We start from the raw sequence: 111621 nt of genomic DNA, 5'->3' as shown, positions 1-111621 counted from the left end.
GCGGCAATCTCCTCCTGCACCATGGCGGACAGATCGGCGAACGAGTGGTAGCCCAAGAGGCTCCAGACACTGCCGATAGCAAGAAGCAGCGTGCCCACGCTTGCCGTTACCCACCAGCGGGCGTTCCTGAACAGGAAGGGCGCGATGGCGCCAAGCGCGTAGAATACAAGGATGTCCCCGCTCCAGAGCAGATAGGCGTGCGCGAGGCCCATGATCAACAGCCCGAAGATGCGCTTCGCAAACGTGAGGGCGACCGGCAGGCCCTTGTTCGCCAGACTGTCGCAGATGATGGCGGTGCTGGCACCAAACAGCATGGAGAAGATGGCCATGAACTTCTGGTCCGCCAGAAAATACTGGATGGACCACCAGAGCTTGTTTGCGCCTTCATGCGCGCTATAGACCATGGGGTTGAGGTAAGCGGCGCTCGGTTCCGAGAACAGGCGGATGTTCATGAGAAGGATGCCAAGCACGGCAAAGCCGCGAACGATATCGAGAAGCGCAATGCGCTCTTTAGCTGGTGTGCTCACATCTTCCCCCATGCTTGCAGTATAATGGAACGCCTAACCTATATGTTGGGGCTATCGCATGCATTTTAAATGCGGACCATGGTTTAGGCTGAGGCGGTTTAGGTTTTTTGGCGGCTGTTGGTAGATATTTTAACTTTTTTGCGCCATGGTAGGCGGTATAAGGAATGCAGATCACAGGCAGCGGGTGACCATGAGCATTTATGAGAAAATTGGCGGTGAACCAGCGGTAAGCGCGGCGGTGGATCTTCTATACAAGAAGATGCTGGCTGACCCCTTCCTCATGCCATTTTTTGATGGTGTTGCCATGAGCGACCTGCACCGCAAGCAGGCGTGGTTTCTCACCACCCTCCTCAAAGGCGAGAGTGTGGGGGCGGATAGTTATATGCGCATGTCGCACCGGCGGCTGGTGGACCGGAAGGGTCTGTCGGACGAACATTTCGATGCCGTAGCGGTTCATCTTGAAGACAGTTTGCGCGAGCTGGACGTGCCGGAAAGTTTCATCGCCGATATCATGAGTGCGGCCGCCTCACTCAAAGACGCGGTGCTCGACCGCTAAACCATTATAACCAGTGATGAAATGCCTTGTTTTGGGGTGGTTTTTGCACGCCACACCTGCGCCTCACTTCTGCCTACACTTCGCGCACACTTTTGCCCCCAGCGTGGCGCAAAGTGTGGCGAAAAATGCAGGCTTTTAGCGCCATAACATCAGGGGCAGCAGGTCAAAATACCAGAGGATCAGCGAGGCTTGCACCACGGCGATGGCGGCAAAGCCGTGCCCGGTCTCGATCTTGCTGCGGCCTTTGATCTGCACCACTTTTGTGTGCGCAATCAGCATGGAAAGCGGCAATATTATGCTTACGGCACAAAGGCTTATGCTGGCGGCTGTCATATCACCAAGCGCCATGAAGGATTGGTTGAGGTAGAAGGGCACCGGCACCAGAAGGCTCAGGATACCCATAAGCGCGATGCCTTCAGGCCGCGCAAAACCGGCTTTGCCGAAGCGGATAAGGGCCACCACGCCCCAAATCAGAAACCATACAAGCCCCGCCCCACCCAGCGCCAGACTGGCCCGCAACCCGTAAACCATTGCAGGACTTGACTTTTTATAGGTTCGGAAGCCGTCACTGATCATCGGATGGTCTTCATCATCGCGCAGCAGAACGTGGGACGTCAGCGTGCGGTCATCGGCGGAAAGCAGATAGTCTCCCACAGGCCGAAGGGCCCTTGTTTTGCCGCTTGCGGTGGTCATGACAAGTGCGCCGTTTTGCCATTTCGCCTCCACAAATTCTGTCAGGATATCTGTGTAGCGGAAGGCTTCAAACCGGCCGGGCGCAAGGGTATAGAGGCCTTCCCAGTCGCTTACATCGGCGGCGGGCAGGTCACTTTCCGGCGCTGTGGCGGCCTTCAGGTTCAACTCCTCGGCCACCCTCGCAAACAGGCGATTATAGTCCGCAGTTTCGCTGTCGGTATTCACGCTCACAAAAAAAGCTTTGTTTTCATCAGGATAGATGCAGAAAAGCGCGCGGTACCCCAGCACATTGCCCGAATGGCATTTGCCAACAGCGCCAAAGCGGTCATGGGTGTTCATGCCAAGGCCATAGCCCGCCGCCAGCCCGGCCCAGCGTGCGTTTGTAGCGTGCGGGATGCCACGCGCCCGCATATATTCTGGCGCAATGAAGGCTTCATCCCCAAGCCTGCCGTCAGACATCAGAAATTCCGCGAAGGTCGCCATGTCGGCGGCGGTGGTGGTGAACTGGCCTGCGGGGCGGAACATGATCGGCTGCGCGGCCGCCGGTTTACCCTCGTCATAGTGTCCCCACGCCAGCGCAATGTCTCCCAGCCCGCCATATTGTGCGGTATAACCGAAGGTGCTGTCCTTCATGCCCAGCGGGCGCAGGAAGTGGGTATCGAGATAGGTCTCGTACCGCTCGCCCGTAATTGTCTCCACCAAGAGCCCCAAAAGCGCATATCCGGCATTGGAATAGGAGAGCTGCGTGCCGGGGCGGAAGCGTACCTTAAGCACCTCGGGGCTGCGCTCAAAAGCGCTGAAAAGCGGTGTGTCAGGCGTGACTTCAAGGCTGAACATCTGCCAGAGCCGCGCGTCCTCGATGCCGGATGTATGGTCGAGAAGGTGCCGCACAGTCACCTTGGTCTCGTGGCTCCAGGGGTTGTCAAACCGGATATTGGGCATGTAGCGCGCGACCGGTGCATCAAGGTCTAGCTTGCCCTCTGTTGCGAGGCGCAGCACGCCAGTTGCCAACAGGGTTTTTGTGACTGAGCCGATATGAACCCGCGAACCTGGGGCGAGCGGGGTGCCGTCCGCCATATTGGCGTAGCCCGCGCTCGCGGTGGTGACACTGCCCGGCTCCACCAGTGCCCAAACCGCGCCGGTGAGGCCTTCCTCATGCAGGATGGTGTCAATGTCGCGCTCAAGCGATGCAGCGTGTGCTACGTCCCCAAAGCCTATGCTGGCCGCGAGCAGCGCTAGCGTAAGCGCCGCACCGCGGGCCGCTTTTTTGATAGAAAATCCGGTCATGTCCTCGCCTATATCATTTTTATGAGCGCTTTGGCTCTTTTATATCAACTCGATATAGGGGCGCGGACGACCGGACGCAAGGGAAAGCGAAAAAGAAAGGCGAGCCATTTGGCCCGCCAAGTCTGGGGTGCCGTCGTGATTGGAGCCAGGTTTAACCCAGCAGGAATTTTACGCTTTCGTGGGCCGCGGAAGGGGTGACCTCCATGATCTCAGCCTTGACGACGTTATCAACCACAAACGGGTCTTCTTTGATGCGGCGAGCGAGCGCATCAGACTCGATGCCGTGGGCAATAATGGCGCCGCCCCGGTTTGGTTGCAGGCTGCCAACAATGAGGAAGATGCCGTCCTCAATGCCTTTCTTGATCCAGTTTTTATGGCCGTCCATATGCCCTGCGGCGCTGGCTTTATTGTCTGAGAAAGTGAGCAGGATGATATACATCGGGATCTCCTGAAGCCGTCGGGATATCCGGCGACTGATGGGGGTTGAGGCTTACGCGGCGGAGAGGCCCATCTTCGCGGCCGCAACTGGGTACCAGCGCGCGAATGACCGGGCGAAATAAGCCGTCAGGTTTGCGTGTTCTGCTACCATGTCGCGTGCCCAGGTCTGTTCTGGCGCGGCATAGAAGTTGGCGATAAAGCCAAAGGCCGTGGCGTCGATAAAGCTTGGTTCCTCACCAAAAAAATAGGGTGTGTTGCCAAGGAGTGCCGCAAGCGCACGGAGGTCAGCGGCAAGGGATGCCTTGATCTCCTCGGGCGTTTGGCGCGCAGCGCTGCTTCCTAGATACTCAGCGCTCATCACCGCCCGAAACCCGTCAGCAACTTCATCAGGCAGGCCTTCAAAGAAGATGGGCCGTGTGCGGCTCCAGCCGTCATCTTCAACCCAGCGGCTGTACACAAGCGCGCGGTAGCTGCGTTCTTCGAGCATGCTGCATAGGGCGCGACCGGTTGCTTGCTCTGCCTCACTCAGCTTGGCGGTGAAGTTTGCGCCCTTGGTGCTTTCGAGATAATTGCGGATGCCCTCCGAATCTTCAACCTGTGTCTCGCCATCTGTCAGCACAGGCAGTTTGCCTTTGGGGAACACTTTATGATCCTGCGGGAAATCGAGGCGATATGTCTGCCCGGCCATTTGCAGCAGGATTTCCGCTTTGCAGCAGAAGGGGCTGAGGTTGAAGAAACCGTCATCGGTCGGGAAAACATGAAGAGTGAGTGTGCTCTGGTTCATGGTCTGTCTCCAACAGGTTGGTCTGTTAAGCCGCGTTTTGCTTCAGCATCTCAAAGGCCTTGGGGTACCAGCGGCCAAGGCCACGTTCCACATAGGCTTTGAGGGTGGGGAAGGAAGCGACAAGCTCCGTCGTCCACGTGCGAACAGGGGAGGCATAGAAGTTGGCGAGCAAGCCAAAAACCGTAGCGTCAATATATGTGGGCTCACTTCCAAAGAAGAAATCATCGTCGCCCAGTATGTCAGCTAGTGCCGTCAGGTCTGCTTTTAGGAAGGCCTTGATCTCTGCGTCAGAATGTCGGCCAAAGCCGTCTAGGTGCAGGGTCTCGCGAACCTGCCCGCGCACCATGTCCGCCACGCCCTCTGGCGCGTCAGCGAAGAAAATCGCGCTGGTTTGCGCCCAGCCTTCGTCCTGATGCCAGCGGGTGTAAAGAAGGCCGTAGCGTGTGCGCTCTTCCACCATGCGGCAGATGGCGTGGCCTACTGCTTTCTGTTCTGCCGTGAGGTTGCCGGAGAAGTTGGCGCCGTGGTTGGCTTCAAGGTGCAGGCGAATGATTTCAGAATCTTCGATGACCGCATTACCGTCCTTCAGGACAGGGAGTTTGGCTTTGGAGAAGACCTTGAAATCTTCCGGCACGATGGGCTCGTAAGACATGCCCGCAATTTTGAAAAGCACATCCGCCTTGCAGCAGAAAGGGCTCATGTTGAACATGCCCTCTTGGGTTGGGAAGGCGTAAAGGGAAAGGCTTGATGCTGTCATTGTTTTGCTCCTCGTTGTCGTGACTAAGGAGCTTATAAATCAGCCATGCTGACAAAAAATGTCAGTAGTGTTGTCAGCAATGTCGATTAGGGGCGTTTACCCTTGTGCGACCGGTGTTTACCAGTCGTACCCGCCAACCTCGGTCCGGCGCAATACACGACGATATGGCGCAGGTGCGGCGCGTGTGGCCATATCCATGGCGCGATCAAAAAAGCCGATACGGCTTCTGGCCCAGCGTACTCTGCGCGCGACCGAAGGTGTGGTCGGGATCAGGAAGATCAAACCGATCACAAAGAAGATCAAACCAAAGGGAATTGGTGTCAGCATACCAATGATGCCGATGAAACAAAGCGCACTACCGACAATCCGGCATAAAAGGCGCATCATAAGTCTTCTCCAGTCGCTGTTCATGGGCGCCTGAGCGCCGCCATATATTTCTTCTATTTATAACATCAATATAATGTGGCTTAACAATGGCTTCAAGATGACCGATACAAATGCAACCGCGCCGAAGCCATGCTGTCACCAGGCATGTCTAATTGTTGCAAATGAAACCATTTAGCGTTATTCGGTGCAAAACGGATAGTTTCTGCGCGTTTGCGTCAGAAGTTTTCGCTGTTTTCCCTAATTTCATAGCGGGAGCAATGCATGAAAAAAGTGTTTGATAGTGCGGAAAAGGCGCTCGACGGTTTGCTGTTTGACGGCATGACGGTGATGGCGGGCGGTTTTGGTCTTTGTGGTATCCCGGAAAACCTGATTGCGGCGCTTCATAAAGCTGGCACGCGCGATATGACGGTTATCTCCAACAACTGTGGCGTGGATGGTTTTGGCCTTGGTATTCTTCTGGACGCAAAACAGATCAAGAAGATGGTTTCATCTTATGTGGGGGAAAACAAAGAGTTTGAGCGCCAGTATTTGACTGGCGAGCTTGAGCTGGAGTTTAACCCACAAGGCACACTGGCTGAGCGCATTCGTGCAGGTGGCGCAGGTATCCCCGGATTTTATACCAAAACCGGTGTGGGCACGCTGATCGCTGAAGGCAAGGAACACAAGGATTTTGCGGGCGAGACCTATATCATGGAAACGGGGCTCACGGCTGACCTTTCCATAGTGAAAGCCTGGAAGGGCGACACGGAAGGGAATCTGGTTTTCCGTAAAACCGCGCGTAACTTTAACCCGATGATGGCAACGGCTGGCAAAGTGACGGTTGCCGAGGTGGAAGAACTGGTGAAGCCGGGTGAGTTGGACCCGGATCATATCCACACACCGGGTATTTTTGTGCAGCGTATTGTTGAAGGCACCTTCGAGAAGCGTATCGAGCAGCGCACCGTACGCACGGCAGGGGAGACAGCATAATGAGCAACACAGTCAAAGGATGGGACCGCAACCAGATGGCCGCGCGCGCCGCGCGTGAACTGGAGGACGGTTTTTACGTGAACCTTGGCATTGGTATCCCGACCCTTGTTGCCAACTATATTCCTGACGGCATGAGCGTGACGCTGCAGAGCGAGAACGGCATGCTGGGCATGGGGCCGTTCCCTTACGATAACGAAGTGGATGCTGATCTCATCAACGCGGGTAAACAAACGATCACCCAGCTTCCCACCTCAAGCTATTTCTCATCAGCCGACAGCTTCGGCATGATCCGGGGCGGGCACATTGACCTCTCGATCCTTGGTGCGATGGAAGTGGCTGAAAACGGCGATCTGGCCAACTGGATGATCCCGGGCAAGATGGTCAAGGGCATGGGTGGTGCCATGGACCTTGTGGCGGGTGTAAAGCGTGTTGTGGTGATCATGGATCATACCAACAAGGCAGGTGAACCCAAGCTATTGAAAGCCTGTTCACTGCCGCTTACTGGCACAGCTGTTGTTGACCGAATCATCACCAACATGGGTGTGTTTGACGTTGTTGAGGGCGGCCTGAAGGTCGTTGAGCTGGCTGATGGTGTGTCGCTTGACGATGTAAAAGGCGCAACCGAAGCGGCGCTTGTTGCATAAACGCGCGTTCTTCGCCTAACGATATGGTGCGGTTATGGTGTGAAGCCATGACCGCAACGCTTTAACTTCAGGCTCGTCTGACCTTTCAGGCCGGGTAACAAAATGATGGCCGTGCCCTTTTATCACCGTGCCGAAGGGCGCTTTCAGCAGACCATCCTCAATTTCATTCGCGAGCATATGAATGCTTAAGATGGCGATGCCTTGTCCGGCAATCACCGCTTTTGCTGTATGGGTGTCATCCGCAAATGTCACTGACCTGCCGCCCACAGGCATGGCTACGCCCGCCGCTTTGCACCATCTTTGCCAGGTAGGTGTTTTGCTGTCCGGGTGGCGCCACTCCGTATGAATGAGTGTTTGCGCCGCTAAATCCTCCGCGAGATCAACCTTAAGTGCCGGGCTGCACAGGGGTGCAAATTCATCGGTGAAAAGAAGTTTCGCGTCCAGACCATCATAGGCGCCAGGACCGTACCTCACCGCCACATCGACCGTACCGGTATGCAGGGAAACCGGGTCATCGGATGCGTGAAGCCGTATATCAAGTGACGGATGCTGAACCCGAAAGTCAGCCAGTCGCGGGATGAGCCAGTTGGACGCAAACGCTGTGGTGGCAGATAGGGTCAGGCTTTTGGGGAGGTTACTATTGCGCACACGGTCAACGCCAGCGGCGATGCGGTCAAGGCCTTCGCGGGTTGGCGTGAAGAGCTCTTGCCCGGCTTCGGTCAACACCACCTGCCGGGTGCGGCGGATAAAAAGCGGTGTTTTCAGGATATCCTCCAGCAGCTTGACCTGATGGCTGATCGCAGTGGGGGTTACGCCAAGCTCTGATGCTGCGGCCTTGAAGCTCAGGTGCCGAGCGGCGGCTTCAAAAGCGCGTAGCGCGGGCAGGGGTGGCAATTGGCGCATAGGTGAATTTCTCTCATCTAAAGCATGACGAATTCGATTTTGTAATCGGCATGAACATCAACAATATCAGGTGTGTAAACAAAAACACCAATGATTATGCCTAAGATTACTTCAGGCATAGTAGGAAAGGATATATGTGATGGCAACTGTCCTGCATATCGATTCAAGTGCCCGGCCCGGGCGGTCTGGCACTGATGCTCACGGCTCTCATACCCGCCGCCTAACTGCGCATTTTATCAAAACGTGGAAAACCCTTTGGCCTGATGACCGGGTGATCTACCGGGATGTAGGGGCGGAGCCCCCTAAGCCAGTTTCCGGCGCATGGGTTCATGCTGCCTTCACCAAGGAAAACCAGCGGGAACCATGGATGCATGAGGTGTTGGCAGAAAGCAACGCATTGGTTGATGAACTATTGGCGGCGGATGTGATTGTGGCTGGTGTGCCCATGTATAACTTCGGTGTGCCCGCCCAGTTTAAAGCCTATATCGACAATATCGTGCGTGTTGGGCGCACGTTTGGGTTTGAGCGCAAGGGCGAGGAGGTAGATTACTGGCCCATGGTGCCGAATGCGAAGAAACTGATGCTGCTTTCAAGCAGGGGAGACGTGGGATACGACCGGGACGACATGCTGGCGGCCAGCAATCACGTTGAGCCCTCAGTTCGTACGCCTTTTGCGTATATAGGCATTACGGATGTTTGGAGCACAGCGGCAGAATATGACGAGTATGGCGGCGTGCGCCTGCAGCAGTCCCTTGAGGCGGCGGAAGACGCTATCACCAGCAAGCTGAACGCTTTGTATGCGGAAAGCAGGAAAGCCGCTTAGCGCAGCCTCTAGTGCAGTGGTGTCTCATTAGAGAGGGGGCGGTGTGCGAAGCCGAGGTCTGCCATGGCCTGCTCGAGGGCGCTCAGAGTGTTCTGGGGCAGGCTGCGGCTGCAGGCAATATAGATTGGCAGCGCAGGGATAGTGCCGAGGTCGTGGATAGGCACCAAGGTCGAGACCTCTGGGTTCTCTTCCATAGCGAAGTGCCACTGATCTTCAGGCACGATGGCATAGTGGGCCCGGCCTGCCAGAATCATATTCAGGAGCTGGAAGTCGGTTTTGCCGGTGCGCAGTATCCAGCGTGGGTGCTCGTCGTTGAGGATTTTATCAAACTCCTCACCGTAAACACCGCTTTCCAGCAGCGTGCCGATCAGGGATTTGTCATGCGCTAGCTTATCAAGCGAGCCAAGCTCACGGATTCGGTCCGCATACTGTGGTGCTGCAACAACAAGGTCGCCGGGGACCACATCAAATATATAAGGAAGGAATGTCCAGTTTTTCGCGCGCTCTGGGGTGCGCAAGCGCCCCGTGGTGCAAAACAGGCGACGGCCATCGTCAAGCATGCGCGCTTCTTCGTCGATGCTTGAAAATTGCCACGCCACCCGGTAGCCCGCTTTCTCAGCGATCTTGGTCAGTTGCTCCACATAGTGGCCTGCGGGTTTGCCGTCCTCAATTTTGAGATGGGGTGGGTAGTGGTAATAGGTAACCGCAAGCGACGGGCGATCATCGGCAATAGCCGAAGCACCTATCTGCAGCACCAACCCCAACAACAATACAAGTGACTTCATTCACTCATCCCTACCGCCCCACGCGGAAAACAGCGCACACCCTTGACGATTTTGCTCTTTGGTTCAAGAGGCAATTCTAAAGCCATGCCGCTTGCGCGCGTTTACCGACATGGTTTACCGTTGATAGTCATACAGGGGTTTCGGTAAATATTTTCTAAGCAGAGATCAATTTTATGGCCGTGCAGGAATTTATCCCCGAGTTGCCAACGTTTGCCGACCATCCAGCTTTACGCAACTTTCTGGAGGTCTGGAACGGTTGGCGCGGCGCGGCCATCGCGCCCCGGCGCGCTGATATCAACCCCCGCGATATCCCTGAACTTATGCGCGGCGTGACGCTGATGGACGCAATAGCGCCTGATAATTTGCATATACGATATGTGGGCAGTTTGCTGTGCGAGATCGTGGGGCAGGATATTACCGGCGAGAACTATATTGAGTTTACCGCGCCCGAGGTAAGGAATCTCAGGGCACGGCGATTATGGGGGGTAGTCTCGCAACCGGCTGCTGCGGTGTGGATGTCTCCATGGGAACATGACGCTCAGTTTGTGGGGTTGAGCGTCCCGGTTCTGCCTAGTGAAGATGCACTGCCGATGAAGCTTATGCAGGTACTCATCCCGCTCAGGGACACGCACCACATGGCGAGTGAGCGCAAGCGAAACCCCATCAGCAGCGTAACGCTCTCAAACCTGTTCCGCTATGTGGATATCGGCGCGGGTAAACCGGACACCAGCGTGGAGGCGTAAGCCCTAGGCTGTGCCGCCCACAGTGAGGCCATCCACACGCAGTGTTGGCTGGCCAACACCTGCAGGCACGCTTTGGCCACCCTTGCCACAGGTACCCACGCCATTATCGAGCTTGAGGTCATTCCCGATCATGGACACGCGTTTCAGCACATCAGGGCCATTGCCAATAAGGGTTGCACCTTTAACTGGCTCAGCCACCTTGCCGCCACGAACGCGGTATGCCTCTGTGCAGGAGAATACAAATTTACCCGAGGTGATATCCACCTGTCCGCCGCCAAAACCAACAGCGTAAAGGCCATCATCCACGCTTGCCAGAATCTCAGCTGGGTCTCTGTCGCCCGCCAGCATGAAGGTATTGGTCATGCGCGGCATCGGCTGGTGCGCAAATCCCTGACGCCGACCATTGCCTGTTGGGGCCATGCCCATCAGGCGGGCGTTCAGACGGTCTTGCATATAGCCCTTGAGGATGCCGTCCTCGATCAGAACAGTGCGTTCGGTTGGCGTGCCTTCGTCATCGACCGTCAAGCTGCCACGGCGCCCTTCAAGGGTGCCGTCATCCACGACAGTGATGCCTTTGGCGGCTACCTGTTCGCCCATAAGCCCTGCAAAGGCGGAGGTTTTTTTGCGGTTGAAGTCACCTTCCAACCCGTGCCCGACAGCTTCATGCAGCAGCACGCCGGGCCAGCCTGGGCCGAGCACGACGGTCATTTCACCCGCGGGAGCGTCAATGCTTTGCAAGTTCACAGAGGCTTGCCTGATCACCTCTTGCACCTGGGCCTGCCAGTGGTCTTCATCAAACAGAAAATCATAACCGCACCGTCCGCCAGCGCCTTCATGGGCGGTTTCCTGCCTGCTTCCGTCCGCCATCACGACAGCGACATTCAGCCTCACAAGCGGACGAATATCCCGCACGCGGTGCCCGTCTGCGCGGATAATTTCTACAGCCTGCCAGCTGCCCAGAAGGCTCGCGCTGACCTGCCGGATGCGGTCGTCTTGAGCGCGGGTGTATGCGTCGATATCTTCAAGGAGCTTCACCTTGCGGCTGAACTCGATACCGCCAAGCGGGTTTTCGTCTGTGTAGAGCTGTTTATTGGTGCGGGCGGGAGCTAGGCTCATGGCACCGCCTTGACCCGTTTTTACAGCGCGGATCGTGTCGCCCGCGCGGCGGATAGCGGCCTCTGATAACTCATTGGAGTGCGCGTAGCCTGTTGATTCGCCGAGTACCGCGCGCAAGCCAAAGCCCTGGCTCGAATCAAAGCTCGCGCCTTTAAGGCGACCGTCGTCGAACGAAAAAGACTCGGACTGGGTCGCTTCAAGGTATAATTCGCCATCATCCATGCCGGAAAGCGTTTCGCCAACCAGAGCCTCGGTGCGGGTTTCATCCAGCTCCGATTCTTGGAAAAAGAAATTCAGCGACGCGGGGGCATCGGACATAGGTGGCTCCTCAACTGGGTTTTGGCGGGAAAATTGCGGCGAAATGACGCATTTTCTCCCCTAAGATCACGATTAACATGATATCCTTGCGGCTTAAACGCAAGCGGGTGAGCGGAAAATTTAACGAATTATAGCAGAAAAATGGCCAAGAAGTGTCTCTCGGGCTTGAGCCTGAGAAAACGTCTGGTATAACGTGCCCGCATTCAAGTCGGCTGTCTGTGTCTTTTGGGAGGACCCAGATAAAGCCGAACCACCGAAACGGCTGTCACCATGGCCTTCGGTTGCCCGGGTAGGGTAGGAACAAAAGGAAAGCAGAACTATGAACGTCAAAAGGCTTACCGCCGGAGTTATGGCCGCTCTTGTGGCACTTTTCGGTTCTACGGTTGGCGCGATGGCTCAGGACCGCGTGAGCGGGCCTAAAGACAAGGGCCTGTGGCTGCAGGAAGCTGCATCTGAACAAGCCGCTAAGATCGCCGATTTTAACGAGCTTCTTCTCTGGATCATTCTTGTGATCACGGCTTTTGTATTCATCCTCATGTTTTATGTGATGATTCGCTACCGTGAAAAAGCAAACCCAGAACCTTCCAAGACCAGCCACAATACGCTGATCGAATTTATCTGGACGGTCGTGCCGATTGGCATTCTGGTGGTGATTGGTTTTGTATCGATCCCGCTTCTTTATTATCAAGATGTCGTTCCTGAAACCGAGTTTGCCATCAATGTGACCGGCAACCAGTGGAACTGGACATACGCTTATCCTGACCATGACGGTATCGAGTTCACCGCGACGGTTGTGCCGGACAGTGCCTTCAAGAACGCTGAGGAGCGCGCGGGCTATGAGGCGGACCTTTCTTCGCACCTCGGTCGCCCGGCCAAGCTGAACGCACGCCTTCTGGATACGGACCTGCGCCTCGTTGTGCCTGTCGACACCAAAATCAAGGTTCAGCTGACAGCAAGCGATGTGATCCACGCATGGACGGTACCTGCGTTTGGCGTGAAGCTTGACGCCGTACCTGGCCGCCTGAACCAGACATGGTTTGAAGCGAACGAGCTTGGCACATACTACGGCCAGTGCTCCGAGCTTTGCGGTAAGGACCACGCCTTTATGCCGATCGCTGTTGAGGTGGTCTCCAAAGAAGAATTCGCCAAGTGGGTGGAAAGCGCCAAAGCTAAATATGCTTATGCGCCAACTACCGCTCTTGGTCGTTAAGTTTAGGTAGGGAAAGGAAGAGCAATGGCTCACGAAAACCCGACTGGTTGGAAACGCTGGGTTTATTCCACCAACCACAAAGACATCGGCGTAATGTACCTATGGTTCGCGTTTATCGCTGGTCTGATTGGTTTCACCATGTCCGGTATGATCCGGATGGAATTGATGCACCCAGGTGTTAACTTCCTGCCAGACCTTCTTGGCATGACCGAAGACCAGGCTCGTCACATGTTCAACGTGCTGACAACCGGTCACGGCCTTATCATGGTATTCTTCATGGTAATGCCCGCGCTGATCGGTGGTTTTGGTAACTATTTTGTGCCGCTGATGATCGGTGCGCCAGACATGGCGTTCCCGCGCATGAACAACATCTCTTTCTGGCTGATGCCGCCTGCTTTCATCCTGCTTCTCCTCTCCACTTTTGTGGAAGGCACGAGCGGCATGAACGGCTTTGGTGGCGGCTGGACAGCCTATGCGCCGCTTTCGACATATGGTCACACAGGTCCATCCATGGACCTCGCGATCCTGTCGCTGCACGTAGCTGGTGCTTCCTCGATCATGGGCGCGATCAACTACATCACGACCATCTTCAACATGCGCGCTCCTGGCATGACAATCCACAAGATGCCACTGTTTGCCTGGTCTATCCTGATCACCGCATTCCTTCTTGTGCTTAGCCTTCCGGTTCTTGCTGGTGCGATCACCATGCTCCTGACCGACCGTAACTTCGGCACCACCTTCTTTGATCCGGCAGGCGGCGGGGACCCGATCCTCTTCCAGCACCTGTTCTGGTTCTTTGGTCACCCTGAAGTTTACATCATGATCCTGCCTGCATTTGGCATCATCAGCCACATCGTATCCACTTTCTCGAAGAAGCCGATTTTCGGTTACCTCGGCATGGCGTACGCGATGGCTGCGATTGGTTTCATCGGTTTTGTTGTGTGGGCGCACCACATGTACACCGTTGGCCTGGATGTGGACACCAAAGCATACTTCGTGGCGGCGACCATGGTGATTGCGGTACCAACCGGCGTGAAGATCTTCTCATGGATCGCGACAATGTGGGGTGGCTCGATCCGCTACACAGTGCCGATGCTTTACGCGATTGCGTTCATCCTTCTCTTCACCATGGGTGGGGTAACCGGCGTTGTGCTTTCAAACGCAGGCGCTGACGTACCACTTCATGACACATACTATGTGGTTGCTCACTTCCACTATGTACTGTCCCTTGGTGCGGTGTTTGGTATCTTCGCGGGCCTTTACTACTGGATTGGCAAGATGACGGGCAAAACCTACCCGAACATGCTCGCGCACGTTCAGTTCTGGATCACCTTTGTCGGTGTGAACATGATCTTCTTCCCGCAGCACTTCCTTGGGCTTCAGGGCATGCCACGCCGCTATGTGGACTACCCAGACGCCTTTGCATACTTCAACAAGATCTCTAGCTACGGCTATCTCGTGACGCTTGTTGGTGTGCTGCTCTTCATCGTGGTGATGGCTATGACCATCTTCAAGAAGAAGAAAGATTGCCCAGACAACCAGTGGGGTGAAGGTGCGACGACGCTTGAGTGGACGCTCAGCTCACCGCCTCCGTTCCACCAGTTCAACGAACTGCCACGCATTAAGTAAGCTGGTAGCTTCAAAGGGAACAATGTTTTGGCAGACAGCCTGACATCTTATAGTGAAAGCGCTCAGCCTTCCCGTTCAGGGGAGGCTGAGGCACGTGATTTCTTCGCGCTTTTGAAGCCGCGGGTGATGTCGCTTGTTATCTTTACAGCCCTTGTTGGGCTTGTGGCCGCGCCGGGCGAGATGAACCCCGTGCTGGCTTTTGCTGCGATCGTGCTTATCGCGGTTGGCGCAGGCGCTAGTGGCGCGCTCAACATGTGGTATGACGCAGACATCGACGCGGTGATGGACCGCACGGCCAAACGCCCGATCCCGGCTGGCAAGGTAACGCCGGGGGATGCGCTTGGTTTTGGCCTTACGCTTTCTATCGCGTCTGTGGTGCTTCTCGGGTTGATGGTGAACCTCACCTCGGCCGCGCTTCTGGCGCTTACGATCTTTTTCTACGCGATCATCTACACCATGTGGCTTAAGCGCCGCACGCCTCATAACATCGTGATTGGTGGTGCAGCAGGCGCCTTTCCTCCGATGATCGGCTGGGCGGCTGTCACGGATAGCGTCACGATTGAGAGCATGGTGCTTTTCGGCATTATCTTTTTGTGGACGCCGCCGCACTTCTGGGCGCTTTCGCTTTTCATTTCAAAAGACTATGAAAAAGTGAACGTACCAATGTTGCCGGTTGTTGCGGGTGTTGCTGAGACCCGCCGCCAGATTCTTCTCTACAGCTTCCTTGTGGTGCCATGCGGCATTGCGCCCTATTTCCTCGATTTCGCAGGCCCGGTATATGGTGTGGTGTCGAGCCTTCTGGGCGCATGGTTCCTAACACTTGCGGTCATGGTTTGGCGCGGCAAGGAGAAGGCTGACAGGAAGTTGTTCGCTTTCTCCATCTTGTATCTTTTTGCCCTGTTCGCAACCTTGGCTGCTGAACGGCTCATCACGGGATGGATCGCATGACCGAAATTTCTGAAATGCATACACGCATGAAAAAGCGCAACCGCGTGCTGGGGCTGACCCTCGCGGCTTTTGTGATCATCGTGGCGGTAGTTAGCTTCTTCAAAATCGGGTCGCTGGCACCATGAGCATGACAGAGAATAAAAACGGCCGTATGGCGCTCACCATAGCTGGTGTTGCGGTGGGCATGGTTGGCATGGCGTACGCCGCTGTGCCGCTCTATAACCTGTTTTGCAAGGTTACCGGTTACGGCGGCACGACCCAGCAGGTGGATGTTGGCAGCGATGTGGTGATCGACCGGGAAATGAAGGTTCGCTTCAACGCAGCCGTTCACCGTGACATGCCATGGAACTTCAAGCCGGTACAGATCAGCCAGAAAATGCACATTGGCGAACAGAAGCTGGCTTATTTTGAGGCATATAATCCGACAGATAAAACCATCGTCGGTACAGCGACCTACAATGTTACGCCGCACAAGGCTGGTGAATATTTTGCAAAGATTGATTGTTTCTGCTTTACAGAGCAGGAACTGAAACCGGGCGAACGGATCAGTATGCCGGTCGTTTATTTTATTGATCCTCTCATTGATGAGGATCGCAATTTGGATGAAGTTAGCGAGGTCACCCTTTCCTACACCTTCTTCGTGAAAGACGTTGAAGATGCGGAAACGACGGTGGGGCGCTAAAGCTTGGGTAGCAATAAGGGGCGCCGATTAAGGGTATCGGCACTTTGTTAGGAGAGAATATATGGCGGGCGACGTGAAACACGATTACCACCTGGTGAATCCAAGTCCTTGGCCAGCAGTGGCATCACTAGCTGTTCTGCTTTTGACCGTTGGCGCGGTATTTACCATGAAGCCCGATGCCGAGCTGTTTGGCATGACCGGCTTTGGTAACTATCTTTTTGTGATCGGTTTTGCCGGGCTGCTCTACACCATGTTCGCGTGGTGGAAAGACGTGGTTAAGGAAGCCAACACGGGCGACCATAAGCCTGTTGTACGTATCGGTCTGCGCTACGGCATGATCCTGTTCATCGCTTCCGAGGTGATGTTCTTCGTTGCCTGGTTCTGGGCTTTCTTCAGTGCGTCTCTTTATCCGCACATGCCGATCCCCGATTTTGGTGAGTTCTGGAACATTGTGGGCAATGAAGCGCCATGGCCACCAGCAGGCATTGAGACGTTTGATCCTTGGCACCTGCCACTGATGAACACGCTGATCCTGCTTCTGAGCGGTACAACGGTTACGTGGGCGCACCACGCTGTGATGCACGGTGACCGCAAAGGCCTCAAGCAAGGTCTCTGGATCACGGTTCTGCTCGGTGCTCTTTTCTCATGCGTGCAGGCTTATGAATATCAGCATGCAGCGTTTGAGTTCTCCGGCAGCATCTACGGCGCGACATTCTTCATGGCGACAGGTTTCCACGGTTTCCACGTGCTTGTGGGTACCATCTTCCTGGCTGTGTGTTTGGGCCGTGCCTACAAGGGCCACTTCACACCTGATCATCACTTCGGTTTTGAAGCGGCAGCATGGTACTGGCACTTCGTAGACGTTGTGTGGATATTCCTCTTCTTCTGCGTCTACATCTGGGGCGGCGCATAAGACGATGGCCGATAAGGCAGATCAAAGACATTCAGGAACCGACCGGGAGCAGCCCTCCCGGTCGGTTTCGCCTTATAAGGCAGGGCTGAAAGGCAAATGCCCGAACTGCGGGGAAGGGGCGCTTTTTAAAGACGGCCTCGGTATACGCGATGCCTGCGACGTATGCGGGTTTGACCTCTCAAGCGCAGACCCAGGCGACGGCGCACAAGTGTTTGTGATCCTGATCATGGGGGCCTTGTCCGCGCTTCTCGGTTTTATCGTGGTTGGGGCGCTTGGCTGGCCCATGTGGGCCGTGGCGGCCACGCTCTTCACCTTCATCATCGTGGGTAGCATCTGGATGTTGCGCGTTTTCAAAGCGACATTGATCGCGCTTCAGTTTCATCATGATGCTCATGAAGGCACCATGGGGGAGGGCGACCATGACCACTAGATCGTTCAACCCCGGTTGGCCGCTGACGGTAGCCGTGTCGCTGGCGTTCATTGTTCTGGTATCGCTTGGTACATGGCAGGCGCGCAAGGTAGGGCCCAAAACAGCGCTACTCGCGCAGATCGAAGCGGGCTTGAAGGCTGAGCCTATACCGCTTCCGGTACACCTTGATGACCCGAGCACGCTTGCATACCACAGGGTGAGATTCACCGGCACCGTGCTTGACCGTGACCCCATCAAAGTGTTTGCAACGTCACTTGGCGGCAAGTCCGGATACCATATCTACCTGCCGGTTCAGAAACAGCACGGCATGGCAGTGCTGGTGAACTTTGGCTGGGTGCCTGCCCACATTGAGGGTATGCCAAGCTTTCCGGTTGGTGAGCAAATAGAAGTGACAGGTGTGTTGCTGACAAGTGCTATGCCTGGCTCCATGACACCGCCTAATGATGCGCGTGCGAACCAGTGGTTCACGGCGGATGTGTTTGAGATGGCTGAGGCGTTTGGCCTGCGCACCAAGGAATTTTATCACTTCAGGGTGGCGGCAGATGCCGGTGTGCTGGCGGGCGATTTGCCCGTTGGTGGGCAGGTGAGGGTTGATATTCCCAATGACCATTTCCAGTATGCGCTGACATGGTATGGCCTCGCGCTTGGCCTTATCGGTGTATATGTTGCGTTTGGGTTGAAGCGAGGGCGTGAAAACGCGCAAAACAAGCATTCTAGGCGGCAATAGCCTTGCATCAACTGGCATCTGCTCCTAAGAGTAAGTCTCGCAATTTTCATAAAGTCGAGTGTTGGTATCGTGAAATATATTTCTACACGTGGTCAGGCTGAGAGCCTGGATTTTGAGGGTGTAACGCTAACAGGTCTTGCGCGTGATGGCGGCCTTTATGTGCCGGAAGAAATTCCAACTTTCAGTGCAGACGATATTCGGGCGATGCGCGGCAAAACCTATGCGGAAGTTGCGTTTGAGGTGATCGCCCCTTTTGTGGGTGACTGCCTAAGCGAAGCTGAGCTCAAGCGCATGCTGGATGCGACTTATGACGAAAACTATGGTGGCCAGTTCCGGCATCCGGCAGTTGCTCCCTTGGTGCAGACGGGTGCGAATGACTGGCTGCTTGAGCTTTTTCACGGGCCGACGCTTGCGTTCAAGGATTTTGCGCTCCAACTGCTTGGGCGTTTTTTTGATCATTTCACCGCAAAACGCGGCGAGAAGCTGACCATCCTTGGTGCTACGTCTGGTGATACCGGTTCTGCCGCTATTAAGGGGTGTCGTGGACGCGACAATGTCTCCATCTTCATGCTGCACCCAAAGGGGCGCGTGTCTGAAGTGCAGCGCAGGCAGATGACCAGCGTGCTTGAAGACAATGTGGTCAACATAGCCGTTGAAGGAAACTTTGACGACTGCCAGGCACTTGTGAAAGCCAGCTTTAATGACCTTGCGTTTCGGGACAAAGTAGGCCTCACTGCTGTGAACTCCATCAACTGGGCCCGGGTTATGGCGCAGATCGTGTATTATTTCACCTCTGCCGTGGCGCTTGGTGCCCCGGACAGAGCGGTCTCCTATAGTGTGCCGACAGGCAACTTCGGGGATATCTTTGCGGGTTATATCGCTTCCAAGATGGGTCTGCCGATTGAGAAGCTGGTGATTGCCACCAATTCGAACGACATCCTTGCTCGCACCCTTGCCACTGGGCGGTATGAACGCGGCGATGTGTATTCCACATTGTCGCCGAGCATGGATATCCAGATCTCCAGCAACTTTGAACGCATGCTGTTTGATATTGCAGGGAGAGATGCAGGTGTGATCCGGCGATATATGGATGATCTCGCGAGTACAGGTGGCTTCACCCTTGACAAGGAACACCATGATGCGCTCAAAACCCTGTTCGCGGCGGAGCGTGTGGATGATGAAACCACCAAAGCGGTGATGCAGGAACTACATGCATCTGGCGGCTATATCGCTGACCCGCATACGGCGGTCGGGATCGAGGCGGCAAATACCTGCCTGCCAGACGATGGTGCCCCGCGTGTAACGCTTTCCACGGCACACCCTGCCAAGTTTGGGGAGGCAGTTAAGGAAGCGACGGGGGTAGAGTCCGCGCTGCCGCACCATATGGCGGACCTGATGGACCGCAAGGAAAGAATGATGACGCTCCCGAACGATTTGGCTGCATTGCAAGCCCGGGTGCTGGAAGGAAACTGGTCTTGAGTGTAAGAATAACCCAACTGCCAAGTGGCTTGCGGATCGTTAGTGAAAGCCGGAAGTCTATTCAAACGGTGGCAGTGGGCGTCTGGGTTGACGTTGGTGCCCGGCATGAGCCAAAAGAGCTGAACGGCATTACGCATTGCCTTGAGCATATGCTTTTCAAAGGCACCAAACGGCGCAGCTCCCGCGATATTGCATTTGAGATTGAGGCCGTAGGCGGGCATATGAACGCCTATACCTCGCGCGATAACACCACCTATTACGCACGGGTCATGAAAGACGACCTGCCTCTCGCGGTCGACCTCCTTTCCGATATCGTGCTCAACAGCGTGTGTTCTGAGCATGAACTGAAGCGTGAGAAAGAAGTGATCCTGCAGGAAATCGGGCAGGCGCTTGATACGCCGGATGATGTGGTTTTTGACCATCTGCAGGTTGCTGCTTTTCGTGACCAGCCTATTGGGCGCACAATTTTGGGTGAGCCGGATACTGTTCGCGCTCTTACGTCTGAAAATCTGCTCAGCTATCTGTCGCACAACTATACAGCCAGTAATGTGGTTATATCGGCGGTCGGTAACCTTGACCATGATGTGTTGGTTGCGCTGGTGTCTGAGAAGTTTGCTGATATCGGAACCGAGAAGGTAAAAGCGGCTGAGCCTGCAAAATATATCGGTGGCCGGGTTGTGGAACGACGTGATCTGGAGCAGGTTCATGTCACTGCGGCGTGGCCCGGGTGTTCCTTCAATGACCCTGACTATTATGCACTTCAGGTCTATTCGACCATTCTGGGTGGGGGCATGTCCTCACGCCTGTTCCAGGAAGTGCGCGAAGAACGTGGTTTGGCATATTCCGTATATAGCTTCACCAGCAGCCATAAAGACACGGGTATCTTTGGGTTATACGCGGGCACGGGACCAGAGCTTGCACCGGGCATGATGCCGGTGATCAAGGCGGAGATGGAAGCCCTGACCAAAGGCCCAAGCGATGAAGAGTTTCGTATTGCTCTCGCGCAGCTCAAATCCGGCCTCATGATGGCGCTTGAAGCGACCACATCGCGGATGGAGCAACTTGGTCGTCAGATGCTGATTTTCGAACGCATTCTGCCGATCGAAGAGATGATCGAAAATGTGGAGCGCGTCGATGCCAAAGATGTCGCGCGTATTGCCCAGCAAATAATGGATTCGAATTCAGTCTCCATGGCGATAGTTGGTGATGGCGAATTGGATTCGATTACTTTCTGATCACCTTCAATTGAATCAAAAACAGGTAAAATTACCCCACGAATAGATGCTCGTCTAAGTATTGATGATTTCTGCGTAAGATGGTAACGTCTCGCGGCAATTTCATAGGGGGTATGGTTGTTAAGCTCAGAGGTATGCCATCTACTGAGTTATTGGCGGTCTCTTGGGGGTGGTAAAGCCATACCTGAGCGGACAGCGCTTGATCTCCGAAAACTTACCAACCTGTTGCCATGGATGTTTATTCTGGAGATGGGCGAGGACGGCAGTTTGCGGTACCGGCTTGCTGGGTCATCCCTTGAAGCGGCTGTCGGGCGCGGCATGGCCGGGCGTACGTATGGCGAGATATTCTCCAACCGTGAGCAAGCTGGTTTGATGGCAGAACTATATGCCGTTGCGCTTGTTCAATCGTGCGGCGTATTGCGCACGGGCGCCCTGGCTTTCGACAAGAATGAAACCTTTGAGATGGAAGTTCTGGCGCTTCCGTTTACGGAACCTCGCGCGATGGGGGGGACAATCCTTGTGGGTGTTGTACGCCCGTTTGAATTTGACAACCAGGGCTTTACCGACAGATGGGGCGAGTTTCAGCATGACCTCTCTGAAATACTCGTGGTGCCATCACCTCGGGTGATGCTCAACTGTCAGCTATCACCGCGCGTACAAGCGGCGCTGGAGCGCCTCGATATCACGATCAGAGCCGTTGACGTGGACAAGGTTCTGGAAATTGAGCGCAAAGGTGGTGTGCCTGGTTTGATGGGGGTGCCGTCTATTGAGCTGGATGGTCTGGGCAGCGACCAAACTCAGTGTCTCAACTGATGGTCAATCTAGCTTTTAAGCGTGTCCGGCGTCTGATGAAAGCATCGAAACATTGACCCCCAACATGGCCATGGCCCGAGGCCACTTCTGTTCAAGCTCCGTATGAAAGACGATCTCTTCATCCGCTTCTGATGTGAGCCAAGCGTTGGCTTGTATTTCCTGCTCCAACTGCCCGGCGCTCCAGCCAGCGTAGCCGAGCGCGAGTAGATGGTTGCGCGGGCCGCCGCCAGCGGCCATCGCCTGAAGGATATCAACGGTGGCAGAAAGCGCGAGAGTTTCGCTGACAATCAGCGTTGATTCCTGCACAAAATCTGCACTGTGAAGCACGAAGCCACGTCCCGGCTCCATCGGGCCGCCCGAGTGAACGGGAATGTCGGGTGCGTTACCGTCAGTCTCAATATCCAGTTGCTCGAGCAGGCCCTCAAATGAGAGGTTGCTGAAGGCCTGGTTGATGACAAGCCCCATCGCTCCTGAACTGTCGTGAGAGCACATATAGATAACGCTTCGTTCAAACCGCGGGTCTGTCATGCTGGGCATGGCAAGCAGGAGTTTGCTGTCTAGGAAGGTGGAAGATGTCATCTGCATATCTCTATCATGGGTCCAGCTTACCTTGGATGGTCGCGCCGCGCAATCTGCACGGGCTGGGGCCACTCTTTTCATACATGTGAGGTCTCGGCCCTCAAGGTCAACAGCTTAACAGCAATGTGAAGAAATGCGTCTGGCGCGTGGGGCGCAGTGTTGCTACATAATGCGAAGTTTATCGCCGGAGTTTAAAATGCGTTTTATCACCCTGTTGTTATGGTTCTTTGCTATCACGTCCAGCCATGTATTTGCGGGCGAAAGCCCGTGGCAGGATCATCAAGGCATGATCAAGACAAGGCTCGTAACCGGCTCCGCAGACATGATGCGGCAGGGTGAAGCCTTGCTGGCGTGGGAAGCCGAGCTTGCGCCAGGGTGGAAGACCTATTGGCGTTCCCCCGGTGAGGCGGGGTTGCCAGTGCGCCTCCACGCAGGTGACGATGAGATAGAGATACTTTATCCAACACCTGAACGTTTTGAACTATTTGGGCTTCAAACCTATGGATACAGCCATAAGGTATTGCTGCCTTTCTATATGGCTGCACCGGCGGACGACGACGACCTGAAGGTGCGTGCCGACTTCATGGTCTGCAAAGAGATTTGTGTACCCTTTGAGGCAGACTATGAACTTCCGTCCGAAAGCCTTGCAGGTGAAACGTCCCCGCATGACATCCGGCTTGAACTATGGATGAAGCGCGTACCTGCGCGCGAAGGAGATGCAGGCGCGGGGCTAGAGGTGGTTGGTGCCAAGGTGATGGGCGTTCCGGGGCATCAGCGGGTGATCGTTGATGTGGTGGCAGAAGGCAGCCTGTCCGGCGCTGATTTGCTCGCGGAAGCGGGTCCAAAGTTTCACTTTGGCGCACCGGAGATGAGCCTCATGGGCGACGGTACATCCGCGCGTTTTGTCCTCATGGCGATGACAGGAAAGAACCCGGAAGACCTGCGGGGGCAAAAGGTGCGGCTCACGTTTTTAGACGGGGATGGGCATGCCATTGATCGTACCATAGCGCTTGAGCCATAAAGGCCCCTTGTCTCTGTGAACAATCCAAGTAAAGTGGCACCAGATTTCAGCTATTTTCAGCTATCGTGAGGAGCGAGCAATGACCATTAAAGTTGGCGACAAAGTACCAAGTGCAACCCTCAATGCCATGACGGCAGACGGCCCAGGGCCGGTTGCTACCGATGAATTTTTTGCTGGCCGCAAGGTTGCACTTTTTTCCGTGCCTGGCGCTTTCACACCGACATGCTCAGCAAAACATCTGCCTGGCTTTGTTGAAAATGCCGACTCGATTTTAGGGAAAGGTGTTGATGAAATTGCCTGCATGTCCGTGAACGATGTTTTTGTGATGGATGCATGGGGCAAAAGCGCCGGTGTTGACGGCAAGGTAACCATGCTGGCTGACGGCAATGGCCTGTTCGCAAAGGCTTTGGGCCTTGAGATGGATGCGTCCGGCTTTGGTATGGGCCTGCGCTCCAAGCGCTTCTCCATGATTGTTGAAGACGGCGTTGTGACCGAGCTTAACCTTGAAGAACCGGGCGCCTTTCAGGTTTCAAGTGCCGAGCATATGCTCGCGCAACTCTAAGGCCTTAGAACCTATAAAAAAATCAGGGCGGCTTCGGCTGCCCTTTTTTGTTTCACGCAATCTCCCTATATATAAATTATGCCTATATGAGACAGGCTCGACAGGCATAGCCACGGGGGATTTTACCTATGCTTGAAATGTCTACCATCGTTGTTGGGCTTATTGTCCTTTTTGCGATTGTCCTCGTTTTTTCGTCCGTTGTGATGGTCAAGCAAGGATACGAATATACGGTTGAGCGGTTCGGGCGTTACACCGGCACACTCACGCCCGGCTTGCATCTGATTATGCCTTTAATCGACCGTATCGGGCGCAAGATTATCATGATGGAGCAGGTGCTTGATATACCCACACAGGAAGTGATCACGCGTGATAACGCCATGGTTGCGGCGGATGGTGTGGTCTTCTTCCAGGTTCTTGATGCGTCAAAAGCCAGCTACGAAGTGAATAACCTTGAGATCGCCATCCTGAACCTGACCATGACGAACTTGCGTACGGTGATGGGATCGATGGATCTGGATGAGCTTCTGTCCAAGCGGGACGACATCAATGCGCGGCTGATGAATGTGGTTGATGGTGCGACCCAGCCTTGGGGTGTGAAAATCACCCGGATCGAAATCAAGGATATCGAGCCGCCACGGGATATCGTTGATTCGATGGCGCGCCAGATGAAGGCAGAACGGGAAAAACGGGCCGCTATTCTTGAGGCCGAGGGACAGCGGGAGTCGGAGATCAAGCGGGCAGAAGGCCAAAAAATGGCAGCCATTCTGCAGGCTGAGGGCCGACGAGAAGCAGCTTATAAAGATGCCGAGGCGCGTGAACGGGAAGCGGAAGCCGAAGCAAAAGCGACAGAGATGGTCTCGAAAGCCATCGCCGAAGGGGACGCCCAAGCTATCAACTATTTTGTTGCGCAAAAATATGTTGAAACCCTGCACAGCTTCGCCCGTTCGCCAAATGAAAAGCTCGTCTTTATGCCCATGGAGGCTTCAAGTGTGATTGGCTCTCTTGGCGGGATTTCCGAGCTGTTCAAGGACCTGAACAAGGACAGCGGGAGCCGTAAAACCACCCGCAGCGGCATCCCCACAACGGAGTAGAAACATGGAAGCATATCTAAGCTGGGCAGTTGAGAATGCTCATTGGATCTGGTGGGGTGTTGGCATCCTTCTCCTTGTCGGGGAGATGGTTATTCCTGGTGTTTATCTCCTATGGATCGGCGTTGCGGGTTTGGTGACGGGGTTACTGGCCTTCTTCATGCCCGATATGGGGTTTGATGGGCACGGCCTCGCTTTTGCGATCCTTGGTGCTGTGTCCATCTATATCGGGAACAGGTTCTTCTACGCGAAGATGCTGGAAGAAGGTGCGCCGGTTGTGAATACGCGCGGGCAGTCTCATGTGGGTAAGGTCTATCTGGTCTCCGATGCCATCGTGAATGGGCGTGGGCATGTCGCGGTTGGCGATAGTCGCTGGCTTGCGGAAGGCCCTGACGCGGCTGAGGGAACCCGAGTGAAAGTGATGTCCATCAATGGCATAGTGATGAATGTGGAGCCTGTCGAAGATTGACAGGCTCTTCTTTTTCGATCATCAGCATGTGATGAACATCGGGAACTCTATTAAATCATATGTTGGTGCTTGGCTTGCAAGCGAGGGGCGGCAAAACCTCGCCCGCGCGCGCTCTGAAGCCGTTCGGAAGCTCAAACGGGCACCTCGGGAAATTTTATACTTTCACCGGGCAGACGATCCATACAGCCAACTGATGGTGCAGGTGTTGCCTGATCTTGCAGCGCGGTTTGACGTGCGCATCAGGCCGCTTGTTGTTGAACGTCTTCCTGCCAATATGTATCCCGACCCGCAGCGCTATGAAGCTTATTCCATCATAGATGCCACGAGGCTCGCGCGGCTATATGGGCTGGGGTTCCCGTCTTCTGCCACCGTGCCGGACAGGCTTGCGGTCGGTATGGCCAACAGGCAGTTAGCGAAGGTACAGAATGATCCGAACTTTTTCTCGATTGCGGAAGAAGTAGGCTCGGCGCTGTGGCAGCAAGACATTAAAGGGGTGCGAGCCCTGTGTGTGGCCGCTGATATTGATGAAAATCTGCTCAGTGAGAACGAGCGATTGCTCACCAGGCTTGGTCACTATGCGTCCGGAAACCTGTATTATGACGGTGAGTTTTATCCCGGCCTTGACCGACTGGACCACCTTGAAAAACGCCTGAACCGGCTCGGTGCTGGTGATGATGAGGTTCATTTTGAACTGCATAGGCTCTGGCGCTATGGGCTGGAGAATCTGGACAGAAGTGTGTCTGGCCGCACCCTCGAGCTCTTCTTCTCTGTACGTAGCCCTTATAGTTATATCGCCCTTCATCTGGCATCAGATTTTGCCAAGGCGTCGGGCATTCGCTTGAAGCTCAAACCCGTGCTGCCGATGGTGATGCGGGGCTTGCCTGTGCCAGCTGCCAAGCGGCGCTATATTTTCACCGATGCCGCGCGTGAGGCTCGTGTTGAGGGCATTCCCTTTGGACGTGTGGTGGACCCTCTCGGGGAGGCCACCAACAAAGCCATGGCGCTGGGTATTCGCCTTGCCGATGACGGAGAAGATCTCGCGTTTTTCAAAGCATTTACCCGTGGCGTTTGGGCCGAGAGTATTGACGGGGCGAGTGATGCAGGGCTCAGGAAAATTCTTGAAAAAGCCGGTATCCAGACAGCCAAGGCAGCAGGCGCCATGCCGCGTGACGTGTGGCAGCCTATTGCAGAACGCAACCGGCAGATGATGCTGATGAACGGTAGTTGGGGTGTGCCCACATTCAGAATAGGTACTGCGACGTTGTGGGGGCAGGACCGCATGTGGGCCATTGTTGAGGCACTTAAACAACAGTAAGCAGTGATCGCGGTAGTCATGCTTGGGGCTTACTTTTGTGTACATTGACTATTGAATTGTGCTGGTTATCTTCAATTGGTGACAAATAAGAGCCCGGGGTGGGGCTCGGTACGGCGTGCTCGCGTCAAAATATGGGATAGAAAAGTGAAAACGAAAAAAATACTACGCAGGGGATTTTCCCTTCTTGCGCTTGGTGTGCTGGCTGCATGCACCGGCGCTCAGGTGAAAACGGCGACTTCTGACAGCGATATTCCAACTTTCAGTCCGGACCGCATCAAAGCGGACGTGACCTTCCTCGCGGACGACCTGTTACGCGGTCGGGACACCGGCAGCGAGGGGTACCGGATTGCCGCCAATTATGTGGCTGCGGAATATGCCCGGCTTGGGCTCAAGCCTGCTGGCGTGGACGGTTCCTATTTCCAGGAAGTACCATTTCAGACAGCAAAGCTGGATCAGGCTAAAGCCAGCATGTCCCTGACGCTGAATGGCGAAGAAAAAACACTCAATCTGGGTGACGATTTTTTCATGGGCGGCGAGGTGCGCTTGCCATCCGGTGATGAAACAGGTGAGATTGTATTCGCGGGCTACGGCATTCACGCGCCTGAGATTGGCCATGATGACCTCGCTGGCCTCGACCTGAACGGCAAGATCGTATTGACCCTTTCTGGCGGACCGACCTCTTTCAACACGGAAGTTCGTGCGCATCATGGGTCGTCGACCACCAAACGGGCCGAGTTCGCGAAACGGGGCGCAATTGGATATATTTCATTTGGCTCCCTCACGAACGAGAAGCGGCGCCCGTTTGAACGGCTTAAAAAATACCTTGGCATTGAGAGCTTCGATTGGGTGATGCCTGAAACGGGTGAAGCCCCAAAGCCGGGTGTGGCGTTGTCTGCGGCTATCAGCCATGACGTTGCGCGCCAGATTTTTGAGGCAGCAGGCAAATCGTTTGATGAAATTCTGAACGAGGCAGAAGTCGGCTCACCTAAAGGCTTTGATACTGGCGTAACGGCGCATATGGCGTTTGATAGTGAACTGTCTGACGTGTTCGAAAGCCCCAATGTTCTGGCTGTGCTCGAAGGCTCCGATCCTGTCCTCAAGGATGAGTACGTTGTTCTGTCTGCCCACCTGGATCATATCGGCATTGCAGAGCACGCGAAGGGCGATGACAAGATCAACAATGGCGCCATTGATAATGCAACGGGCGTGTCTGTCATGATGGAAGTCGCGCGTGCATATGCTCGTGCAGGGGTTAAACCACGGCGGTCTATCCTGTTCGCAGCGGTTGTTGCGGAAGAAAAAGGCCTGTTGGGTGCCGAGTATTTCGCGCATTTCCCGACGGTTGAGAAGTCAGCAATGGTGGCTAACGTCAACCTCGACATGCCGATCCTTCTTTATGATTTCAGTGACGTGGTAGCATTTGGTGCGGAACGCAGCAGCCTTGGCCCGGTTACCGAAGCGGCGCTCGCACAGATCAACGTAACTTTGGGGCCGGACCCGATGCCTGAAGAGGGCATCTTTACACGCAGTGATCACTACCGCTTTGTGCAGCAGGGCATTCCCTCGGTCTTCCTTGTAACGGGTTGGGGCAAAACAGAAGCTGGCGAAGATGGCGGTGCTATTTTCCGCGAGTTTCTGGGTAAAACCTATCACTCGCCGCATGATGATCTGAGCCAAGAGATCAACTATGACGCAGGCGCAAAGTTCGCCAAGGTGAACTGGTTGATCGTCAACTCAATTGCCAACACGGATGCCCGCCCAACCTGGAACGAAGGCGACTTCTTTGGCACGACCTTCGCGCGGTAGAAGGTTAAGCGAAACCAGCTTTATTGAGAGGCGCAGCAGATGCTGCGCCTTTTCCATTTTTTAGTTTGACGCAAGGGCAGCTTGCAAAGCTTCAAGGCCCACACGCATAAGGGCGGGGAAAGCCTGACCGTGATTGGCGAGCAGGCCAACCGCGATGTCATGCTCCGTATCCACAAGAAGAAGCGCAACACCGCCCATTGACCCGCCCGAATGCCATACGAGGTGATCATGCACTACCGGCAGATAGTCCGTCAGCCCGTCGCGTTTTAGCCGACCACGCATGTTGCCTGCGGTCATCCAGCCAATACCAAAGCCCGCAGGTTGGCTGTCATTTGTATGTTGTTCTTTAAAGAGGAGATCCAGCGTTTCCTGCTTGAGGAATCCTGCTTTCGTGTGAGCAAGCCCGAAGCACACCATATCGCTTGCGGTACCAATGAAGCCGCCACCTGCCCATTTATAACTATTGTCCACAAAGGGGGCTATCACCGGGGTCCCGTCATCATTCACATGGAAGGCGCTGAGGTCGGAAAGGGGCTTCGTGATATCTTCCGCCATGGTGTCCTGCATGCCAATCTCACCAAATACCTGTTCGTCCATCATGGTGAGGAAGCTATCTCCTCCGGCGCCTTCAAGGGCGGCGCTGATCAGGTTCCAGGCATGGCTTGAATATTGTACCTGTGTGCCGGGCTCAAAAATCAGCGGATCATGGATGAACATTTCAATGCCCTCAGTAACAGTGGGGTAATAGTGAGTGTTCAGAAATTCATCCCCTCTATAGTGCCGTATGCCGCCCATATGCGCGGCCATTTGCCGGAGGCTGACAGGCCACCTTTTTTGGGGGAAGGCTGGCACGTAGGTCTCAACCGGGGCGTCGAGGTCCAGCTTGCCACCCTCATATAATTTGCCCAGAAGTGCCGTGGTGAAGACCTTTGAAACGCTGCCGACACGCATTTTGGTGCTGGCTGAGACTTCCTCTCCCGTTTCAATGTTGGCGGCGCCGAATCCCTCAGCATAAACAACCTGATCGCCTTTGCCGACAGCGACCGAAAGCCCCACAACGGTTGGTTTTTGTAGTTCGCTTTCGGCTGCTGTACGGATAGCATGCTCTATAGTGCTATCGGCAACCACGCTGGTGCTTGCGAATGTGTATAAAACGGCGATGAGCGCCCAACTGCGTGCAATCATAAAATCTCCCCTCTCACAATTCTGGGGAGAATAGCGCGGCTGATAGAAAACGCCAATCTACTTGGACTAGCCTCTAGGGCTTGTAGGGGGCCATGCCTTGGTTAGCGAGCGCGTCCGCCCGCTCATTACCGGGGTCCCCAGCATGCCCCTTTACCCAGATCCAGTTGATGTCGTGGCGCGCGACCGCCTTATCGAGCGCTTGCCATAGGTCTGCGTTTTTGACCGGTTTTTTAGCAGCAGTGCGCCAGTCTTTCGCTTTCCAGCCGTGGATCCATTTGGTGATACCATCGCGCACATAGGTGCTGTCGGTGTGAAGGTCTACCTTGCATGGGCGGCTAAGCGCATTCAGGGCCTCGATAGCGGCCGTAAGCTCCATCCGGTTGTTGGTAGTCTCCATCTCGCCGCCAGTCAGCTCCTTTTCATGCTCACCATATAGCATCAACACACCCCAGCCGCCGGGGCCTGGGTTGCCCGAACACGCACCGTCTGTGTAGATGTCTACCGTTTTTCCTTTAGACGACATAATCTGCAGCGTCCCGGACGGATTGATGGAATTTCAGCTTTTTGAGGTACTCAATCGGGTCATGAGGTTTCACGACTGCGCCCGCTACCGGGTTGAGCCAGTCATAAAGTCTGGTCAACAGGAACCGGAGGGCTGCACCACGGCAGAGTATCGGCAGGGCTGCAACTTCTGAACCTTCAAGCCTGCGATGCGCGTCGTACAGTTCGGTCATGCGCTTGGCGCACTGCGCGTTGAAACGTTGTTCCCGATCAAAGCACCATGCATTTATGCACACGGCTATGTCGTACGCGAGATAGTCGGTGCAGCCGAAGTAGAAGTCGATAACACCCGTGATATCATGTCCTGTGAAAAGAACGTTATCGGGGAAAAGGTCAGCGTGAACGGTGCCGGTTGGCAAACCTTTTGGCCAGTTCGCGCTAAGGAAAGCCAGTTCCTCCTCGATCAGGGCCGCGAGGCCGGGTGCAACTTCATCTGCTCTCGCCTGAGTGTCTCGCGCGAGCTTCTGCCATCCTTCAAGTGAAAGATCATTGGGGCGGTTTTGCGCAAAATCTTGTGTGGCAACATGCATGCGCGCGAGCATGGCACCAAGGGCTCCAGAATGCTCAGGGCTGGGCTCATTAATGCTCACACCTGAGAGAAAGCTGATCAGGCATGCAGGTCTGCCGTTCAGGGCGCGCAGCGCATTGCCCTCATTATCCTTGATCGGTAGGGGTGCCGGGATATTGTGTTTCGCCAGATGTTCCATCATGTCGAGGAAATATGGCAGGTCCTCCGGGTTCGCACGTTTTTCATAAAGGGTCAGAATGAAGCGCGCTTTTGTGGTTTCCAAAAGATAATTGGAGTTCTCCACCCCCTCCGCGATCCCTTTGAAACTGGTGGCTTCGCCGACGTCATAGTCATTTAGAAAAGCCGCAAGCGTGCGGTCGTCGACCTGAGTGTAAACTGCCATCAGGCAACGTCCTTGAGCATCGGTGGTACTTTGAAGATCACATCTTCTTCTGCTGTTGTAACAAGCTCCACTTTGGCATCGAAGCGCTCTTTCAGCGCATCAATAACTTCTTCAACCAATATTTCAGGTGCGCTGGCGCCAGCGGAGATGCCAACAGCCGTTGCGCCCGCAAGCCAGTCCCAGTCGAGGTCTGCCGCGCGAAGGACGAGCCGTGCCGGGCAACCCGCTTTCTCCGATACTTCAACCAGCCTGCGGCTATTTGAGGAGTTGCGAGAACCGATCACGATTACTCGGTCAGCCTGTTTTGCGACTTCCTTCACAGCCACTTGCCGGTTGGTGGTGGCGTAGCAGATGTCTTCCTTCTTCGGCTTGGTCAGGCCGGGGAATCGGCGTTCCAGTACAGCAACGATTTCTATGGTGTCATCTACTGACAGGGTTGTCTGGGTCACGAAGGAGAGTTCGTCCGGGTTTTGCGGCATCACATTTTCAGCGTCTTCTACCGTTTCAATCAACGTCATTGAGCCGGGTGGGACCTGGCCCATTGTTCCAATCACCTCGGGGTGACCAGCGTGGCCAATCATCAGAATATGTCGCCCGTGTGCCTGGTGGCGTTCCACCTCGCGGTGCACCTTGCTCACCAGCGGGCAGGTGGCATCCACATAGATCATTTTGCGTTTTTCTGCTTCGGCAGGCACCGCTTTGGGTACTCCGTGCGCTGAAAATACGACCGGCACGTCATCAGGGACTTCATCAAGTTCGTCAACAAACACCGCACCCTGTGCTTCAAGCCCTTCAACCACATAGCGGTTGTGTACAATCTCGTGTCGTACATAAACGGGTGCACCAAATTTCTTGATCGCCAGTTCCACGATTTTAATCGCGCGGTCTACGCCTGCGCAAAACCCTCTGGGGTTGGCAAGCAGTATACGAAGGGGGGTGGTGCCTGTTGATGACATGTCATCATCTCCTGAGAACTCGTTCCCCTCTAGCTACCTGCCATGCAGGCGCTGGTCAAGGCGCTGTCTTGCCCGAGATGGGCTTTTGTTGCCCTAATATTGTCATGCTTGGCACGTAGCTGAATTTCTGGTTCGAAATGCTGGCTTTTTGCGCGGCTTTAAAAAGAAACCGGCGTGAAGCAGATGCCTGCTTGCGCTTGGGTCGTCTTCTTTTTATGATCGCCGCCAAAATCCACACAGTGCGCGAAAAAAATGCTGGCGCCGTGTTGGGGAGGAATATTTTGAAAGGGTTCTTGATGTCCGTTCGTTTTGTGTTTTTGGCAGCGCTCACTCTCATGCTGGCGGCCTGTAACAGAAGCCCGCTTGAAGTGGTGGTTTCTCGCTGTCCTGCTGTCGCCATCGTTGGTGACATGGGCACACTGACCCGCTTCAAAGGGGAAGGCCGCACAACGGATGATGTGCAATACACGGCTTCCATCATGGACGTGACGACGGAGTGTGCTGAGGGTGAAAGCGTCCAGAACACCGTGACCTTCTATGTTGGCGGCAACACAGGGCCCGCATTTGCGGGGCGTGAGGTGACAATCCCTTATTTTGTGGCGGTATTGAAAGACAATAGCCAGATCGTTTCGAAAGAGATTTATGACGTAACGCTGCGCTTCGACCGTGACGGTTTTGCTCGCAGCCGTGAAGTTGTACGCCAGTTGGTGCCAACGATCGAGCAGGCCCGGCGCTATAACTATGAAGTGCTCCTAGGCTTCCAAATGGATGCGCAGGACGTTGTCTACAATATGGAGCGGTAGTACGCGAAAACCGTAGCAGCTGATTAAGAGGGGGCTTTGCGGCCCCTTTTTTGTGTCCTGCGCGTATCCTTCACGATTGACTCTGCCCGCTTTCTTCTGCATATGATCGCGCACATCAGGTCACGTGGCAGCCAATGCATTTCGGGGTTGCTGCACCGCCTGTGCGGGAGAGATCGACACCCGGGGTAACCCACAGTCGGCGCCGAAGGAGCAACCGCCCCGGAAACTCTCAGGCAAAAGGACCGCACAGCTATGTGACCCTCTGGAAAGTAGCATTGCAGCAATGCGTGCTCACCGACGGGGTAAGCCAAGGCGCAAGGGTATGCGACTTGGTCAAATCTCTCAGGTTCCGTGACAGAGGGGGCGCTTACTCCGGCTTTGCCGGAAAAATGCGTATGCGGAGGCCGCCCTGATGACTGATGATACCCTGCTGAAAACCCCCCTTTATGATTTGCACGTTGAGCGTGGCGGCAAGATGGTGCCTTTTGCAGGCTATTCCATGCCGGTGCAGTATCCGCTTGGCATTATGAAAGAGCACGAGTTTACACGCGAGAAGGCTGGCCTTTTTGACGTGTCACATATGGGGCAGTGTTTCATTCATTCAAAAGACGGTAGTGACCCGGCCGCCGCGATTGAGAAGTTGATGCCTGGTGCGCTTCAGGTGCTGAAGCCCGGCAAGATGCGGTACACCCTGCTTCTGAACGAGGAAGGCGGTATCGAGGACGACCTGATGGTCACTCGCACCCATGAGGCGGAAGGCACCCTTTATGTGGTGGTGAACGCAGCTTGCAAAGATAAAGACTATGGTATCCTTGAGGAAAAACTCGGCCATCTTATCTCTGTCGAGCCACTGGAGGATCGCGGCCTGATCGCGCTTCAGGGGCCGAAGGCAGAAGCCGTTCTGGCAGAGCTTGCGCCTGAAGTTGCGGACCTTGGTTTCATGGAAGCGACGGCAGTAACGCTTGAAGGTGTTGTGTGTTGGGTGTCTCGTTCCGGCTACACGGGCGAGGATGGGTATGAAATTTCTGTGCCTGAGAGTGAAGCACAAGCGCTGGCGTCGCGTCTTCTGCGGTCCGACGATGTGGAGCTTATCGGCCTTGGCGCGCGGGATAGCCTGCGTCTTGAAGCTGGCCTTTGCCTTTCTGGTCACGACTTTGATGCCAGCGTTAGCCCGGTTGAGGCGGGCGTGACGTTCGCACTTGGCAAAAAACGCCGTGAAGACGGTGATTTCGCCGGTAGCGCCCGCATCTTGAAAGAGCTCGCTGACGGTCCTTCAAAAGTGCGTGTTGGCCTGCTGCCTTCAGGGCGTGCACCAGCGCGTGAAGGCACCGCTATTGCCGATATGGATGGCAACGAGATTGGCATTGTGACCTCTGGCGGTTTTGGCCCAACCGTGGGCGGCCCCGTTGCAATGGGATTTGTGCCAAAAGCTTTTGCAGAAGTTGGCACTGAAGTACAGTTGATGATCCGCGGCAAGGCCCACCCTGCTGTGGTTGCAAAAACACCCTTTATTGAGCAGCGCTACGTGCGCAAAAAAGCATCTTAAGCCTGGATTTTGGAGGATAGGCGCATGATTAAATTCACTGAAGAACATGAGTGGCTTGAAGTAGACGGCGATATCGCCACAGTAGGTATCACCGATTACGCCCAAAATGCACTCGGCGATGTTGTGTTTGTAGAGCTGCCTGAAGTTGGCGCAACCTACGAAAAGGGCGATGAGGTTTCTGTCGTTGAATCCGTGAAAGCGGCAAGCGAAGTATACGCACCTCTCGCAGGTGAAATCGTTGAGGTGAACGAAGCGCTTGAGGGTGAGCCCGCGCTTGTAAACACCGCTGCGCTTGATGGTGGCTGGTTCTTCAAAATGAAGATCGCAGACATGGGCGAGCTTGACGATATGATGGATGAGACGGCCTACAACGAGTTTGTTGAAGGTCTCGAATAAAATGGTTTAGCGCTGGTGTGGGGTTCCCTGGGCCAGCGTTTCTTTTTGTATCAGGCCACCGCACGCAACCTTGGGCCTGATACGTGATCAAAGGAGCCAGTTGCATGCGCTATCTGCCGCTTACGGCCGCCGACCGGCAATCAATGCTGGAAAAAATCGGTGTTCGGCATATTGATGATTTGTTCAAGGACGTCCCAAATGATGTGCTGAACCCCGAGATTGACCTTCCTCGCCACAAGGCAGAGATGGAAGTTGAGCGCCACCTCTCAAGGATGGCAGCCAAGAACACCTCGGCGGGTAGTGTGCCATTTTTCATTGGGGCAGGGGCGTATAAGCACCATGTTCCGGCAACGGTTGATCACCTGATCCAGCGCGGTGAGTTTCTGACAGCATACACGCCGTATCAGCCAGAAATTGCGCAAGGAACCCTTCAGTATATTTTTGAGTTCCAGACCCAGGTTGCACAGCTGACCGGCATGGATGTGGCGAATGCCTCCATGTATGACGGTTCAACCGCAACCAGTGAAGCCGTGATGATGGCGCGCCGCGTAACGCGCAAGAAAAAAGCGATTCTGGCGGGCAGCCTGCACGCGCACTACCGCGCTGTGGTTGAAACCACCACGCAGTACACGGACGATGTCATTGTTGCCCAAGCGCCAAACCCCGCGGACCCTGAAGCCGAACTGAAAGCCGTTATCGATGCGATCGATGACGAGACAAGCTGCGTTGTGGTGCAAAACCCGGGTGTGTTTGGCCATGTGCTTGACCTGACACCAGTGGCGGAAGCCGCGCACGCGAAAAAGGCGCTGTTGATCGTTGTGGTGACTGAGGTGATGAGCCTTGGCCTTATCAAAAGCCCGGGTGAAATGGGCGCGGATATTGTGGTTGGTGAAGGCCAGTCTATCGGCAATGGTCTCAATTTTGGTGGTCCATACGTTGGGCTTTTTGCCACCAATCAGAAGTTCGTGCGTCAGATGCCCGGTCGCCTGTGTGGTGAAACAGTGGACGCGAACGGCAAACGCGGTTTTGTGCTGACGCTATCAACCCGTGAGCAGCATATCCGCCGGGAAAAGGCGACCTCCAACATCTGTACAAACTCTGGCCTGTGTGCGCTTGCCTTCACGATCCATATGAGCCTTCTGGGCGAAAAGGGTTTGCGCGGTGTTGCAAAGGTTAACCATCGGAATGCGATTGCACTCAAAAACGCGCTGGCGTCCGTTGCTGGTGTTGAAGTGCTGACGAGCGCCTTCTTTAACGAGATTGCTGTGAAACTGTCCAAACCAGCGTCAGGTGTGGTTGATGCGCTCGTTGGCAAGGACATCCTTGCGGGCGTTCCTGCGTCACGCCTTTATCCGGGTGCAGGGCTTGATGACGTGTTGATTTTGGCTGCGACGGAAACCGTAACAGCCGACGATATTGCAGCGCTTAAGAGCGCGCTTGAGGAGGTGCTCTGATGTCTATGAATAGTCAAGGACGGCCAACTGCCGCGACCGGTGGTGGTGAGAGCGCCCAGTTTGAAAGCTTCTCTGGCCATGTAGGGCTTCGCCTCGCAGAACCGCTGATTTACGAGCTTGGCACCACCAAAACCACGGGCGTGGATTTTGAAGAGCTTGATGACCTTGAGCTTGCCGTTGGCGGGCTTGAGCGCACGAGTGAGATCGGGTGCCCCGGTCTCGCGGAGCCTGACGTTGTGCGCCACTACACCCGTCTGAGCCGCCGCAACTACGGCATCGATATGGGTGTCTTCCCGCTCGGCTCATGCACGATGAAGCATAACCCGCGCCTCAATGAAAAAATGGCGCGTCTTCCAGGGTTTGGCGATATTCACCCGCTCGCACCTAAACGTGCCGTGCAGGGTGCTTTCCAACTGATGGACGAGCTGAGCCACTGGTTGATGACGCTCACCAACATGCCTGCCGTTGCGCTTAGCCCAAAGGCGGGTGCACACGGTGAGCTTTGTGGTGTTATGGCGATCCGTGCTGCACTTGAAGCGCGTGGTGACGCGCGCGAGATCATCCTTTGCCCGGAATCCGCGCATGGCACCAACCCCGCAACAGCGGCTTTCTGCGGCTATAAGGTCAAGTCAATCCCGGCCAAGGATAACGGCAAGGTTGATGTGGAAGCTCTCAAAGCAGCGCTTGATAATACCGTTGCTGCGGTGATGCTCACGAACCCAAACACTTGTGGTTTGTTTGAAACCGAAATTCGTGAGATTGCGGACGCTATCCATAAAGCGGGCGCTTTCTTCTACTGCGACGGGGCGAACTTCAACGCCATCATGGGCAAGGCGCGCCCGGGCGACCTCGGCGTAGACGCCATGCATTTTAACCTCCATAAAACCTTCTCCACACCACACGGTGGTGGCGGCCCCGGTTCCGGCCCGGTTGTTTTCTCCGACGCGCTTAAAGCCCATGTGCCAGTGCCTTATGTGGTAAAAACGGCGGACGGTTTTGATCTCGTGGAAGATATTGACGATGTCTCCATGGGGCGCCTGACAGCCTTCCATGGCCAGATGGGCATGTATGTGCGGGCGCTCAGCTATATGCTGAGCCACGGCGGTGACGGTATCAAACAGGCTGCAGAAGACGCGGTTCTGAATGCGAACTATGTGCTGGCGTCCCTCTCTGACGTGATGACGGCATCGTTTGACGGGCCTTGCATGCACGAAGCACTGTTTGATGATCGTTTCCTTAAGGACACAGGTGTCACCACGCTTGATTTCGCGAAAGCGATGATCGACGAGGGCTATCACCCCATGACCATGTATTTCCCGCTTGTTGTGCACGGTGCAATGCTGATTGAGCCGACAGAGAGCGAGAGCAAAGCAAACATGGATCAGTTTATCCGGTCCATGCGCGGGCTTGCGGGGGCCGCAAAAGCTGGCGAAGTGGAGCGCTTCTCCGGCGCGCCATATCATGCACCTTGGGGCCGGCTGGACGAAACACAGGCCGCGCGGCAGCCTGTGCTTCGCTATAGTTCAGAATAGCTATTTGATACATTAAATCAGTAACTTGATCACCCGCCCTTTGGCGGGTGGTTTCGTTCTTGGCCCATTTTCTCTTTAGTGCTAGCTTAAAGCGCGATGAGGGAGGACTATTAGTGAGTAAGCGCATTCTCGTTGTTGACGACTCGGCCACGATGCGGGACCTGTTGACCCAGTATCTGCTGTCTCCGGGCTATATGGTGGCGGGCGCTGAAAGCGGCGTCCAGGCGCTTGATATCCTTAAAACCGAACAGTTTGATGTTATTATCACTGATCTGGCCATGCCGGAGATGGACGGTTTTGGCCTTATCAAGGAAATTTCAGAGCTTGAGTCAGACCCCGGCGTCATCCTGCTGAGCGGCCATGAGGCGCGCATGCTGCAGTCTGCCCGTGATATGGCACTTGCCTATAGCGTGAACCTTCTTGGTACGCTCACAAAGCCGGTGAACAAGGAACTGCTCCTGTCCATGCTGAGCGATGTGGCGGATTCGCGCGCAAAGGGCCGGTCCGGGTCTGAAACGGTGCTCGCTGAAGGGGAGTTCATGCGTGGGCTCATGACCGATGGCCTGTCGCCTGTATTCCAGCCCAAACTTAACCCAAAAACGGGTGAGCTAGTGGGGGCGGAAGTGTTCGCGCGCTGGCGGGCGCCCACGGGTGGTTATCTGGGGGCGGGTGCTGTCATCAAGGCGGCGCAGGAAAAGGGGCATATGGATGTGCTCACCTACCGCATGCTGGAGCTTGCGATGCAGCAGCAAGGCCGCTGGCGCAAGGATGGGCTTGAGGTTGTGCTTTCCATTAACGTAGCAAGCGATAACCTGCGCAAGGCAGATTTCGCGGATGTTGTCTCCGGGCTGACGGACCAGTTCGAGGTAAAGCCCTCCATGGTTCGGCTTGAGGTGACAGAGGCTGATCTGGAGATCGACGCCAAGGTGCCGCTAGACGTGCTTTCAAGTTTGAATGCGCGTGGGTTTGGCATTGCGCTGGATGACTTTGGTGCCGGCTTTGCCTCCCTCGTACGGCTCAAGGAAATTCCGTTTGATGAGCTGGTGATCGACCGCATGTTCATTGGCCGCGCGACGGAAAACCACGTTGCGCGCACCGTGCTGGAAGCTGCGATCGACCTTGCCCACAAGCTCAACCTCAAATGCGTATGTGAGGGTGTTGAGAACGAAGATCAGCTCAAACTTGTTCGGGATATGGGGGCAGATTCTGTGCAGGGGTACTACCTCGGCAAGCCTATGTCCGCGGATGAATTTCTTATCTGGTTTGAGGACTACCGTGACGGTGTCGTCAAGATATCCGGCATTGGTGACTGATTAGCCACCAACACCCCGATAGAAAAGCCTGAGCGCATCTTCCCTAAACTTGATCATGTCTTCATCACTGAAGGGTGTTTCTTTAAACACACCACTCAGGGGGGCGACAACAAACGGGTATATGAGCATGCCCATGGTAAGCACCACATGCCTGAGCTCATCGGCGTCTGCGCGCATGCGGCCTTTTTTCTTTTCTTCCGCGAACAGCCCTAGCCATTTCGCAGCCACGCGCGGTGCGTAGGTCGCGGAAAAATACTCCCTCAGCTGCCCGCCCTCCATAATCACTTCCCGCAGCATCAAGTGCGGCACCCAGCGCCGCGCGAGGATATGCTCATGGAAAGTGACAACCCACTCTTCAAGTGAAGAGGGGGTGTCCAGCTTGTCCATCAACGGTTTGAAGGCATTGTCGAATACTTCGCGAAGCAAGCCGTCTTTGCCATCAAAATAATAATGCACCATGGCGGGGGTGACGCCTGCCGCTTTGGCGAGATCGGGGATCTTGGTGCCGCCATAACCTTGGCGCGAGAAAATTGGGCCAGCAACGTCCACAAGATGCGCGCGGCGATCCTTGTTTTCGTTTTCTTTGGGGCGACCAACGCCGCGCTTTTTCTTGTGTTCTGATGTCATGTTTCTAAATTAATTGACTAATTAATTAATTTCAAGCATATAATGCATCAACCGAGTCCTTCAGCGAGGAATTCGTGCATGGCGATAGATGACCTGAATGGCGGCGCCAACAATCACTCAGTGGATATGCGGGTGAGCCTCTTGGGCACGGCCCTGTTCATGCGGTCACGATCAAAAAGAACGAGAGAGGGTGTAGATGAGTATCGCAAAGCGACTGGTGGGTTTGCTTATTGCCGCAGCGGCGGCGGGTGCAGCTTGGTACTATAATCAGCTTGATGTGCGCGAGGGCATCTACACTGGCTATGTGGAAGGGGAGTATATTTTGCTCGCGGCCCCGGCGTCCGGCGTGCTGAAAAGCCTTGATGTCCAGCGCGGCATGCGTGTTGTACCGGGGATGCGGGTGTTCTCGCTTGACACGACCGCAGCAGAAGCTGACCTTGCGCAAGCTCAGGCCGCTCACGAAAAAGCCGTTGCCGAACTTGCAGATATGGAGAAGGGCGCGCGGGTCGAGGAACTCAGTGTGCGGTCTGCCGAAATTCAAGAGGCCGAGGCTGCTCTTAAGAATGCAGAGCTGGAGCTGGTTCGCCAGCAGCAACTTGAAGGCAGTACAGCTGCGGTCGAAGCGCGGCTTGATGCGGCTCGTGCTGCGCGTGACCAGGCAAAAGCGCGGGTCGCAGCGCTCAGAAGCGCGTTTGAGGTTGCGAATCTGCCCGCACGTGCTGACCGGCTGGATGCTGCGCGTGCCGCCCTTGGTGAAGCACAAGCCAATGTCGTAAAGGCAGAACGCAGGCTTAAGGAGATGGCGCCAGAGGTGCCTGCATCCGCCATGGTGCAGGATACATATTATCAGCCGGGCGCGTGGGTGCCCGCCAACAAGGCGGTGGTGTCGCTCTTGCCTGATGATAAACGCAAGCTTCGGTTTTTTGTGCCACAGGCCGATGTAACCAAGCTTTCTGTTGGCACCAAAGTCGCCTTCTCTTGCGACGGCTGCGTTCAGGGCATGACGGCATCTGTCAGCTTCATAGCGCCTGAGGCTGAATATACGCCGCCTGTTATCTATTCGGCGGAAAGCCGCGAAAAACTGGTTTTCCTGATTGAGGCGGTGCCGGACGGGGATACCCTCTTGCCTGTAGGCCTGCCGATTGAGGTGGAGCGCCCCGAATGAATACGGGCGCGCAACTGGCCATCGACGTTTCGGGGCTCGTGAAGATATTTGACGACCGCCGGGTGGTTGACGATTTCTCCATGCAGATACCGGAGGGCAAGATATTCGGCTTTCTCGGGCCAAACGGTAGCGGGAAAACCACCACGCTCAGGATGCTGTGTGGCCTCTTGACCCCGGACGAGGGGCAGGGCACATGTTTGGGGCTTGATCTCCGCGCCGAAGCGCCGCTCATCAAGCGGCAAACCGGATATATGACCCAGAAGTTCAGCCTGTATCAGGATCTCACCATTCGGGAAAACCTCGAGTTTGTCGCGCGTCTTTATGAGATGGATAACCGCAAGGATCGTGTGGACACGGCACTTAAGGACCTGGGGCTTTGGGGGCGCCGGGACCAGCAAACCGGTGCGCTGTCAGGCGGGTGGAAACAACGCCTGGCACTCGCGGCGTGTATTCTTCATGAGCCAAGGCTTCTGCTTCTTGATGAACCCACAGCGGGTGTTGACCCCAAAGCCCGGCGCGAGTTCTGGGATGAAATCCATACGCTGGCCTCAAACGGGATCACCGTTCTTGTGTCCACGCACTATATGGACGAGGCGGAGCGCTGCCATGAGATTGTGTATATAGCCTACGGCAAGCTTCTGGCGGCGGGCACAGCCGAAGAAATCATCGGGCAAACCGAGCTTTTCACCTGGCGTGCGCATGGCTATGAGGCTGACCGCTTGGCACAAAAACTTCGTGGTAAGGAAGGGATCGCATCGGCAGTAGCATTTGGGGCTAACCTGCACGTCAGCGGGACGGATGAACGCGCGCTTGAGGCGGCCATCGCGCCCTATAGGCAGGGTCATAACCTCAGCTGGCAACAAACCAGCCCCACCCTTGAAGATGTGTTCATTCATCTGACCTCTGGCTCACAGGATAATTTCTCATGAGGCGGCCATTCTCTCTCCTCCGCTTGGGCGCAATGCTGATGAAAGAGTTCAACCATATGCGTCGCGACCGCGCGACCCTTGGCATGATGATGGGGGTGCCGCTTATCCAGCTTGTGTTGTTCGGTTTTGCCATCAATACAGACCCCAAGGCGCTGCCAACAGCCATCTATTCGGCGGAAAGTACGGTTTATACACGCGCATTTACGGCGGCGCTTGTGAATACGGGCTACTTCAAGGTGGTGGTTGAGGCAGACGGCGCGGACGTAGACCGCATGTTAACCCGCGGGCAGGTGCAGTTTTCTGTTACCATCCCGCCTAATTTTTCGCGTGACCTTGTGCTTGGCAATCGGCCTGAAATTCTGGTGGAGGCTGACGCGACTGACCCCGTAGCTACAGGAAGCGCGATCAGTGCCTTGCAGCAGCTCAAGCTTTCCGCGCTGGAGCGTGACCTTGCAGGCGTAGATGTAACCCCCGCGCCCGCGCCGCCGCCTTTTGATGTGGTGGTACACCGGCGCTATAACCCCGAAAATATTACGCAGTATAATATCGTGCCGGGGCTGATGGGCGTTGTGCTGACGATGACGCTTGTGATGATCACCGGCCTTGCCGTCACGCGGGAGCGTGAGCTGGGCACGATGGAAAACCTCCTCGCCATGCCGGTCAGGCCGTCCGAGGTGATGCTGGGCAAGATAACCCCTTATGTGATTGTGGGCTATGTGCAGGCGAGCATTATCCTCGCGGCAGCGGTGCTTCTGTTCAACGTGCCGTTTGAGGGCAGCATATTACTGCTCTCGGGCGCGACAATCCTGTTCATGATCGCCAATCTTGCAGTTGGGTTTACGTTTTCTACCATCGCGCAAAACCAGTTGCAGGCGGTGCAGATGACCTTCTTTTTCTTCCTGCCGTCGCTCCTGCTCTCAGGGTTTATGTTTCCTTTCAGGGGCATGCCGGTGTGGGCGCAGACCATTGGTGAAGCGCTGCCGCTTACTCATTTTTTGAGGATCGCGCGGGGTATTCTGCTCAAGGGCAGTGAGTTTCGTGACATCCTGCCAGACCTCTTTGGTATCTCGGCGTTTGTTGTTGTCGCAGCGATGATTGCCCTGATGCGGTATCGTCAGACGCTCGATTAAATATTGCATATGCAATATTATTGAGATATTGCTCAAGGCATAGCCAATGCAGACGGAGCAATATATGCAGCCTCACGATAATATCCCGCTACCCGATTATCAGGAGTATCCGGTTGAAGAAATGCAGGCGCGGGCGCAGGCCTTTTACGGCGAGATGCGCCGCCGCCATACGGTGCGCGAGTTTTCTGATCGGGCTGTACCACGTGAGGTTATCGAAGATTGTTTGCGCACCGCCGGCACAGCGCCCAGCGGCGCCAACCACCAGCCGTGGCATTTTGCGCTTATTGGCAACCCGGAGATAAAATATCAGGTGCGGCTGCGGGCGGAGCAGGAAGAGCGCGGCTTTTATGATGAGCGCAAGGCGGGCGAAGAATGGCTGGATGCGCTCGCGCCTCTCGGCACTGATTCCAGCAAACCCTACCTTGAGCACGCGCCGTGGCTGATAGCGATTTTTGCACAGCGACGTGGCGGTGTGGAAGTTGGGATGGAGCGGAAGAACTATTATGTGTCGGAATCCGTTGGGATCGCTACCGGCTTTTTGATCGCCGCCCTTCATAATGCCGGGCTTGCCACGCTCACACATACGCCTAAGCCCATGAATTTCCTGAATGAAATTTGCGAGCGCCCAGAGCATGAGCGAGCTTACATCTTGCTGGTGGCGGGCTATCCGGCGGAAGGGGCCACCGTGCCCGTGCACGCAACCATCAAGAAGCCGTTTGAGGATATCGTTTCCGTCTTTTAGGTGTGGCGAAAGTGTGCGCGAAACTGTGGCGGGAGTGTGCGCGTTTCTGCGGCGTAAGTGCGGCCTACGTGTGGCGTGTTTTCGCCACACCCTTCATCTCAGGTGTCGAGGCCCTTACGGTACCAGCGGATCAGCTCTTTCTGGTCGGCAGGTAGATCGTCACCCTCCTGCACGCGGTCGAGCGCATACTGGGCCATCAACTGCTCGGCCTTGCTTTCAATCCGCGCGAGCATATCACAGAGCTGCACCTTCTCATTTTCGGTCAGCACCTCATCGAGCAGGTTGGCTCGTTTCTCCACAGCGCTGGAGATCAGCCCATATACCCGCTCCCCCTCCGTTGTCAGGATCAGGTTTTTCGCGCGCTTGCTGGTGGGCACCGGTTCAAAGTCCACAAGCTTCGCCTGGCGTAGCGCCTTGACGGCGCGGCTTACGGTGTAGCTGTCCATCCGGCTCTGGTAGGCGATGTCGGCAGATTTGATCGGCATGTAGGAGCCGATATTGATCAGCACGCGCATCTCCCGGACGTCGAGATCAACATCCTGACGAACGCTGAGGTCGCGGTTAAGAGCCAGCAAATTGCTGGCCGTTGCGATACGGAAAGGCACGTGGGACATCAAATCCAGCGGATTTTTGATGCGGTCTGTCAGCTTGAAGTAGCGCTTACGCGCGGGCGGCAGATCATATTTGTTCATGAAAGCTATGTATCAGTGGTTTGCCGGTTTGAAAAGCCAACTTTTAAATTGGGCCATCTCTATCTCGATGAAAACAATGGCTTAATCCGCCATGAAAGCGCCATTTAGCGCCAGTAAAATATCATTTGTTCACTTTTTGTTCTTATGTTAAAATAAGGCATGGAAACGAGAGATAGACAAATGCAGGTTCAGAATTCACCGTGGCTCGTGCGGGGGCGCGGGGCTGTGTCCAACTCATCCGGCCGGTTTGAAAAACTGAGCCGCGAGCAGGTGTCTGACGGTTGGTTGTCGGATATAGGTGAAAGTCAGGTAAGGACAGAAGTGCGGGAGGAAAATGCCAAGCATATCCTCACCCGCAACAAGTCGCCAGATATCCCGTTTGACAGGTCAATCAACCCATACAGGGGGTGTGAGCATGGCTGCATTTATTGTTTTGCGCGCCCGACCCACGCCTTTATGGGCCTGTCGCCGGGCCTGGATTTTGAAACCAAGCTATTTGCAAAGCCAAATGCGGCGGAGCTTCTGAAGGCAGAAATATCCAAAAAAGGGTATGAACCCAAGCCGATTGCCATGGGCACCAATACGGACCCTTACCAGCCGATTGAGAAAGACCGGCGCATAACGCGTGAGATTCTGAAGGTGATGCTGGAGTATAACCACCCGGTTACAATCCTCACCAAGTCAAGGCTTGTGGTCCGGGATATGGACCTGATCGTACCGCTTGCCGAAAAAGGGCTTGTGCGGGTTTCCCTTTCGGTCACCACGCTTGACCGCAAGCTCGCGCGGCTTCTGGAGCCACGGGCCAGCACGCCCGTCAGGCGGCTGGATGCCATCAAGCTGTTGTCGGACGCAGGCGTGCCAACAGGCATGATGTTCGCGCCGGTTATCCCGGCCCTCAATGACCATGAGATGGAAGAGGTTCTTGCTGCCGCAGCACACGCGGGCGCGAAACAGGCCAATTATATCCTGCTCAGACTACCGCTGGAGCTTGGCGGTTTGTTTGAAGAATGGCTGTCAGAACATTACCCGGACAGGAAGAGCAGGGTGCTGAACCGGCTTCGTGAAATGCGCGGGGGTAAAGTGAATGACCCGCGTTTCAAACACCGCATGAAAGGCAAGGGGCTTGAAGCTGAGCTTCTTGATCAGCGCTTCAAGAACCTGTGCCGCCGTCTGGGCTTCAATAAGGAAAAAGAGATGCTGAACACGGATGATTTCCGTGCGCCTGTGCTTCAGGGCGGCCAGTTTAACCTCTTTGACAAATTTGGTGCCCCACACTAGGGCAGCCCATTAGCAAAAAGGCCGGGATGTCCCGGCCTTTTGTTTGATCACTTTGAGACGCCCTTACGCGCTTTCGTCCATGCTGAACAGTTCAGCATTGCCGCCAACAGCGGCGGTGTTGATTGTGAGCGTATGCTCTGCCGCGAAGCGGAAGAGATAGTGCGGACCGCCAGCCTTTGGTCCGGTGCCTGAAAGACCCTCACCACCAAAGGGCTGCACGCCAACAACAGCGCCCACCATGTTGCGGTTGATATAGGTGTTGCCGATGCGGGTTTTGGTGAAAAGCTCCGCCCAGCGGCTTTCAAGGCGTGAGTGAATGCCGAAGGTAAGGCCATACCCAGTGCCGCGGATCTGCTCAATCACCTTGTCAATCTCACCGGCCTTGAAGCGCAGGATATGAAGCACAGGGCCGAAGACTTCCTGTTTAAGCTGGTCAAGGCTATTAAGCTCAAAGATATGCGGCGCGAGGAAGGTGCCTTTCTCGGCCTCCTCAGTCATCTCCAGCTTGGCAACAAGGGTTGCTTCCTCTTCCATGCGGGCGCAATGCTCTGCAAGGCGGGTGCGGGCTTCCTCATCAATGATCGGGCCAACATCGGTGGTGAGCTTGGCCGGGTCACCGAGCACACGCTCCTTCAGTGCACCCTTGATCATATTGATCACCTTGTCGGCTACGCTGTCCTGCACAAACAGTACGCGAAGTGCAGAGCAGCGCTGGCCAGCAGAACCAAAAGCCGACTGGATAACATCATCCGCCACTTGCTCAGGCAACGCAGTGCTGTCAACGATCATGGCGTTCTGGCCACCGGTCTCGGCGATCAGGGGCACGATGGCGCCGTCGCGGTCCGCGAGGGTACGGTTGATGATTTTTGCGGTTTCTGTGGAGCCCGTGAAAGCAACGCCCGCGATGCGTTCATCTGCCACAAGCTTCGCACCCACACGGGCACCGTCGCCAAGAAGAAGATGCAGGATATCCGCAGGCACACCAGCTTCATGGAACAGTTTTACAGCGTGATAGGCCACAAGCGGCGTCTGCTCAGCCGGCTTGGCGATTACAGCGTTGCCTGCCGCTAGCGCTGCCGCAACCTGGCCCACAAAGATTGCGAGCGGGAAGTTCCACGGCGCAATGCAAAGGAAGGTGCCACGGCCGCCGAAATAAAGCTCGTTCCGCTCACCGGTTGGCCCAGGCAGGGCAACAGGGGCGCCAAAGTGTTCTTCAGCACGGGCGGCATAGTAGCGGCAGAAATCGACAGCTTCACGTACCTCTGCGATCACGTCGCTCAGAGTTTTGCCTGCTTCCCGCACGAGAAGGTCGGCAAAGAGGTCACGGTTGTCTTCAATGGCGTCCCCAACAGCGCGCAGGATATCAGCGCGGGCGTTGCCGCCAATGGCGTTCCATGCCTGCTGCGCGGCGACGGACTTTACGGTCGCCGCATCGATATCCTCATCACGGGCTTCGCGCCATGAGCCGACAACCTCACTGGTGTTGGCGGGGTTCAAAACATCCGCCGGGTTGTCGCCTACATCCTTGCCGCCAACGATGCTGGCACAGGCATAAGTGTGGGTTTTGCGTTCATCAAGCGCACGCATCAGCGGGGCATACTGGCGGCTGTCCATCAGGTTGCAGCCTTTGGAGTTTTTACGCTCAGCGCCAAAAATATCATCCGGTGTCGGGATCAGAGTATGGCGCAGTGCTGGCGCACACTCGATAGAGGTGATCGGGTCGCCCGCAACTTCTTCCACCGGTACATCGGCATCCATGAAGCGGTTTACGAAGCTTGAGTTCGCGCCGTTTTCGAGAAGCCGCCGCACGAGATATGGTAGCAGGTCTTCATGCAGGCCAACAGGTGCATAGGTGCGGGTGCGGATGGCTTTGCCAGCTACGCGGCCCGCAGCCTTATAGAGAAGTGCGCCCATGCCGTGCAGTTTCTGGAATTCAAAGCGTTTGTCGCCCGCCATGGCGGAGATGGCGGCAATGGTATGCGCGTTGTGGGTCGCGAACTGAGGGTAGATGGCGTCATCAGCCTCAAGCATGCGGGCAGCCGTGTAGAGATAGCTGATATCCGTCGCTTGCTTGCGGGTGAAGACAGGATAGTCCTCAAGCCCCAACTCTTGCGCGTGTTTGATTTCCGTATCCCAGTAGGCGCCCTTGACGAGGCGAACAGCGAACTTGCGACCGTTTTCACGGCCCAGATGCACCAGCCAGTCAATCACATAAGGCGCGCGTTTCTGGTAGGCCTGCACAGCAAGGCCTAGGCCTTCCCAGCCCGCAAGGTCTTTATCTGACGCGAGCGCTTCAATGATGCGGAGCGAGATATCAAGCCGGTCCGCTTCTTCGGCATCAATGGTCATCTGGATATCGTAAGACTTGGCCTTAAGGGCCAGTTCTTTCACGCGCGGCAGCATCTCGGCCATCACGCGGTCGTTGTTGGCCTCGTCATAGCGGGGGTGAAGGGCTGAAAGCTTGATGGAGATGCTGGAGCGGTCATGCGGGTCAGCGCCGTCATCTTTTGTGGCGGTGCCCACAGCATCAATGGAGGCTTGGTAAAGCTCATAATAGCGGTCGGCGGTCGCCATGGTGCGCGCGCCTTCGCCCAGCATGTCAAAGCTCATCATCTTATGCTCTGGCGGCTGTTTGGCCTGGCGGCTAAGGCCTTCCTTGATGGTGCGACCGAAAACAAACTGGCGGCCCATGATCTTCATGGCCTGGTTGACAGCTTTACGGATAACCGGCTCGCCTGTGCGGGCCACGAGGGATTTCATCCACTGGCCGGGGTTTTTGGTGATGGTGCGGTCAAGGCGCACAACTTCACCGGTAAGCATCAGCGCCCATGTGGAAGCATTGACAAAAAGACTGTCAGAATGGCCTTTGTGTGACGCCCAGTTGCCGGACTGTATCTTCTCGGAGATAAGTTTGTCCTGTGTTTCCACATCCGGCACGCGAAGGAGCGCTTCCGCGAGGCACATCAGCGCCACGCCTTCCTGGTTCGACAAGCCAAATTCCGCGAGAAAGGCATCAAGAGTGCCTTGTTCTTCTTTCATGGCGCGGGACTGCGCAACGATAGCGGCGGCTTTAACCGCAATTTCTTCCCGGCTTTCAGTGTTCAGGGGGAAATTGTCGATAAGCGAGCGAACGGTTTTCTCTTCGTCTGCGAGAAACGCGTTTTTGAGCGCTGTCATTGCAGCTTTACGGCTTGGTGCCGGGGCGGGGCTGATGCGAAGCTTGGCCATATTTGGTTCCTTCTACCACACTTCGATTGAAATCTTATTTTGTATACAATCCCTCAGGACCTGTATCCCCTCTAACGCCAGAAAAAAACGCTGGGAAGGAGATTTTATGTTGCAGTGCACAAAGTGAGAGAAAGTCTAACATATCTGCGGTAGAAAGGCAGAATTTGGCAGCAGAATTGTGCCGGGTTTGTGCTCAAAATATGAGATTCTATAAAAAAGGCGACCGCAGGGGCCGCCTTTTGTTTTCCTGATTTTGGTGCCGGTTACGCGAGCTTGGCCAGCAAGTCCTTGGTGTAAGGCAGGATTTCGTCGTGCTGCTCGGCTTTCACCTTATTGGCCCAATCCGGGTTCGCGATCAGCGCACGGCCAACGGCCACGAGGTCAAACTCGTTGTTTTCCATACGGGCAACAAGGTTTTCAAGGCTGGCAGGCTTGGCCTCCAGGAACCCTTGTGCGCCCTCTGCGGTGAAGGCTTCATCAAGCCCCACACTGCCTACGGTGATGGTAGGCTTACCGGTGAGCTTTTTGGTCCAGCCCGCGAGGTTCAGATCGCTGCCTGAAAATTCGCTTTCCCAGAAACGCCGGGTTGAGCAGTGGAAAATATCCACGCCCGCAGCGGTCAGCGGTTCAAGGAACTGCTCCAGCTCCAGCGGGTTGTTGGCAAGCCGCGCGTGATAATCCTGCATCTTCCACTGAGACCAGCGAAGCACGATCGGAAAATCGGACCCTACACGGGCGCGAATTGCCTTGATGATTTCGACTGCGAAACGAGTGCGTTCCACCCGGTTGCCGCCCCACTTGTCGGTGCGTTCATTCAGGTCACCCCAGAAGAACTGGTCAATCAGGTAACCGTGCGCGCCGTGAATTTCAACACCGTCAAAGCCCGCGGCCTTGGCGTCGGCTGCGGCCTGAGCAAAAGCGTCGATCACATCGGCGACATCGCTCTCGCTCATCTCATGGCATTTTTTCTTGCCCTTGGCGACAAGGCCTGAAGGGCCATAGCCGGGCACTTCCGGGTCCGGCTCAATGCCGGGGCGGCGCACAGCGCCTACATGCCAAAGCTGGGGCATGATTTTGCCGCCTTCCTTGTGCACGGCCTCAGCTACCTTCTTCCAGCCAGCCAGTGCCTCTTCACCATAGAAGAAAGGCACATTGGGGTAGCCGCTGGCGGCCTTGTGGCCAACGCAGGTGCCCTCGGTGATGATAAGGCCCACGCCACCTTCGGCGCGGCGGCGGTAATACTCGATATTCAGGTCGTTGGGTACGTTGCCGGGGGAAAAGGTCCGGGTCATTGGGGCCATCACAACCCGGTTTTCAAGATGCAGGTTCTTGAGGTCAAACGCTTTAAAGAGCGGCGCATGGCTTGCCGTCATCAATACTTCCTTCATTGTGCCAGGCTTGGCCTGGGGTGATATTTGGCTTCGCATGGAAGTAGGGCCTGTTGATCTGGTTTCAAGCCATGGCCGTAGAGATGGGAAGATCACCTTTGCGTTAGCGCGCTTCCTTTAGGCGGGAGAGCAAGGTATATCTGGGCGATAATTTGGCGGAGGAACAAAGAATGCAGTTTAAATCGATTGTAGCAGCAGCGGTTATTTTGATGGGGTCCGTGGGCGCACATGCCGCGAGCGCAACCTCAGCGTATGATTTCACGCTGACCTCCATCGAGTTCAAGGAAATGCCGATGGCCCAATATGAGGGCAAGGCCGTGCTTCTCGTGAATACAGCGTCTTACTGTGGCTATACCCCGCAGTATAAGGGCCTTCAGGCCTTGTGGGACGAATACCGCGACAAAGGCCTCGTGGTTGTGGGCGTGCCCGCCAATGATTTTGGTGATCAGGAGCCGGGGTCCGAGCGCAATATCAAAAATTTCTGCAAGGTGAACTTCCAGGTGGATTTCCCGATGACCAAGAAGATGGTGGTCAATGGCGGGGAAGGTAATGCGGAGATTTATAACTGGCTCGCGGAAGAGCTGGGCGAAGATAGCCGCCCGAAGTGGAACTTCCATAAATATCTGATCGGCAAAGACGGTAAGCCGGTGGCTTATTTTACCAGCAAGGTAACCCCGGAATCAGACGAGCTGAAAGCGGCGATTGACCAAGCGCTTCAATAAGCACCTGATCCTTGTAAATGTTTAAAGGAGGGCCGCTGAACCGACAGTTGGCCCTTTTTTAATAGAGTGGCTGCCAAGCCCCTCACCGAACATCAGCGTGGTGATCTCATCCATCGCAACCGCGAGCTTCTCCTCAAACCCTTGTGGGGCGTTGAAGATCATCAGCCCGGTGCCGATCATGCCGCGACGGTCTGCCACATCAGGCGCCATCAGAAGCGATTCGAACACAGCATTACCACCGAGTGAAAACAGCGAGCGCACCATCTGTTTGTGCCGTTCATCCGGCAGGATGGGATACCAGACCACAAAAACACCGTTGGGCCAGCCGCCGAGTGCTTTCATGAGTGATCGTGGCACGCTGCGATAGTCTGTCTTCACTTCATAGGCGGGGTCGATGAGCGCCACCCCGCGCAGGTGATGCGGATATTTAAGCCGTGACAGCATCTCAAAACCGTCCTGCTTGCGGATGTCCACACTTTTGAAGGCCGAGAAGTTCTCCTCAAGAACACGGTGCTCGGTCGGGTGCAGCTCCGTCAGGAACATTTTGTCACCCGGCCGCATGAAATGGTGGGCGATGGAGGGTGAGCCGGGGTAGGCGTGCTCGCCATGTTCCTTGCGGAAGGTCTCGATCAGGTCCAGGTAGCGCGCAGGCGCACGTTTGTCGTTTTGAGGCTCATCAATTGCGGAGACCCCCATCTTGTGCTCGCCGGTTTTCTCGGCTTCCGGGCTTGAGAGGTCATAGATGCCGCGACCGGCATGGCTGTCATAAAAGCTGAAAGCGCCGCTATTTTCTGCAAAGCCTTCAAGCAGCAACATCAAGGCGAGATGTTTGTGCACGTCGGCGATATTGCCTGCGTGATAGGCGTGCTGATAACTGAGCATGAGAAGCGCTTTCTTATAGCCTAGGAACCGAGTATCTCGGCGGCAATTTCCTTGAACGGACGACTATCGTCCTTGAGCATATTTTCGTCGACATTGACGCCAGCGGCAATGATTTTTTTGGCGTTCATAAACTCCGCGATACGGCCAACACAGTCGGCGGCCAGCATGCGCCCTTCTTTCAGGTAAAAGAATGCGGTGGAGCGTTCCTCCGGGGAGCCGCGGGTAACAAGGGTATCATACCCCTCCGAGAGGCCCGCTATCTGGAGCTTGAGGCCATATTGATCCGACCAGAACCAGGGCAGCGCGTCATAGGGCTCATCTTCCCCCATGATGTGAGAGATTGCCACTTTCGCCTGATCCACAGCGTTCTGGACAGATTCGAGCCTCAGCCAACGGTCGTAATGCGTATTGTGGTGCCAGGTTACATCGCCAACCGCGTAGATATCCGGGTCGCTTGTCTGGCAAGTGGCATTCACGGTGATACCTGCGGGGGTGGTCTCAAGCCCGGCGCCTTCTGCGAGGTCTGTGTTGGCGATAAGCCCGATACCGGCCACAACCATGTCAGCCTCAAAGCGCGAGCCATCGGCTGTCACCACAGCACCGGCGCGGTCATTGCCTTCAATCTCCGTCACCATCTGGCCGGTGTGAATGTCAACACCTTCCGCGCGGTGCAGGGCGGTGTAAAACTCAGAAACCTCAGGGGCTACAACACGCTGCAGGATGCGGTCTGCGGCTTCAAGAACGGTAACCTTCTTGCCTGCTTTGCGGGCGACAGCCGCGACCTCTAGCCCAATATAGCCGCCGCCGATGATGACAATGCTGCGGGCCGTGTTGAATTCACCGCGCATGCTGTCCGTGTCTGTCATTGTGCGTACATAATGCACGCCGGCGAGATCATGGCCGGGGCAGGTGAGGCGCCGCGCGTGCCCGCCAACTGCGAGGATAAGCTTGTCGTATGCGAGCGTACTGCTGTCAGCAAGAGTGACAGTGTGCGCTGACCGGTCAACTTTGGTGGCGCGCAGCCCAAGCTTCAATTTGATGCCCGCGCCTTCATAGGCCTGCTCCCGAAGGATTGGCAGCCTGTCAGCGCTGATCTCGCCAGACAGATACATTTTGGACAAGGGCGGGCGCTGGTAGGGGACAACCGGTTCATCGCTTACGAGCGTCACATCACCCTCAAATTTCTTCATGCGAAGGGATGTCGCCAGTTGGGCGGCCGCGTGGCCGCCTCCGATGATCACGATTTTGCTCATGCGTCAAAGCCTCTAAGGGGCAGATAGTCTGGCCGTCTGAGCCAGTTGTCTGCCGGGTAGTCAGCCGCGCCGTCTACCACATGCAGGGTATAAGCGTGGCGGGATTTGCTTGACCTGTTAGCAGAAGACATGTGCGGGAACAATCCACCAAAGACCAGAACCGTACCTTGCGGTGCGGGCAGGGGCACTTTTTTGTCTTCCTCAAAGGGTGTCTCGTCCAGCACTTCGGTAAGCGTGCCATCATCATCTGGCTTGCGGCGGAATACAGACCGGAGCCCGCCGGTTTTATGCCCGCCCGGTATGCCCCACAGGCAACCGTTTTCCTCCGTCGCGTCTTCAAGCGCAACCCAAAGCCCCAGGCAACTGTTGGGCTCTGTGCGCAGGTAGGTTGCGTCCTGATGGCAAACCACTTCGCCACCAATTTGGGGTTGCTTGAAAATATACATGGATTGGAGGGGTAGCGGCTCTTTCTGCTCAAGCCCTTCGCAGATCAGCCTGAAAACCTCCTGCCGCGCGAAATGGTCAAACACGGGGTCAAGGTCATGCATGGCGTGGCCCACTTTGTTGAGTGCGAGTGGCAAGGGTTTCGAGAGCTCGCCGTCCGCATCAAACGCTTCTTCCTCGAAGAAGAAATGGGTGCCAAAGCCTGAATCGAGAAAATATTGATAGACGTCCAGCGTGTGAGCCTGGGTTTTGGAGGAAAAAACCGCCTTATGTTCGCTAGCGTCAAAACTGTCGACCATCTCGGCCATACGGTGCATCAGGCTCTTGCAAGCCTTGGGGCTGATCAGCCCATCCAGTACCAAAACACCATCCCGCTCAAAGGCTTCACGCATTTCTGGTGTGATGCCCTTAAAGTCTCTCGCATCAAAACGAGGTATCATCTCCTGCTCCTGAAAGGCCTTCGCCCGCCGATTAGACACCTGTCTCACGGAGGTTGATTTAGGCAACGGCCCGATGAGAGATACGAAGCATATGCGCCCACTATCGTCAAGCTTTTGCAAGCGCCTTGCATGCTGTCATGCACTGGGTTAGTGGAGGTAAGGTATTTGAGCGATCGGGAGCATATAGGGTGGGTTTGGAAACAATGGTAATTGTCGGCTTTGCCGTATTGGCCCTCCTTGGCGTGGTGCTGCTGGTCAAGCTGTTTGGCCTCAGTAAGTTACTGGATGACGGGGAAGCCCAAAACCAGTTGATCCGCATCGAGACCCGAATCTCTGACATGACCCGACAAGCAGCCGAGCGTGAGAAAGCCATCCGTGATGAGTTCCGCACCAATCGGGAAGACCTTACCAAAGCCGTCACGCTTCTGGGTGAGACAGTGCGCACACTTGGCACCAATCAGGCCAAAGACCAGCAACAGTTCCGCGACAAACTTGACGAGAAGATGAAAGAACTGCGCACCGAGAACAGCCAGAAGCTGGATGAGATGCGCAAGACGGTGGACGAGAAGCTTCAGACAACCCTTGAAAAACGCCTGAGCGAAAGCTTCAAGACGGTATCCGAGCGGCTGGAGCAAGTGCACAAGGGCCTTGGTGAGATGCAGACGCTGGCGACAGGTGTGGGTGACCTCAAGCGCGTGCTGACAAATGTGAAATCACGCGGCACCTTTGGTGAGGTGCAGCTTGAACTGTTGATTGAGGATGTGCTGACGCCCAACCAATATGTTGCCAACTATGACTGTGGCCGCAAAGGCACCCATGTTGAATTTGGCATTCGCATGCCGGGCACGGATACGGAGGTTTACCTGCCCGTTGATGCCAAGTTCCCGACCGAGGATTATGAACGCCTTTTGATGGCGGTGGAGACGGGCGATACGGACGGCATTGCCGCCATGCAGAAATTGCTGGCGAACCGGGTAAAAGGCTTTGCGAAAGATATCGCGGGCAAATATATTAACCCGCCGTATACCACACCGTCGGCGATCCTGTTTTTGCCAACCGAGGGCCTTTACGCGGAGATGCTGCGCATTCCGGGTTTTGTGGAAAGTTTGCAGCGTGAGTTCAGCGTTACAGTAACCGGGCCAACCAACTTCCAGGTATTGCTCACCACCTTCCGCATGGGCTTCCAGCAGATGGCCATGCAGGCGCAGGCGCAGGAAGTTTGGAAAGTGCTTGGCGCGGTTAAGGGTGAGTTCGAGCGCTACGGTGACCAGATCACCGCCATGGGCAAGAATGTTGAGGCCATGGAAAAACATATCGAAAAGCTGGGTACGCGCCGGAACCAGATGCTGCGTGCGCTCAAGGGCGTTGAAGCAGTAGAAGACGGTACGGTTTCTGCCCTGCTGGGTGACGACGACTGATGAATGTGGGGCATCGCCACCCGTTTGCACGATCTGGTTAGTCTGCCAAAATTTTCAAATTTTAGATAATTCTGCCGTGCTTGTTAGGGCCTTGTGAACGCTTGTGTTCTGGGCCCAACCCTCAATTGTGGCTGAACCATGGCGTCATTTGCGATGAACGGTGCGATAAATGAGGTGGGCACCATTGAAAGTTTAGGGGCATGCCATTAGATTAAGACTGTAGCCGGGAGCAAAGACTCCACCAAATAAAACGGCCACGACACGACAGTCATAAATGCCAAAAATGGCAATAAATATGCTGATGCAGGAATGCATGAAACAGCGAGGAGAATAAGATGTTTACCGAATTTATGCGCGGTGCGAGTGCCTACTCGCCTGCGGGAACCCCGCAAAGTTTAAGCGTTAGAGCTGAGACCCGTACATGGCGCCGCAAGCGTCGGACGGCTCGACTGGCACGCGTCCCCCTTGCCGCCTAAGGCAGAAGTTTTGAACCCGCTGCTGCACTCCAGCTCAAGTCTCTGTGCATTCTAGCGATACGTAGCAGCAGGTTCTGGTCGGGCGGGGGTGTGGACAATACCCCCTGACCCTAGCCCCAAGCGCCCATCCCGGCCCGGCCAACCTTATTTGTTTTGAGTAGGAGCTTACCGAGCTCTGCAATTCTTTCCTAAACCTACCCAAGCACTAAAGGCGTTCCCTCCCCAAGGGGAACGCCTCCTTTCTTTTGGGCTCCGTGAGCTGCCATCAGGTCGGGATCAGGCTATCAACCGCAAGCACAATGATGCGGGAGACAGAGCCATGCACCCCTTCAAACGGGTATAGGTGACCATCGAACCGGTAAACCCTGCCGTCGCTGAGGGTATATTCATCCTGCCGCCTGTTGACGACACGCTCATCAACCGCCTGGTTGAAGTTGTGGATATATTCGTCGTACCGCCCGCCTGTATCAAGCTCATCGAGATACACACCGGTTAGGTCCTTGCCGTAAGCCGCGACAACGGATGTGCCTGCAAGCCTGTAGCGAAAGCGCCGGGGTTTTTCCTCTACCTGCATGAGCGACATATAAGGAAGGGCGTTTTCAGGCACGTCATTGATGTTGAAGTCAATGAAACGCGGCACATCAGCCCCGCGCCGCAGGGAGTTCCAATATTGATCGAAGGCTGCAGCAATAGGGTGCATAGGGCGCTGGTCCGTGCTTGTTTTTGCCTCCTGTACCATGCAGCGGTTCGCCCCAAAGGGTCAAGTCGCTGTTGCGCGAACGCCAGAAGCGCGGCAATAGAGAGGTGATAGAGAACACTATACGAGGCGGACCAGCGAATGGACCTGTTTGATAAAGCTGGGGTGGACCTGAAACCCAAACCCGATTGGCAATTTGAGGCTGCGCTCAAGCGCGGTGGTTTCTCGCCTGTGTGCGGTGTGGATGAAGTTGGTCGTGGGCCGCTCGCCGGGCCAGTGGTGGCGGCGGCGGTAATTTTTGATGAGGCCAATATTCCGGATGGCCTCAATGACAGCAAGAAGCTGAGCGAGAAGCGGCGAGAGACACTTTATGACCAGATCATGGAGCAGGCGCTCTCGGTCTCCGTCGCCCAGGCAAGCGTTGAAGAGATAGACGACATCAACATCCTTGAGGCCGCCATGCTTGCGATGCGGCGGGCGGTTGCTGGTCTTAAAGTAAAACCTGAAGCAGCGCTCGTGGACGGTAACCGGGCGCCGGGGCTTGAAATTCATACGCGTACACTCATCAAAGGGGATGCGAGGTCACTTTCCATCGCCGCGGCAAGCATCATCGCAAAAGTTTTTCGCGATCGTTTGATGAAAAAACTCGGTGAAAAGCATCCGGAATATGGTTGGGCGTCAAACGCAGGATATGGTGTTGCAAAACATATGGCCGCACTAAAGCTTGTGGGTGTGACGCCATTTCACCGGAAATCTTTTGCGCCGATTCGACAGATTCTGAATGAAGAATAGCTTATAACTAGCTGATTCATATCAAAGAATCGCTTGACGCCGAATCGAGTCGGAATCATAATCTCCTCAATAGTTCGCCGAAACTTGAGCAAAAATGCCGCCTAAAATCAGGCAGTTTCGGTCTCTTGGCTCCAGGGACGGGGCCCAGTCGGGACGGAGAAAATTGATGGCTGAAGCAAAAAACGCGACCCGCACGGGTAGCGGGCTAAAAACGCTGCCTGTGAACAAGATTGTTCAGGGCGATTGTATTGATGTGATGAACGCGCTGCCCGAAAAATCGGTCGACGTTATTTTTGCAGACCCCCCCTACAACATGCAACTCAAGGAAACGCTGTCGCGCCCTGATAACAGCAAGGTTGATGGTGTGCATGACGCGTGGGACAAATTCTCAAGCTTTAACGCTTATGACGAATTCACATACCGCTGGCTCGCAGCGGCGCGCCGCTGCCTCAAGGACACCGGCACCATCTGGGTGATTGGCTCTTATCACAATATCTTCCGGGTTGGCACAGCGCTGCAGAACCTAGAATATTGGGTGCTCAATGATGTGATCTGGCGCAAGTCGAACCCGATGCCAAACTTCCGCGGCACGCGTTTCACCAATGCGCATGAAACGCTGATCTGGGCTGCGAAGTCTGCGGACAAGGGCGGTTACACCTTCAACTATGACGCCATGAAAGCCATGAATGACGACACGCAGATGCGGTCTGACTGGGTTCTGCCCATTTGTTCTGGCAAGGAACGCTTAAAGTCCGGTGACAAGAAGGCCCATGCCACACAGAAGCCGGAATCGCTTCTCTACCGTGTGCTGATGTCGTCCACAAAGCCGGGTGATGTTGTGCTTGATCCGTTCTTCGGCACAGGCACCACAGGGGCTGTGGCCAAGATGCTGGGCCGCAACTATATCGGCATTGAACGCGAGACAGATTACATCAAGGTTGCGCGGGAGCGGATCGCGAGTGTTGAGCAGCTTGATGATGAGGCGCTTGGTTACACGGAAAGCAAGCGTAGCCAACCGCGTGTTCCATTCGGCTCCATTGTTGAGCGTGGTTTGATCACGCCAGGCACAACGCTTTATGACAGCAACCGCCGTTATGCTGCCCGTGTGCGCACAGATGGCACACTGATTTCCGAGGCCGAGAAGGGCTCAATCCATAAAGTTGGTGCGAGTGTTCAGGGCGCACCGGCCTGTAACGGCTGGACCTTCTGGCACGTTGAGAAAAAAGGTGAACTGCTGCCGATTGATGTTTTCCGTCAGCAGGTACGGGCGGAGCTGAATTAGGCTTTCGTTCTCGATATTGGCTTATGCTATGGCTGCACGCGACCGCACCCTGGGCTGTATTCCGGGGGCGGCGTGATTGCAAAGAAAGTAGCCCATAGGACATGAAGATATACCTTCATATAGGTACCCACAAAACCGGCACGACCGCGATCCAGTCTTTCGCGGCGGAGAACAGAAAACTGCTCGCTGAATATGGCGTATATTGGCCGAAGGAACGGCTGAAACCTCACACCAACCAGCATTCAACCCTCGCGCTGCAGATGCGCGCGGGCAAGCACGATGAGGTGAAGGCGTATCTTGAGCGTGCGCTTCTGGACGCAAAAGCATCAGGCGCGGAAAGCCTGTTTCTCTCCGGCGAAGCGTTCAGCCATCTGGGCGAGGCGAACGTGCAGCGGTTTCTCGCCATGTTTGACGGTCATGACGTGGAGGTGATCCTCTTTTTCCGGAATGTATATAGTTACGCTGTAAGCGCGCTGAACCAGCAGATAAAAAGCCACGAGAAGCTGTTGCCGCTTTCCTCCCTCGTCACGGTGACCAGGACACACCTGAATTATTCAGCGCTTTTGCGGCGCTGGGAAGACGCGCTTTCGCCCCAGCAGATCAAAGTCTGGAACTATGAGGACGAGAAGAAGAACCTTCTGCCGCGCTTTTTCAAGCGCTTTGGCATTCCAGCAGATAAGACCAACAGCATGTTGCCTGAGGAGCCAAAAGCCTCCAATACCAGTATCGATCTCGCGACGCAGCTGATGTTAAGCGGCTCGGGCGCGAATAAAACCATGCGGGCTTATCTCGATACTCGCGACCTCTACAGCGAGATTTTCGCGGATAGCCGCTTCAAGTTTCCGGCAGATGACCTCGTGGCGGCCGCCATCTGTGAACCGGACATTGCTGATCTCTCGCACCCCCGGCTGGAGCCTTTCCGGGAAAGCCTCTTGAAAGCACCACGGAAGATGACAGCGCCTAATGACGATGAGCTCGCGGATTATTTTGAAAAGCTCGGCCAGTTCGCGCTTCGGCTCGCGAAAGAAAAACGCAGTAAACGAAAAAAAGGCGGGCTGCTCAAAAAGATCAAAGGCAAGTTTTAACCTTACCTCCGGCCATGCGGATGCCCGTCTGTGTGGCCTATGGCGCTCCTCTGCCCAGGGGAGCGCCAATTTCTTTTGTTGTGCTGCGGCCTAGGGGCGCGCCTTACAAGTGAGCTCCTCAAGCTTGATGTCATCGCCAGCGAAGACCGTCAGGTCTACTTTTTTCTCGATGCCTGCGATGGTGCCATCCTCGCTGTGCTGCCAGAAGGTCCAGTGCCGCCATCCCTTGGGCACGGTGGGGGTTTTGGCATAGTCAGCAAGCCATAGGTGATGCGCGGCGAAATCCCCTGCGTCTTCCTTCTCCCAAAAATGGGGGCTTGTGTAGAGGATGGGCTTGCACCCCGTGTTTTTCTCTACATGGTGCAGCCATTGTTTGATGTCGCGCCGCAGTGTGGTCGATTTTGTGCCTTCCGCGACCTCGATATCAAGAACAGGCGGTAGCGACCCGGCGAGATCAATATTGGCAGATTTAAGCTGGGACAGGAAATGTTCGGCCTGTGCAATCGGGTCTTCGTCAGGGTGGAAGAAGTGATAGGGGCCGGTTTTCAGGCCTTGCTGCCGTGCACCGCGCCAGTTCTCCTGCAGGCGGGCATCAGCCGTGTGCAATCCCTCACTTGCCTTGACATAGACAAACCTGATTTTCTGACCACCAACCTGTTCCCAGTCAATTGCACCCTGAAAGTGTGAAACATCTATGCCGGGGACAACGGATTCCTCCGCTCGTGCGGCGGAAGTGATGTCATAGCCACCCAACACGACGATACTCAGTGCAGTACATAAGCGGGTTAATTGATGTAGTTTCATGAATGACCTCCCCATTTAAAGCCGTATTACCCCAGTATGACGTTCTCGCATTCACCTGCTAAGATACGCCTTGGCTCAATGCCGACTAGTTGCGCAATGCCCGCAAAAGTGATCTAAATACACCCACTAAGAAACGGGTGTGATGGGGGTCACGGTGATCGATATATTTGATGCGTCTCAATTCATGTTTGCACCAACATACGATGGCACAGGCCGCTATGTGTTTTTCCAGAACTGGAAGCGAAAGGGTTTTGGTGTCTCTGCCGAGGAACGGCGTCGTTTGGCCAACAGACTTGGGCCGCTCCTGACAATGAATGCCATAGTGTGTATAGCCCTCATTCAGCTTGATGATGTGCTCGCGGCTCGGTTTGGTCTCGCGAATATATGGATCAGCCTGTTGATCCTCTCGGGCTTTTTCGTTGTCACGGTCGTCGGGGGTAGCCTGATCCGGCGCACAGTGCTTGGAGATCGGGCGAGAACAGAAAAACACGTCCCATACACTCAGCGCTGCGGTGCCGACCAGATGGGGAAAAATCTTTTCAAACGCACCGTGCCGTTCGTCTGCATCCTTGTAGGGGTCAGTATGGCCGTTTCGTTGGTGAAGGACGGAAAAAGTGCAGAGAGCATGATAGGGCTTGGGCTGCTCATGCTGGGCCTTTTGCTTGAGGCGTTGCGGTACAGGAAGATGTTTCCCTCAAACGCCTGACCTCGCTTGGCTGGAGGCTATTCACAATCTTTTCTTATCTGATCTAAACGCGCTTGATTTCTGCGTGCGCATGCCAAAATGCTAGTGATGCTGGATGTTTGTGTGGCCCATCGGTCACCCCGGTTTGGTGACGCCCTCAAAGCGCACCAGTTGTTTATTCGGAGATAAGAATGAGCAAAGATCGCAACGCGAAAAAAGAAGTGAAGAAAAAACCCGCCCTCGACAAAAAAGCGAAGAAGGCAGCCAAGGCAGGTAAGAAAACCCCGGCCTATCTTGACGCTTGAAGAGGCTAGGTTTCTCCAATCTGAAGGAACCCCTAAATGGGCCGCCCGAGCGGCCCATTTCAGTTTGCGCCTTCATGCGAGCAACTCAGTGCCTCGCGCTAGAGAGCCAGAGCGGCGATCTTTCTAAACACGGTGGGGAGGCCAACCTCGTCGAACTTATCGAGCTCAAACCAGAACCCGCCCTCAATATTATGCTTCACGCCTGCTTTAGCGGTAATGAGCTGCGTTTCCAGATGGAAGTGCGTGAAGGTATGTTTGGCAATACCCTGTAAGGGTTTCCAATAGTCATCTGACGGGGCGTGTTTGAGCCATTCTTCCTTGCCGGGTATATCTTTGCGCTCAAGCCACGGGCTTGAAAACAGCCCCGGCATACCGCCAAGCAAGCCCTTGGGCGGGCGACGCTCCAGCAGTACATGCCCGTCGTGCACGAGCCAGAAGGACACGGCCCGCCTTACCGGCTTAACCTTTTTGGGTGCCTTGATGGGGAAACGTTCCATATCCCCTTCCGCTTTCGCGGCGCACATGCGATTGAGCGGGCACAAAAGACATTTGGGGTTTTTCGGCGTGCAGACGCCCGAGCCCAGGTCCATCATGGCCTGCGCAAAGTCACCGGCCCGATTTGCAGGGGTGATCTCATCAGTATGAGCTTTAATCGCTTTTTTGGCGCCGGGCAGGGCGTCCTCAACCCTGAAAAGACGGCTGACCACACGTTCCACATTGCCGTCCACCACAACGGCGCGTTCATCAAACGCAATGGCGGCGATGGCAGCGGCGGTATAATCACCAATGCCGGGTAGCGCGCGCAAGCCTGCCTCAGTTGCGGGGAAGTGCCCGCTATGCTGCGCACTTACGGCTTGCGCGCATTTATGGAGGTTGCGCGCACGGGCATAATAGCCAAGGCCAGCCCATTCGTTCAGCACATCTTCAAGGGGGGCATCAGCCAGTGCTTTCACATCCGGCCAGCGGGCAAGGAAGTTGGCGAAATACCCCTTTACTGTGGCAACCGTGGTTTGCTGGAGCATAACTTCCGAGAGCCACACATGATAGGGGTCAGGGCGAACGCCAGGGGCAGCCCGCCAAGGCAGGGTGCGCCGGTTGCTGTCATACCAATCAAGAAGGGCGGTGGCTATCGTGGTCATCACAAGGCTTTGAAGGGTTCGCTTTGTTCTTGCCCGGGGCAGGGCCATCAGGTAGCACAGGACCATAGCGTAGCGCAGCCCAGTTGCAAGCACTATGCGCGGGATGATCGGGAGAGCCAAGGTTTTGGCAAAGGAACCTTCAAAAAAAGTTGTCAAATCTGATCGGCGCTGGCGCGCGGACAGCGCGTCAAACGTGGCGCGTGCGCTTATGTCGCCTGCTATGCGCGCGAAAGGATTTGCGCAGGTGGAGGTGGTGACCCGCTGGGCGCATATCGTCGGGCCGGAGTTGGCAGCCAGCACACTGCCGGTGAGCCTCCGGTTCCCGCGTGGTGAGCGCATGGGCGCCACGCTTCAGGTGCGCTGTGAATCGGCCTTTGCCCCGCTTCTTAGCCATAAGGCTGAACGGGTGATTGAGATGGTGAACAGCTTTTTTGGCTATCGCGCTGTTGCCAAACTGGAGGTGAAACAAGGGCCGTTGCCTGCATCTCGCAACAAGCCGCTCCTTGAGAAAAAGCCGCTCGCGCCCGACGCCGCCCGGAATTTGGACACACTTGTCGGCCAAGGAGAGTTGAGCCCGCTTCGGCAAGCGGTTAAAAGTTTGGGAGAATATGTGTTCTCCGGCACTAAAAAAGATCAATAAATCAGGATGGGAAACAATGAGCTTTAAACAGATTATGATGGCGATGGTGGTATTTGCTGTGCCGCAGTTGGTGTGGGCACAAGACGAAACCACAGTGGGCCTTCGCGGCGAGATTACCTATGGCGAAAAAAGCGCGCCTGTTGAGGTGATCGAGTATGGCTCATTTACCTGTCCGCACTGTGGTGAATTTGCCCGCGAGGTCTTCCCGCAGCTCAAGACCGAATATATCGACACCGGTAAGGTTCGGTTTGTGTTCCGCAACTTCGTGCGGGACCGCTACGATATGGCAGTCGCTGCGATCAGCCGGTGCACGACCGAACCCGAAGATACAAAGGCGATGATTGCCGCTTTTTTTGAGCGTCAGAAAGAATGGATGACGTCAGAAAACCCTTATGCATCGATGGCAGAGATCGCCGGGGAAGCCGGGGTTAGCGAGCAGGCGCTTGGGGAATGTGTGTCTGATCGTGCGCTGCAGGAACATATTGTTGAGATGCGCACCATTGGAATTGAAACCTATGAGATCAACTCGGTTCCGTGGGTGCTGGTAAATGGCGCCAAGATCCATGCACATTCTTATGATGAGCTGAAAGAGGCGATCGACGCCGCCAAATAAGACGAAATTGAAACAGGGTAGGCGAGTTTAAAAAAGACTCGTCATGCTGCTTTTTGCAATGTAAACACAATATATAGTGGGTGAGGACATTATGAGCTACAACAAATACGGATTTGGGTTTCGCTTGATTGGCGCTGCGGCTTTGCTGACGCTTGCGGCCTGTGGCGAAAATTCGTCAGAAAGTGGGTCAAATCAGGCTGAGACGGTTGACGGTGTGGCGGAAGCTACCGTTGTTGACGTAGCCGACCGCGAAGGTACATGGGGTGACATTGTTTATGGTGACCCTAACGCGCCGGTAACGGTGGTGGAGTACGCGTCACTGACATGTCCACACTGTGCGACCTTCTCGAAAGACTATTTTCCTGAGTTCAAGAAAAAATACATCGATACCGGTAAAGTGAAACTGTTGTACCGCAACTATATCATGAACCGGGTAGACCTGACGGCATCCGCCGCCGCACGTTGTGGCAACCAGGAAGTGACGCAAAAGCTGATGAGCGTGTTTTTCGCGCGCCAGTATGACTGGGCACGGTCGGAAAACCCGTTGGATGAACTGGCATCACTTGCGCGCCGTGTCGGCATCAGTCGCACCCAGTTTGACCGCTGCGTGAACGACAAGGACATGCACCGGCACCTTATGGCGCTGACGAAAACCGCGTCAGAAGATTTTGGCGTGAACTCAACACCGAGCTTCTTCGTGGAAGGTGAGCGGATGGAGTTCACCACATTTGATGACCTCACCGAGATGATGGAAAAAGCAATCAGCGACGCCAATTAAGGCTCGCTCCAAAGCGGCACTTGTGGGGACTGGTGCCGCTTTGCTGAAAGGGGGAGTGTTACGCAGCCATGCGTTTTTCGCGCCTGCGATTATCGGGGTTTAAATCCTTCGTCGATCCGACCGAGCTTCATATCGAGCGCGGCCTGACCGGCGTTGTGGGCCCTAACGGCTGCGGAAAATCGAACCTTCTTGAAGCTATCCGCTGGGTAATGGGGGAAAACCGCGCGAAATCCCTGCGCGGCTCCGGCATGGATGATGTGATTTTTGCGGGCACGGACAAACGCTCCCCGCGCAACATGGCTGAGGTCACCCTGGTGATCGACAACCAGGACCGGTCCGCCCCCGCAGACTATAACGAATATGACACGATTGAGGTCACGCGCCGGATCGAGCGCGAGAGCGGCTCGGCTTACCGCATCAACGGCAAGGATGTGCGCCAGAAAGACGTGCAACTTCTTTTTGCGGACGCGGCAACGGGCGCGCATTCACCAGCTCTTGTGAGCCAGGGCCGCATTGGCAGCCTGATCAACGCCAAGCCGCAGGACAGACGTGCCATTCTTGAGGAAGCCGCAGGTATCTCCGGCCTACACACGCGGCGGAAAGAGGCGGAAAGCAGGCTCAGGGGGGCGGAAGGCAACCTCACGCGGCTGCAGGATGTCATTCAGGCCATGGAAGCGCAGGTGCAAAGCCTGAAGCGACAGGCCAAGCAGGCGGTGCGCTACCGCAGCATATCGGGTGATATCCGGCAGGCAGAAGCTAGCCTTCTGTATCTCAAATGGAAGCTGGCGTCTGAAGAGGTCATCACACTTGAGCGCACGCTCCGGGAGGCAGAGAAAACCACCGGGCAGGTGGCAGAGATTGTCGCAAAGCTCTCAAAAGAACAGGCTGAAGTTGCGGCCGCTCTTCCGCCGCTTCGTGAAGCCGACGCAGAGGCCGCAGCCCGGCTGCAACGCCTCAATATTGAGCGAGAGAATCTGGAGGCGGAAGCCGAACGGCGCAAGCAGACGGCGGAGGGCCTGCGTGCAGCGCTTGAGCAAATTGCTGCCGACCGCGAACGCGAGCAAGAGATAGCGAACGATGCCAAGGCGGCGGTTGACCGGTTGGGGGCTGAGCGCACCCGGCTTGAAACCGCGCGGGATAGCGAAAAAGCATCTGAGGTGGAAGCGCGTGAGCGGTTGGATACGGCTGCGAAAGCCGCAAATGGCGCCGAATCGGAATATGACGTGTTGTCAGAGCAGGCAGCGCAGGCGCGGGCCCGGCGCTCAAGCCTTGAAAGTGACAAGCTCGCGATCGCGCGCCGTACATCCCAGTTGCAGGCTGAGCAGGAACGGCTGGGCCAGGAACTTGAGGCCATGACTGCGGCCGATGATGTGCTTTCAGCGCTTAAAGCGGCGGAAAGTACGGTCGCCAAAGCAGAAGAACGCCTGACACATGCGGGCGAGGCGCTGCAAGCTGCGGAGGCCGCGACCCTGCAGGCGCGTACGGGCCGTAATGATGCGGATGCAATTCGTTCCGAGCATGAAGGCCGGGCCAAGTCCCTTACCGGTGAGGTGGCCAGCCTTGAACGCATGGTGGCGGACAGTAGCCAAGGTGACACGGCGCCTGTTGCCGCAGACGTACGGGCGGCGCCCGGCTATGAACAAGCGGTTGGCGCGGCTCTTGGTGACGACGCAGAGGCGGGTATCGCAGACAGCGAGCTACGGTTCTGGGCGGTGCGGGATACTCTCGAGCCGCCAACTTGGCCTGATGGGGTTGAGGCGGTTACCGCACATGTGGAAGCGCCAGCCGTGCTCGCTCGCCGGCTTGCCTACACCGGTTTGTTGAAAGACGGTGCTGACGGTGACCGCGCGGCTGCTGCGCTGTTGCCGGGGCAGGTTTTGGTCTCGAAAGACGGGGCGCTCTGGCGCTGGGACGGTTTTTGCCAAAGGGCGGGAGCACCTTCCGAAGCTGCGGCTCGGCTTGAACGTAAAAACCGGTTGAGTGCCCTTCAGAAACAACTGAAAGAGGCCTCTGAAGCTGCAGAGAAGGCGGCTGAGGCGGCAGAAGTGGCGTCTGACGCCCACCAGAAAGCACGTGAGGCCGAGCAGGCTCAGCGCGATATCAGGCAGGCAGCCGAAAAGGCGCTAGTGGATGCGCGGCGTAACCTCGTGACGGCAGAACAGGAAGCCAGCAAGCGGGCCAGCAAGGTTACCATGCTGAAAGACACACTCGCGCGGCTCGCGGAGGAAGAAAAAGAAACCCTGGGCAGGCAGGCGGCGATTGACGAAAAAGTATCAGCACTGCCGGAAAATGCAAAACTGGAGGAAGAGCTTCAGGCGTTGCGCTCCCGTGTTGAAGGGTTGCGGGCTGAACTGAGTACCGCGCGCGCGGCCTATGACAGCTTGCGCCGTGAAGCGGAAGTGCGGAACGACCGGTTAAGCGCTATCCGCACCGAATCGGGGGCATGGGAGCTTCGGGTCAGGAGTGCGGCCAAGCAGCTCTCAGCTCTTGATGAACGGCAGAAAGACACTGAAAGCCAGCTTTCTGCCGCCGAAGCAAGCCCGGAAGATATTGAGAAACGCCGCCAGGCCTTACTTGACCAGATAGCGATTGCCGACAAGGCGCGGACTGAGACAAGTGAAAAGCTGCGCGCGGCAGAGGCAACCCTGGCTGAGAAAGACAAGGCACTCCGGGAGACAAGCGAAGCGCAGGCGGAAAGCCGAGAGCGGCAGATCAGGGCAGAAGCTGCCGTTGAGAATGCGGTGAGCCGCCGGAAGGATATTGCCAGCCAGATTGGTGAACGGTTTGAGTGCGCGCCAACACATCTCCTTGAAAAGGTTGGGCTTGAGCCAAGCGATAGCCTGCCGGAAGCCGTGGTGCTTGAAAGCAAGCTTGAAAAGCTGAAGCGTGAGCGTGACCGCTTAGGTGCGGTAAACCTGCGGGCAGATGAAGAGCTAACGGAAATTGACGAACAGCTCGCACACCTGACGGGGGAACGCGCTGATCTTGAGAATGCCATCGCGCGGCTCAGGCAAGCAATTTCCAGCCTGAACAAGGAAGGCCGGGCGCGGCTTCTCACCGCGTTTGAAGTGGTAAACAACCACTTTGGTGAACTGTTCAAAAGCCTGTTCGGGGGTGGGGAAGCGCATCTTGAGTTGACCGAATCCGATGACCCGCTTGACGCGGGGCTTGAGATTTTCGCGAGCCCACCGGGGAAGAAGCTTCAGGCGCTCTCTCTCCTCTCGGGCGGGGAACAGGCTTTGACGGCACTTTCCCTTATATTTGCGGTGTTTATCACCAACCCGGCGCCTATTTGTGTGCTGGACGAGGTGGACGCGCCGCTTGATGATGCGAACGTTGAGCGGTTCTGTAACCTGCTTGATGAGATGATTGACCGCACCGATACCCGTTTCCTTATTGTGACCCACAACGCGGTATCCATGGCCAGAATGAAGCGACTGTTTGGTGTGACGATGGCCGAAAGGGGAATTTCCACCCTTGTCTCGGTCGACCTTGAACGTGCAGCGGAAATGCGCGAAGCTGGCTAGTTGTTGTTTTTGTATAAAATCGTTACAAAACAATAACTTAACTAATTTTTATTGGTTCTTGACACGGGATAGGGCGTTCACTATGTTGCAGGCGCCTTTTATGGCGCTTCCCTTTGTGGGAAGAGGCCCGGCAGAAACGTAGGTCAGACGCGGTTTGGCGAGAGGTGGATGGTGATGGGTAACGACGATCGAGACCCGGAGCTTAAATCACTCGAAGCGCGGTTGAACCAGGCCCGGCAAAAGAGACTGTGGAACGACGGAGCGGATGATGCTCCATCTCCCATGGGCAGGGCTTTTGCACTGGGTATTCATCTGGTGGTTGGCGTAGTCGTAGGACTAATGGTCGGCGTTAATCTGGATGAATGGCTTGGAACAACGCCATTTCTTCTGATCCTCTTTTTGCTGCTTGGTTTTGGCGCAGGTATCAGGAACGTCATCCGGGATGCCATGCGTATGCAAAACGAGGCCATGAGCGCCGAGGAAAAGGTTGAGCCGGCCAAAGAGGCCGACAAAGATTGACCGCGATCCGCATAAAGCGGGTGGCATAAAAAAAAGAGATGGTAGCCGTGGCAGGACCTCTTGAGCAGTTTAAAATCAATTCCTATGCAGAAATGCAAGTTGCTGGTGTTGATGCTTCCTTTACCAACAGCTCCCTTTGGATGGTAATTGTAGTGACCGCACTGACCACATTTCTTGTGGGTGGCATGCGCAAGAGCGCGCTGGTGCCGGGTCGCTGGCAGTCCATGGTCGAAATGGCCTACGAATTTGTCGCCAATATGGTGAAAGAGAATGTTGGCCGTGACGGCAAACAGTTCTTCCCCTTCATTTTTACACTTTTCATGTTCGTGCTGGGTGGCAACCTCGCCGGCATGTTGCCATATAGCTTCACCATCACCAGCCACATCATCGTGACGCTAGCGCTCGCTCTTGTTGTGTTCCTTGGTGTTACCCTTCTGGGCTTCTATAAGCATGGTCTCGGGTTCCTGAAGCTTTTTGCACCGTCTGGTGTGCCTGCGCCGCTTTATATCCTGATCATCCCTGTTGAGGTACTGAGCTACTTCACACGTCCGATCAGCCTGTCGGTGCGTCTGTTCGCCAACATGATGGCGGGCCACATTATGCTGAAAGTGTTTGCCGGTTTCGTCGTCAGCCTTGGTGCTGCTGGTGCGCTCGGCGTGTTTGGGGCGATCTTCCCGTTCGCATTCAACATCTTCCTTACAGGCCTGGAGCTCCTTGTGGCGTTCCTGCAGGCTTATGTATTCGCCATTCTTTCCTGCATCTACCTGCACGATGCGCTGCATCCTGCACACTAAGATACAGGCAAAGACAAAGTTAAACTTAGAGATAATCCAAATCTTCTCATAAACGAAGGAAACGAGAAAAATGGACGTTCAAGCTGCAAAAATGATCGGTGCTGGTATCGCAACTCTCGCACTTGCGGGTGTTGGCATTGGCCTTGGTAACATCTTCGGTAGCTTCCTGTCGGGCGCTCTTCGCAACCCGTCTGCTGCTCCGAAAGTGTTCGGCAACCTGCTCCTTGGCTTCGCACTGACCGAAGCACTTGCGATTTTTGCCCTTCTGATCGCTATCCTGCTTCTCTTCGTAGTTTAATCTACAAGAGTTGAAGGTTGGCCCCGGCTGGGCTCATTGAGATTTGCCGGGGCAACAGTGATTTGACCATAAGGCGCATTTGCGCGGTATGGTCTTCTAAAGCGATTGAGACAGGCTATGGCACAAACGCAGACCGAAGTGGCTGACCACGGACAAGGTGGGCTTCCACAGTTCGACGCTACAACATTTGAGACCCAGCTCGTCTGGTTGCTCCTGAGCTTTGTCGTTCTCTTCATTATCGTGTCACGCATGGCGTTGCCTCGTGTGACCAAGGTTCTGGAAGAGCGGGAAGAGCGCATCGCAACGGACCTTGATACTGCTGAGCGTCTTCGCCGCGAAGCGGAAGACGTGAAGAACGCGTATGAAGTTTCGGTTGTTGAGGCTCGCCGTAAAGCACAGGAAACAATCCTGAGCGCGAAAGAGAGCATCAAGGCCGATATCGCGAAAGCGCAGGCTGAGCTCGACGCGAAGCTGGGTGCAAAAGCTGCTGAGGCTGAGGCGAATATTGCCAAGGCTCGTGCGCAGGCACTTGCTGACATCGACGCTGTTGCAAGCGACGTTGCTGCTGAAATGGTAAGCAAGCTGGCAGGTGTTGATGTGGACGCGAAAGAAACCGGCAAGGCTGTGAAAGCGGCATTGGCCGACGTGAAGGGAGCATAAAGATGGCATCTGGTGTACCCTTTTACATGGATCCAACCTTCTGGGTTGCAGGTTCATTCGCTGTTTTTGTTGGTGGCGCCGTTTGGGGCAAAGCACACAAGAAAATTGGTGCGATGCTTGATGAGCGCTCTGCAGTCATCAAAGCTCAGCTTGAAGAAGCACAACAGCTGCGTGAAGAGGCTGAAAAGCTTCTGAGCGAGTATCAGCGCAAGCAACGTGACGCAGAGAAAGAAGCTGCAGACATGGTTGCCCAAGCGAAGGAAGACGCAAAGATCATGGCGAAAGAGGCGAAAGCCGATATCGAAGCCATGGCTGCCCGTCGGACCCGCGCCGCTGAAGAGAAAATCGCACAGGCTGAAGCCAGCGCGGTGAAAGAAGTTAAAGCTGTTGCCGTGAATGCGGCGGTAGCTGCAGCGTCTGCTGTGATTGCAGACAAACTCAAAGGCAAGGAAGGCGGCGCGCTTGTTGACCGTGCGATTGCCGGAGTTGAAGAGAAGCTGCACTAGAGTTTTACAAGTTCCGAGTATATTTTCTTGTACTGAGTTTAGAGACGCTCCGCCCTTTCGGCGGGGCGTTTTTTCTTGGCGCAATGGCCGCTTTCGGATACCCATGCTTGCAACCTCGAGGAGCGTACAGCTGTGACAAAAGACCAAGCCGGAAAATTGATGAAGATGGCCACCTTGGCAGCCATTACGGTTGCCAGCACGCTGGTGGCTGCGAAGGCTGTTGCCTGGTGGCTGTCTGGCTCGGTTGCCATGCTCGGCTCGCTCGCTGATTCGACGCTTGATCTGGCCGCGTCACTGGTCACCATGTTTGCGGTGCGTGTGGCGCTTATCCCGGCGGATGACGACCACAGGTTCGGGCACGGCAAGGCGGAGGCGCTGGCGGGTCTTTTCCAGGCCGCAGTGATGACAGGCTCTGCCGTTTACCTGATCCTCGAATCTATTAGCCGCATATGGGATCCTGTGCCGCCCATGCGCTCGGATTTGATTATCGGGGCGTCGGGCCTCGCGATAGCCCTGTCGCTCGGGCTGGTTATTTTCCAGAGCTATGTGGTGAAACGCACGGGCTCGCTCGCGATCGCCGGGGACCATTTGCACTACAAGGGTGACTTGCTGCTGAACTCGGCTGTGATCGGCTCAACACTGATAGCAGGCACCGGCTTTTTGTATGCGGACGGCATATTCGGCTTGCTGATCGGCGGGTATATCATCTTTGGTGCCTACGATATCGCCCGGCCTGCCATCGACATGTTAATGGACAAAGAGTTTGAAGATGGTGAGCGCGAACGCATCTTCAATATCGTTATGGCCAACCCAGATGTGCTGGGGCTTCATGAGCTGAAAACAAGGTCATCCGGGCGAGACCGCTTTATTCAGATGCATATCGAGGTACCCGGTAGCATGACGGTTGAGGCTGCGCACATTATTGCTGATGAAGTTGAAGCCACACTAGGGGAGGTTTTCCCCGACACTGAAATTTTTATCCATATGGACCCGCCAAGCCAGCGCTCTGACGAGCTGACGGTGCAGGAGTTGGGTAAGCTGGAGGATGTTTAGATGATCACGATTTACGGCATTAAAAACTGCGATACGGTCAAGAAAGCGCGCAAGTGGCTGGAAGCTGAAGGGCTTGAGCACCGCTTTCATGATTTCAGGGCTGACGGCATTGATGCTGCACTTGTGGCCCGCTTTGTTGATGCGCTTGGGTATGAAGCGGTGCTGAACACCCGTGGCACCACATGGCGGAAGCTGAGCGATGCTGATAAGACTGGTGTAGATGCAGCCAAAGCATCGGCACTTATGGTGGCGAATGAGGCACTGATTAAGCGCCCGGTGTGGGAGAAGGGCGGCGACTACCGCCTTGGATTCGCTGCCAAGGACATGGACACGCTCACCACCTGGCTGAAAGCCTAGAAAGGCCGCCCTTTGCGCGATATCCCGTTTTATCAGGTTGATGCGTTCACAAACCAGCCGTTCAGGGGTAACCCGGCGGCCGTATGTGTGTTGCCGTCTTTCCCCGAAGACGACCTGATGCAGCAGATCGCCGCAGAAAATAACCTGGCGGAGACCGCCTTTATCGTACGGCGTGACGGGGCGGAAGCACGCTATAATCTGCGCTGGTTTACCCCAACGGTGGAGGTGGAGATATGTGGGCACGCAACACTCGCGAGCGCGCATATCGTGTTCACCCATCTGGAGCCGGAAGCGCAGCATGTGACCTTTGAAACCCGCTCCGGCAGCATGCCGGTCACACGGCACGCGGGTGGCAAGCTATGCCTGAACTTCCCGAATTTTGAGCCTGCACCATTCCCGTGCCCCGCAGGCCTCGGTGGTGCCATGGGGCGAGAGCCGCAAGCTGTGCTTAAAAGCGAAAAGGGAGACCGGGATCTCCTCCTTGTCTATCAAAGTGCGGCGGAGGTGAGGTCTCTGAGGCCAGACCTTCATGCCCTCACAGATTTTGCTCCGTTTGGGTTTATTGCCACAGCACCCGGCGAAGGAGAGATAGATTTTGTCTCCCGCTGTTTTTTCCCGAACCACGGCATCCCGGAAGACCCGGTAACAGGGTCGGCGCACTGTGTGTCCGCGCCATATTGGGCGCGCGCGCTCGGGAAGCCAAACCTGCGTGCCCGACAAGTCTCACAGCGAGGTGGTGACCTCTGGCTAAAGGTCACCGAAGATCGTGTTCTGATCTCCGGATATGCCATTGAAGTTATCTCGGGTACTATGCGCTTGCCTGGGTAAATATTCGCCGCCCAAGCGAACCTTTCCCGCCTGTTTTGCGTCCTAAGGGAAGAAGGAGGACGTGAGACCTATGAACCGTGCTGAAGAAGACCTGTTGGTTTTGAAGGCCCAGAGTGGCGATGGCCGGGCGTTCGGTGTGCTTTACGGGCACTATAATCCGTCCCTCAGGCGTTTTGCATTCCGCCTGTGTGGCGATGAGCAACTGGCGCTTGATGCGGTGCAGGAAACATGGGTTTCGCTCACATTCACCCTCAAAAAGATCGAAGACCCAAGGGCGTTTCGTGTGTGGTTGTATCGTACGGTGCGCTGGCGCATCGTTGACCTTGTAAGGAAGCGAGGCGCTGATCTTGAACCTCTTGAGGAGGCTGAGGTGGCGGATACCGCTCCGGCGCCCCATCTCGCGACCTCAAGCCAACTTGGTGCGCATATCAGGGCCTTGCCCGACGAGGAACGTGTGACCCTTGTGCTCTTCTATCTTGAAGAAATGAAGCTTACCGAGATCGCCGCCGTGTTGGCCATCCCAGTAGGTACAGTGAAGTCCAGGCTGTTCAGGGCGCGTGAGCACTTGAGGCAGCAAATGTCAGGAGATGAATGATGGCGAACTTGGATGAAATGATCAAAGAGGAACTAGAGAAGGAAACTTCAGAGATTGACGATTTGCTCGCAAGGGAAGGCGGGTTGCCAGATATGGTTGCTGCTGCGTGGAAGGGCAGCATGCGGCGCTGGGTATGGGTGACGGGAATTTTTGTTTTCCTGATCACGGGCGTTTTATTCTGGTGTGGCTATGAGTTTTTTACCGCCCCCACGGCTGATGACCGTCTGTTCTGGGGCTTTTGTACACTCTTTGCTCTTGCGCCACAGGTAGCGCTCAAGGAGTGGCAATGGATGGAGATGAACCGGGCCTCCATGATGCGGGAAGTTAAGCGGCTGGAGATTGCTGTGGCACATCTGGCAGCACGGTTGAAATGATCGGCCAGCATTTGCTTATCCTGCGGCTTGCGCTAGTTTGATAGAGCAAGCCGATAGGGAGAGAGCTGATGACATCCGTACATGACTTCACCTGTGACCGTTTGAACGGGAAAGCCGAAGACCTGAGCGCCTATAAGGGCAAGGTTATGCTTATCGTCAACACAGCCTCCAAATGCGGCTTCACACCTCAGTTTGAGGGGCTGGAAGCGCTTTATAAAGACCTCAAGGACAAGGGGCTCGTGATCCTCGGGTTTCCGTGCAACCAGTTTGGCAAGCAGGACCCGGGTAGCAATGATGAGATCGGTGAATTTTGCCAGATCAACTATGGTGTCAGCTTTCCGATGTTTGCGAAAATTGATGTGAACGGTGAGGGCGCCGTACCACTTTACAAGCACTTGAAAGCCGAAAAGAAGGGCGTGTTGGGGTCTGAACGCATCAAATGGAATTTCACTAAATTTCTGGTGAATAAGGATGGTGAGGTGGTGAAACGTTTCGCGCCAACCGACAAGCCCGAGGCCATTCGCAAACATATTGAAGCGCTGCTCTAGCTCTCAAGCGGTTTTTCCCCGAGGAACTGACAAAAGCGAAGCAGGTATCCGTCAGGGTCCTCAACCAGAAATTCCCGCTGGCCAGAGAGGCTGTCCTCTGTTTCATACCATTCCTCATCAGGCTCACTGAAAAGCTGACGTTGAGCGGCTTTGAGGCGCTGCAAGATGGGTTGCAGGTCTGAGACCTCAATTTGAAAATTGATGCCACGACCAAGCGGCGGCGCCATATCACCGGTGGTCCATGAACGGTCACTCAACTGTTCAAGCATGATCTGTGCGCCTTCAAGGTCCAGATAGGCAAAGTCTGGCTCAGCGCGCTGATGCCGGACACTGAAACCAAGGATGTCGGTATAGAAGGCGAGCGACCGCCCAAAGTCAGTGACGGAGAATTCCGGCACAAGTGCGTTCCAGCGCTGTTCGTTCATGTTATTCCCCCATATCTGAAGAAATACTAGGCAAGCGCGGTCGAGATGAGAAGGCTTTTAACTGAAGCGATTAATGTGATCACATTTTTCTTTTGTCGGTATGGTTTGTCAGATAAGCTCTTGCATGTTTGGCGCTAGGGGTAGAGCCTTTCATGTGAACAAGAGGGGTCGTTATGTCCAGACTTAAGGGCATCAGTAGACGTGATTTCATGGGCGGTGTTGCACTCACAGGTCTCGCGGCAGGTATGTCACCTGCGCGTGCGATGGCCGAAGGGCTGGTGTCATCCGATGGTGCATGGACCTATCCCCCCTCTAAAATGGGCCTGCGAGGCAGTCATGTGGGCAGCTTTGAGGTTGCCCACGCAATCTCCTGGGAAGGCAAGACCTATGAGCGCCCGGATGAGCGCAAGGACGGCCTATATGACCTCGTTATCGTCGGGGGGGGCATCAGCGGTCTCGCGAGTGCTGTGCTCGCACAGGAAAAACTGGGGCCGGACGCCCGTATCCTTATCCTCGATAATCATGATGATTTTGGTGGCCACGCCAAACGCAACGAATTTGATGTGGACGGCAAAATCCTGATTGGCTACGGCGGAAGCCAGACGATCGACACGCCGGGTAATTACAGCGAGGGCAGCCGGGCTTTCCTTGAGACAATCGGGATTGATACCGAAAAATTCTACCGTTATTTCGACCAGAGCTTTTATGAGCGCGCAGGCCTTGGCGCTGGCGTGCACCCTGACGCGGAAACCTATGAGGGCAGTAAGCTGATGCGCTGCGGTGCCAGCTATGGCGTGTGGGCGGCCTATGACGAAGAAGGTAAAGCTCGCCTGGCCGAGGTCATTGCCGAGCTGCCGATATCAGGCGACCAGAAGAAAGCCATGCATCACTGGTTGGTGGAGCAGCCCAACTGGCTGGCCGATATGCCGGAGGGTGAGAAGCTCGAGTTTTTACGCACCCATTCTTATGAGCATTGCATGCGGGAGTTTGGTGGCCTTGATGAGGAAGCGCTTCTATTGATGCGTAACGAGATGACCGGCCTGTGGGGCGTGGGGTGGGACGCGATCTCGGGCCTTGAGGCGCTCCGGCTGGGGCAGGGTGGTACACTCGGTCTCGGGATTGACCCTCATTCGGTGCCCAAACCCTATCATGGTGATGAACCTTATATCTTCCATTTCCCCGACGGGAACGCCGGTGTTGCGCGGCTTGCGGTCGCGAAGCTGATCCCGAACGCCCTAGAAGCCAACAGCATGGAAGCGGAGGTGAAAGCGCGGGTGCATTACGACAGGTTGGACCTGCCAGGCAATATGGTCCGCATTCGTCTTTCCAGCACCGCTGTGGATGCCCGTAACACAGACACGGGCGTTGAGGTCACTTACGTGCGGGACGGCCGGGTTGAGCGCGTGGAAGCGCGCGCGGGCATCATGGCATGCTATAACCATATCCTGCCTTTCATTATGCCGGAGCTTCCTGAGGAGCAGCGCGAAGCGCTTGATTGGCCCGAGAAGGTACCGCTCACCTATATCAATGTGGCGCTCAGGAACTGGCGGGCCTTCAAGGCGGCGGGTGTGCATCATGTGCTTTCACCGGGCAGCATGTTCTCCAACTATTCGCTCGATTTTCCGGTCAGTATGGGCGGCTATAATTTTGCGGCGTCGCCCGATGACCCGATCTTGCTTCATATGACCTATGTGCCAACCGCCCCTGGCCTGATCGCGCGTGAGCAGCACAAAGCGGGGCGATATGAGATGTATGGCTTAAGCTTCGAAGACTTTGAGGAAGCGATCGTGCGTGAGTTGACAGACGCCATGGGCCCATACGGTTTTGACGCTGAGCGTGATATTGCGGGCATCACCGTCAACCGGTGGCCGCATGGTTATGCTTATGAATATAATGAACTTTTTGATGGTGACTGGAGCCCGAAGAAAGGCCCCCATGTTGCGGCGCGGAAAAAGGTGGGTAAATTAGCCATCGCCAACTCCGACAGTTCAGCATACGCTTATGTCAATGGAGCGGTAGATGCCGCCATCCGTGCGGTTGGGGAACTGTACGGCTAGACATATCTCGGGGGAGAGGCAATCCATGCAGGCGAAGGGGGCACACCCGTCGTTCACGTCACGACTGGCATTCATCATTGTTACCGCTGGCTCAGCTATCGGGCTTGGCAATATATGGGGCTTTACCTATGTTGCGGGCGCCAATGGCGGCGGCGGTTTTGTTCTCATTTACCTTCTTGCTCTCGCTTTTGTGGCCGGCCCCGCCTTTATGGCGGAGCTTCTGATCGGCCGCATGGGGAAAGCAAGCCCGCCTAACGCCATGAAGAAACTTCGCGAAGGCGCCAAGGCGCGCTTGCCGTGGCAGGGCGTGGCATGGATGGGGCTAGTAAGCACGATCCTGGTGCTGAGCTTCTACGCGGTGATCGCCGGGCAGGGCATGTATTATGGCCTTGTGGCGCTTCAGGGGGGCTTTGAGGGCTGGGCAGAGGATGCGGTTGTGGGGCTTGATGCCTCTTTCCGGGATGCACCGCTGATGATGGCCTTCTGGTCTGCGGCCTTTATGGCGGCGACTGCGGCAATTGTCTCATTCGATATCCGCACGGGGCTTGAAGGGGCAGGCAAGGTTTTGATGCCAATCCTCTTTTTGATGCTGATTGGCCTTGTGGTGTACGCGGGCCAAATCGGGGACATGTCCTCAGCCGTGGATTTCCTGTTCGGCTTTCATGATATGCAGTTTGGCCCGAGGCTGTTTCTGGATGCCGTAGGGCAGGCTTTTTTCACCCTCGGTGTGGGGGTTGGCGGTATCATGACCTACGGCTCCTATATGGGGGACGATGTGAATATGCCGCGCGCCACTTTCTGGATTTTGGCGGCGGACCTTTTTGTGGCGCTTGCTGCGGGCCTCGCGATTTTCCCGCTGGTGTTTGCCAGTGGTGTTGACGCGGCAGCCGGGCCTGGCCTCGTGTTCATGACCTTGCCGCTTATTTTCTCAGACCTGCCAGGCGGCGCTTTTGTGGCCTTTGCGTTTTTCCTGCTTCTTACCTTTGCGGCGGTAACATCTTCAATTTCCCTGCTTTCGCCTACCGTTGCGCGGCTTGAAGAGGCAGGGTTTCGTCGCGGGCCGTCAGCAGTTGTGATGGCATTTACGGTGGTTGTTGTCAGCCTTTTGACCATCATGTCCTTTGCGGACTGGCGGGATTTTTACCCGTTAGCCGCAATAGGCCTTGACGGTATGACGCCGTTCGCGCTGATCCGTGAAGGAGTAAGTAACATTGTGATGCCATTTTCCGGGCTTGCTTACTGCCTCATCATTGGCTGGGCGCTTAAACGCGGCGATGTGCGTGTTGCCTTGCCGATGAAAGAAGGGGGCCTATTTACCCTTTGGTACGGTGTCATGCGGTTTGTGGCACCGGCGGCAATCGCAGCCCTGTTTATCGGGGCAATGCTCGGCTAACAGGGGAATAAAATGACAGCATGGCCCACACCGGAGATGGTAACAACAAACGGTGTGCGTGTCGGTGTATACCGCATGGGGCCAGAGGTCAGCGTGGCGACGAAACCGCCCATCTTCTTCCTGCATGGTTTTCCTGAGATAGCCTACAGTTGGCGAGCGCAGATGACCGCGTTTGCAGACGCCGGGCATCCCGTTTTCGCGCCAGACCAGCGTGGGTACGGTGTCTCCGACGCCCCAGAGGGTGTGACGGAATATACCATGCAGAAGCTGACGGACGACCTGAAGGGGCTTCTTGATTATTACGGCATTGAGCGTGCCGTGTTTGTGGGGCACGACTGGGGCGCGATCATTCTGTGGTCACTGCCCTTTTATATGCCTGAACGCCTGCTCGGCTGTGCGGGGCTGAATGTGCCGCTGTTGCCCCATTATCCCATGGACCCGATCGAGATGTTTCGTGCCCGTTTTGGTGACGATATGTATATCGTGCGTTTCCAGGAAGAAGGCTCGTGCGAGCCCATCCTTGAACGGGATTTGATGCTGACGTTCCAGTTTTTTCTGCGTAAACCCAATAAAGGCAAACCGAAAAAAAGCGATGTGCCATTTGAAGAGAAAAGCCTCAATCTTCTCACCCTTCTCGAGAGAGGCCCTGACCGGTGGGGTGGTGAACAGCTTCTATCCGATGAAGAAACCGCGGTTTACGCCAAGGCTTATGAGAAAAACGGCTTCACCGGGCCGCTGCATTGGTACCGAAACTTTACGTCCAACTGGAAGGACCAGCGGCGCTTTCTGGTGAATGGTCGTCTACCCAAACTGACACTACCGTGCCTGATGATCACCGCCGAGCTTGATCGTGCGTGCCCGCCGACACTGGCGGAATCAATGGCGGGCATGTGTGAAGACTACACACGTGTTGACCTTGAGGGCTGTGGGCACTGGAGCCAGCAGGAACGTGCTTCGGAGGTGAACGCAGCGATTATGTCATGGCTCGAAAAGATGGGATAATCAGTTGTCGTCAATGCGCGAAAGATAGGTCTGCAACAGCTCGTTAAGGGTAGCGAGTTCCTCATCGCTTAGGGCGGCGGTCAGGCTTTCCTGTGTTTCCACATGATCGCCCAGCATGCCATCAACCAGCGCGAAGCCCTTGTCAGTCAGCGAGATCAGAAAACCCCGGCCATCATCGGGGTTTTTCACCCGTTCAACCAGGCCGTCTTTCACAAGCTGGTCGATGCGGTTGGTCATGGTGCCGGACGTTACCATGGTGGTGGCCATCAGGTCACCGGGAGATAATTGGTAGGGCGCCCCGCTGCGGCGCAAGGTGGCAAGCACATCAAAACTCGCTGCATTTAACCCGTGTTTCGCAAATGTCTTTCCCATACCGCGTGAGAAATGCTGCGAGAGGCGCGCCATACGACCGATCACGGCCATCGGCTCCAGCGTCAGGTCCGGGCGTTCGCGCCTCCACTGGGCGATGATCTTGTCCACATGGTCCATAAGATTTTTTTTCACGGGAATATCTTGAAGTCAAGATATTTACTCTTATCTTGACTTCAAGATAAATGACAAGGCGAAGACCGTGAACAGAAATCTCGATCTGGCGATAACCGCATTAGCCCCTGCTATATGGGGCTCTACTTACTTGATCACCACAGAGTTCCTGCCGGACGGTTATCCGCTCACGGTATCCATGCTGCGGGCGCTGCCAGCTGGGTTATTGCTGCTTTTGCTCGTGCGCAAGCTGCCGGCAGGTAAGTGGTGGGGGCGGGTGTTCCTGTTGGGCGCGCTCAACTTTTCCATCTTCTGGTCACTTCTATTTCTAGCTGCATATCGCCTGCCGGGTGGTGTCGCCGCCACGGTGGGGGCAACCCAGCCTTTGATGGTGATTTTCATTGCACGGATGGCGCTTGGTGCGCCTATCCTGCCGCTTTCCGTCGGGGCAGCGCTTGTCGGCCTTGGCGGTGTGGCGCTCCTGATCCTGAGCCCGGGGGCTGAATGGGATATGGTTGGTATTATGGCAGGCCTTGGCGGCGCCGTTTCTATGGCGTTTGGCACGGTTTTGAGCCGTAAGTGGCAACCGCCGGTGTCGCTTCTCACCTTCACGGCATGGCAACTTACCGCGGGTGGTCTCCTGTTGGTGCCTGCCGCTTTATGGTTTGAGCCGCCGCTGCCTGCACTGACGGGCAATAATATTTTCGGCTTCACCTACCTTGGCCTTATTGGCGCGGCTTTCACCTATCTTTTGTGGTTTCGCGGCATCGCGAAGTTGCCGTCATCGCTTGTGGCATCCCTTGGCTTCCTGAGCCCCCTGATGGCGGTGCTCCTTGGCTGGTTTGTACTTGGTCAGCATTTGAATGCGCAGGAACTCACCGGTGTGGCGCTGGTGTTTGGTAGTGTGTGGCTCAGCCAGAATGCGCACCGGATAAAAAAGCCTGAGGTGGCAAAAGCGCCTTCCAACTAGGAACGGAAAGCGAGTAAGCGCATCACATGGCGTATCCTTGATGGCATGATCACAATTATCATGCTGGGGGTTGCCACACTGCTTGTTCGGCACCAATTGATCCTATAGGGGACATCAATCCAACCTATCAGGAGCTAGCCATGAAGCTGACCGGCATCAGCCTTTCACCCTATTTTGAGCGCGCGCTTATTACCCTTGATGTGAAAGGGGCACTTGAGCGGGTTGAGCTTTCGCTGCCCCCTGGCTCCTTTGGGTCTCCAGAGCTGCGTGCTGCCAACCCGACAGGTAAAATCCCCTACCTGACGCTCGATGACGGAACCTTCATTCCTGAAGGGCAGATAATCGTTGAGTATTTTAATGACATATTCGAAGGCCCGAGCCTGATGCCAGCTGATGCGCTTGACGCCGCACGTGCCAAGCTGCTTTGCCGTACCATTGACCTTTATGTCGGCCCGCAAACCTCAGTGCTCGCCCGCACCATCACTCGCAGAATACGGGATGAGGAGGCGATCAATACAGCACTGGAAGAGGGCTTGCCGCTCGGGCTCAATCTCGTTGAAAGTCATATTACGGGGGAAAATTATGCGGTAGGCGACGTTTTCAGCATCGGGGACGCAGCCCTTATCCCCCACATGTTCCATTTCCTGGTTTTCCTGAAAGAGTTTGATGTTGATGTGTTTACCTCTCGGCCCAAACTCGCGGCGTGGTGGGAGAAACAGAAGGAATCTGATACGGTGAAACGGAGCCATGCACGCATGGCGGCGTCGCTTGAGTTTTTAAGATCGCGGCTGGCGCAAACGAAAGCCAAATAGGCCTTCTGGGAAAATGGGGAGAGCTGGACAATGAAACTGGTTGGGGAAAGTGTATCGCCCTATTTTGAACGGGTGATGATCGGCCTTGATATCAAGGGCATGATGGACAAGCTTGACTACGGCATGCCGGAGGGTGGCTTCAAGTCTGACGCTCACTGGCAGGCCCACCCGCTTGGCAAGATACCCTACCTTGTGCGTGACGATGGCAGCACGCTCACCGAAGGGCAGGTGATCCTTGAGTATCTTGATCGCCAGCTTGGTGGGCATCCGGTTACGCCGACGGATTTTGAGGCCGCGACCAATGCCCGCGCCATCGCCCGTATCCTCGACCTTTATTATGCGGAGGCCGTGCGCCCGATGGGCCGCGTTGCATTTGGCGGCACCGCCACGGATGAAGAGATCGCAAAAGCACGGGACGAGGATATCCCAAAAGCCTTGGCCTATGCCTCAAAATATATGGGTGACGGTAAATGTGCCGTCAGCGACGACTGGACCATTGCTGACTGTGCGCTGATCTCCCACCTCTATTGGTATGGCGCTTTGATGCCAAGGTTTGGTCTTGATGGATTTGGCGACAACAAGAAGCTCGCTGACTATTGGGACAGGGTGAAAGACGATCCGCTGGTGACGCGCAGCTTTGAGCGCACAAAAAAAGCTTACGAAAAATTCTTCGGTGGCAAAAACAAATAAAGGCGAATGACCGAATGAGCGATGAGGTAAAATACACTGGGCGCTGTTTGTGTGGTGATGTGAAGGTGGAGATCGTGGCTGAGCCATTGTGGTCCAGCCATTGCCATTGCCCCAGTTGCCAGAAGGCGACGAGCGCTGCGTTTGCAACCTATGTGGGTTTTGACCGCACAGCCGTGCGTTTCACGGTGGAAGAGCCGAAGATGTACCGTTCAAGCCCCGGCGTGAAACGGCGCTTTTGCGGCAAGTGCGGCAGCCCGGTCTCGTTCGAAGGGGAAGAATGGCCCGGTGAAATTCATTTCCATGCCCTGTTTCTGGATCAGGCTGCCGAGTTTGAGCCTGAAGCAAATATCTATGTGCGTTCCCGTATGCCATGGGTGGAACTGAGCCAACATTTGCCAAAACATGATCAGTTTCCAGATGAGTGACAGAATTTAGCGTTCGCGGTGAGTTTTGGTGCGGTTGCAGCTTGTTCTAGGCGCTGTTCTGCGTTAAGTCAGGCGCAAAGTTTTTCCCGAATTTAAGGACCGATTTCATGGCTTCCTACCAGTATGTCTATCAAATGCAAAAGCTGTCCAAAACCTATGCGGGCGGCAAGCAAGTTCTGAACAATATCTCGCTCAATTTCCTGCCTGATGCGAAGATTGCCATCATCGGTCAAAACGGTGCCGGTAAATCGACCCTGATGAAGATCATGGCGGGCTATGATACCGAGTTTGGCGGCGAGGCTTGGGCAGCAGACGGCATTCGTGTCGGCTACCTGCCGCAGGAACCGCAGCTGAACGAAGACAAAGACGTGCTTGGCAACGTGATGGAAGGCTTGGCCAAAACCCAGGCTCTGGTTGACGAGTTTAATCAGGTTGCTGGCGACTATGGCATGGACCCCGATAACATGGACCTCCTCAACCGTATGGGTGAGTTGCAGGAACAGATCGATGCTGCGGACGCCTGGGACCTGCAGTCCCAAGCGGAGGTCGCGATGGACGCGCTTTGCTGCCCGCCGAATGACTGGTCGGTTGACAAGCTGTCAGGTGGTGAAAAGCGCCGTGTTGCGCTTTGTAAGCTTCTGCTCGAGAAACCTGAAATCCTGCTTCTCGATGAGCCGACCAACCACCTTGATGCGGAAACCGTGGCGTGGCTCGAGAAACACCTGCAGCAATATAAGGGCTGTGTGATCCTCGTAACGCACGACCGTTATTTCCTCGACAATGTTGTGGGCTGGGTGCTTGAGCTTGATCGTGGGCAGGGTATCCCGTTTGAGGGTAACTATAGCGCATGGCTCGAAATGAAAACCAAGCGCATGGCGCAGGAAGAACGTGCTGATAAGGCTCGCCAGAAAGCCATGCAGTCTGAGCTTGAGTGGATCAGGCAATCGCCAAAAGCACGTCAGGCCAAATCAAAAGCCCGTATTAAAGCTTATGATGAAATGCTTGAGCAGCAGCATGACCGGGTTGCAGGCCCGGCGCAGATCAAGATCCAGCCACCAGCACGCTTGGGCGGTAAGGTTATCGAAGCCAAGGGCCTCACCAAAGCCTTTGGTGACAAGCTTCTGTTCGATGGTCTCGACTTCAGCCTGCCGCCGGGTGGTATTGTGGGTGTGATCGGGCCGAACGGCGCGGGTAAAACCACTCTCTTTAAGCTGATCACCGGGCAGGAAAAGCCTGATTCAGGCGAGATCAGCGTTGGTGACACCGTGCACCTTGGTTATGTTGACCAAAGCCGCGATGCGCTTGATGCCAATAAAAACGTTTGGGAAGAAGTATCCGGCGGGCATGACATGTTCTACTTCGGTAAACATGAAGTTAGCACCCGCGCGTATGTTGGAGCTTTTAACTTCAAGGGCGGCGACCAGCAGAAGAAAGTTGGCCTTCTCTCCGGTGGTGAGCGTAACCGTGTGCATCTGGCCAAGATGCTGAAAGAGGGCGGCAACGTGCTGCTCCTCGATGAGCCGACCAACGACCTTGATACGGAAACACTTGCGGCTCTTGAGGAAGCGCTTGAAAATTTCGCGGGCTGTGCTGTGGTTATCAGCCACGACCGTTTCTTCCTTGACCGTATCGCGACACACATTCTGGCGTTTGAAGGCGACAGCCATGTTGAATGGTTTGAAGGTAACTTCGAAGCCTATGAAGAAGACAAGAAGCGCCGCCTTGGTGCCGATGCGACCCAGCCGCACCGCATTAAATATCGCCGCTTCACACGCTAACGCGACGATGAAACACAAAAGAAAAGGGGCCGTTCAGGCCCCTTTTTTATGTATGAGATGCAGGCTTATTCCTGCGGTTTGGCTTCCTCGGCGTCGATCTCTGCTTGCTGTTCTTCAAGCATGTCAAAGAGGTCCTCTTCAGGCTCCGGCGGGTTGCCATCAAAAATTTCATGACGGCGGTTCTGCCAATAAAGCGAGCGGGAAATCACATAGGGGTCGTCTTCCTTATAAAGCTCGTTGAGCTCATTGTGGAAACGTACCCGTGCGTCAAAGGCGTCAATACCGGTGCGAATGAGGCTGAGGTCAAAGAAATTGCCGCTGTCATCAACTTCCTTGAGCGCAAGCGAGGTTGGGTCGGCAAGGAAATAGGTGCCGAGGCCAATTGCGTCGCGCCCGTTTGATGAGCCGAGGAACGGCAGCACAAGATAAGGGCCGTCCCCTATGCCCCATGTGGCAAGGGTCTGCCCGAAGTCTTCGCTATGGTAGGGGATGCCCATGTCATCCGACACCTTGAAAAGCCCCGCCATGCCCACTGTGCTATTGATGACAAAGCGGCCAAGCGTGCGCCCTGCGCGTTTGAACTTGAGCTGCAGGATGTCATTGAGAAATACCCAAGGCTCTCTCAGGTTTCGCATCACGTTCGATACCCCGTCACGCGGGGCCTCAGGCACCACAGCAATATAAGCTGCACTGATGGGCCGAATAAGGGCCCGGTCTGTCACCCGGTTGAACTCAAACACCGCACGGTTCATGGGTTCCAGGGGATCATAAGCCTCCGTCGCGACATCAGGCCGGGTAGATGCGCAAGCGGCTGTCATCAACAGGAGGACCGCGCTCATCAGCTGTTTGGAATTCTGGAGAAACGTCATAAAATCCTCTGTCGTGCAGGCATGGTATATATTTTTTTGCTCGAATATTTCGACAATGTGGCAATAGTGGGATGCTTGTACAAGAGGAATGCCGTCTTTTCACCTATGAAAAGTTCACGTTTTCATGAGGGTGATTTAGAAAAATTTGCCGCTCACCCACAGAAAATCATAACTTTACAAATATAAAGATTTCTTTATATTGACTCTCATTCGAGTTTGAGGATCAGCCGGTATGGATGAACTATTAGCAGCCCTCCGCGCAGCGGGCGAAGCCACACGGCTTCGGGTCCTTGCCCTTTTGGGTAGGGGCGAGCTGACTGTGGGCGAGCTTGTGCATATTCTTGACCAGAGCCAGCCGCGGGTGTCAAGGCACCTGAAGCTGATGGGCGAGGCCGGGCTTCTGGACAGGTTTCAGGAAGGCACGCAGGTTTTCTACCGTCTATCGGAAAACGGGTTAGGGGCCGCACTGAACGATGCACTTCTCGCACTCTTGGAAGGAGACGGCGCAGCTCTTGAGCATGACCTTAAGGTGCTTGAGAAGATACGGGCGGAGCGGTTCGAGAAGGCACAAGCCTATTTCCGTGCTCACGCCGCTGAGTGGGATCAGATCCGTTCGCTTTATGTTGCTGAGGCGGAAGTTGAGCAGGCGCTTCTTGAGATGCAGGGCGGCGCCAAGGTTGAGCGTTTCCTTGATATGGGAACGGGTACGGGCCGCATGCTTGAAGTGTTCGCGCACCTCGCTTCCCAAGGCCTTGGCATTGACGTGTCGCGCGACATGTTATCGGTCGCGCGGGGTAATCTGGCGCTTAAGTCGCTTGACCACTGCCAGGTACGGCAGGGTGATATGTATGAACTGTTGCTGGGTGATGAGAGCCAGGAGCTGGTGCTGTTTCATCAGGTTCTGCACTTCGCGGACGACCCACAGCGTGCGCTGAAGGAAGCCGTACGTGTGCTCGCGCCGGGCGGTACGCTTCTGGTTGCCGACTTCGCGCCCCACAGGGAAGAGTTTTTGCGTGACGAACAGGCGCATCGCCGCCTTGGTTTTGCTGATGATGAAGTAAGCCACTGGTGTGAGCATGCTGGCCTTAAAACAACCGAGATACGCCACCTTGATGGTGGACGCTTGAGAGTAACGATTTGGCGGTGCGACAAGCCCGCGGATGTAAAGGAGTAGGGTGATGGTACCCACAAATGGTTCAAGAGCCGGTATTGGCCTTGCTTCAAGGGCGCGATCTCTGTTTCAGGAGATCGCGAGCGATGTGAATGTTTCTTTTGAATTCTTCCCGCCTAAAACGCCAAAGATGGAAGAAACCCTGTGGAACTCCATCAAAACGCTTGAGGCGTTGAACCCGAACTTTGTCTCCGTCACTTATGGGGCAGGTGGTTCCACGCGGGAACGTACCCATAAAACCGTGAAACGCATTCTGGATGAAACCTCGCTTACACCCGCCGCGCACCTCACATGCGTTGGTGCCACCAAGGATGAGGTGAATGAGGTTGTGCGCGATTATTGGGACGCAGGTGTGCGCTCTATCGTTGCGCTGCGCGGTGACCCGGCAGAAGGTGCAAACCGCTACGAGCCGCACCCAGGCGGTTACGAGAATGCGGCAGAACTGGTGGCTGGTCTTCGCGCCATTGGTGACTTTGACATCTCTGTCGCGGCGTACCCTGAGCGCCATCCCGATAGCCCAACGCTTGCCGCCGACCTGGAGAACCTGAAACGTAAGGTAGATGCGGGCGCGAACCGGGCCATAACCCAGTTCTTTTTTGAGCCAGACGCTTATTTCCGCTTTCTTGACCACTGTGAAAGCTTCGGCATTGACGTGCCGGTGGTGCCGGGCATTCTGCCGGTAACCAATTTCACCACGCTTAAAAGTTTTGCGGGCAGCTGTGGTGCAGCGCTACCGTCATGGCTTGCTGATATGTTTGATGGGCTTGATGACAAACCACAAACCCGGAGCCTTGTGGCCGCATGTGTGGCGGCAGAGATGGTGCGCCGGCTTTATGAAGGCGGGGTGCGGGATTTCCATTTCTATACCCTCAATAGGGCAGAGCTCACATATGCCATTTGCCACATGCTTGGCATTCGCGGCACGGACGAGGAGGCCTGATCATGACAAATAAGCTGGAGCTTCTGAATAAACTGGCGGCAGAGCGCATTCTGGTGATGGACGGCGCGATGGGCACCATGATCCAGAAGAAGAAACTGCAGGAAGCCGACTATAGAGGTGAGCGTTTCAAGGATTGGCCGTCTGATCTTAAGGGCAATAATGATCTTCTGGTGCTGACGAACCCTGATGTCATCGCAGAAATTCATGATGCTTTCCTTGAAGCGGGGGCGGATATCATCGAGACGGATACCTTCAACGGCACATCCATCTCCATGGCGGATTATGACATGCAGGCGCTCGCGCACGAAATCAATGTGGAGGGCGCGCGCCTCGCCCGCCGAGTGGCGGATGAGTGGACAGCGCGCACACCTGATAAACCCCGGTTTGTGGCAGGCTCTGTTGGGCCTACCAACAAAACGCTGAGTGTTTCGCCCGATGTGAATAACCCCGGCTTTCGCGAAGTGAATTTTGATGACGTTGTTGCGGCCTATGAAGAACAGGTGGATGGCCTGATCGAGGGCGGTGTTGACATCATCGTCATTGAGACGGTGTTTGATACCCTGAACGCAAAAGCGGCGATTTTTGCGACAGAAAACGTGTTCGAGAAACGCGGTGTGACATTGCCGATCATGCTTTCCTGCACGGTAACAGACATGTCCGGCCGCAACCTCTCCGGCCAAACGGTTGAAGCTTTCTGGTATTCGGTGCGCCACGCCAAGCCGTTCACGATTGGGCTTAATTGTGCGTTTGGGGCCGAGCATTTGCGCCCGCACGCCGTTACACTGTCGGCTATCGCGGATGCGCGTATTGCTATCTATCCAAACGCTGGCCTCCCCAATGAGATGGGCGAGTATGATGAAACGCCTGAAGTTACCGGCGGGCACCTGAAAGAATGGGCGGAAGAGGGACTCCTTAACATTGTTGGGGGGTGCTGCGGCACAACGCCTGAGCATATCGCGGCCATTGCCAAGGCAGTTGAGGGTATGCCGCCCCGGCGCTTGCCGAAGCATAAGCCTGCCATGCGCCTTTCAGGTATCGACCCCATCACCATTATTAACGCGGCCGAGTAAGATTTATGAGTAAACCCACAGCCCAGTTCATTAATGTTGGCGAACGTACCAACGTGGCCGGATCAGCCAAGTTCAAGAAGCTGATCTTTGACGGGAACTATGAAGAAGCGATTTCCATCGCACGCCATCAGGTTGAAGGCGGCGCGCAGATCATCGATATCAACTTCGATGACGCCATGCTTGATGCCGAAGAGGCGATGGAGAAGTTCCTCAAGCTGATGGCGGCGGAACCCGACATCGCACGGGTGCCGGTGATGATCGACAGCTCCAAATGGTCTGTGATCGAAACCGGACTTAAGTGCGTGCAGGGTAAGGCTGTGGTGAATTCCATCAGCCTCAAGGAAGGTGAAGAACCTTTCATAACGCAAGCGAAACGAATATTGCGTTATGGCGCTGCGGTTGTGGTTATGGCGTTTGATACGGATGGTCAGGCCGATACGATTGAGCGCAAGTTCGCCATCTGCAAACGTTCCTACGATATTCTGGTGAACAAGGTTGGCTTCCCGGCGGAAGATATCATCTTCGACCCCAATATCTTCGCGGTCGCGACAGGTATTGAGGAACATGATAACTACGGTGTAGACTTCATCGAAGCCACGCGGCTGATCAAAAAACACCTGCCGTATGCCAAGGTTTCCGGCGGTGTATCCAACATCTCCTTCTCTTTCCGGGGCAATAACCCTGTGCGTGAGGCCATGCACAGTGTGTTCCTGTATCATGCTATCCGGGCCGGTATGGACATGGGGATCGTGAACGCGGGCCAGCTAACGGTTTATTCCGATATTCCGCCAGAGCTGAAGGAGCGGGTAGAGGATGTGATCCTGAACCGCCGCTCTGATGCCACTGAGCGCCTGCTCGAGATTGCAGACGAGTTTAAGGGCCAAGGTGGTGCCGCCCGGGTGGAAGACCTGTCCTGGCGCGAGCAGCCTGTCGCCAAGCGGCTTGAGCATGCGCTCGTAAAAGGCATTGCGGACTATATCATCGAGGACACCGAGGAGGCGCGGCAGATGTTCGACCGCCCGATTGAAGTGATCGAAGGCCCGTTGATGGACGGCATGAATGTGGTGGGTGACCTGTTTGGTGCCGGTGAGATGTTCTTGCCGCAAGTGGTGAAGTCTGCCCGGGTGATGAAGCAGTCAGTGAATTACCTGCAACCCTTCATCGAGGCCGAAAAGGCGGAAGGCGCAAAAGCCAAGGGCAAGATCGTGATGGCCACTGTGAAGGGCGACGTGCACGATATTGGCAAAAACATCGTCGGTGTGGTGCTGCAGTGTAATAATTTTGAGGTGATCGACCTTGGCGTGATGGTGCCGTGGGCGGATATCCTTAAGGCAGCGAACGACCACGGTGCCGATATGATCGGCCTCTCTGGTCTGATCACGCCAAGCCTTGATGAGATGGTAACCGTCGCGCATGAGATGGAGCGGTCTGGCTTCAACACACCGCTTCTGATTGGTGGTGCCACAACAAGCCGGGTACACACCGCCGTCAAGATCGCACCGGAATACTCGGGCGCTGTGACCCATGTGCTTGATGCCTCCCGCGCTGTGGGGGTTGCTAGCACGCTGGTATCTGAAGGCATGCGGGAAGACTTCGTCGCGAAGGTGAAGGCGGAATATCATGACATCCGCGAGAAGCGTCTTGCAAAACCAAAGGTGGACAGGCTCGTGAGCCTTGAGGACGCACGCGCGAACAAAGCCACGCCGGATTTTGAGAGCTTCACACCTATCCGCCCGGCTTTCACCGGCACCCGTGTGTTTGACGACTACCCGCTTGAAGAGCTTGTTGACCGCATTGACTGGACACCTTTCTTCCGCACGTGGGAGCTTGCCGGTAACTATCCCGCTATATTGGATGATGCCGTGGTGGGCGAAAGCGCCCGCAGCCTGTTTGCGGACGCGCAAGCCATGCTCAAGCAGATCGTTGAGGAAAAGTGGTTAACCGCGAAAGCGGTGGTGGGCTTCTGGCCCGCAAATGCCGATGGCGATGATGTGGTGCTTTATACCGGGGATAATCGCTCGGAAGAGCTTACCCGTGTCCATTTCCTCCGGCAGCAGGTGCAAAAACGTGAAGGTCGCGCGAACGATTGTCTGGCTGACTTTGTTGCGCCTGTTGGCACAAAACCTGACTGGTTTGGCGGCTTTGCTGTTACCGCCGGGCACGGTATTGAAGAGCATCTGGCGCGCTTCAAGGCGGCCCATGATGACTATAACGATATCCTTCTCAAGGCCTTGGCCGACCGTCTGGCTGAAGCCTTTGCCGAGCGTATGCATGAGCGTGTGCGGAAGGAATTCTGGGGCTATGCCGCGGACGAAAACCTCACCAATGAGGAACTGATCAAGGAACGCTATCAGGGTATTCGTCCGGCACCGGGCTACCCGGCCTGCCCGGATCACTCGGAAAAACCTGAACTATTCCGCCTGTTGGAGGCTGAGGTTGAGGCTGGCATCAAGCTGACAGAAAGCTTCGCCATGATGCCTACAGCTGCCGTCTCCGGTTATTATTTTGCGCACCCTGAAGCGCACTATTTTGGTGTGGGTAAAGTGGGTGAAGATCAGGTGGCTGACTATGCCGAGCGCCGCAGTGTGGACCCTGACCAAATCAAGCGCTGGATACGCCCGAACCTTGCAGATTAGGCACTGTCACCTAAATTTCTTCTAGATTGCATAATCTACACCCTGACGCGATAATTGGCGCGCCGGCTCAAGACGGGCCAGTGCGTCATATGCATAGCAAGGAGGGGTGTTATGGCAGACGTACCTGAAGAGTTGATCGACCAAGTGATGAAGTCATTGGCGGATGACCGTTACAAGTGGCGCACAGTACGCGGGGTCGCCAAACAGGTGAACGCGCCGGAAGATATGGTGCGGCATGTCCTCAAAGTGAAGGAAGCTGATATCGTGCAGTCTTCCGTGCCGTCCACAAAAGGGGAAGACCTGTTTACGCTCCGGGAAACCTTTTCCGCGAACACAAGTTTGGGGTCACGCTTTCTGGGCGCTTTGAAAGGGAGGGCACGGTGATGGAAGGTTTTCTCTTAATTCCTGAAGCCGTGTGGTTCGCGACTGGCGGTGCACTTGCCTATAAGTCGCTGGATTTTCTTGAGCTGCATAAGCTGCCAAAAAGCCAATGGCCCAACTTCAGTGTGCTCTACTGGCTCGCGTTTCTGCTGCACGCCATATTGGGCGGCGGGCTAGCCTATGTGTACCTGCGTGCCGGGCAGAATTTGGGGCCGATCCTGGCGGTGAACATTGGTATCACAGCACCGTTCCTGCTTCGCACGATCGCCAACCAAGCAGATGGGCCGATACAAGTGGACCCGGACGCCTGAGTTTTAGTCGAGCGTGAAAAGATCAAGATCGCGAGCGGAGACAATCGCGCCGTCATATCCGGCGGCGCGGATCTCGTTCACGAGGTCTTCGTCTGACGTGCCCCAATAAAGTTGGTGGTACAGCACCAGCAGTTTTGGTTTTGCCTCTAGGGCGATGGCTGCCAGTTCTGAAGCGGACGTATGGAAACTGGCGTGATACTTTTGCCAGACCGGCTCACGGCGCCTCCATCCAGCGTCTGAATAAACCTCATGCACGAGTATGTCTGCCCCTCTCGCGGCTTCAATCAGCTTGGGGCTCACCCGGGCGTCGCCCGATATCACGATAGTTTTGCCCGCGGCCGTGATTTTGTAACCAAAGGCTTCTTTCCAGCTGCCATGCAGCACAGGGACGGCCTCAACCTTGATGCCGTCCTCATCTAAAAGAGGGGCTTGGTCTGCAATCTCTGTCACCTTGACCTTGTGGCCTTCAGGTGTTGCGGGCTCAAGCCCGGTCAGGCGCAGGTGAACATCTTCGCTATAGGCAGCCGTTAGATGGGCGGCCATCGCTTGTGTGCCTTTGGGGCCAAAAAGCCTAAGCGGTACCGGGCGTTCCAGCACCCATGAGGTGAACATCAAGTCGGGCAGGCCGACGGTGTGGTCAGAATGCAGGTGGGTGAGGAAAGCGGTGCGCAACTGGTCGGCGCTCAGGGCGGGGATGTTGTGTTTCTGGCTTGCGGCGGCTGCACGACGCACAATGCCGGGTCCAGCGTCAAAAATGAAAGACCTGCCATCAAAGACGATGGCAACCGCGGGGCCGGAACGCTCCGGGTCCGCATTCGGTGTGCCGGTGCCCAGCATCACAAGGTGTAGTTTTTCAGGAGTGTCGTCGGTCGCCAGCGCTGGTGCGCTTATAAAAAGCAGTGCGCTCAGGCATAGGATAAGCGGTTTCATTGTCCCAGTGTCCCCTCCCTAGGTGTCCGGCCACTATGGCACGGCGGGAGGAGATAGCAAACGCGGGATATCAGCCCTCAGCTTCCATGGGGTGGAAGGCGATGCCGTACAGCACCATATCGACAGTGGTGCCGTCTTTTGCGAGCGGGAGCGCCAGCACACTATAGTGCTGGAAATCTTTTGGTGCCCAGCGTGCTCGCACATTGGCGGCATAATAGGGCGTGCCGGTTTCAACCAACTCGCGGGTGCGTTCAACCACCACTTCCGTGTGTGGAAAGCTGAGCCAGCTTTGGCCCGTGAGTTCAGCCCCGGCTTCTTCCGTGATCGCGGTACCGCAAATTCGGAAACGAAAGTCATTCCCGCCATCGATTACGTCCGCGATGGCGATATAGGGCAAGAGGGCTTTGATCTCTTTTGGGGCAATGTCGCTGCGGGCAGGCAGGCGTCCGAGGGCGGCTTTCTTTTGGCTCCAGAAACCATAAAGCTCAGACAATGTGGCATGGCGGATCATCGCGCTTTCGGGCGCAACCTCATGCTCTTCATTTGTCTCATCAGACCAAGCTGCCCGCTCGGGGGCAGTATCTTTGAACAGGCGGAAACCCGGCAACATCTGCGGTACTCACTACTCAATACAAATACATGCTCACGCGCTGTGCGTGGAAACGCTACCATCTAGCGACCAAAATACAAATGCAAGGCCCGGTGCGCTGCGCGAGGCAATACACTGCCTTGGCGTATGGTTAAAGACTTTTAAGTGTAATAATTAAAATTTTACGCAGTTTTCCGCCATTTTGTGGGGAACAAACCACGCACGCACAAGATTGTTGTGCGCGTGGTGTGCCGCGCGCAATAAAAGCACGCACCAAAACAAACTATCGTTTAGCGAAGTGGGGTGGTGTTTTGTGGCACACCGTGGTTTCTTCAGTATGAAGCTGAATGGGGAGAGTGACGTGACACCAGTACGCCTGTTGAGATTTGTCAGCCTGACCTGCGTTTTGTGTGCCATGACGATGAGCACGGCGGCAAGAGCAGCAGAGTGGGACTATCTGATCACGGGCGGCCTAGTGTTTGACGGCTCCGGCGCAGAGGGCGTGCGCGCCAGTGTGGGTGTTGAGGATGGCCGCATCGTCTATATCGGCCCCGCTGACGCGTCTCATACCGCCGGGGTGGTTGTGGATGCGCACGGCCTTGTTGTCGCACCCGGCTTTATCGATCCCCACACCCACGCTTTGGCGCTTGGCGGGGAGGACGGTCCGCTTCCTCTCACCAACTATATCACTCAAGGGGTGAGCACGGTTTTCTCCGGTAACGATGGTGGTGGCCCTGTGGACGTGGAGGGTGTGCTCACGCGCCTTGATGAGCGCGGCCTCGGCGCCAACATGGCGCTTTATATTGGTCACGGCAGCGTGCGCCGCAAGGTGATGGGGATGGACGCCCGCGCGCCGTCAGGGGATGAACTGGGCGCAATGGAAGTGCTGGTGGCGGGTGCGACGCAAAGCGGCGCCTTTGGCCTTTCAACCGGGCTTTTTTACGCGCCGGGCAGTTTTGCAGAAACGGATGAAGTGATCGCGCTTGCCCGTGTGATTGCAAAACATGGTGGCATCTACGACAGCCACATCAGGGACGAGAGCAATTATAACATCGGCCTGCTTGCCGCTGTTGATGAAGTGATTGAGGTGGGGCGCGAGGCGAAGCTGCCTGTTCATATCTCCCACATCAAGGCGCTGGGGGTTGATGTTTGGGGGCTGAGCGCTGAGGTTATAGCCCATGTAAACGCCGCGCGGGCGGCTGGCGTAAGGGTGAGCGCTGACCAATATCCCTGGCGTGCTTCCGGCACCAGCATCGCGGCGTCGCTTGTGCCGCGCTGGGCCATGGCGGGCGGCAGGGAGGCCATGCTCGCGCGCTTTGATGTGCCGGAGCAGGCAGACAGAATCCGTGCTGAGATGCGGGAGAACATGCGCCGCCGGGGCGGGGCATCCTCGCTGCTGCTCACCAGCGGCAAGGACGAATGGCGCGGCATGACGCTTGAGACCTATGCCCGCAAACGGGAGGAAGACCCGATTGAAACGACCCTCCATATCATTCGAGCGGGGGACGCAAGCGTTGCGTCCTTCAACATGAATGAGGATGACATCAAGGCCTTTATGGTACAGCCGTGGGTGATGACAGGCTCGGACGGTAGCCGGGGCCACCCGCGCCTTTACGCCAGCTTCCCACGCAAATACCAGAAGTATGTGGTGGAAGACGCTGTGCTGACGCTCAGCCAGTTTATCGCCAGGTCCACATCGCTACCGGCCGAAACCCTTGGGCTTGAAGGCCGTGGGCGCTTACAGGCGGGGTATCATGCTGATATTGTGCTCTTCGACCCCGAAAGCTATGCACCTCGCGCCACCTTTGAGGAGCCAATGCTTCTGTCAAGCGGTGTGCAGTATTTGTTTGTGGGCGGTAAGCCCGCCATATGGCAGGGGCAGGTTCAGGAAGGCCTGCACGGCAAGGCGCTGAGGAAAAACAGCCATCAGGTGCAGGAATAAATGAAGATAGTCGTGCTGGATTTTGAAACCGCTGACATGGGCGCAGACAGCGCCTGTGCCCTTGGGCTGGTGATTATTGAGCATGGCGCCATCGTGCATGAACAGGCTTATCTTATCCGGCCGCCCCGCAAGACCTTTCTGTTTACCGATATTCACGGCCTAACCTGGCAGGACGTTTGCCACTCCCCCACGTTTGAAGACTATATACCGGAGCTGAATGCCCATCTCGCTGGTGCGCATTATATCGCGGCCCATAATGCGGGGTTTGACCGCAAGGTGCTCTTAACAAGCTACGGTGCTGCGGGTCACAACCCGCCCTATATGGATACGCTTTGTACCGTGAAGCTCGCGCGGCAGGCATGGGGGTTGAGGCCAACCACATTGCCGGATGTGTGCGGATACTTTGGCATCGCGCTGCGCCACCACGATGCTCTCTCTGACGCGCGGGGCTGCGCGCGCGTCATTGCCCATGCCATAGAGGAAGGGTTCCCCATCAGCCGTGCCAAATTGGGTGATCCGTCCTATCAGGTGCGGGTGCATGCTGCCTGGTAAAAAGGCTTAAAGGTCCAGTAGGACGCCGCTTTTGGAAACGGCGGGTTCGGTGCACTGCGCGCGGTCGAAACAACAAACCCTGCGTTTGCCGCCAGAGAGCATATCGCAGGCGTTGGCAATGCGTTTGGCCCGCGTTGCTTCAGATTTTGTCGCCCGCATCCAGCGGACCCAATCCCACCGGGCCATGGGCGTGGTGTCAAGCCATGTGGCGTAGGCGTCTGGCGTATCCTCAAGCGCGGCCTTCAGGTCTGCGGGCAGGGTGGGCTCAATCCAGTCTTTGCTGCTTTCAAGTTCAAGCGTGACCATGTCCCCCACGGCTGCGCCAGCGGCCTTGAGCATATGCGCATCCACGTTCAGCCAATGGCTTTTTTTGCCGTCCGGCTCCAGCACGGTTTTAATCGGCGCACCATTTAACGTGCCTTCCACCATCGTCACCCCGCGTGAGGGCAGCGCGGCACTCGCCTCCTTTGGCAGGTGCAAAAGGGTATGTTCGCCAATGCTATAAAGCTGCGCTTCAACATGGATGGTAGACATATGACCAAAGCTCCCTTTCCGATCTGTGCGCCAATTTATAAACCCGGCGCCTTGGAACTTTCAAGCCCACACCTATAAGGGCGGTTGCTGTGATAACGGGCAGACTTTTAATTGCTGCGACTAAACGGCTTTGCTAAAAATACTGCATGAAAAAACATCGCATCTATACCATGAGTTTCGCGAGCGTGTACCCGCACTATATCGCGAAGGCGGAGAAGAAGGGCCGCTCCAAGGCGGAGGTTGATGAGATCATCCGTTGGCTCACCGGTTATGACGAAGCGGCGCTTGAAGCGGTTATCGAGAGCAAGACCGACTTTGAGACTTTTTTCGGAGAAGCACCTGCCATGAACCCGGCGCGCGATCTGATTAAGGGCGTCGTGTGCGGCGTGCGTGTTGAGGAGGTGGAGGAGACCACCATGCGTGAAATCCGCTACCTTGATAAACTCATCGATGAGCTTGCCAAAGGTAAAGCGATGGAGAAAATCCTTCGGCAGGGTTGAGGTTCTTTTTCTTGCATAAGTTGTTATTGTATTGTTGAATATTTCATCCGGAACTTGAAACCTATCTGCGACTGAAATTGATCACGCTGATGGACCTGAAGCCTGAGCAAATTTTTGACTACATTGAGCTGATAGCGACAGCCTCGATAGATTTGTCGAAATGGCAACAAGTTTTAAAGCATGGGGAGTCCTTATTCGGCGCCTCTGCGTCGTTTATTCAGGGAATTGACCGTTTTAAAGCGAAGGGAGAATTTGCCCTAATCAATGGCTATTCCGATAACGCTTTAACGGTGTACCAAGAGGAATTTTTGTCAAAAGATAAGGATATCTGTGTTCGACAGCTTAGGTACCTTAAGGCGCTGCAACCCTTTTCCGACTATACTTATTTTCCACCTGACACATTTCAGAAGCATGACTTCTATGCTTTTAACCGAGATTATGCCGGTGTTCAGCACATGATCGGCATGAAAATCCACGAGAACCTGAATCAACATTGGGGAGTGGGCTGGAAGTTTGATCATAAGGGGCCAAAGCCAGACGACGAATATCTAGCGGTTCTTTCCATCTTAGGGCCACATTTTAAACATGCTGTGGATTTGTCATTCACATTCTGCCAACAGCAACGATACTTGGACAGTATCATGGATACACTGTCTTGGCATAACTATGCAGTTGCAGTACTAAACGCAGAGATGAGAGTGTTGTTTGCGAATAAGTCAATGGACGATATAATGAATTCGCAAGAGTTTTTTCGGAATAGCAATAAAGGAATACTTGACGCTTATGATCAAGAGGGGTGGGCACGAGTATGCCAGAGCGTATCGGCGATTATCAGGTGTCAGGAGAGAGAAAGATATATAGTTTCGGACCCGGTTCACATACTGGTCGATAAGAACTGTAAAGCGCACTACAGAATAACGATCACGTTTCTGCCAGAAGACACCTCTACCCTATTCGAATTTAAGTCTGAGCTGAAACGAAAATGCCTTTTACTACTTACCAAAGTTGAGGTGCCCTCAAAACCACCCTATCATCTGCTTATGGAGCAGTTTGGCTTGACAAGGTCTCAAGCTAAACTGGCTGCAGCGCTGTATGATGGTACCCATCTCAAGATGGCGGCTCATCAGCTAGGAATTTCCTACGGAACTGCGAGGGCACACCTGCTGAGGGTGTTTGAAAAAACCGGTGTGCATAGGCAAGTTGAGTTGGTGCGCTTGCTTCAAGATTCTCGCTTCGTTGCCTACTCACATCGATAATTTGAGCCGCCCCGCCAGTGGACAATACTTCCCATAGGGCACGCAACGAATTGGTACCGACCTACTATCTTGGTAATAGTAGTCTTTTTATACTTTTGCACCGTTGTGTTACACCCATTGGCACAAAGGTTTTCATCATACCACTTAACGTTCAAGGCTTGGCTGCAGTTGTTAGCCCAATAGTGAACATTGTCGTTGTGAGACGTTTCCAGGCTAATGCATCCGGTTAGTTGCGCCGCAGCGTCAGGACTATCTATGAAGTGTAAAGTGCCGATCACTATTAGGATAGGGAATGTATTTCGCATGAGGCTATCTCCTTGAGGAAATTTTATGTGAACAAGGTTCCCTAAAAAATATGCCAATTGGCCTATATCACGTCTCTCGGTACCGGATGTACACCTGATGTAAGAATTCAGGGGGAGAGAGTTATGCGGTACTTAGCGTTGCTTCTAGCTTTTATAGCGTCGGCTTGTGCAACAACGATGGACAATAGTCGCGAAGTTTCTCAGATAGTAACGAGAGGAGACCTAGCCCCATTCGTGCTGTCGTCAGACATGAAGAACAACGATTATAGCAATTTGGAAGCTGGCGAGATTGTCATCCTTGCAGAGGGAAATGCTAAGACTTTGGTGCGACCGCCAATTGCCGGACTTGTGGCGAATGTCAAGGTGGACAAAAAAACAGGATATATATCAGGGGCGGAGAAGTTTATTGCCGATATTGACGGTGACGGTATCAATGATGTTGAGGATATCAGTTCATTCGGACGTCCTGGTGGAAGGAATGCCGCCTCTGGAATGACGTCAGATGCCCCGCCGCCTGCGCCAGTGTTCCATTCGCAAGTCTTTCTACAAGTTGAAAATGGTCAATGGCTCCCGCGTGCGTACGTTACGTTTGATAATATGAAGCAGTACGCTGAAACCGACACGACCATGCCGTATATTGTGCTTTTGTACAACGTGGGCGAGGGGGTCTTTAAAGGGGCGCTAACCTTCAAAGAGAAAATTGACCCCCGGATTATAATAAATGAGCCGCCTTCTGTTGTTCCAGCAAAAGATAATCGGGAATTTGTCAGCAATATGCGCGCCATGTCTGGCGTGCCTCTTGGAGGTATCTTTGCTGCGTTCGCGGTGATGGCAACAGACGACTATGAATGGGGGGGGAAGCACGAAGCTCTAATTGAACACATCTACCAAAATGAAAATGGGCTGGTAACAATCACTATTGAGAATATAGAACTGTTACCAGGGCAGGGAGTAGGCTACCTGTTCGATGCTGCCGTTGATTGGTAGGCGGAGGTGGTTTCAGTTGGGTATAGAAGTGCTAGCGTAAGCAATCTATGGCAGCTAGGTGCTGTACTACTAAGCGTATTGGGGAGGGAAAATGGTGCCGGCACCAGGAGTCGAACCCGGGACCTGATGATTACAAATCAACTGCTCTACCAGCTGAGCTATACCGGCACTTTTCGGTATCACGCGCTTGCGTGGCGCATCTTCTATCACAAAAAAAAATCAGTTCAAGCCCTTTTGATGAGAATTATCACGAGGGCGAATTTAGGCTGATATTTGTATGAAAAGCCTCGGTTTGCCAGGCTTCGATATGGAAGGCAGTGGCGCTAAGGCCAAGGCATGCTGCGGCCTCACGCCCGGTTTCCTGCAGGCAGGTGAGGGCACGGTCTTTCTCGCTCGGCAGCACGGAAAGCTGGATCATCAGCACACACTGCCGCTCAAAAGGGCCGTCGTAGGCTTGTTTTACCGCGTCACCGTCTGCGGCCCAGAAGCCGGTTGCGGGGGCGATGGTGGCGCCGCCAAACTGGCGGGCAAGGCGCTCACCAAAAAAGCTGGCGACCTGATCAGCCTCGTGCTCTTCGGTGGTGATGTAAGCAATAAAGCGAATGCGGGTGTTATCCATGGCGTTCGGCTTTCTTCATCGTCTGCCGCGATAGACAGAAAGGGTTATCAGTAACACGATTGTGGTCGCTGCCCAAATCCAGCTATCTGGCGGCAGGGCGGCAAAAGCATCCAGCACGCCGGGAATGCCGTCTTCATAAAGCGTGCCCGTGTGCGTGACATCTGCGAGGCTCAGGAACAGGTCAATCACCGCGACGCCGCCGATGGCGGTGAGGATCAGCTCGATCGAGCGGTTTTGTTTGCTGCGGCGCCTGCTTTCAAGCCGCTCCAGCCGCTTGCGTGCAAACTCGGCCATTTCAAGCGCGCCGCCCGCAACACCATCCAACTCCCACGCGGTGATGGTGTTCTCCAGCACCAGGCGCCGGTGGCGCTGGGCACCGCGCCGGCTTTCGCCAAACTCCATGCTGGCGAAGCTCAGGTGATCAAGCCGTTTGGTCATGGTTTGGAGAAGCGCGTTGGCGCGGCGGCCTTTTCTGATACCGCGTTTCTCGAGCGTGCCGATCTGCAAGAGGATGCTTTTCAGGATCGCGTTATAGGTGGCGAGGATGGCGTTATAAAACTGGCAGAGCGACTGGGCACGAAACCACTCGCGCGCTGCGAAATCCAGCTCCCCTTCCGCGACGAGGAGGCAGTTGCCGGAGCCAATGTGAGCGCGGCCAAACCCGACATCCTGAAGCTCATCCTCCGCCTTGCAGGCTGCCCATTCCAGCAGCGCGGTTTTGTTTTTGGCCTCAAGGCCTTGCTCCGGCACGATGATGGTGCGCCCGGTCCAGAGCACATGGCGTTCGTTTTTGTGTTCCTTATTGTCGAAATGGATGTCGTTAAAAACGTCGAATGCTGCCTGTTTGCGGAAACGAATGGTGTCGCTTTTGATGTCCTCCAGCTTCGTCGTGGTTTCCACAAAGTCGGGGTAGAGCATCTCGTGATAAAGCGTGAGCGCGAGGGCGGAGGTAGCGGCATCAAAGCTTGATTGTTGATCGCTTGTGATGAGGTCAAAGGGCGCTTCTGACCGGGGGCGGTCAAAATCCAGCCTTAGAAGCGCGAGGGTATCGTCAAAAATATAGAGCTCGGCGCAGGCGAGGTTGAGCGCCCACTTGGTGCAGAAGGCCTCGAGCGTTTCGTGTGCGGGGCTGCCATTTGCAAACTCAAGCTCACGCTTGAAAAGTGGCCGGAAAAAGCGCGGGCAGAGGTCGTTCTCAAGGCTGCCGTAGCCATAGGCCCAGGCGAGTGGTGCTGGTTTGCCGGTGCCGCTGAATAGCGTATCAAAACCTGCGCCAGTAAGCGGTAGCGGCGCGCGGGCGTTAAAATCAAACCCGGCGAGGTCTTCGCTTTCAAGATTGATGGGCGCCCTGACGGGCGTGATGGTGCTCAGTCTGAAATGTGCCGTCATAAGCCGTCTGAAAATTCCCCCATGAAACCAGAAGAGGGATGGTAGGGGGTGAGGCGGGAGGGGTCAATCATGGGTTCGGCGCGTGGAGAGCGGGGCAGTCTATCTGCGCCACACTTTGCGCCACAAAAACCGTCACACTTTTCATGAATCTGTGGCGCGTTTCGCCACAGATACGCCGCACATCTGCCACACCCTTTGAGTATTTTTCTGGATCAAAGGGCCTTCCGGAAGGTTAAATTGATGCGTTTTTCACCTATTCTGGCGTCGGAGGCCCGCTCTACTTTCTTAACACCGTGATAGACATGCCGGGCAGGGCCACCAAAAACGATCGCGTCACCGTCGTAAAGCGGGATGTTTTCCGCACTGCCACCACGGGTGAGGCCATAGAGCTGGAAGACGGCGGGGATACCAATGGAAACTGAGACAATCGGCCAGTTTTTGTCGGCTTCGTCCTGGTCAATATGGGGGCTGAGCTTCACGCCGGGGGTATATTCATTGATCAGGCAGGCATCTGGCTCAAAGCCCATGAAGCCCCCGCGTTCTGCGGCTGCTCTAGCCAGCGTGCGGAAGCGTTCCGGCATGGCTGGCCATGGGTTTCCTGTTAACGGGTCAAGGGCCGCGTAGCGGTAGCCGGTGGGTTCTGATACCCAGCCGAGCGGGCCGCAGTTGCTCATGGCGACCTGCATCTGTCGTCCGCCCGGCGTCAGCATGCGCCGAACAGGCGAGACAGCCAGAAGGGTCGGTATTTCCCTGAGTAGCGCGTTTGTATCCGCGAAGGAGGCGAGCAGGGTCACCCCATCGCGGATAGTTTGTTTCTCTGGTCTGAGGTTGGTGAAAAGGTCCATATCTACAATATCTTAGGCGGCATCGTGGTAAATAACACCAAGCATATACCGCATGCCTGATGTAATCTCACTCACCCCGTGGCGCAGGCTTGTGCGGTGATAGCCCCTGCTGCCCAGACGCGGTCGTTCATTCACGGCAAACACAACGGCTTCACCCTGCTTGAGGCTAACGACCTGGGGCCGGGATTGCATGCGGGGGCGGTTTTCAACAAGTACAAATTCCCCGCCCGTAAACTCGGTTTCCGGGTCACTGAGCAGAACGGCCATCTGGAAAGGGAAATATTCTTCGCCGTACAGGTCCTGATGCAGGCAGTTATAGTCACCGGTCTCGTATTTCAGGATCAAGGGTGTTGGGCGCTTCTGCCCTTTGGCGTGGCACCGGGCGGTATAGTCCGCGTGAGCGTCAGGGTAGCGGGTATCCCGCGAAAGCCTTTCATTCCAACGGTTTGCAATGTGGCTGAGCGGCTTGAAACTGGCCTCTCGCATGGTGGCAAGCGGGTCGGGCAGGGGGTAGCGGTAATATTTATACTCCCCCTTGCCGAAGCTATAACGCGCCATGTGAATGTGGCTTCTGTACAAGGCTTCATCCTGATAGCGGGCACGGAAATAAGCGCACTCCGCCAGGCTAAGCAGGGGGCCAAGTTTTGCGAAACCCCGCTCAAGCAGGTTCTCTTCCGCTTTGGCCCAATCAAGGACTGTTGTGCGTTCCTTGAGGGGCATGGTGAAATCATGCGCAGGCGCGTTCATCATGCACTCTCCTTCTCAAGGAGGGCGCGTTTACGCTCAACACCCCAGCGGTAGCCGCTCAGGGCCCCGTCGCTGCGCACAACCCGGTGGCAAGGGATGGCGACGGCGATGCGGTTGCTGGCGCAAGCACGAGCAACAGCCCGCACCGCTTCTGGTGCACCAATCGCCTCGGCCACATCCTTGTAACTCTTTGTTTCGCCAGCAGGTATTTCCCTAAGCGCGGACCAGACCTTTTGCTGGAAGGCGGTGCCGCGAATATCGAGCGGGAGGTCGGCGGGCGGGGCCTTGCCGTCCTCAATCATCGCAATCGCTGTGCTGACCCAGGCCTTGAGCGTTGTGCTTGCTTCCTCAAGCGTCGCACCCGGAAACTCGCCAATAAGTGCGGCTTCAAGCGCTGTGCGGTCATCACCAAGCTGGATGGTGCACACGCCTTTTTCGGTCGCACCCACCAAGATAAAGCCAAGGGAGCAGGTCGCGATGGCGTAGCGGATTGTCTTGCCCGCGCCGCCTGCGCGGTATTCCTTCGGGGTCATACCAAGGATGCCTTGCGCGTTTTCATAAAACCGGCTGTTGGTATTATAGCCTGCATCATAAATCGCTTCGGTTACTGTGCGGCTTTCCTTCAGGCTGCCTTTCACGTTTTTTGCCCGGTGGCTGGTGGCATAAGCCTTTGGTGTTACACCGGTAATCTCCTTGAAAACCCGGTGAAAGTGATAAGGGCTCAGGCCAACTTGGGCGGCAACGTCCGCGAGCGGCGGCGCGGTTTCTGCGTCCTCAATAAAACGGCAGGCGTCGGCCACCAGTTTTGTGCGCTCATGCCAAGTTGGGGTTTCCGTTGGCTTGCACCGCTTGCAGGGGCGAAAACCCGCCGCTTCGGCGTCCACAGGTGTGCTGTGGAAAGCCACATTCTCCCGCCGGGGTTGCCGGGCACCGCATGAGGGCCGGCAGTAAACGCCCGTCGTGGCAACGGAGAAAAAGAAGTGGCCGTCGGCGGTTTTGTCACGCCTCAGCAAGGCCTGCCATTTCGCCTCGTCGGTTTTGTAATCGCTGCCTTCGGGGTCGGTCATCTTGATTATTGTCTCAACGCTCATCTGTCTCTCCTCGCAGTATATATCAAGCGATGGGCAAAACATAAGTGACCTTGGCGACCAGTGCGTTCCGAAGCTTGCTGTTGAATTCAGTTTTTGGTGATGCACGCCCTGAAGCCTTGAGTTTGTGCGCTTTTGGGGCCATATAGAGAGCATAAAACAAAGACATAAATGATGACGAGGAAGAGCAATGTGGCAGCAGGTGTCCGAGCTTCTGGGCCTTTCGGGTGATAACAAAAAGGGTAATGCGAACGAGCTTCAACTGGCGACTGCCGCGCTGATGGCGCATGTGGCTGCAAGTGATGGTGATTTCTGCGCTGATGAACGGGAACGGCTGACCGACTGCATGACCGAGCATTTCTGGCTCTCAAGCGAAGAGGCGGAAGACATCCTTGAGCAAGCCTTGGCTGAGGAGCGAGATGCGACGGATCTCTATGTTTTTACCCGCGTGATCTCAAAGGAGCTGGATCAGGACGGCCGCCAGGAAATTGTCAGGCTTTTGTGGCAGGTCGCTTTTGCTGACAACAAGCTTGATAACTTTGAAGCCAATGTGCTCGCGAAAATTGCTGGCCTGTTGGGGGTGACGGAGCAGGACCGTATCAAGATCAAGCATGAAGTAGAAGCCGCGCTTGCCTGAGAAGTGGCCTTCACCCCACCATAAACATATAAATTACGAAACTGCTGACAGCGGCAATATTCAGGACACTGATGAAGCCTGATGTGCCGCTGCTTGCTGACGTGGTGTTGTTCTGGGTGTTCATGATGGTCTCCTGTTGTTGTCCTCAGGAGATGGGGGAGCTCTCGGATATCAAAAGAACCATCATTTGCAACAGGCTGTTCCAATTTTTGGAACGTGAGGCGCATATGGTGTCTGGCAAGCATGCCTAAAGTTACATGTGTTCCCTTGAAAAGAGACCGACCGGTATGTATATAAGGTAATGAAATTCAGCCAAAGTCGGGAAGAGGTTGAGATGACAAGGGCCAAAAATACGCGGGAGCGTTTGCTCGATACTGCGATCGATCTGATCTGGAAGAGCAATTATACACGCGTCGGTGTGAACGAGATTTGCAAAGCTGCAGGCGTTACAAAGGGTGGGTTTTATCATCACTTTGAAACGAAGGCTGATCTTTTTTATGAAGCTTCTGTCCACCATTGGGAACAGAAGAAACATGAAATGGATGAGGTGTTCTCACCTCGGTATACCCCGATTGAGCAGCTTGAAAATCTGGTTACCCATATCCTTGCGTACCAGACGGAAGAAGAGCTGGGTGACGATAACCCGGTTTCTGGCTGCCCGTTTTTCACAAGCGGTGCCCAGGTTGGTACGGGTGAAGACAAGGTGCGGCAAGCGGGCCAGCTTATGTGCGAAAACGCGCAGAAGTACGACGAAGCCCTGGTTCGTGGCTTGCAGTCTGGCGGGTATCTCAACAGTGAATGTGACCCCAAACAGATCGCCCGCATCCTGCTTCAATACGTGCAGGGATTGCTGCTTTATGGTCGTACCTTCTATGACCTTGAAGTTGTCAAACAGGATATCCGTGAAGGGCTCTATAGGCTTCTGGACGTGAAAGCAGAGTACCGCATTCAGGCTCAGCCAAAAGCAGCCTGAGCCTACCTTCAGATCTCATCTGTTGATGTTGCCATCCGACTTGGGTGGCAACTTTTTTATGTGGCATTTTGTCGCCCGGTGCAGCTTCAAACTGTTGAAAATCAGCCACTATAAGTCTCATGAATAACGGCGATCAGAATTAAAAATCGCAAAAGGGGTTGAAAACATACCGATCGGTATGCATTTAGGCTCCAAGCGAAACAAACCGACCGGTATGTAGCTGGTCAAAAGACACCGAGGACACGACAATGAGCAACACAAAAGCATATCTGAAAAGACACACCGCTGTTGCCGCCCTTTTGGCAACTGCAGTTGTAGGCGGTTTTGGCGCATATCACTTCAATGACGTACAGGCTGATGAAGCGCCTGTGGCAGCCGCACCTGCGGCACCAGAAGTTGAAGTAACAGCCATTCAGCCAGAAGAACTCCGCCAGTGGCGCGAATTTTCCGGCCGCCTGACCGCGGTTGACTATGTGGAAATTCGTCCCCGTGTCGGTGGCACCATCCATAAAGTTGCTTTTGCTGATGGCGATTACGTGAAGAAGGGCGACCTCTTGTTTGTGATTGACCCACGCCCGTTTGAGGCTGCGGTTGCCCGCGCGGAAGCGGATATTGCCTCCGCCAAATCCCAGCTCATTTTAACGGAAGCTGAGTTGAAGCGTGCGGCCGAATTGGTTGAAAGCAGCTTTGTTTCAAAAAGTGCGTACGACAAGCGCAAGAATGATCAAGAGGTTGCTTTGGCAACGCTCAAGTCTGCGGAAGCGCAACTGACAACAGCGAAGCTCAATCTTGACTACGCCCACGTAACCGCGCCGGTGTCAGGTATTGTGAGCCGGGCGGAGATCACAGTTGGCAACCTTATCGAGACGGGCGCTGCAGCACCAGTCCTCACCACAATCGTCTCAAATGACGAGCTTTACGCTGAGTTCAACGTGGATGAGCGCACTTATATTGCCGCAAAACGCCAAGCGTCAAAAGGTGGCTCCATGCCCGTGGTGATGACGCTCTCAGGTGACGCGAGTGTGTCTTATGAGGGTGAGCTTTCATCCTTTGATAACCGCCTTGACCTGCGCTCCGGTACGATCCGCGCTCGTGCAGTGTTCCAAAACACAGACGGTGCCCTGACACCGGGCATGTTTGCAGACATTCGTCTCGGTTCACCAGCCAAGGAAGAAGTGCTTGTGGTCAGCGACAAGGCAGTGGGTACGGATCAGGACAAAAAGTTCGTCTACACCGTGAACTCTGATAATATTGTGGAGTATCGCGAGGTGAAGCTCGGTCGCAGCGTTGGTGGTGGCAGGGTTGTGCTTTCTGGCCTTGAGGCTGGTGAGCGGGTTATCGTGAACGGCTTGCAGCGTGTGCGTCCTAACATTCAGGTAGCGGCACGCACGGTTGAACAGCCCGTTCAGACCGCGATGGTTGGCCAATAAGGTCAAGTACGATTGAACCGCATGGATTCGATTGAGAGATAAGGCATCCGGGTATTCCTAAAACCCGGATGTTATTCCTAGAAGCGCCGGATGTTGGGTGGCGCATTGTTCCAAAATTCGTATGTGCTCGGCCAGAGTTGAGGCTGCGGCATGTTCTATTGCGTACCGCCAGCCTTGAGCGTGAGCGCAACAGCACGGAGACACGAGATGAACATCTCCCGTTTTTTTATTGATCGCCCCATCTTTGCCGGTGTGCTGTCGATCGTGGTTTTCATGGCTGGCCTTATCGCCATGTTCCGCCTGCCGATTTCCGAATATCCTGAGGTGGTGCCGCCTTCAATCGTTGTAACAGCGCAGTTCCCCGGCGCAAACCCGAAGGTGATTGCGGAAACCGTTGCGACCCCGCTTGAGGAGCAGATCAACGGTGTAGAGAACATGCTTTATATGTTTTCCCAGGCGACCTCTGACGGCCGCATGACGTTGACCGTAACCTTCAAGATCGGGACAGATGCTGACCTCGCACAGCAACAGGTACAAAACCGGGTGGCGCAGGCCACGCCGCGCCTGCCCGAGGTGACCCGCCGTTTGGGGGTGACCACGGTTAAAAGCTCGCCAGACCTCACCATGGTGGTGCACCTGCGTTCGCCCAATGAGCGCTACGATATGCTTTACCTCAGGAACTATGCCGTTCTGAACGTGAAAGACCAGCTCGCGCGTATTCAGGGTGTTGGCCAGGTGCAGATTTTTGGCGCGGGCGACTATGCCATGCGGCTGTGGCTTGACCCTGAAAAGATCGCCGAGCGCGGCCTTTCAGCGAGTGAGGTGATTGCGGCTGTTCGTGAACAGAATATCCAGGTTGCTGCCGGTATGATTGGTGGTGCGCCTTATGATGACGGTATTGAGCTTCAGTTGCCGATCAACGCCAAAGGGCGGCTCGGCACCACTGAGGAGTTTGGTGATATCATCATCCGCGCGGGTGACGCGGGCCAGATCACGCGGCTGCGCGACGTTGCGCGTATTGAGCTTGGCGCGTCCCAATATGCGCTGCGTTCCATGCTCGATAATAAACCAGCTGTTGCGGTGCCTGTGTTTCAGGCGCCCGGCGCAAACGCCATTGAAATTTCCAACAATGTACGCGCGACCATGGAAGAGCTGAAAGCCAACTTCCCCGAGGGTGTTGACTATAGCATCGTTTACGACCCCACGGTTTTTGTTCGGGGGTCTATTGAGGCGGTTGTTAAAACGCTGCTTGAAGCGGTCGCGCTGGTTGTTCTTGTTGTTATCGTCTTTCTCCAGACATGGCGGGCATCGATTATTCCGTTGCTTGCTGTTCCCGTGTCGATCGTCGGTACCTTTGCGTTGATGTTTATGTTTGGATTCTCCATCAACGCACTCTCTCTATTTGGCTTGGTACTGGCGATCGGCATCGTGGTGGACGATGCCATTGTGGTGGTCGAAAACGTTGAGCGCTATATCGAGAATGGTATGTCGCCAAAAGAAGCAACCTATCAGGCGATGCGCGAGGTAAGCGGGCCTATTATCGCAATCTCGCTGACGCTGGTGGCTGTGTTTGTGCCGATTGCTTTCATCAGTGGCCTGACAGGCCAGTTCTACAAGCAGTTCGCGCTTACAATTGCCATCTCAACCGTGATTTCAGCCTTCAACTCCCTGACGCTCAGCCCGGCACTCGCGGCTTTGTTGCTGAAGGGCCATGACGCGCCGAAAGACAGGTTGACCCGGGGTATTGATGCCGTGTTCGGTGGCTTCTTCCGGCTGTTTAATCGCACCTTTAAAAGCAGTTCAGATGCTTACTCCGGCGGTGTTTCAAAAATCCTTGGCCGCAAGACAATTGCGGTTGTGATCTATGCAGTGCTGTTGGGGCTCACCTACCAGAGCTTTGAAGAAGTGCCGCAGGGTTTTGTGCCCGGGCAAGACAAGCAGTATCTGGTTGGTTTTGCTCAACTGCCGGACGGTGCAACGCTTGAGCGTACCGAAGCTGTTATCCGCGAGATGGGCGAGATTGCCCTTAAGGAACCAGGCGTTCAAAGCGCGGTTCAGTTCCCGGGCCTTTCGATCAACGGTTTCACCAACAGTTCGAGCGCGGGCATTGTGTTTGTAACGCTTGACCCGTTTGAAGAGCGTAAAGGCGAGGCCATGTCGGGCGGTGCCATCGCGGGCCGGCTGCAGCAGCAGTTTGGTGGTATTGAAGAAGCTTTCATCGCGATTTTCCCACCACCACCGGTGCAGGGCCTTGGCACAATCGGTGGCTTCAAGCTGCAGATCGAGGACCGGACGGACCTTGGCTATGAAGCCCTGAATGGTGCTCTGCAGCAGGTTTTGCAGAAAGCATGGGCGGCGCCTGAACTTACTGGCGTGTTTTCGAGCTATCAAATCAACGTGCCGCAACTTTATGCTGACCTTGACCGCGAGCGGGCAAAACAGCTTGGCCTGAATATCGACGAAATTTTCAATACGATGCAGGTTTATCTGGGCTCGCTCTATGTCAATGATTTCAACAATTTTGGCCGTACCTATCAGGTGATCGCACAAGCTGACAAACAGTATCGTTCGTCCGCAGAATCTGCGCTTCAGCTCAAGGTGCGCAACTCATCAGGGGATATGATCCCGCTCGCATCTGTGATGACGATGAATGAGAGTTATGGCCCTGAAAGTGCACAGCGCTACAATGGTTTTCGGGCAGCTGACCTGAACGGTGACGCGGCACCCGGCTACTCAAGCGGGCAAGCACAGGCGGCTATTTCCAAAATACTGGATGAGACACTGCCCAAAGGCATGACCTACGAGTGGACGGACCTGACCTACCAGCAGATTCTGGCAGGCAATACGGCTGTGTTTGTTTTCCCGCTCTGTGTGCTTCTGGTGTTCCTTGTGCTCGCTGCCCAGTATGAGAGCCTGACACTGCCGCTGGCGGTTATCTTGATCGTGCCCATGAGCGTTCTTTCTGCCATGGCAGGTGTTTGGCTCACGGGTGGTGACAATAATATCTTCACCCAGATCAGCTTGTTTGTGCTGGCGGGTCTCGCCTGTAAAAACGCGATCCTGATTGTGGAGTTTGCACGAGAACTGGAGATACAGGGTCGCTCTATCGTGGAGGCCGCCATTGAGGCCGCGCGGATGCGGCTTCGCCCGATCCTGATGACGTCATTCGCCTTCATCATGGGTGTGGTGCCGATGGTACTTTCAACGGGTGCGGGCGCCGAGATGCGGAACGTGATGGGTATTGCGGTGTTCTCAGGTATGCTAGGTGTAACCTTCTTTGGTCTTTTCTTCACACCAGTCTTCTACGTGCTATTGCGTAAGCTGGAGACCAGGAAAAAGACAGCCTAGAAGCACCTCTCCCAGAGCTATATGGCGGCCTCGTCGTGCACAGTGCGGCGGGGCCGTTTTCTGTTCCCCTTGCAATCAGTGCAAAGAGAATTATGGCCGCAAACTATAGTAGAGATTGACTAAAATAGGGTAGTGGCGAGATAATGCTTACCCTGATGCAAAAATATGCAAGAATGTGATCCATGGACGAATCCGATAAGAAAAACCTGAGGCGGCTTGAGGACTTGGCACTGTTGGCCAATGTCTCAATTTCAACAGTCTCACGCGCGTTAAACGATAGCCCGCTGGTGTCGGATCGTACCAAAAAGCGCATCATGTCGCTTGCGCACAATAATAATTATTCCGGGCGCCTCAAGGATAAGGTTTACACGGATGAGGCGGACAAGACGATCTCGATCATCATTCCGCCGCCACAAGGGCGAGACACACGGCTTTCCGACCCTTTTACGCTTGATCTGATTGGTGGTATCGGCGACGCGCTAAAGGAACGCAACTGCGATATGCTGATCTCCCACCTCACGATGACGGACTATCAAAGTGCGGCCAGTTTG

At 55.2% G+C, this 111621-nt stretch carries 111 protein-coding genes, 1 tRNA gene, 1 pseudogene and 1 riboswitch (2 of these 114 running past the window's edge); of the genes and pseudogenes, 77 read left to right on the top strand and 36 right to left on the bottom strand.

Features of this window, described 5'->3' with window-relative positions:
- Positions 1 to 527, bottom strand: partial view of a DUF418 domain-containing protein gene (locus ACN0XZ_RS10855; RefSeq protein ID WP_417457778.1) — the 5' portion only. Its footprint begins 670 nt before the window's first position; the window shows 527 of its 1197 coding nt (coding positions 1–527); the start codon lies at positions 525 to 527; its stop codon lies beyond the left edge, outside the window.
- A 190-nt stretch (positions 528 to 717) separates the two neighbouring features.
- Here ACN0XZ_RS10855 and ACN0XZ_RS10850 point away from each other — a divergent pair, with 190 nt between their 5' ends.
- Positions 718 to 1083 (top strand): group I truncated hemoglobin, encoded by a 366-nt coding sequence (locus ACN0XZ_RS10850; protein WP_417457777.1) that lies wholly within the window; start codon positions 718 to 720, stop codon positions 1081 to 1083.
- 135 nt (positions 1084 to 1218) lie between these two features.
- On the opposite strand, the gene ACN0XZ_RS10845 is transcribed toward ACN0XZ_RS10850, so the two are convergent.
- From ACN0XZ_RS10845 to ACN0XZ_RS10825, 5 genes are all read right to left on the bottom strand, one after another.
- Entirely contained in the window at positions 1219 to 3063 is a 1845-nt protein-coding gene (locus ACN0XZ_RS10845; RefSeq protein WP_417457776.1) for a serine hydrolase, read from the bottom strand.
- A 151-nt stretch (positions 3064 to 3214) separates the two neighbouring features.
- Positions 3215 to 3502 (bottom strand): YciI family protein, encoded by a 288-nt coding sequence (locus tag ACN0XZ_RS10840; protein ID WP_417457775.1) that lies wholly within the window; start codon positions 3500 to 3502, stop codon positions 3215 to 3217.
- Positions 3503 to 3553: 51 nt separating this feature from the next.
- Complete coding sequence (locus ACN0XZ_RS10835) at positions 3554 to 4285, bottom strand: glutathione S-transferase family protein (protein ID WP_417457774.1); 732 nt, start codon at positions 4283 to 4285, stop codon at positions 3554 to 3556.
- Positions 4286 to 4310: 25 nt separating this feature from the next.
- A complete protein-coding gene (locus tag ACN0XZ_RS10830; protein WP_417457773.1) occupies positions 4311 to 5042 on the bottom strand; it encodes a glutathione S-transferase family protein in 732 nt (243 codons plus the stop codon).
- A 117-nt stretch (positions 5043 to 5159) separates the two neighbouring features.
- The gene (locus ACN0XZ_RS10825; protein WP_417457772.1) at positions 5160 to 5429 is read right to left on the bottom strand and encodes a hypothetical protein; all 270 of its coding nucleotides are present in this window, start codon (positions 5427 to 5429) and stop codon (positions 5160 to 5162) included.
- Positions 5430 to 5690: 261 nt separating this feature from the next.
- On the opposite strand from ACN0XZ_RS10825, the gene ACN0XZ_RS10820 reads away from it, so the two are divergent.
- Both ACN0XZ_RS10820 and ACN0XZ_RS10815 read left to right on the top strand, forming a co-directional pair.
- Positions 5691 to 6398: a CoA transferase subunit A gene (locus tag ACN0XZ_RS10820; protein WP_417457771.1), complete on the top strand. Its 708-nt coding sequence runs from the start codon at positions 5691 to 5693 to the stop codon at positions 6396 to 6398.
- On the top strand, positions 6398 to 7042 hold the full coding sequence (locus ACN0XZ_RS10815; RefSeq protein ID WP_417457770.1) for a CoA transferase subunit B: 645 nt from the start codon (positions 6398 to 6400) through the stop codon (positions 7040 to 7042). The genes ACN0XZ_RS10820 and ACN0XZ_RS10815 overlap by 1 nt, the downstream gene beginning before the upstream one ends.
- A gap of 15 nt (positions 7043 to 7057) precedes the next feature.
- On the opposite strand, the gene ACN0XZ_RS10810 is transcribed toward ACN0XZ_RS10815, so the two are convergent.
- Entirely contained in the window at positions 7058 to 7945 is an 888-nt protein-coding gene (locus ACN0XZ_RS10810; RefSeq protein WP_417457769.1) for a LysR substrate-binding domain-containing protein, read from the bottom strand.
- Between the two features lie 139 nt (positions 7946 to 8084).
- On the opposite strand from ACN0XZ_RS10810, the gene ACN0XZ_RS10805 reads away from it, so the two are divergent.
- Positions 8085 to 8768, top strand: a complete 684-nt coding sequence (locus ACN0XZ_RS10805; RefSeq protein ID WP_417457768.1) for an FMN-dependent NADH-azoreductase — start codon at positions 8085 to 8087, stop codon at positions 8766 to 8768.
- A gap of 8 nt (positions 8769 to 8776) precedes the next feature.
- Here ACN0XZ_RS10805 and ACN0XZ_RS10800 read toward each other — a convergent pair whose 3' ends face one another.
- Entirely contained in the window at positions 8777 to 9553 is a 777-nt protein-coding gene (locus tag ACN0XZ_RS10800; protein ID WP_417457767.1) for a substrate-binding periplasmic protein, read from the bottom strand.
- 173 nt (positions 9554 to 9726) lie between these two features.
- Between ACN0XZ_RS10800 and ACN0XZ_RS10795 the strand changes: the two genes are divergently transcribed.
- Positions 9727 to 10296 carry a PAS domain-containing protein gene (locus tag ACN0XZ_RS10795; RefSeq protein WP_417457766.1) on the top strand — a complete coding sequence of 190 codons (570 nt, stop codon included), beginning with the start codon at positions 9727 to 9729 and terminating at the stop codon, positions 10294 to 10296.
- 3 nt (positions 10297 to 10299) lie between these two features.
- Here ACN0XZ_RS10795 and tldD read toward each other — a convergent pair whose 3' ends face one another.
- Positions 10300 to 11730 carry a metalloprotease TldD gene (tldD, locus tag ACN0XZ_RS10790; RefSeq protein WP_417457765.1) on the bottom strand — a complete coding sequence of 477 codons (1431 nt, stop codon included), beginning with the start codon at positions 11728 to 11730 and terminating at the stop codon, positions 10300 to 10302.
- 319 nt (positions 11731 to 12049) lie between these two features.
- Between tldD and coxB the strand changes: the two genes are divergently transcribed.
- The 11 genes from coxB to ACN0XZ_RS10735 all read left to right on the top strand — a co-directional run bounded on the left by coxB (position 12050) and on the right by ACN0XZ_RS10735 (position 21796).
- Positions 12050 to 12940 carry a cytochrome c oxidase subunit II gene (gene coxB / locus ACN0XZ_RS10785; RefSeq protein WP_417457764.1) on the top strand — a complete coding sequence of 297 codons (891 nt, stop codon included), beginning with the start codon at positions 12050 to 12052 and terminating at the stop codon, positions 12938 to 12940.
- A 24-nt stretch (positions 12941 to 12964) separates the two neighbouring features.
- Positions 12965 to 14569, top strand: a complete 1605-nt coding sequence (gene ctaD / locus ACN0XZ_RS10780; RefSeq protein WP_417457763.1) for a cytochrome c oxidase subunit I — start codon at positions 12965 to 12967, stop codon at positions 14567 to 14569.
- 27 nt (positions 14570 to 14596) lie between these two features.
- The gene (locus ACN0XZ_RS10775; RefSeq protein ID WP_417457761.1) at positions 14597 to 15517 is read left to right on the top strand and encodes a heme o synthase; all 921 of its coding nucleotides are present in this window, start codon (positions 14597 to 14599) and stop codon (positions 15515 to 15517) included.
- The gene (locus ACN0XZ_RS10770; protein WP_417457760.1) at positions 15514 to 15642 is read left to right on the top strand and encodes a hypothetical protein; all 129 of its coding nucleotides are present in this window, start codon (positions 15514 to 15516) and stop codon (positions 15640 to 15642) included. The genes ACN0XZ_RS10775 and ACN0XZ_RS10770 overlap by 4 nt, the downstream gene beginning before the upstream one ends.
- A gap of 2 nt (positions 15643 to 15644) precedes the next feature.
- Complete coding sequence (locus ACN0XZ_RS10765; RefSeq protein ID WP_417457759.1) at positions 15645 to 16199, top strand: cytochrome c oxidase assembly protein; 555 nt, start codon at positions 15645 to 15647, stop codon at positions 16197 to 16199.
- Positions 16200 to 16260: 61 nt separating this feature from the next.
- On the top strand, positions 16261 to 17112 hold the full coding sequence (locus tag ACN0XZ_RS10760) for a cytochrome c oxidase subunit 3 (RefSeq protein WP_417457758.1): 852 nt from the start codon (positions 16261 to 16263) through the stop codon (positions 17110 to 17112).
- Between the two features lie 4 nt (positions 17113 to 17116).
- Entirely contained in the window at positions 17117 to 17542 is a 426-nt protein-coding gene (locus ACN0XZ_RS10755) for a DUF983 domain-containing protein (RefSeq protein ID WP_417457757.1), read from the top strand.
- Positions 17532 to 18269 (top strand): SURF1 family protein, encoded by a 738-nt coding sequence (locus ACN0XZ_RS10750; protein WP_417457756.1) that lies wholly within the window; start codon positions 17532 to 17534, stop codon positions 18267 to 18269. Before ACN0XZ_RS10755 ends, ACN0XZ_RS10750 begins: the two co-directional genes overlap by 11 nt.
- A gap of 69 nt (positions 18270 to 18338) precedes the next feature.
- Positions 18339 to 19748, top strand: coding sequence for a threonine synthase (thrC, locus tag ACN0XZ_RS10745; protein ID WP_417457755.1), 1410 nt, complete (start codon positions 18339 to 18341; stop codon positions 19746 to 19748).
- Positions 19745 to 20983, top strand: coding sequence for a M16 family metallopeptidase (locus ACN0XZ_RS10740; protein WP_417457754.1), 1239 nt, complete (start codon positions 19745 to 19747; stop codon positions 20981 to 20983). Before thrC ends, ACN0XZ_RS10740 begins: the two co-directional genes overlap by 4 nt.
- A 117-nt stretch (positions 20984 to 21100) precedes the next feature.
- Positions 21101 to 21796 (top strand): PAS domain-containing protein, encoded by a 696-nt coding sequence (locus tag ACN0XZ_RS10735; RefSeq protein WP_417457753.1) that lies wholly within the window; start codon positions 21101 to 21103, stop codon positions 21794 to 21796.
- Between the two features lie 15 nt (positions 21797 to 21811).
- Here the strand turns inward: ACN0XZ_RS10735 and ACN0XZ_RS10730 are convergent, their stop codons facing one another.
- Positions 21812 to 22375: a YqgE/AlgH family protein gene (locus ACN0XZ_RS10730; RefSeq protein ID WP_417457999.1), complete on the bottom strand. Its 564-nt coding sequence runs from the start codon at positions 22373 to 22375 to the stop codon at positions 21812 to 21814.
- A gap of 196 nt (positions 22376 to 22571) precedes the next feature.
- On the opposite strand from ACN0XZ_RS10730, the gene ACN0XZ_RS10725 reads away from it, so the two are divergent.
- The 6 genes from ACN0XZ_RS10725 to ACN0XZ_RS10700 all read left to right on the top strand — a co-directional run bounded on the left by ACN0XZ_RS10725 (position 22572) and on the right by ACN0XZ_RS10700 (position 28636).
- Positions 22572 to 23396 carry a protein-disulfide reductase DsbD domain-containing protein gene (locus ACN0XZ_RS10725; RefSeq protein WP_417457752.1) on the top strand — a complete coding sequence of 275 codons (825 nt, stop codon included), beginning with the start codon at positions 22572 to 22574 and terminating at the stop codon, positions 23394 to 23396.
- A 79-nt stretch (positions 23397 to 23475) separates the two neighbouring features.
- The gene (locus ACN0XZ_RS10720; RefSeq protein WP_417457751.1) at positions 23476 to 23958 is read left to right on the top strand and encodes a peroxiredoxin; all 483 of its coding nucleotides are present in this window, start codon (positions 23476 to 23478) and stop codon (positions 23956 to 23958) included.
- Between the two features lie 128 nt (positions 23959 to 24086).
- The gene (locus ACN0XZ_RS10715) at positions 24087 to 25049 is read left to right on the top strand and encodes an SPFH domain-containing protein (protein ID WP_417457750.1); all 963 of its coding nucleotides are present in this window, start codon (positions 24087 to 24089) and stop codon (positions 25047 to 25049) included.
- A 4-nt stretch (positions 25050 to 25053) separates the two neighbouring features.
- Complete coding sequence (locus ACN0XZ_RS10710) at positions 25054 to 25515, top strand: NfeD family protein (protein ID WP_417457749.1); 462 nt, start codon at positions 25054 to 25056, stop codon at positions 25513 to 25515.
- A complete protein-coding gene (locus tag ACN0XZ_RS10705) occupies positions 25493 to 26830 on the top strand; it encodes a DsbA family protein (protein WP_417457748.1) in 1338 nt (445 codons plus the stop codon). Before ACN0XZ_RS10710 ends, ACN0XZ_RS10705 begins: the two co-directional genes overlap by 23 nt.
- A 144-nt stretch (positions 26831 to 26974) precedes the next feature.
- Positions 26975 to 28636 (top strand): M28 family metallopeptidase, encoded by a 1662-nt coding sequence (locus ACN0XZ_RS10700; protein WP_417457747.1) that lies wholly within the window; start codon positions 26975 to 26977, stop codon positions 28634 to 28636.
- Between the two features lie 60 nt (positions 28637 to 28696).
- On the opposite strand, the gene ACN0XZ_RS10695 is transcribed toward ACN0XZ_RS10700, so the two are convergent.
- The 4 genes from ACN0XZ_RS10695 to ispH all read right to left on the bottom strand — a co-directional run bounded on the left by ACN0XZ_RS10695 (position 28697) and on the right by ispH (position 32249).
- Positions 28697 to 29821, bottom strand: coding sequence for a serine hydrolase domain-containing protein (locus ACN0XZ_RS10695; protein WP_417457746.1), 1125 nt, complete (start codon positions 29819 to 29821; stop codon positions 28697 to 28699).
- Positions 29822 to 29894: 73 nt separating this feature from the next.
- On the bottom strand, positions 29895 to 30344 hold the full coding sequence (gene rnhA / locus ACN0XZ_RS10690) for a ribonuclease HI (protein ID WP_417457745.1): 450 nt from the start codon (positions 30342 to 30344) through the stop codon (positions 29895 to 29897).
- Positions 30334 to 31293, bottom strand: a complete 960-nt coding sequence (thrB, locus tag ACN0XZ_RS10685) for a homoserine kinase (RefSeq protein ID WP_417457744.1) — start codon at positions 31291 to 31293, stop codon at positions 30334 to 30336. Before thrB ends, rnhA begins: the two co-directional genes overlap by 11 nt.
- A complete protein-coding gene (gene ispH / locus ACN0XZ_RS10680; RefSeq protein ID WP_417457743.1) occupies positions 31293 to 32249 on the bottom strand; it encodes a 4-hydroxy-3-methylbut-2-enyl diphosphate reductase in 957 nt (318 codons plus the stop codon). Before ispH ends, thrB begins: the two co-directional genes overlap by 1 nt.
- A gap of 296 nt (positions 32250 to 32545) precedes the next feature.
- Between ispH and ACN0XZ_RS10675 the strand changes: the two genes are divergently transcribed.
- From ACN0XZ_RS10675 to ACN0XZ_RS10650, 6 genes are all read left to right on the top strand, one after another.
- The gene (locus tag ACN0XZ_RS10675) at positions 32546 to 33052 is read left to right on the top strand and encodes a hypothetical protein (protein WP_417457742.1); all 507 of its coding nucleotides are present in this window, start codon (positions 32546 to 32548) and stop codon (positions 33050 to 33052) included.
- Positions 33053 to 33206: 154 nt separating this feature from the next.
- Positions 33207 to 33307: riboswitch (glycine riboswitch) on the top strand.
- A gap of 157 nt (positions 33308 to 33464) precedes the next feature.
- Positions 33465 to 34598 carry a glycine cleavage system aminomethyltransferase GcvT gene (gcvT, locus tag ACN0XZ_RS10670; RefSeq protein WP_417457741.1) on the top strand — a complete coding sequence of 378 codons (1134 nt, stop codon included), beginning with the start codon at positions 33465 to 33467 and terminating at the stop codon, positions 34596 to 34598.
- Positions 34599 to 34622: 24 nt separating this feature from the next.
- Positions 34623 to 34994: a glycine cleavage system protein GcvH gene (gene gcvH / locus ACN0XZ_RS10665; RefSeq protein WP_417457740.1), complete on the top strand. Its 372-nt coding sequence runs from the start codon at positions 34623 to 34625 to the stop codon at positions 34992 to 34994.
- A gap of 104 nt (positions 34995 to 35098) precedes the next feature.
- Positions 35099 to 36448 (top strand): aminomethyl-transferring glycine dehydrogenase subunit GcvPA, encoded by a 1350-nt coding sequence (gcvPA, locus tag ACN0XZ_RS10660; RefSeq protein ID WP_417457739.1) that lies wholly within the window; start codon positions 35099 to 35101, stop codon positions 36446 to 36448.
- Complete coding sequence (gene gcvPB, locus ACN0XZ_RS10655; protein WP_417457738.1) at positions 36448 to 37980, top strand: aminomethyl-transferring glycine dehydrogenase subunit GcvPB; 1533 nt, start codon at positions 36448 to 36450, stop codon at positions 37978 to 37980. The genes gcvPA and gcvPB overlap by 1 nt, the downstream gene beginning before the upstream one ends.
- 113 nt (positions 37981 to 38093) lie before the next feature.
- Positions 38094 to 39293, top strand: a complete 1200-nt coding sequence (locus ACN0XZ_RS10650) for an EAL domain-containing protein (RefSeq protein ID WP_417457737.1) — start codon at positions 38094 to 38096, stop codon at positions 39291 to 39293.
- On the opposite strand, the gene ACN0XZ_RS10645 is transcribed toward ACN0XZ_RS10650, so the two are convergent.
- Positions 39294 to 39920 carry a TetR/AcrR family transcriptional regulator gene (locus tag ACN0XZ_RS10645; RefSeq protein ID WP_417457736.1) on the bottom strand — a complete coding sequence of 209 codons (627 nt, stop codon included), beginning with the start codon at positions 39918 to 39920 and terminating at the stop codon, positions 39294 to 39296. It lies immediately after the preceding gene.
- 196 nt (positions 39921 to 40116) lie between these two features.
- On the opposite strand from ACN0XZ_RS10645, the gene ACN0XZ_RS10640 reads away from it, so the two are divergent.
- The 4 genes from ACN0XZ_RS10640 (at position 40117) to ACN0XZ_RS10625 (ending at position 43886) form a co-directional block, all read left to right on the top strand.
- Entirely contained in the window at positions 40117 to 41085 is a 969-nt protein-coding gene (locus ACN0XZ_RS10640; protein WP_417457735.1) for an HlyD family secretion protein, read from the top strand.
- Positions 41082 to 42014, top strand: coding sequence for an ABC transporter ATP-binding protein (locus ACN0XZ_RS10635; RefSeq protein WP_417457734.1), 933 nt, complete (start codon positions 41082 to 41084; stop codon positions 42012 to 42014). The genes ACN0XZ_RS10640 and ACN0XZ_RS10635 overlap by 4 nt, the downstream gene beginning before the upstream one ends.
- Positions 42011 to 43144 carry an ABC transporter permease gene (locus tag ACN0XZ_RS10630; RefSeq protein WP_417457733.1) on the top strand — a complete coding sequence of 378 codons (1134 nt, stop codon included), beginning with the start codon at positions 42011 to 42013 and terminating at the stop codon, positions 43142 to 43144. Before ACN0XZ_RS10635 ends, ACN0XZ_RS10630 begins: the two co-directional genes overlap by 4 nt.
- A 64-nt stretch (positions 43145 to 43208) precedes the next feature.
- Positions 43209 to 43886, top strand: a complete 678-nt coding sequence (locus tag ACN0XZ_RS10625) for a nitroreductase family protein (RefSeq protein WP_417457732.1) — start codon at positions 43209 to 43211, stop codon at positions 43884 to 43886.
- A 98-nt stretch (positions 43887 to 43984) separates the two neighbouring features.
- Here ACN0XZ_RS10625 and ACN0XZ_RS10620 read toward each other — a convergent pair whose 3' ends face one another.
- Positions 43985 to 44578 carry a MarR family winged helix-turn-helix transcriptional regulator gene (locus tag ACN0XZ_RS10620; RefSeq protein WP_417457731.1) on the bottom strand — a complete coding sequence of 198 codons (594 nt, stop codon included), beginning with the start codon at positions 44576 to 44578 and terminating at the stop codon, positions 43985 to 43987.
- A gap of 180 nt (positions 44579 to 44758) precedes the next feature.
- On the opposite strand from ACN0XZ_RS10620, the gene ACN0XZ_RS10615 reads away from it, so the two are divergent.
- Positions 44759 to 45856, top strand: coding sequence for a PA0069 family radical SAM protein (locus tag ACN0XZ_RS10615; RefSeq protein WP_417457730.1), 1098 nt, complete (start codon positions 44759 to 44761; stop codon positions 45854 to 45856).
- A gap of 63 nt (positions 45857 to 45919) precedes the next feature.
- Here ACN0XZ_RS10615 and putA read toward each other — a convergent pair whose 3' ends face one another.
- The gene (gene putA, locus ACN0XZ_RS10610; RefSeq protein ID WP_417457729.1) at positions 45920 to 49084 is read right to left on the bottom strand and encodes a bifunctional proline dehydrogenase/L-glutamate gamma-semialdehyde dehydrogenase PutA; all 3165 of its coding nucleotides are present in this window, start codon (positions 49082 to 49084) and stop codon (positions 45920 to 45922) included.
- Between the two features lie 263 nt (positions 49085 to 49347).
- Entirely contained in the window at positions 49348 to 50457 is a 1110-nt protein-coding gene (locus ACN0XZ_RS10605) for an NADH:flavin oxidoreductase (protein WP_417457728.1), read from the bottom strand.
- A gap of 185 nt (positions 50458 to 50642) precedes the next feature.
- On the opposite strand from ACN0XZ_RS10605, the gene ACN0XZ_RS10600 reads away from it, so the two are divergent.
- The gene (locus ACN0XZ_RS10600; RefSeq protein WP_417457727.1) at positions 50643 to 51194 is read left to right on the top strand and encodes a glutathione peroxidase; all 552 of its coding nucleotides are present in this window, start codon (positions 50643 to 50645) and stop codon (positions 51192 to 51194) included.
- Positions 51195 to 51215: 21 nt separating this feature from the next.
- Here the strand turns inward: ACN0XZ_RS10600 and ACN0XZ_RS10595 are convergent, their stop codons facing one another.
- From ACN0XZ_RS10595 to ACN0XZ_RS10585, 3 genes are read right to left on the bottom strand one after another with little or no spacing between them, the layout of a single operon-like run.
- On the bottom strand, positions 51216 to 52076 hold the full coding sequence (locus tag ACN0XZ_RS10595; protein ID WP_417457726.1) for a 23S rRNA (adenine(2030)-N(6))-methyltransferase RlmJ: 861 nt from the start codon (positions 52074 to 52076) through the stop codon (positions 51216 to 51218).
- Between the two features lie 20 nt (positions 52077 to 52096).
- Positions 52097 to 53329, bottom strand: a complete 1233-nt coding sequence (locus ACN0XZ_RS10590) for an NAD(P)/FAD-dependent oxidoreductase (protein ID WP_417457725.1) — start codon at positions 53327 to 53329, stop codon at positions 52097 to 52099.
- Complete coding sequence (locus tag ACN0XZ_RS10585) at positions 53326 to 54213, bottom strand: phytanoyl-CoA dioxygenase family protein (RefSeq protein WP_417457724.1); 888 nt, start codon at positions 54211 to 54213, stop codon at positions 53326 to 53328. The genes ACN0XZ_RS10590 and ACN0XZ_RS10585 overlap by 4 nt, the downstream gene beginning before the upstream one ends.
- Positions 54214 to 54401: 188 nt before the next feature.
- Between ACN0XZ_RS10585 and ACN0XZ_RS10580 the strand changes: the two genes are divergently transcribed.
- Entirely contained in the window at positions 54402 to 55631 is a 1230-nt protein-coding gene (locus tag ACN0XZ_RS10580; RefSeq protein WP_417457723.1) for a DNA recombination protein RmuC, read from the top strand.
- A gap of 741 nt (positions 55632 to 56372) precedes the next feature.
- Here the strand turns inward: ACN0XZ_RS10580 and ACN0XZ_RS10575 are convergent.
- On the bottom strand, positions 56373 to 56846 hold the full coding sequence (locus ACN0XZ_RS10575; RefSeq protein WP_417457722.1) for a PAS domain-containing protein: 474 nt from the start codon (positions 56844 to 56846) through the stop codon (positions 56373 to 56375).
- A gap of 99 nt (positions 56847 to 56945) precedes the next feature.
- On the opposite strand from ACN0XZ_RS10575, the gene ACN0XZ_RS10570 reads away from it, so the two are divergent.
- The 3 genes from ACN0XZ_RS10570 (at position 56946) to ACN0XZ_RS10560 (ending at position 59963) form a co-directional block, all read left to right on the top strand.
- On the top strand, positions 56946 to 57596 hold the full coding sequence (locus ACN0XZ_RS10570) for a ribonuclease HII (protein ID WP_417457721.1): 651 nt from the start codon (positions 56946 to 56948) through the stop codon (positions 57594 to 57596).
- Positions 57597 to 57762: 166 nt separating this feature from the next.
- On the top strand, positions 57763 to 58878 hold the full coding sequence (locus ACN0XZ_RS10565) for a site-specific DNA-methyltransferase (RefSeq protein WP_417457720.1): 1116 nt from the start codon (positions 57763 to 57765) through the stop codon (positions 58876 to 58878).
- Positions 58879 to 58979: 101 nt separating this feature from the next.
- Positions 58980 to 59963 (top strand): hypothetical protein, encoded by a 984-nt coding sequence (locus ACN0XZ_RS10560; protein WP_417457719.1) that lies wholly within the window; start codon positions 58980 to 58982, stop codon positions 59961 to 59963.
- A 90-nt stretch (positions 59964 to 60053) separates the two neighbouring features.
- On the opposite strand, the gene ACN0XZ_RS10555 is transcribed toward ACN0XZ_RS10560, so the two are convergent.
- Entirely contained in the window at positions 60054 to 60767 is a 714-nt protein-coding gene (locus ACN0XZ_RS10555; protein ID WP_417457718.1) for a glycoside hydrolase family 25 protein, read from the bottom strand.
- A gap of 154 nt (positions 60768 to 60921) precedes the next feature.
- Between ACN0XZ_RS10555 and ACN0XZ_RS10550 the strand changes: the two genes are divergently transcribed.
- A complete protein-coding gene (locus ACN0XZ_RS10550; protein ID WP_417457717.1) occupies positions 60922 to 61473 on the top strand; it encodes a hypothetical protein in 552 nt (183 codons plus the stop codon).
- A gap of 382 nt (positions 61474 to 61855) precedes the next feature.
- Here ACN0XZ_RS10550 and mutY read toward each other — a convergent pair whose 3' ends face one another.
- Positions 61856 to 62896 (bottom strand): A/G-specific adenine glycosylase, encoded by a 1041-nt coding sequence (mutY, locus tag ACN0XZ_RS10545; RefSeq protein WP_417457716.1) that lies wholly within the window; start codon positions 62894 to 62896, stop codon positions 61856 to 61858.
- Positions 62897 to 63020: 124 nt separating this feature from the next.
- Between mutY and ACN0XZ_RS10540 the strand changes: the two genes are divergently transcribed.
- From ACN0XZ_RS10540 to ACN0XZ_RS10470, 15 genes are all read left to right on the top strand, one after another.
- Positions 63021 to 63536: a DUF721 domain-containing protein gene (locus ACN0XZ_RS10540; protein WP_417457715.1), complete on the top strand. Its 516-nt coding sequence runs from the start codon at positions 63021 to 63023 to the stop codon at positions 63534 to 63536.
- A gap of 16 nt (positions 63537 to 63552) precedes the next feature.
- A complete protein-coding gene (locus ACN0XZ_RS10535; protein ID WP_417457714.1) occupies positions 63553 to 64149 on the top strand; it encodes a thioredoxin domain-containing protein in 597 nt (198 codons plus the stop codon).
- 91 nt (positions 64150 to 64240) lie between these two features.
- The gene (locus ACN0XZ_RS10530) at positions 64241 to 64927 is read left to right on the top strand and encodes a DsbA family protein (protein WP_417457713.1); all 687 of its coding nucleotides are present in this window, start codon (positions 64241 to 64243) and stop codon (positions 64925 to 64927) included.
- 68 nt (positions 64928 to 64995) lie between these two features.
- Entirely contained in the window at positions 64996 to 68454 is a 3459-nt protein-coding gene (gene smc / locus ACN0XZ_RS10525; protein WP_417457712.1) for a chromosome segregation protein SMC, read from the top strand.
- Between the two features lie 174 nt (positions 68455 to 68628).
- Positions 68629 to 68973 (top strand): AtpZ/AtpI family protein, encoded by a 345-nt coding sequence (locus ACN0XZ_RS10520; protein WP_417457711.1) that lies wholly within the window; start codon positions 68629 to 68631, stop codon positions 68971 to 68973.
- 38 nt (positions 68974 to 69011) lie between these two features.
- On the top strand, positions 69012 to 69767 hold the full coding sequence (locus ACN0XZ_RS10515; protein ID WP_417457710.1) for a F0F1 ATP synthase subunit A: 756 nt from the start codon (positions 69012 to 69014) through the stop codon (positions 69765 to 69767).
- A 70-nt stretch (positions 69768 to 69837) separates the two neighbouring features.
- Entirely contained in the window at positions 69838 to 70065 is a 228-nt protein-coding gene (locus tag ACN0XZ_RS10510; protein WP_417457709.1) for a F0F1 ATP synthase subunit C, read from the top strand.
- A gap of 117 nt (positions 70066 to 70182) precedes the next feature.
- Positions 70183 to 70725, top strand: coding sequence for a F0F1 ATP synthase subunit B' (locus tag ACN0XZ_RS10505; protein WP_417457708.1), 543 nt, complete (start codon positions 70183 to 70185; stop codon positions 70723 to 70725).
- Positions 70726 to 70727: 2 nt separating this feature from the next.
- Positions 70728 to 71231, top strand: coding sequence for a F0F1 ATP synthase subunit B (locus ACN0XZ_RS10500; protein WP_417457707.1), 504 nt, complete (start codon positions 70728 to 70730; stop codon positions 71229 to 71231).
- Between the two features lie 132 nt (positions 71232 to 71363).
- Positions 71364 to 72284, top strand: a complete 921-nt coding sequence (locus ACN0XZ_RS10495; RefSeq protein ID WP_417457706.1) for a cation diffusion facilitator family transporter — start codon at positions 71364 to 71366, stop codon at positions 72282 to 72284.
- Positions 72285 to 72641: an ArsC family reductase gene (locus tag ACN0XZ_RS10490; RefSeq protein WP_417457705.1), complete on the top strand. Its 357-nt coding sequence runs from the start codon at positions 72285 to 72287 to the stop codon at positions 72639 to 72641.
- 12 nt (positions 72642 to 72653) lie between these two features.
- On the top strand, positions 72654 to 73469 hold the full coding sequence (locus tag ACN0XZ_RS10485) for a PhzF family phenazine biosynthesis protein (protein WP_417457704.1): 816 nt from the start codon (positions 72654 to 72656) through the stop codon (positions 73467 to 73469).
- Between the two features lie 70 nt (positions 73470 to 73539).
- A complete protein-coding gene (locus ACN0XZ_RS10480; RefSeq protein ID WP_417457703.1) occupies positions 73540 to 74064 on the top strand; it encodes an RNA polymerase sigma factor in 525 nt (174 codons plus the stop codon).
- Positions 74064 to 74438, top strand: a complete 375-nt coding sequence (locus ACN0XZ_RS10475) for a DUF6768 family protein (protein WP_417457702.1) — start codon at positions 74064 to 74066, stop codon at positions 74436 to 74438. Before ACN0XZ_RS10480 ends, ACN0XZ_RS10475 begins: the two co-directional genes overlap by 1 nt.
- A gap of 68 nt (positions 74439 to 74506) precedes the next feature.
- Positions 74507 to 74986: a glutathione peroxidase gene (locus ACN0XZ_RS10470; RefSeq protein WP_417457701.1), complete on the top strand. Its 480-nt coding sequence runs from the start codon at positions 74507 to 74509 to the stop codon at positions 74984 to 74986.
- Here ACN0XZ_RS10470 and ACN0XZ_RS10465 read toward each other — a convergent pair.
- Positions 74983 to 75411, bottom strand: coding sequence for a bleomycin resistance protein (locus ACN0XZ_RS10465; RefSeq protein ID WP_417457700.1), 429 nt, complete (start codon positions 75409 to 75411; stop codon positions 74983 to 74985). The two genes, ACN0XZ_RS10470 and ACN0XZ_RS10465, sit on opposite strands and share 4 nt — an antisense overlap.
- A 173-nt stretch (positions 75412 to 75584) precedes the next feature.
- Here ACN0XZ_RS10465 and ACN0XZ_RS10460 point away from each other — a divergent pair, with 173 nt between their 5' ends.
- Genes ACN0XZ_RS10460 through ACN0XZ_RS10450 form a run of 3 tightly spaced genes read left to right on the top strand, consistent with a single transcriptional unit; the run spans position 75585 to position 79863 of the window.
- Positions 75585 to 77468: an NAD(P)-binding protein gene (locus tag ACN0XZ_RS10460; RefSeq protein WP_417457699.1), complete on the top strand. Its 1884-nt coding sequence runs from the start codon at positions 75585 to 75587 to the stop codon at positions 77466 to 77468.
- A gap of 25 nt (positions 77469 to 77493) precedes the next feature.
- Positions 77494 to 78861 (top strand): sodium-dependent transporter, encoded by a 1368-nt coding sequence (locus ACN0XZ_RS10455; protein WP_417457698.1) that lies wholly within the window; start codon positions 77494 to 77496, stop codon positions 78859 to 78861.
- 12 nt (positions 78862 to 78873) lie between these two features.
- The gene (locus tag ACN0XZ_RS10450) at positions 78874 to 79863 is read left to right on the top strand and encodes an alpha/beta fold hydrolase (RefSeq protein ID WP_417457697.1); all 990 of its coding nucleotides are present in this window, start codon (positions 78874 to 78876) and stop codon (positions 79861 to 79863) included.
- On the opposite strand, the gene ACN0XZ_RS10445 is transcribed toward ACN0XZ_RS10450, so the two are convergent.
- Positions 79864 to 80352: a MarR family winged helix-turn-helix transcriptional regulator gene (locus tag ACN0XZ_RS10445; protein ID WP_417457998.1), complete on the bottom strand. Its 489-nt coding sequence runs from the start codon at positions 80350 to 80352 to the stop codon at positions 79864 to 79866.
- Between the two features lie 82 nt (positions 80353 to 80434).
- On the opposite strand from ACN0XZ_RS10445, the gene ACN0XZ_RS10440 reads away from it, so the two are divergent.
- From ACN0XZ_RS10440 to ettA, 5 genes are all read left to right on the top strand, one after another.
- Positions 80435 to 81316, top strand: coding sequence for an EamA family transporter (locus ACN0XZ_RS10440; protein ID WP_417457696.1), 882 nt, complete (start codon positions 80435 to 80437; stop codon positions 81314 to 81316).
- 140 nt (positions 81317 to 81456) lie between these two features.
- Positions 81457 to 82128 carry a glutathione S-transferase family protein gene (locus ACN0XZ_RS10435; RefSeq protein WP_417457695.1) on the top strand — a complete coding sequence of 224 codons (672 nt, stop codon included), beginning with the start codon at positions 81457 to 81459 and terminating at the stop codon, positions 82126 to 82128.
- 30 nt (positions 82129 to 82158) lie between these two features.
- Positions 82159 to 82818 carry a glutathione S-transferase family protein gene (locus ACN0XZ_RS10430; RefSeq protein ID WP_417457694.1) on the top strand — a complete coding sequence of 220 codons (660 nt, stop codon included), beginning with the start codon at positions 82159 to 82161 and terminating at the stop codon, positions 82816 to 82818.
- Between the two features lie 14 nt (positions 82819 to 82832).
- Positions 82833 to 83243, top strand: coding sequence for a GFA family protein (locus tag ACN0XZ_RS10425; RefSeq protein ID WP_417457693.1), 411 nt, complete (start codon positions 82833 to 82835; stop codon positions 83241 to 83243).
- Positions 83244 to 83350: 107 nt separating this feature from the next.
- Positions 83351 to 85021, top strand: a complete 1671-nt coding sequence (gene ettA / locus ACN0XZ_RS10420; protein ID WP_417457692.1) for an energy-dependent translational throttle protein EttA — start codon at positions 83351 to 83353, stop codon at positions 85019 to 85021.
- Between the two features lie 65 nt (positions 85022 to 85086).
- Here the strand turns inward: ettA and ACN0XZ_RS10415 are convergent, their stop codons facing one another.
- Complete coding sequence (locus ACN0XZ_RS10415) at positions 85087 to 85890, bottom strand: VacJ family lipoprotein (RefSeq protein ID WP_417457691.1); 804 nt, start codon at positions 85888 to 85890, stop codon at positions 85087 to 85089.
- Between the two features lie 232 nt (positions 85891 to 86122).
- Here ACN0XZ_RS10415 and ACN0XZ_RS10410 point away from each other — a divergent pair, with 232 nt between their 5' ends.
- From ACN0XZ_RS10410 to ACN0XZ_RS10390, 5 genes and pseudogenes are all read left to right on the top strand, one after another.
- Positions 86123 to 87064, top strand: coding sequence for an ArsR/SmtB family transcription factor (locus ACN0XZ_RS10410; protein ID WP_417457690.1), 942 nt, complete (start codon positions 86123 to 86125; stop codon positions 87062 to 87064).
- Between the two features lie 4 nt (positions 87065 to 87068).
- Entirely contained in the window at positions 87069 to 88001 is a 933-nt protein-coding gene (gene metF, locus ACN0XZ_RS10405) for a methylenetetrahydrofolate reductase (protein ID WP_417457689.1), read from the top strand.
- 2 nt (positions 88002 to 88003) lie between these two features.
- Positions 88004 to 91707: pseudogene (gene metH / locus ACN0XZ_RS10400) on the top strand (methionine synthase).
- A 111-nt stretch (positions 91708 to 91818) separates the two neighbouring features.
- On the top strand, positions 91819 to 92091 hold the full coding sequence (locus tag ACN0XZ_RS10395) for a hypothetical protein (RefSeq protein WP_417457688.1): 273 nt from the start codon (positions 91819 to 91821) through the stop codon (positions 92089 to 92091).
- The gene (locus ACN0XZ_RS10390; RefSeq protein ID WP_417457687.1) at positions 92091 to 92399 is read left to right on the top strand and encodes a hypothetical protein; all 309 of its coding nucleotides are present in this window, start codon (positions 92091 to 92093) and stop codon (positions 92397 to 92399) included. Before ACN0XZ_RS10395 ends, ACN0XZ_RS10390 begins: the two co-directional genes overlap by 1 nt.
- Before the next feature lie 3 nt (positions 92400 to 92402).
- Here the strand turns inward: ACN0XZ_RS10390 and ACN0XZ_RS10385 are convergent, their stop codons facing one another.
- Both ACN0XZ_RS10385 and ACN0XZ_RS10380 read right to left on the bottom strand, forming a co-directional pair.
- The gene (locus ACN0XZ_RS10385) at positions 92403 to 93329 is read right to left on the bottom strand and encodes an MBL fold metallo-hydrolase (RefSeq protein ID WP_417457686.1); all 927 of its coding nucleotides are present in this window, start codon (positions 93327 to 93329) and stop codon (positions 92403 to 92405) included.
- Between the two features lie 70 nt (positions 93330 to 93399).
- Positions 93400 to 93939: a PAS domain-containing protein gene (locus ACN0XZ_RS10380; RefSeq protein WP_417457685.1), complete on the bottom strand. Its 540-nt coding sequence runs from the start codon at positions 93937 to 93939 to the stop codon at positions 93400 to 93402.
- 340 nt (positions 93940 to 94279) lie between these two features.
- Here ACN0XZ_RS10380 and ACN0XZ_RS10375 point away from each other — a divergent pair, with 340 nt between their 5' ends.
- Both ACN0XZ_RS10375 and ACN0XZ_RS10370 read left to right on the top strand, forming a co-directional pair.
- Positions 94280 to 95860, top strand: a complete 1581-nt coding sequence (locus ACN0XZ_RS10375; RefSeq protein ID WP_417457684.1) for an N-acyl-D-amino-acid deacylase family protein — start codon at positions 94280 to 94282, stop codon at positions 95858 to 95860.
- Entirely contained in the window at positions 95861 to 96412 is a 552-nt protein-coding gene (locus ACN0XZ_RS10370; RefSeq protein ID WP_417457683.1) for an exonuclease domain-containing protein, read from the top strand.
- Between the two features lie 6 nt (positions 96413 to 96418).
- Here ACN0XZ_RS10370 and ACN0XZ_RS10365 read toward each other — a convergent pair whose 3' ends face one another.
- Entirely contained in the window at positions 96419 to 96946 is a 528-nt protein-coding gene (locus ACN0XZ_RS10365) for a YdeI/OmpD-associated family protein (protein WP_417457682.1), read from the bottom strand.
- A 146-nt stretch (positions 96947 to 97092) separates the two neighbouring features.
- Here ACN0XZ_RS10365 and ACN0XZ_RS10360 point away from each other — a divergent pair, with 146 nt between their 5' ends.
- The 3 genes from ACN0XZ_RS10360 (at position 97093) to ACN0XZ_RS10350 (ending at position 99994) form a co-directional block, all read left to right on the top strand.
- Positions 97093 to 97446, top strand: coding sequence for a DUF2200 domain-containing protein (locus ACN0XZ_RS10360; RefSeq protein ID WP_417457681.1), 354 nt, complete (start codon positions 97093 to 97095; stop codon positions 97444 to 97446).
- Between the two features lie 89 nt (positions 97447 to 97535).
- A complete protein-coding gene (locus ACN0XZ_RS10355; RefSeq protein WP_417457680.1) occupies positions 97536 to 98702 on the top strand; it encodes a helix-turn-helix transcriptional regulator in 1167 nt (388 codons plus the stop codon).
- Positions 98703 to 99241: 539 nt separating this feature from the next.
- Positions 99242 to 99994 carry a hypothetical protein gene (locus tag ACN0XZ_RS10350; protein WP_417457679.1) on the top strand — a complete coding sequence of 251 codons (753 nt, stop codon included), beginning with the start codon at positions 99242 to 99244 and terminating at the stop codon, positions 99992 to 99994.
- Positions 99995 to 100086: 92 nt separating this feature from the next.
- Here ACN0XZ_RS10350 and ACN0XZ_RS10345 read toward each other — a convergent pair.
- The 6 genes from ACN0XZ_RS10345 to ada all read right to left on the bottom strand — a co-directional run bounded on the left by ACN0XZ_RS10345 (position 100087) and on the right by ada (position 104685).
- Positions 100087 to 100162, bottom strand: a tRNA-Thr gene (locus tag ACN0XZ_RS10345).
- 79 nt (positions 100163 to 100241) lie between these two features.
- A complete protein-coding gene (locus tag ACN0XZ_RS10340) occupies positions 100242 to 100613 on the bottom strand; it encodes a hypothetical protein (protein WP_417457678.1) in 372 nt (123 codons plus the stop codon).
- A gap of 15 nt (positions 100614 to 100628) precedes the next feature.
- Positions 100629 to 102002, bottom strand: a complete 1374-nt coding sequence (locus ACN0XZ_RS10335) for a hypothetical protein (RefSeq protein ID WP_417457677.1) — start codon at positions 102000 to 102002, stop codon at positions 100629 to 100631.
- Positions 102003 to 102214: 212 nt separating this feature from the next.
- Complete coding sequence (locus ACN0XZ_RS10330) at positions 102215 to 102847, bottom strand: alpha-ketoglutarate-dependent dioxygenase AlkB (RefSeq protein ID WP_417457676.1); 633 nt, start codon at positions 102845 to 102847, stop codon at positions 102215 to 102217.
- Positions 102848 to 102859: 12 nt separating this feature from the next.
- Positions 102860 to 103597 carry a 2OG-Fe(II) oxygenase gene (locus tag ACN0XZ_RS10325; protein ID WP_417457675.1) on the bottom strand — a complete coding sequence of 246 codons (738 nt, stop codon included), beginning with the start codon at positions 103595 to 103597 and terminating at the stop codon, positions 102860 to 102862.
- Positions 103594 to 104685, bottom strand: a complete 1092-nt coding sequence (ada, locus tag ACN0XZ_RS10320; protein WP_417457674.1) for a bifunctional DNA-binding transcriptional regulator/O6-methylguanine-DNA methyltransferase Ada — start codon at positions 104683 to 104685, stop codon at positions 103594 to 103596. The genes ACN0XZ_RS10325 and ada overlap by 4 nt, the downstream gene beginning before the upstream one ends.
- A gap of 187 nt (positions 104686 to 104872) precedes the next feature.
- On the opposite strand from ada, the gene ACN0XZ_RS10315 reads away from it, so the two are divergent.
- From ACN0XZ_RS10315 to ACN0XZ_RS10295, 5 genes are all read left to right on the top strand, one after another.
- On the top strand, positions 104873 to 105319 hold the full coding sequence (locus ACN0XZ_RS10315) for a TerB family tellurite resistance protein (protein WP_417457673.1): 447 nt from the start codon (positions 104873 to 104875) through the stop codon (positions 105317 to 105319).
- 334 nt (positions 105320 to 105653) lie between these two features.
- Entirely contained in the window at positions 105654 to 106292 is a 639-nt protein-coding gene (locus ACN0XZ_RS10310) for a TetR/AcrR family transcriptional regulator (RefSeq protein WP_417457672.1), read from the top strand.
- Between the two features lie 248 nt (positions 106293 to 106540).
- The gene (locus ACN0XZ_RS10305; RefSeq protein WP_417457671.1) at positions 106541 to 107722 is read left to right on the top strand and encodes an efflux RND transporter periplasmic adaptor subunit; all 1182 of its coding nucleotides are present in this window, start codon (positions 106541 to 106543) and stop codon (positions 107720 to 107722) included.
- A gap of 207 nt (positions 107723 to 107929) precedes the next feature.
- Complete coding sequence (locus ACN0XZ_RS10300; RefSeq protein WP_417457670.1) at positions 107930 to 111070, top strand: efflux RND transporter permease subunit; 3141 nt, start codon at positions 107930 to 107932, stop codon at positions 111068 to 111070.
- A 182-nt stretch (positions 111071 to 111252) separates the two neighbouring features.
- Positions 111253 to 111621, top strand: partial view of a LacI family DNA-binding transcriptional regulator gene (locus tag ACN0XZ_RS10295; protein WP_417457669.1) — the start only. Its footprint extends 657 nt past the window's final position; 369 of the gene's 1026 nt are visible here — the first part of the coding sequence; the start codon lies at positions 111253 to 111255; its stop codon lies beyond the right edge, outside the window.

The sequence above is a fragment of the Kordiimonas sp. genome (assembly GCF_048264555.1).
Lineage (GTDB): Bacteria > Pseudomonadota > Alphaproteobacteria > Sphingomonadales > Kordiimonadaceae > Kordiimonas.
The sequence above is the reverse complement of the archived record's forward strand: the minus strand, read 5'-3'. Positions and strand labels throughout refer to the sequence as shown.

Excerpts from the sequence above, each read along its gene's own strand:
- ACN0XZ_RS10365 (WP_417457682.1), bottom strand. The coding sequence starts at position 96,946 with ATGTCTACCATCCATGTTGAAGCGCAGCTTTATAGCATTGGCGAACAT.
- ispH (WP_417457743.1), bottom strand. The coding sequence starts at position 32,249 with ATGTCATCAACAGGCACCACCCCCCTTCGTATACTGCTTGCCAACCCC.
- coxB (WP_417457764.1), top strand. The coding sequence starts at position 12,050 with ATGAACGTCAAAAGGCTTACCGCCGGAGTTATGGCCGCTCTTGTGGCA.
- ACN0XZ_RS10715 (WP_417457750.1), top strand. The coding sequence starts at position 24,087 with ATGCTTGAAATGTCTACCATCGTTGTTGGGCTTATTGTCCTTTTTGCG.
- ACN0XZ_RS10590 (WP_417457725.1), bottom strand. The coding sequence starts at position 53,329 with ATGAGCAAAATCGTGATCATCGGAGGCGGCCACGCGGCCGCCCAACTG.
- ACN0XZ_RS10595 (WP_417457726.1), bottom strand. The coding sequence starts at position 52,076 with ATGCTCAGTTATCAGCACGCCTATCACGCAGGCAATATCGCCGACGTG.
- ACN0XZ_RS10820 (WP_417457771.1), top strand. The coding sequence starts at position 5,691 with ATGAAAAAAGTGTTTGATAGTGCGGAAAAGGCGCTCGACGGTTTGCTG.
- ACN0XZ_RS10380 (WP_417457685.1), bottom strand. The coding sequence starts at position 93,939 with ATGTTGCCGGGTTTCCGCCTGTTCAAAGATACTGCCCCCGAGCGGGCA.
- ACN0XZ_RS10445 (WP_417457998.1), bottom strand. The coding sequence starts at position 80,352 with ATGGACCATGTGGACAAGATCATCGCCCAGTGGAGGCGCGAACGCCCG.
- ACN0XZ_RS10765 (WP_417457759.1), top strand. The coding sequence starts at position 15,645 with ATGACAGAGAATAAAAACGGCCGTATGGCGCTCACCATAGCTGGTGTT.
- ACN0XZ_RS10750 (WP_417457756.1), top strand. The coding sequence starts at position 17,532 with ATGACCACTAGATCGTTCAACCCCGGTTGGCCGCTGACGGTAGCCGTG.
- ACN0XZ_RS10795 (WP_417457766.1), top strand. The coding sequence starts at position 9,727 with ATGGCCGTGCAGGAATTTATCCCCGAGTTGCCAACGTTTGCCGACCAT.
- ACN0XZ_RS10630 (WP_417457733.1), top strand. The coding sequence starts at position 42,011 with ATGAGGCGGCCATTCTCTCTCCTCCGCTTGGGCGCAATGCTGATGAAA.
- ACN0XZ_RS10600 (WP_417457727.1), top strand. The coding sequence starts at position 50,643 with ATGCAGTTTAAATCGATTGTAGCAGCAGCGGTTATTTTGATGGGGTCC.
- ACN0XZ_RS10500 (WP_417457707.1), top strand. The coding sequence starts at position 70,728 with ATGGCATCTGGTGTACCCTTTTACATGGATCCAACCTTCTGGGTTGCA.
- ACN0XZ_RS10415 (WP_417457691.1), bottom strand. The coding sequence starts at position 85,890 with ATGACGTTTCTCCAGAATTCCAAACAGCTGATGAGCGCGGTCCTCCTG.
- ACN0XZ_RS10425 (WP_417457693.1), top strand. The coding sequence starts at position 82,833 with ATGAGCGATGAGGTAAAATACACTGGGCGCTGTTTGTGTGGTGATGTG.
- ACN0XZ_RS10760 (WP_417457758.1), top strand. The coding sequence starts at position 16,261 with ATGGCGGGCGACGTGAAACACGATTACCACCTGGTGAATCCAAGTCCT.
- ACN0XZ_RS10505 (WP_417457708.1), top strand. The coding sequence starts at position 70,183 with ATGGCACAAACGCAGACCGAAGTGGCTGACCACGGACAAGGTGGGCTT.
- ACN0XZ_RS10570 (WP_417457721.1), top strand. The coding sequence starts at position 56,946 with ATGGACCTGTTTGATAAAGCTGGGGTGGACCTGAAACCCAAACCCGAT.
- ACN0XZ_RS10845 (WP_417457776.1), bottom strand. The coding sequence starts at position 3,063 with ATGACCGGATTTTCTATCAAAAAAGCGGCCCGCGGTGCGGCGCTTACG.
- thrB (WP_417457744.1), bottom strand. The coding sequence starts at position 31,293 with ATGGCAGTTTACACTCAGGTCGACGACCGCACGCTTGCGGCTTTTCTA.
- ACN0XZ_RS10325 (WP_417457675.1), bottom strand. The coding sequence starts at position 103,597 with ATGATGAACGCGCCTGCGCATGATTTCACCATGCCCCTCAAGGAACGC.
- ACN0XZ_RS10605 (WP_417457728.1), bottom strand. The coding sequence starts at position 50,457 with ATGACGGCAAGCCATGCGCCGCTCTTTAAAGCGTTTGACCTCAAGAAC.
- ACN0XZ_RS10625 (WP_417457732.1), top strand. The coding sequence starts at position 43,209 with ATGCAGCCTCACGATAATATCCCGCTACCCGATTATCAGGAGTATCCG.
- ACN0XZ_RS10560 (WP_417457719.1), top strand. The coding sequence starts at position 58,980 with ATGAAGATATACCTTCATATAGGTACCCACAAAACCGGCACGACCGCG.
- ACN0XZ_RS10355 (WP_417457680.1), top strand. The coding sequence starts at position 97,536 with ATGGACCTGAAGCCTGAGCAAATTTTTGACTACATTGAGCTGATAGCG.
- gcvPB (WP_417457738.1), top strand. The coding sequence starts at position 36,448 with ATGTCTATGAATAGTCAAGGACGGCCAACTGCCGCGACCGGTGGTGGT.
- ACN0XZ_RS10310 (WP_417457672.1), top strand. The coding sequence starts at position 105,654 with ATGACAAGGGCCAAAAATACGCGGGAGCGTTTGCTCGATACTGCGATC.
- ACN0XZ_RS10800 (WP_417457767.1), bottom strand. The coding sequence starts at position 9,553 with ATGAAGTCACTTGTATTGTTGTTGGGGTTGGTGCTGCAGATAGGTGCT.
- ACN0XZ_RS10620 (WP_417457731.1), bottom strand. The coding sequence starts at position 44,578 with ATGAACAAATATGATCTGCCGCCCGCGCGTAAGCGCTACTTCAAGCTG.
- ACN0XZ_RS10730 (WP_417457999.1), bottom strand. The coding sequence starts at position 22,375 with ATGACATCTTCCACCTTCCTAGACAGCAAACTCCTGCTTGCCATGCCC.
- putA (WP_417457729.1), bottom strand. The coding sequence starts at position 49,084 with ATGGCCAAGCTTCGCATCAGCCCCGCCCCGGCACCAAGCCGTAAAGCT.
- ACN0XZ_RS10360 (WP_417457681.1), top strand. The coding sequence starts at position 97,093 with ATGAAAAAACATCGCATCTATACCATGAGTTTCGCGAGCGTGTACCCG.
- ctaD (WP_417457763.1), top strand. The coding sequence starts at position 12,965 with ATGGCTCACGAAAACCCGACTGGTTGGAAACGCTGGGTTTATTCCACC.
- ettA (WP_417457692.1), top strand. The coding sequence starts at position 83,351 with ATGGCTTCCTACCAGTATGTCTATCAAATGCAAAAGCTGTCCAAAACC.
- gcvPA (WP_417457739.1), top strand. The coding sequence starts at position 35,099 with ATGCGCTATCTGCCGCTTACGGCCGCCGACCGGCAATCAATGCTGGAA.
- ACN0XZ_RS10830 (WP_417457773.1), bottom strand. The coding sequence starts at position 5,042 with ATGACAGCATCAAGCCTTTCCCTTTACGCCTTCCCAACCCAAGAGGGC.
- ACN0XZ_RS10850 (WP_417457777.1), top strand. The coding sequence starts at position 718 with ATGAGCATTTATGAGAAAATTGGCGGTGAACCAGCGGTAAGCGCGGCG.
- ACN0XZ_RS10455 (WP_417457698.1), top strand. The coding sequence starts at position 77,494 with ATGCAGGCGAAGGGGGCACACCCGTCGTTCACGTCACGACTGGCATTC.
- ACN0XZ_RS10825 (WP_417457772.1), bottom strand. The coding sequence starts at position 5,429 with ATGATGCGCCTTTTATGCCGGATTGTCGGTAGTGCGCTTTGTTTCATC.
- ACN0XZ_RS10340 (WP_417457678.1), bottom strand. The coding sequence starts at position 100,613 with ATGGATAACACCCGCATTCGCTTTATTGCTTACATCACCACCGAAGAG.
- ACN0XZ_RS10390 (WP_417457687.1), top strand. The coding sequence starts at position 92,091 with ATGGAAGGTTTTCTCTTAATTCCTGAAGCCGTGTGGTTCGCGACTGGC.
- tldD (WP_417457765.1), bottom strand. The coding sequence starts at position 11,730 with ATGTCCGATGCCCCCGCGTCGCTGAATTTCTTTTTCCAAGAATCGGAG.
- ACN0XZ_RS10725 (WP_417457752.1), top strand. The coding sequence starts at position 22,572 with ATGCGTTTTATCACCCTGTTGTTATGGTTCTTTGCTATCACGTCCAGC.
- metF (WP_417457689.1), top strand. The coding sequence starts at position 87,069 with ATGGTACCCACAAATGGTTCAAGAGCCGGTATTGGCCTTGCTTCAAGG.
- ACN0XZ_RS10635 (WP_417457734.1), top strand. The coding sequence starts at position 41,082 with ATGAATACGGGCGCGCAACTGGCCATCGACGTTTCGGGGCTCGTGAAG.
- ACN0XZ_RS10530 (WP_417457713.1), top strand. The coding sequence starts at position 64,241 with ATGAGCTACAACAAATACGGATTTGGGTTTCGCTTGATTGGCGCTGCG.
- ACN0XZ_RS10555 (WP_417457718.1), bottom strand. The coding sequence starts at position 60,767 with ATGAAACTACATCAATTAACCCGCTTATGTACTGCACTGAGTATCGTC.
- ACN0XZ_RS10465 (WP_417457700.1), bottom strand. The coding sequence starts at position 75,411 with ATGAACGAACAGCGCTGGAACGCACTTGTGCCGGAATTCTCCGTCACT.
- ACN0XZ_RS10335 (WP_417457677.1), bottom strand. The coding sequence starts at position 102,002 with ATGACGGCACATTTCAGACTGAGCACCATCACGCCCGTCAGGGCGCCC.
- ACN0XZ_RS10475 (WP_417457702.1), top strand. The coding sequence starts at position 74,064 with ATGGCGAACTTGGATGAAATGATCAAAGAGGAACTAGAGAAGGAAACT.
- ACN0XZ_RS10470 (WP_417457701.1), top strand. The coding sequence starts at position 74,507 with ATGACATCCGTACATGACTTCACCTGTGACCGTTTGAACGGGAAAGCC.
- ACN0XZ_RS10755 (WP_417457757.1), top strand. The coding sequence starts at position 17,117 with ATGGCCGATAAGGCAGATCAAAGACATTCAGGAACCGACCGGGAGCAG.
- ACN0XZ_RS10305 (WP_417457671.1), top strand. The coding sequence starts at position 106,541 with ATGAGCAACACAAAAGCATATCTGAAAAGACACACCGCTGTTGCCGCC.
- ACN0XZ_RS10430 (WP_417457694.1), top strand. The coding sequence starts at position 82,159 with ATGAAACTGGTTGGGGAAAGTGTATCGCCCTATTTTGAACGGGTGATG.
- ACN0XZ_RS10815 (WP_417457770.1), top strand. The coding sequence starts at position 6,398 with ATGAGCAACACAGTCAAAGGATGGGACCGCAACCAGATGGCCGCGCGC.
- ACN0XZ_RS10370 (WP_417457683.1), top strand. The coding sequence starts at position 95,861 with ATGAAGATAGTCGTGCTGGATTTTGAAACCGCTGACATGGGCGCAGAC.
- ACN0XZ_RS10515 (WP_417457710.1), top strand. The coding sequence starts at position 69,012 with ATGGTAGCCGTGGCAGGACCTCTTGAGCAGTTTAAAATCAATTCCTAT.
- ACN0XZ_RS10640 (WP_417457735.1), top strand. The coding sequence starts at position 40,117 with ATGAGTATCGCAAAGCGACTGGTGGGTTTGCTTATTGCCGCAGCGGCG.
- ACN0XZ_RS10490 (WP_417457705.1), top strand. The coding sequence starts at position 72,285 with ATGATCACGATTTACGGCATTAAAAACTGCGATACGGTCAAGAAAGCG.
- ACN0XZ_RS10705 (WP_417457748.1), top strand. The coding sequence starts at position 25,493 with ATGTGGAGCCTGTCGAAGATTGACAGGCTCTTCTTTTTCGATCATCAG.
- ACN0XZ_RS10565 (WP_417457720.1), top strand. The coding sequence starts at position 57,763 with ATGGCTGAAGCAAAAAACGCGACCCGCACGGGTAGCGGGCTAAAAACG.
- ACN0XZ_RS10395 (WP_417457688.1), top strand. The coding sequence starts at position 91,819 with ATGGCAGACGTACCTGAAGAGTTGATCGACCAAGTGATGAAGTCATTG.
- gcvT (WP_417457741.1), top strand. The coding sequence starts at position 33,465 with ATGACTGATGATACCCTGCTGAAAACCCCCCTTTATGATTTGCACGTT.
- ACN0XZ_RS10330 (WP_417457676.1), bottom strand. The coding sequence starts at position 102,847 with ATGGACCTTTTCACCAACCTCAGACCAGAGAAACAAACTATCCGCGAT.
- ACN0XZ_RS10385 (WP_417457686.1), bottom strand. The coding sequence starts at position 93,329 with ATGAAACCGCTTATCCTATGCCTGAGCGCACTGCTTTTTATAAGCGCA.
- ACN0XZ_RS10535 (WP_417457714.1), top strand. The coding sequence starts at position 63,553 with ATGAGCTTTAAACAGATTATGATGGCGATGGTGGTATTTGCTGTGCCG.
- ada (WP_417457674.1), bottom strand. The coding sequence starts at position 104,685 with ATGAGCGTTGAGACAATAATCAAGATGACCGACCCCGAAGGCAGCGAT.
- ACN0XZ_RS10645 (WP_417457736.1), bottom strand. The coding sequence starts at position 39,920 with ATGACATCAGAACACAAGAAAAAGCGCGGCGTTGGTCGCCCCAAAGAA.
- ACN0XZ_RS10585 (WP_417457724.1), bottom strand. The coding sequence starts at position 54,213 with ATGATACCTCGTTTTGATGCGAGAGACTTTAAGGGCATCACACCAGAA.
- ACN0XZ_RS10510 (WP_417457709.1), top strand. The coding sequence starts at position 69,838 with ATGGACGTTCAAGCTGCAAAAATGATCGGTGCTGGTATCGCAACTCTC.
- ACN0XZ_RS10410 (WP_417457690.1), top strand. The coding sequence starts at position 86,123 with ATGGATGAACTATTAGCAGCCCTCCGCGCAGCGGGCGAAGCCACACGG.
- ACN0XZ_RS10675 (WP_417457742.1), top strand. The coding sequence starts at position 32,546 with ATGTCCGTTCGTTTTGTGTTTTTGGCAGCGCTCACTCTCATGCTGGCG.
- ACN0XZ_RS10695 (WP_417457746.1), bottom strand. The coding sequence starts at position 29,821 with ATGATTGCACGCAGTTGGGCGCTCATCGCCGTTTTATACACATTCGCA.
- ACN0XZ_RS10835 (WP_417457774.1), bottom strand. The coding sequence starts at position 4,285 with ATGAACCAGAGCACACTCACTCTTCATGTTTTCCCGACCGATGACGGT.
- ACN0XZ_RS10300 (WP_417457670.1), top strand. The coding sequence starts at position 107,930 with ATGAACATCTCCCGTTTTTTTATTGATCGCCCCATCTTTGCCGGTGTG.
- ACN0XZ_RS10575 (WP_417457722.1), bottom strand. The coding sequence starts at position 56,846 with ATGGTACAGGAGGCAAAAACAAGCACGGACCAGCGCCCTATGCACCCT.
- rnhA (WP_417457745.1), bottom strand. The coding sequence starts at position 30,344 with ATGTCGTCTAAAGGAAAAACGGTAGACATCTACACAGACGGTGCGTGT.
- ACN0XZ_RS10315 (WP_417457673.1), top strand. The coding sequence starts at position 104,873 with ATGTGGCAGCAGGTGTCCGAGCTTCTGGGCCTTTCGGGTGATAACAAA.
- ACN0XZ_RS10615 (WP_417457730.1), top strand. The coding sequence starts at position 44,759 with ATGCAGGTTCAGAATTCACCGTGGCTCGTGCGGGGGCGCGGGGCTGTG.
- smc (WP_417457712.1), top strand. The coding sequence starts at position 64,996 with ATGCGTTTTTCGCGCCTGCGATTATCGGGGTTTAAATCCTTCGTCGAT.
- ACN0XZ_RS10435 (WP_417457695.1), top strand. The coding sequence starts at position 81,457 with ATGAAGCTGACCGGCATCAGCCTTTCACCCTATTTTGAGCGCGCGCTT.
- ACN0XZ_RS10460 (WP_417457699.1), top strand. The coding sequence starts at position 75,585 with ATGTCCAGACTTAAGGGCATCAGTAGACGTGATTTCATGGGCGGTGTT.
- ACN0XZ_RS10840 (WP_417457775.1), bottom strand. The coding sequence starts at position 3,502 with ATGTATATCATCCTGCTCACTTTCTCAGACAATAAAGCCAGCGCCGCA.
- ACN0XZ_RS10520 (WP_417457711.1), top strand. The coding sequence starts at position 68,629 with ATGGGTAACGACGATCGAGACCCGGAGCTTAAATCACTCGAAGCGCGG.
- ACN0XZ_RS10805 (WP_417457768.1), top strand. The coding sequence starts at position 8,085 with ATGGCAACTGTCCTGCATATCGATTCAAGTGCCCGGCCCGGGCGGTCT.
- ACN0XZ_RS10770 (WP_417457760.1), top strand. The coding sequence starts at position 15,514 with ATGACCGAAATTTCTGAAATGCATACACGCATGAAAAAGCGCAACCGC.
- mutY (WP_417457716.1), bottom strand. The coding sequence starts at position 62,896 with ATGACCACGATAGCCACCGCCCTTCTTGATTGGTATGACAGCAACCGG.
- ACN0XZ_RS10720 (WP_417457751.1), top strand. The coding sequence starts at position 23,476 with ATGACCATTAAAGTTGGCGACAAAGTACCAAGTGCAACCCTCAATGCC.
- ACN0XZ_RS10710 (WP_417457749.1), top strand. The coding sequence starts at position 25,054 with ATGGAAGCATATCTAAGCTGGGCAGTTGAGAATGCTCATTGGATCTGG.
- ACN0XZ_RS10480 (WP_417457703.1), top strand. The coding sequence starts at position 73,540 with ATGAACCGTGCTGAAGAAGACCTGTTGGTTTTGAAGGCCCAGAGTGGC.
- ACN0XZ_RS10450 (WP_417457697.1), top strand. The coding sequence starts at position 78,874 with ATGACAGCATGGCCCACACCGGAGATGGTAACAACAAACGGTGTGCGT.
- ACN0XZ_RS10810 (WP_417457769.1), bottom strand. The coding sequence starts at position 7,945 with ATGCGCCAATTGCCACCCCTGCCCGCGCTACGCGCTTTTGAAGCCGCC.
- gcvH (WP_417457740.1), top strand. The coding sequence starts at position 34,623 with ATGATTAAATTCACTGAAGAACATGAGTGGCTTGAAGTAGACGGCGAT.